General features: G+C 41.7%; 99 protein-coding genes and 1 pseudogene (1 of these 100 only partly in view). 37 read left to right on the forward strand and 63 right to left on the reverse strand.

All coding sequences use genetic code 11. The features are described from left to right. Positions 1 to 56 precede the first annotated feature (56 nt). Positions 57 to 1,214 carry a two-component sensor histidine kinase DegS gene (gene degS, locus QF06_RS16135; protein ID WP_003227983.1) on the reverse strand — a complete coding sequence of 386 codons (1,158 nt, stop codon included), beginning with the start codon at positions 1,212 to 1,214 and terminating at the stop codon, positions 57 to 59. Between the two features lie 216 nt (positions 1,215 to 1,430). Here degS and QF06_RS16140 point away from each other — a divergent pair, with 216 nt between their 5' ends. After that, positions 1,431 to 2,084 carry a YigZ family protein gene (locus tag QF06_RS16140; RefSeq protein WP_003227979.1) on the forward strand — a complete coding sequence of 218 codons (654 nt, stop codon included), beginning with the start codon at positions 1,431 to 1,433 and terminating at the stop codon, positions 2,082 to 2,084. Then, the gene (tagV, locus tag QF06_RS16145) at positions 2,084 to 3,268 is read left to right on the forward strand and encodes a polyisoprenyl-teichoic acid--peptidoglycan teichoic acid transferase TagV (protein WP_041850474.1); all 1,185 of its coding nucleotides are present in this window, start codon (positions 2,084 to 2,086) and stop codon (positions 3,266 to 3,268) included. Before QF06_RS16140 ends, tagV begins: the two co-directional genes overlap by 1 nt. A gap of 72 nt (positions 3,269 to 3,340) precedes the next feature. On the opposite strand, the gene QF06_RS16150 is transcribed toward tagV, so the two are convergent. The 13 genes from QF06_RS16150 to QF06_RS16210 all read right to left on the reverse strand — a co-directional run bounded on the left by QF06_RS16150 (position 3,341) and on the right by QF06_RS16210 (position 20,043). Beyond that, positions 3,341 to 4,417, reverse strand: a complete 1,077-nt coding sequence (locus QF06_RS16150; RefSeq protein WP_003227975.1) for an MraY family glycosyltransferase — start codon at positions 4,415 to 4,417, stop codon at positions 3,341 to 3,343. A gap of 144 nt (positions 4,418 to 4,561) precedes the next feature. Next, a complete protein-coding gene (gene tuaH / locus QF06_RS16155) occupies positions 4,562 to 5,755 on the reverse strand; it encodes a teichuronic acid biosynthesis protein TuaH (RefSeq protein ID WP_080332566.1) in 1,194 nt (397 codons plus the stop codon). Positions 5,756 to 5,783: 28 nt separating this feature from the next. Continuing rightward, positions 5,784 to 6,542, reverse strand: a complete 759-nt coding sequence (gene tuaG / locus QF06_RS16160) for a teichuronic acid biosynthesis protein TuaG (protein WP_038829893.1) — start codon at positions 6,540 to 6,542, stop codon at positions 5,784 to 5,786. A gap of 23 nt (positions 6,543 to 6,565) precedes the next feature. After that, a complete protein-coding gene (gene tuaF, locus QF06_RS16165) occupies positions 6,566 to 7,246 on the reverse strand; it encodes a teichuronic acid biosynthesis protein TuaF (protein WP_043940206.1) in 681 nt (226 codons plus the stop codon). A gap of 28 nt (positions 7,247 to 7,274) precedes the next feature. Further along, positions 7,275 to 8,741, reverse strand: coding sequence for a teichuronic acid biosynthesis protein TuaE (gene tuaE, locus QF06_RS16170; RefSeq protein ID WP_041850472.1), 1,467 nt, complete (start codon positions 8,739 to 8,741; stop codon positions 7,275 to 7,277). Between the two features lie 84 nt (positions 8,742 to 8,825). Further along, positions 8,826 to 10,211, reverse strand: coding sequence for a UDP-glucose 6-dehydrogenase TuaD (gene tuaD / locus QF06_RS16175; protein WP_080332565.1), 1,386 nt, complete (start codon positions 10,209 to 10,211; stop codon positions 8,826 to 8,828). A gap of 61 nt (positions 10,212 to 10,272) precedes the next feature. Further along, complete coding sequence (gene tuaC, locus QF06_RS16180) at positions 10,273 to 11,442, reverse strand: teichuronic acid biosynthesis protein TuaC (RefSeq protein WP_041850470.1); 1,170 nt, start codon at positions 11,440 to 11,442, stop codon at positions 10,273 to 10,275. After that, positions 11,439 to 12,890: a teichuronic acid biosynthesis protein TuaB gene (gene tuaB / locus QF06_RS16185; protein WP_041850611.1), complete on the reverse strand. Its 1,452-nt coding sequence runs from the start codon at positions 12,888 to 12,890 to the stop codon at positions 11,439 to 11,441. Before tuaB ends, tuaC begins: the two co-directional genes overlap by 4 nt. 55 nt (positions 12,891 to 12,945) lie before the next feature. Further along, positions 12,946 to 13,605, reverse strand: coding sequence for a sugar transferase (locus QF06_RS16190; RefSeq protein ID WP_003242561.1), 660 nt, complete (start codon positions 13,603 to 13,605; stop codon positions 12,946 to 12,948). Between the two features lie 234 nt (positions 13,606 to 13,839). Continuing rightward, complete coding sequence (gene tarQ / locus QF06_RS16195) at positions 13,840 to 15,744, reverse strand: (poly)ribitol-phosphate teichoic acid beta-D-glucosyltransferase TarQ (RefSeq protein ID WP_043940207.1); 1,905 nt, start codon at positions 15,742 to 15,744, stop codon at positions 13,840 to 13,842. A 219-nt stretch (positions 15,745 to 15,963) separates the two neighbouring features. After that, positions 15,964 to 17,451 carry an N-acetylmuramoyl-L-alanine amidase gene (locus QF06_RS16200; RefSeq protein ID WP_041850468.1) on the reverse strand — a complete coding sequence of 496 codons (1,488 nt, stop codon included), beginning with the start codon at positions 17,449 to 17,451 and terminating at the stop codon, positions 15,964 to 15,966. Positions 17,452 to 17,538: 87 nt separating this feature from the next. After that, the gene (locus QF06_RS16205) at positions 17,539 to 19,692 is read right to left on the reverse strand and encodes a SpoIID/LytB domain-containing protein (RefSeq protein WP_041850467.1); all 2,154 of its coding nucleotides are present in this window, start codon (positions 19,690 to 19,692) and stop codon (positions 17,539 to 17,541) included. A gap of 27 nt (positions 19,693 to 19,719) precedes the next feature. Further along, a complete protein-coding gene (locus QF06_RS16210; RefSeq protein WP_021480727.1) occupies positions 19,720 to 20,043 on the reverse strand; it encodes a hypothetical protein in 324 nt (107 codons plus the stop codon). Between the two features lie 212 nt (positions 20,044 to 20,255). Between QF06_RS16210 and tagU the strand changes: the two genes are divergently transcribed. Beyond that, positions 20,256 to 21,176 (forward strand): polyisoprenyl-teichoic acid--peptidoglycan teichoic acid transferase TagU, encoded by a 921-nt coding sequence (gene tagU, locus QF06_RS16215; RefSeq protein WP_015251104.1) that lies wholly within the window; start codon positions 20,256 to 20,258, stop codon positions 21,174 to 21,176. A 39-nt stretch (positions 21,177 to 21,215) separates the two neighbouring features. Here tagU and wecB read toward each other — a convergent pair whose 3' ends face one another. From wecB to QF06_RS16235, 4 genes are all read right to left on the reverse strand, one after another. Beyond that, positions 21,216 to 22,358, reverse strand: a complete 1,143-nt coding sequence (wecB, locus tag QF06_RS16220; protein WP_041850465.1) for a non-hydrolyzing UDP-N-acetylglucosamine 2-epimerase — start codon at positions 22,356 to 22,358, stop codon at positions 21,216 to 21,218. Positions 22,359 to 22,380: 22 nt separating this feature from the next. Continuing rightward, positions 22,381 to 24,291, reverse strand: coding sequence for a glycosyltransferase (locus QF06_RS16225; protein ID WP_041850464.1), 1,911 nt, complete (start codon positions 24,289 to 24,291; stop codon positions 22,381 to 22,383). Positions 24,292 to 24,366: 75 nt separating this feature from the next. Then, on the reverse strand, positions 24,367 to 25,887 hold the full coding sequence (locus QF06_RS16230) for a glycosyltransferase (protein WP_021480731.1): 1,521 nt from the start codon (positions 25,885 to 25,887) through the stop codon (positions 24,367 to 24,369). Positions 25,888 to 25,921: 34 nt separating this feature from the next. Beyond that, positions 25,922 to 27,289 carry an alpha-glucosyltransferase N-terminal domain-containing protein gene (locus tag QF06_RS16235; RefSeq protein ID WP_041850463.1) on the reverse strand — a complete coding sequence of 456 codons (1,368 nt, stop codon included), beginning with the start codon at positions 27,287 to 27,289 and terminating at the stop codon, positions 25,922 to 25,924. 340 nt (positions 27,290 to 27,629) lie between these two features. On the opposite strand from QF06_RS16235, the gene galU reads away from it, so the two are divergent. Beyond that, positions 27,630 to 28,508 (forward strand): UTP--glucose-1-phosphate uridylyltransferase GalU, encoded by an 879-nt coding sequence (galU, locus tag QF06_RS16240; protein ID WP_003227944.1) that lies wholly within the window; start codon positions 27,630 to 27,632, stop codon positions 28,506 to 28,508. A 38-nt stretch (positions 28,509 to 28,546) separates the two neighbouring features. Here galU and tagH read toward each other — a convergent pair whose 3' ends face one another. From tagH to tagD, 6 genes are all read right to left on the reverse strand, one after another. Further along, the gene (tagH, locus tag QF06_RS16245) at positions 28,547 to 30,130 is read right to left on the reverse strand and encodes a teichoic acids export ABC transporter ATP-binding subunit TagH (RefSeq protein ID WP_041850462.1); all 1,584 of its coding nucleotides are present in this window, start codon (positions 30,128 to 30,130) and stop codon (positions 28,547 to 28,549) included. A gap of 19 nt (positions 30,131 to 30,149) precedes the next feature. Further along, complete coding sequence (gene tagG / locus QF06_RS16250; protein WP_014665585.1) at positions 30,150 to 30,977, reverse strand: teichoic acids export ABC transporter permease subunit TagG; 828 nt, start codon at positions 30,975 to 30,977, stop codon at positions 30,150 to 30,152. A gap of 173 nt (positions 30,978 to 31,150) precedes the next feature. After that, on the reverse strand, positions 31,151 to 33,853 hold the full coding sequence (ggaB, locus tag QF06_RS16255; protein ID WP_038829884.1) for a poly(glucosyl N-acetylgalactosamine 1-phosphate) glucosyltransferase: 2,703 nt from the start codon (positions 33,851 to 33,853) through the stop codon (positions 31,151 to 31,153). A gap of 125 nt (positions 33,854 to 33,978) precedes the next feature. Next, a complete protein-coding gene (locus tag QF06_RS16260; RefSeq protein ID WP_041850461.1) occupies positions 33,979 to 35,319 on the reverse strand; it encodes a glycosyltransferase family 2 protein in 1,341 nt (446 codons plus the stop codon). Between the two features lie 23 nt (positions 35,320 to 35,342). After that, positions 35,343 to 36,527: a CDP-glycerol glycerophosphotransferase family protein gene (locus tag QF06_RS16265; protein ID WP_015251091.1), complete on the reverse strand. Its 1,185-nt coding sequence runs from the start codon at positions 36,525 to 36,527 to the stop codon at positions 35,343 to 35,345. Between the two features lie 93 nt (positions 36,528 to 36,620). Next, positions 36,621 to 37,010 carry a glycerol-3-phosphate cytidylyltransferase gene (gene tagD, locus QF06_RS16270; RefSeq protein WP_024571912.1) on the reverse strand — a complete coding sequence of 130 codons (390 nt, stop codon included), beginning with the start codon at positions 37,008 to 37,010 and terminating at the stop codon, positions 36,621 to 36,623. Between the two features lie 507 nt (positions 37,011 to 37,517). On the opposite strand from tagD, the gene QF06_RS16275 reads away from it, so the two are divergent. The 6 genes from QF06_RS16275 to QF06_RS16300 all read left to right on the forward strand — a co-directional run bounded on the left by QF06_RS16275 (position 37,518) and on the right by QF06_RS16300 (position 44,413). Beyond that, complete coding sequence (locus QF06_RS16275) at positions 37,518 to 38,291, forward strand: WecB/TagA/CpsF family glycosyltransferase (protein ID WP_015251089.1); 774 nt, start codon at positions 37,518 to 37,520, stop codon at positions 38,289 to 38,291. Between the two features lie 95 nt (positions 38,292 to 38,386). Continuing rightward, positions 38,387 to 39,538 carry a CDP-glycerol--glycerophosphate glycerophosphotransferase gene (locus tag QF06_RS16280; RefSeq protein ID WP_041850460.1) on the forward strand — a complete coding sequence of 384 codons (1,152 nt, stop codon included), beginning with the start codon at positions 38,387 to 38,389 and terminating at the stop codon, positions 39,536 to 39,538. A gap of 88 nt (positions 39,539 to 39,626) precedes the next feature. Continuing rightward, positions 39,627 to 40,340, forward strand: a complete 714-nt coding sequence (locus QF06_RS16285) for an IspD/TarI family cytidylyltransferase (protein WP_003235520.1) — start codon at positions 39,627 to 39,629, stop codon at positions 40,338 to 40,340. Beyond that, positions 40,337 to 41,362 (forward strand): ribitol-5-phosphate dehydrogenase, encoded by a 1,026-nt coding sequence (locus QF06_RS16290; protein ID WP_003235523.1) that lies wholly within the window; start codon positions 40,337 to 40,339, stop codon positions 41,360 to 41,362. The genes QF06_RS16285 and QF06_RS16290 overlap by 4 nt, the downstream gene beginning before the upstream one ends. A gap of 3 nt (positions 41,363 to 41,365) precedes the next feature. Further along, the gene (locus tag QF06_RS16295) at positions 41,366 to 42,535 is read left to right on the forward strand and encodes a CDP-glycerol glycerophosphotransferase family protein (RefSeq protein WP_041850459.1); all 1,170 of its coding nucleotides are present in this window, start codon (positions 41,366 to 41,368) and stop codon (positions 42,533 to 42,535) included. 18 nt (positions 42,536 to 42,553) lie between these two features. Continuing rightward, complete coding sequence (locus QF06_RS16300) at positions 42,554 to 44,413, forward strand: CDP-glycerol glycerophosphotransferase family protein (protein WP_015384814.1); 1,860 nt, start codon at positions 42,554 to 42,556, stop codon at positions 44,411 to 44,413. A gap of 38 nt (positions 44,414 to 44,451) precedes the next feature. Here the strand turns inward: QF06_RS16300 and lytD are convergent, their stop codons facing one another. Both lytD and manA read right to left on the reverse strand, forming a co-directional pair. Continuing rightward, positions 44,452 to 47,094 (reverse strand): beta-N-acetylglucosaminidase LytD, encoded by a 2,643-nt coding sequence (gene lytD, locus QF06_RS16305; RefSeq protein ID WP_041850457.1) that lies wholly within the window; start codon positions 47,092 to 47,094, stop codon positions 44,452 to 44,454. A 129-nt stretch (positions 47,095 to 47,223) separates the two neighbouring features. Further along, on the reverse strand, positions 47,224 to 48,174 hold the full coding sequence (gene manA / locus QF06_RS16310) for a mannose-6-phosphate isomerase, class I (protein WP_041850456.1): 951 nt from the start codon (positions 48,172 to 48,174) through the stop codon (positions 47,224 to 47,226). Between the two features lie 265 nt (positions 48,175 to 48,439). Here manA and gerBA point away from each other — a divergent pair, with 265 nt between their 5' ends. The 3 genes from gerBA to gerBC are packed head-to-tail and all read left to right on the forward strand — an operon-like array spanning position 48,440 to position 52,124. Next, positions 48,440 to 49,891, forward strand: coding sequence for a spore germination protein GerBA (gene gerBA, locus QF06_RS16315; protein WP_038829878.1), 1,452 nt, complete (start codon positions 48,440 to 48,442; stop codon positions 49,889 to 49,891). 5 nt (positions 49,892 to 49,896) lie between these two features. After that, positions 49,897 to 51,003: a spore germination protein GerBB gene (gene gerBB / locus QF06_RS16320; protein ID WP_041850455.1), complete on the forward strand. Its 1,107-nt coding sequence runs from the start codon at positions 49,897 to 49,899 to the stop codon at positions 51,001 to 51,003. Further along, positions 51,000 to 52,124, forward strand: a complete 1,125-nt coding sequence (gene gerBC / locus QF06_RS16325; protein ID WP_041850454.1) for a spore germination protein GerBC — start codon at positions 51,000 to 51,002, stop codon at positions 52,122 to 52,124. The genes gerBB and gerBC overlap by 4 nt, the downstream gene beginning before the upstream one ends. A 36-nt stretch (positions 52,125 to 52,160) precedes the next feature. Here the strand turns inward: gerBC and QF06_RS16330 are convergent, their stop codons facing one another. Then, positions 52,161 to 53,534 (reverse strand): sugar porter family MFS transporter, encoded by a 1,374-nt coding sequence (locus QF06_RS16330; RefSeq protein WP_038429742.1) that lies wholly within the window; start codon positions 53,532 to 53,534, stop codon positions 52,161 to 52,163. Between the two features lie 332 nt (positions 53,535 to 53,866). Here QF06_RS16330 and tagT point away from each other — a divergent pair, with 332 nt between their 5' ends. Together tagT and ywtE are read left to right on the forward strand one after the other, a co-directional pair. Next, positions 53,867 to 54,835, forward strand: a complete 969-nt coding sequence (tagT, locus tag QF06_RS16335; RefSeq protein WP_015714819.1) for a polyisoprenyl-teichoic acid--peptidoglycan teichoic acid transferase TagT — start codon at positions 53,867 to 53,869, stop codon at positions 54,833 to 54,835. 155 nt (positions 54,836 to 54,990) lie between these two features. Further along, positions 54,991 to 55,851, forward strand: coding sequence for a 5-amino-6-(5-phospho-D-ribitylamino)uracil phosphatase YwtE (gene ywtE / locus QF06_RS16340; RefSeq protein WP_041850453.1), 861 nt, complete (start codon positions 54,991 to 54,993; stop codon positions 55,849 to 55,851). A gap of 33 nt (positions 55,852 to 55,884) precedes the next feature. Here ywtE and pgdS read toward each other — a convergent pair whose 3' ends face one another. From pgdS to pgsB, 5 genes are all read right to left on the reverse strand, one after another. Next, a complete protein-coding gene (pgdS, locus tag QF06_RS16345) occupies positions 55,885 to 57,126 on the reverse strand; it encodes a gamma-DL-glutamyl hydrolase (RefSeq protein WP_082044618.1) in 1,242 nt (413 codons plus the stop codon). A gap of 140 nt (positions 57,127 to 57,266) precedes the next feature. Then, positions 57,267 to 57,434 carry an extrachromosomal elements maintenance protein EdmS gene (gene edmS, locus QF06_RS21505; RefSeq protein ID WP_003227896.1) on the reverse strand — a complete coding sequence of 56 codons (168 nt, stop codon included), beginning with the start codon at positions 57,432 to 57,434 and terminating at the stop codon, positions 57,267 to 57,269. Between the two features lie 14 nt (positions 57,435 to 57,448). Further along, positions 57,449 to 58,591, reverse strand: coding sequence for a capsular polyglutamate synthetase PgsA (gene pgsA / locus QF06_RS16350; protein WP_003227891.1), 1,143 nt, complete (start codon positions 58,589 to 58,591; stop codon positions 57,449 to 57,451). An 18-nt stretch (positions 58,592 to 58,609) separates the two neighbouring features. Further along, positions 58,610 to 59,059 (reverse strand): poly-gamma-glutamate biosynthesis protein PgsC, encoded by a 450-nt coding sequence (pgsC, locus tag QF06_RS16355; protein WP_003227889.1) that lies wholly within the window; start codon positions 59,057 to 59,059, stop codon positions 58,610 to 58,612. Positions 59,060 to 59,073: 14 nt separating this feature from the next. Further along, a complete protein-coding gene (gene pgsB, locus QF06_RS16360; RefSeq protein WP_003227883.1) occupies positions 59,074 to 60,255 on the reverse strand; it encodes a poly-gamma-glutamate synthase PgsB in 1,182 nt (393 codons plus the stop codon). A 783-nt stretch (positions 60,256 to 61,038) separates the two neighbouring features. Here pgsB and QF06_RS16365 point away from each other — a divergent pair. From QF06_RS16365 to QF06_RS16400, 8 genes are all read left to right on the forward strand, one after another. Next, positions 61,039 to 62,019 carry a LacI family DNA-binding transcriptional regulator gene (locus QF06_RS16365; RefSeq protein ID WP_043940208.1) on the forward strand — a complete coding sequence of 327 codons (981 nt, stop codon included), beginning with the start codon at positions 61,039 to 61,041 and terminating at the stop codon, positions 62,017 to 62,019. A 1-nt stretch (position 62,020) separates the two neighbouring features. Then, positions 62,021 to 62,902 carry a ribokinase gene (gene rbsK / locus QF06_RS16370; RefSeq protein WP_043940209.1) on the forward strand — a complete coding sequence of 294 codons (882 nt, stop codon included), beginning with the start codon at positions 62,021 to 62,023 and terminating at the stop codon, positions 62,900 to 62,902. Further along, positions 62,899 to 63,294 (forward strand): D-ribose pyranase, encoded by a 396-nt coding sequence (rbsD, locus tag QF06_RS16375; RefSeq protein WP_029318753.1) that lies wholly within the window; start codon positions 62,899 to 62,901, stop codon positions 63,292 to 63,294. The genes rbsK and rbsD overlap by 4 nt, the downstream gene beginning before the upstream one ends. A gap of 15 nt (positions 63,295 to 63,309) precedes the next feature. Further along, on the forward strand, positions 63,310 to 64,791 hold the full coding sequence (gene rbsA, locus QF06_RS16380) for a ribose ABC transporter ATP-binding protein RbsA (protein WP_014478164.1): 1,482 nt from the start codon (positions 63,310 to 63,312) through the stop codon (positions 64,789 to 64,791). Between the two features lies 1 nt (position 64,792). Continuing rightward, positions 64,793 to 65,761 (forward strand): ribose ABC transporter permease RbsC, encoded by a 969-nt coding sequence (gene rbsC, locus QF06_RS16385; protein WP_041850451.1) that lies wholly within the window; start codon positions 64,793 to 64,795, stop codon positions 65,759 to 65,761. Between the two features lie 12 nt (positions 65,762 to 65,773). Next, positions 65,774 to 66,691 carry a ribose ABC transporter substrate-binding protein RbsB gene (gene rbsB, locus QF06_RS16390; protein ID WP_015251072.1) on the forward strand — a complete coding sequence of 306 codons (918 nt, stop codon included), beginning with the start codon at positions 65,774 to 65,776 and terminating at the stop codon, positions 66,689 to 66,691. Positions 66,692 to 66,772: 81 nt separating this feature from the next. Beyond that, positions 66,773 to 67,309, forward strand: a complete 537-nt coding sequence (locus QF06_RS16395; protein ID WP_021480756.1) for an SH3 domain-containing protein — start codon at positions 66,773 to 66,775, stop codon at positions 67,307 to 67,309. A 155-nt stretch (positions 67,310 to 67,464) separates the two neighbouring features. After that, positions 67,465 to 67,761 (forward strand): DUF3892 domain-containing protein, encoded by a 297-nt coding sequence (locus QF06_RS16400; RefSeq protein WP_003227867.1) that lies wholly within the window; start codon positions 67,465 to 67,467, stop codon positions 67,759 to 67,761. 39 nt (positions 67,762 to 67,800) lie between these two features. Here the strand turns inward: QF06_RS16400 and QF06_RS16405 are convergent, their stop codons facing one another. The 3 genes from QF06_RS16405 to alsS all read right to left on the reverse strand — a co-directional run bounded on the left by QF06_RS16405 (position 67,801) and on the right by alsS (position 70,968). Continuing rightward, on the reverse strand, positions 67,801 to 68,328 hold the full coding sequence (locus QF06_RS16405; protein ID WP_015714827.1) for an NAD(P)H-dependent oxidoreductase: 528 nt from the start codon (positions 68,326 to 68,328) through the stop codon (positions 67,801 to 67,803). A 98-nt stretch (positions 68,329 to 68,426) separates the two neighbouring features. Then, positions 68,427 to 69,194, reverse strand: coding sequence for an acetolactate decarboxylase (gene budA / locus QF06_RS16410; protein ID WP_024572687.1), 768 nt, complete (start codon positions 69,192 to 69,194; stop codon positions 68,427 to 68,429). Between the two features lie 61 nt (positions 69,195 to 69,255). After that, positions 69,256 to 70,968, reverse strand: coding sequence for an acetolactate synthase AlsS (gene alsS, locus QF06_RS16415; protein ID WP_014478171.1), 1,713 nt, complete (start codon positions 70,966 to 70,968; stop codon positions 69,256 to 69,258). Between the two features lie 157 nt (positions 70,969 to 71,125). Between alsS and alsR the strand changes: the two genes are divergently transcribed. Beyond that, positions 71,126 to 72,034 carry an acetoin biosynthesis transcriptional regulator AlsR gene (gene alsR, locus QF06_RS16420; RefSeq protein WP_003227859.1) on the forward strand — a complete coding sequence of 303 codons (909 nt, stop codon included), beginning with the start codon at positions 71,126 to 71,128 and terminating at the stop codon, positions 72,032 to 72,034. Positions 72,035 to 72,244: 210 nt separating this feature from the next. Further along, positions 72,245 to 73,573, forward strand: a complete 1,329-nt coding sequence (locus QF06_RS16425) for an arsenic transporter (RefSeq protein WP_077670997.1) — start codon at positions 72,245 to 72,247, stop codon at positions 73,571 to 73,573. A 56-nt stretch (positions 73,574 to 73,629) separates the two neighbouring features. On the opposite strand, the gene QF06_RS16430 is transcribed toward QF06_RS16425, so the two are convergent. From QF06_RS16430 to cotH, 3 genes are all read right to left on the reverse strand, one after another. Further along, entirely contained in the window at positions 73,630 to 74,307 is a 678-nt protein-coding gene (locus tag QF06_RS16430; protein ID WP_041850449.1) for a DUF2642 domain-containing protein, read from the reverse strand. Positions 74,308 to 74,366: 59 nt separating this feature from the next. Continuing rightward, positions 74,367 to 75,545 (reverse strand): hypothetical protein, encoded by a 1,179-nt coding sequence (locus QF06_RS16435; RefSeq protein ID WP_041850448.1) that lies wholly within the window; start codon positions 75,543 to 75,545, stop codon positions 74,367 to 74,369. 128 nt (positions 75,546 to 75,673) lie between these two features. Continuing rightward, entirely contained in the window at positions 75,674 to 76,762 is a 1,089-nt protein-coding gene (cotH, locus tag QF06_RS16440; protein ID WP_014478176.1) for a spore coat protein CotH, read from the reverse strand. A 141-nt stretch (positions 76,763 to 76,903) separates the two neighbouring features. Here cotH and cotG point away from each other — a divergent pair, with 141 nt between their 5' ends. The 3 genes from cotG to QF06_RS16455 all read left to right on the forward strand — a co-directional run bounded on the left by cotG (position 76,904) and on the right by QF06_RS16455 (position 78,796). After that, the gene (cotG, locus tag QF06_RS16445; RefSeq protein WP_080009846.1) at positions 76,904 to 77,491 is read left to right on the forward strand and encodes a CotG/ExsB N-terminal domain-containing protein; all 588 of its coding nucleotides are present in this window, start codon (positions 76,904 to 76,906) and stop codon (positions 77,489 to 77,491) included. A 173-nt stretch (positions 77,492 to 77,664) separates the two neighbouring features. Further along, positions 77,665 to 78,282 (forward strand): flavin reductase family protein, encoded by a 618-nt coding sequence (locus tag QF06_RS16450; protein WP_014481120.1) that lies wholly within the window; start codon positions 77,665 to 77,667, stop codon positions 78,280 to 78,282. Between the two features lie 178 nt (positions 78,283 to 78,460). Then, positions 78,461 to 78,796, forward strand: a complete 336-nt coding sequence (locus QF06_RS16455) for a DUF4181 domain-containing protein (protein ID WP_041850447.1) — start codon at positions 78,461 to 78,463, stop codon at positions 78,794 to 78,796. Between the two features lie 4 nt (positions 78,797 to 78,800). Here the strand turns inward: QF06_RS16455 and ggt are convergent, their stop codons facing one another. Continuing rightward, positions 78,801 to 80,378, reverse strand: a complete 1,578-nt coding sequence (ggt, locus tag QF06_RS16460; RefSeq protein WP_041850446.1) for a gamma-glutamyltransferase — start codon at positions 80,376 to 80,378, stop codon at positions 78,801 to 78,803. Between the two features lie 213 nt (positions 80,379 to 80,591). Between ggt and chrS the strand changes: the two genes are divergently transcribed. From chrS to chrA, 3 genes are read left to right on the forward strand one after another with little or no spacing between them, the layout of a single operon-like run. Next, complete coding sequence (gene chrS, locus QF06_RS16465) at positions 80,592 to 81,068, forward strand: chromate efflux transcriptional regulator ChrS (protein ID WP_014478181.1); 477 nt, start codon at positions 80,592 to 80,594, stop codon at positions 81,066 to 81,068. Positions 81,069 to 81,081: 13 nt separating this feature from the next. Beyond that, positions 81,082 to 81,675, forward strand: a complete 594-nt coding sequence (gene chrB / locus QF06_RS16470; protein WP_015251064.1) for a chromate efflux transporter subunit ChrB — start codon at positions 81,082 to 81,084, stop codon at positions 81,673 to 81,675. After that, positions 81,672 to 82,208, forward strand: a complete 537-nt coding sequence (gene chrA, locus QF06_RS16475) for a chromate resistance efflux protein ChrA (protein ID WP_041850445.1) — start codon at positions 81,672 to 81,674, stop codon at positions 82,206 to 82,208. The genes chrB and chrA overlap by 4 nt, the downstream gene beginning before the upstream one ends. A 133-nt stretch (positions 82,209 to 82,341) precedes the next feature. Here the strand turns inward: chrA and QF06_RS16480 are convergent, their stop codons facing one another. The 12 genes from QF06_RS16480 to QF06_RS21520 form a co-directional block, all read right to left on the reverse strand. Continuing rightward, positions 82,342 to 83,055 (reverse strand): endonuclease V, encoded by a 714-nt coding sequence (locus tag QF06_RS16480; RefSeq protein ID WP_041850444.1) that lies wholly within the window; start codon positions 83,053 to 83,055, stop codon positions 82,342 to 82,344. A 120-nt stretch (positions 83,056 to 83,175) separates the two neighbouring features. Then, entirely contained in the window at positions 83,176 to 83,529 is a 354-nt protein-coding gene (locus tag QF06_RS16485; RefSeq protein WP_041850443.1) for a hypothetical protein, read from the reverse strand. A 12-nt stretch (positions 83,530 to 83,541) separates the two neighbouring features. Next, complete coding sequence (locus tag QF06_RS16490; RefSeq protein WP_041850442.1) at positions 83,542 to 85,407, reverse strand: ribonuclease YeeF family protein; 1,866 nt, start codon at positions 85,405 to 85,407, stop codon at positions 83,542 to 83,544. A gap of 18 nt (positions 85,408 to 85,425) precedes the next feature. Next, on the reverse strand, positions 85,426 to 85,686 hold the full coding sequence (locus tag QF06_RS16495) for a YwqI/YxiC family protein (RefSeq protein WP_003221757.1): 261 nt from the start codon (positions 85,684 to 85,686) through the stop codon (positions 85,426 to 85,428). A 9-nt stretch (positions 85,687 to 85,695) separates the two neighbouring features. Beyond that, positions 85,696 to 86,118, reverse strand: a complete 423-nt coding sequence (locus tag QF06_RS16500) for a YwqH-like family protein (RefSeq protein WP_010332155.1) — start codon at positions 86,116 to 86,118, stop codon at positions 85,696 to 85,698. 216 nt (positions 86,119 to 86,334) lie between these two features. Beyond that, on the reverse strand, positions 86,335 to 86,460 hold the full coding sequence (locus QF06_RS21915) for a hypothetical protein (RefSeq protein WP_128441894.1): 126 nt from the start codon (positions 86,458 to 86,460) through the stop codon (positions 86,335 to 86,337). Between the two features lie 49 nt (positions 86,461 to 86,509). Continuing rightward, positions 86,510 to 87,295, reverse strand: a complete 786-nt coding sequence (locus tag QF06_RS16505) for a YwqG family protein (protein ID WP_041850441.1) — start codon at positions 87,293 to 87,295, stop codon at positions 86,510 to 86,512. A gap of 203 nt (positions 87,296 to 87,498) precedes the next feature. After that, complete coding sequence (gene uglF / locus QF06_RS16510) at positions 87,499 to 88,821, reverse strand: UDP-glucose 6-dehydrogenase UglF (protein WP_041850440.1); 1,323 nt, start codon at positions 88,819 to 88,821, stop codon at positions 87,499 to 87,501. A 194-nt stretch (positions 88,822 to 89,015) separates the two neighbouring features. Continuing rightward, positions 89,016 to 89,780 carry a tyrosine-protein phosphatase gene (locus QF06_RS16515; protein WP_041850439.1) on the reverse strand — a complete coding sequence of 255 codons (765 nt, stop codon included), beginning with the start codon at positions 89,778 to 89,780 and terminating at the stop codon, positions 89,016 to 89,018. Positions 89,781 to 89,828: 48 nt separating this feature from the next. Continuing rightward, positions 89,829 to 90,545, reverse strand: a complete 717-nt coding sequence (gene ptkA, locus QF06_RS16520) for a tyrosine-protein kinase PtkA (RefSeq protein ID WP_041519554.1) — start codon at positions 90,543 to 90,545, stop codon at positions 89,829 to 89,831. After that, entirely contained in the window at positions 90,535 to 91,281 is a 747-nt protein-coding gene (gene tkmA / locus QF06_RS16525) for a protein-tyrosine kinase activator TkmA (RefSeq protein WP_041850438.1), read from the reverse strand. The genes ptkA and tkmA overlap by 11 nt, the downstream gene beginning before the upstream one ends. A gap of 233 nt (positions 91,282 to 91,514) precedes the next feature. Then, positions 91,515 to 91,658 carry a YwzD family small protein gene (locus QF06_RS21520; RefSeq protein ID WP_003242876.1) on the reverse strand — a complete coding sequence of 48 codons (144 nt, stop codon included), beginning with the start codon at positions 91,656 to 91,658 and terminating at the stop codon, positions 91,515 to 91,517. 203 nt (positions 91,659 to 91,861) lie between these two features. Here QF06_RS21520 and QF06_RS16530 point away from each other — a divergent pair, with 203 nt between their 5' ends. Both QF06_RS16530 and QF06_RS16535 read left to right on the forward strand, forming a co-directional pair. Further along, positions 91,862 to 93,472: an SWIM zinc finger family protein gene (locus QF06_RS16530; RefSeq protein ID WP_021480778.1), complete on the forward strand. Its 1,611-nt coding sequence runs from the start codon at positions 91,862 to 91,864 to the stop codon at positions 93,470 to 93,472. Beyond that, positions 93,459 to 96,227, forward strand: coding sequence for a DEAD/DEAH box helicase (locus QF06_RS16535; RefSeq protein WP_041850437.1), 2,769 nt, complete (start codon positions 93,459 to 93,461; stop codon positions 96,225 to 96,227). The genes QF06_RS16530 and QF06_RS16535 overlap by 14 nt, the downstream gene beginning before the upstream one ends. Positions 96,228 to 96,352: 125 nt before the next feature. On the opposite strand, the gene ywpJ is transcribed toward QF06_RS16535, so the two are convergent. From ywpJ to ywpG, 4 genes are all read right to left on the reverse strand, one after another. Beyond that, positions 96,353 to 97,210 carry a phosphatase YwpJ gene (ywpJ, locus tag QF06_RS16540; RefSeq protein ID WP_041850436.1) on the reverse strand — a complete coding sequence of 286 codons (858 nt, stop codon included), beginning with the start codon at positions 97,208 to 97,210 and terminating at the stop codon, positions 96,353 to 96,355. Between the two features lie 5 nt (positions 97,211 to 97,215). Continuing rightward, the gene (glcR, locus tag QF06_RS16545) at positions 97,216 to 97,992 is read right to left on the reverse strand and encodes a transcriptional regulator GlcR (protein ID WP_021480781.1); all 777 of its coding nucleotides are present in this window, start codon (positions 97,990 to 97,992) and stop codon (positions 97,216 to 97,218) included. Positions 97,993 to 98,216: 224 nt separating this feature from the next. Further along, positions 98,217 to 98,558, reverse strand: a complete 342-nt coding sequence (gene ssbB, locus QF06_RS16550) for a single-stranded DNA-binding protein SsbB (protein WP_014478203.1) — start codon at positions 98,556 to 98,558, stop codon at positions 98,217 to 98,219. A 76-nt stretch (positions 98,559 to 98,634) separates the two neighbouring features. Continuing rightward, positions 98,635 to 99,018 carry a DynA interaction protein YwpG gene (gene ywpG / locus QF06_RS16555; RefSeq protein ID WP_003227796.1) on the reverse strand — a complete coding sequence of 128 codons (384 nt, stop codon included), beginning with the start codon at positions 99,016 to 99,018 and terminating at the stop codon, positions 98,635 to 98,637. Positions 99,019 to 99,192: 174 nt separating this feature from the next. Between ywpG and QF06_RS16560 the strand changes: the two genes are divergently transcribed. Continuing rightward, positions 99,193 to 99,603 (forward strand): YwpF-like family protein, encoded by a 411-nt coding sequence (locus tag QF06_RS16560; RefSeq protein WP_003227794.1) that lies wholly within the window; start codon positions 99,193 to 99,195, stop codon positions 99,601 to 99,603. Positions 99,604 to 99,728: 125 nt separating this feature from the next. Here QF06_RS16560 and QF06_RS16565 read toward each other — a convergent pair whose 3' ends face one another. The 3 genes from QF06_RS16565 to QF06_RS16575 all read right to left on the reverse strand — a co-directional run bounded on the left by QF06_RS16565 (position 99,729) and on the right by QF06_RS16575 (position 107,825). Beyond that, entirely contained in the window at positions 99,729 to 100,367 is a 639-nt protein-coding gene (locus QF06_RS16565) for a class A sortase (RefSeq protein ID WP_041850435.1), read from the reverse strand. A 103-nt stretch (positions 100,368 to 100,470) separates the two neighbouring features. After that, a complete protein-coding gene (locus QF06_RS16570; protein ID WP_043940210.1) occupies positions 100,471 to 106,431 on the reverse strand; it encodes a SpaA isopeptide-forming pilin-related protein in 5,961 nt (1,986 codons plus the stop codon). Positions 106,432 to 106,748: 317 nt separating this feature from the next. Beyond that, complete coding sequence (locus tag QF06_RS16575; protein ID WP_015384861.1) at positions 106,749 to 107,825, reverse strand: response regulator; 1,077 nt, start codon at positions 107,823 to 107,825, stop codon at positions 106,749 to 106,751. Positions 107,826 to 108,631: 806 nt separating this feature from the next. Between QF06_RS16575 and QF06_RS22175 the strand changes: the two are divergent. Continuing rightward, positions 108,632 to 109,897 (forward strand): annotated as a pseudogene (locus QF06_RS22175) (sensor histidine kinase); the annotation flags it as partial. 225 nt (positions 109,898 to 110,122) lie between these two features. Then, entirely contained in the window at positions 110,123 to 111,100 is a 978-nt protein-coding gene (locus QF06_RS22180; protein WP_231573541.1) for a histidine kinase, read from the forward strand. Between the two features lie 30 nt (positions 111,101 to 111,130). On the opposite strand, the gene mscL is transcribed toward QF06_RS22180, so the two are convergent. Together mscL and fabZ are read right to left on the reverse strand one after the other, a co-directional pair. After that, positions 111,131 to 111,526 (reverse strand): large conductance mechanosensitive channel protein MscL, encoded by a 396-nt coding sequence (mscL, locus tag QF06_RS16585; protein ID WP_072173813.1) that lies wholly within the window; start codon positions 111,524 to 111,526, stop codon positions 111,131 to 111,133. A 72-nt stretch (positions 111,527 to 111,598) separates the two neighbouring features. Beyond that, positions 111,599 to 112,024 (reverse strand): 3-hydroxyacyl-ACP dehydratase FabZ, encoded by a 426-nt coding sequence (gene fabZ / locus QF06_RS16590; RefSeq protein ID WP_003221796.1) that lies wholly within the window; start codon positions 112,022 to 112,024, stop codon positions 111,599 to 111,601. Between the two features lie 191 nt (positions 112,025 to 112,215). Between fabZ and rapD the strand changes: the two genes are divergently transcribed. After that, positions 112,216 to 113,280: an aspartate phosphatase RapD gene (gene rapD, locus QF06_RS16595; protein WP_021480787.1), complete on the forward strand. Its 1,065-nt coding sequence runs from the start codon at positions 112,216 to 112,218 to the stop codon at positions 113,278 to 113,280. A gap of 22 nt (positions 113,281 to 113,302) precedes the next feature. Here rapD and flhP read toward each other — a convergent pair whose 3' ends face one another. The 3 genes from flhP to mbl form a co-directional block, all read right to left on the reverse strand. Continuing rightward, positions 113,303 to 114,112 carry a flagellar hook-basal body complex protein FlhP gene (flhP, locus tag QF06_RS16600; protein WP_014478212.1) on the reverse strand — a complete coding sequence of 270 codons (810 nt, stop codon included), beginning with the start codon at positions 114,110 to 114,112 and terminating at the stop codon, positions 113,303 to 113,305. A gap of 32 nt (positions 114,113 to 114,144) precedes the next feature. Then, a complete protein-coding gene (gene flhO / locus QF06_RS16605; RefSeq protein ID WP_032727034.1) occupies positions 114,145 to 114,957 on the reverse strand; it encodes a flagellar hook-basal body complex protein FlhO in 813 nt (270 codons plus the stop codon). A 162-nt stretch (positions 114,958 to 115,119) separates the two neighbouring features. Then, on the reverse strand, positions 115,120 to 115,343 hold the final stretch of the coding sequence (gene mbl / locus QF06_RS16610; RefSeq protein ID WP_003227776.1) for a cell shape-determining protein Mbl. It continues 778 nt past the right edge of the window; only the last 224 of its 1,002 coding nucleotides appear in the window; its start codon lies off the right edge, out of view — the gene reads right to left on this strand; its stop codon occupies positions 115,120 to 115,122.

Here is a 115,343-nt window from a genome sequence, read left to right on the forward strand (position 1 = left end):
CTATATACTCTAGCATTCGGTCAATATGCCTTTTGGCTCTATTTTACAAATCATAGTCAAAGAGATAACGGAACCTTAATCATAATAAATGTCCCAAGACCTATTTTCGAATCTATTGTCATCGTTCCTTCCAATAAATCTACTCTTTCTTTCATGCCCAGCAAGCCGAATGATTTGTTTTTCTTCTCTTTCGCTTCCTTCAGGTCGAACCCTTTACCGTTATCTTTTATCATTAAAATCACAAAATCCTTTGTGATCTCAACTTTGACTGTAATTTCTTCAGATTCAGAATGCTTTAGCGCATTAGACACAGCTTCCTGTGCGAGCCTGAAGAGCGCAACCTCAAACTGAGGCGCTAGCCTCTGATCCTCTGTTTCTCCAATGCACTGAAAATGTATTTTGACCTTCCCGTTATATTCCTCGGTTGTATATAGATATTTTCTTAAAGTTGGAATCAGGCCTAGGTCATCAAGGGCCATCGGTCTTAAATCATATATAATCCTTCTCACTTCGTAAAGGGCATTCCGAACATTTTGGCGTAGATTTTTAATTTCTTGGAATCCGTCCTCTGCGCCCCGGTCACGGAAAATCCGCTCGATTAATTCCGATCTCATCATAACATTCGCCAGCATTTGAGCTGGTCCGTCATGGATTTCTCTTGAGACTCTTTTTCGCTCTTCTTCCTGCGCCTCAATAATTCTTAAGCCGAAATCCTGTTTTGCCTGAGCATCAGCAAGAAGCAGTCCAACTTCGCGCAAATCCTGATTCAAGTAGTTGAGCACAACTGTAATTTGGCTTACTAATGATTCTGACCGCTCAATGATTTCCTGAAGCCCTAGCAATCTGCGCTCCAAATCGTCCCGCCGTTCGCGCAATTGCTTCTCACGCTGCTGGATCATCGTCAATTCTACCTGCAGCTTATGGGCTTTTTCATAAGCATTGCGGATTTCCTCTTCACTGAATCTATGAAAATTACGGCTGACCTCGGATAAACGGTTTCTCGCATGGCGGGTTTGCACTTCAAGTTTATCGCCAAGCTCGATCACTTCATACACCTGCTGTTTAATTTGTTTCAGTTCTTCAACCAGCTGTTCATACTGCTGGCGTGACTGCTCACCGATTTGAAAAACTTCGTCCTTGCTCCCGTCAACGGTTTTCAGCATCTTCATCAAAATAGAATCCAGCACTTTGGAATCCATCTTTGTTTTATTCATAATTTCCCTCCGTCACGGCGTTGTCATATATTTTTATTATAAATGTAATTGATCTGCAAATTATGTCGAATTATAATGAAAGAATGCGTATATTCTAGAAAAAAACATTTTTATATACTATCTACTCTTTATGATACCAAAATACGCACAAAAATTCTAAAGACTGTACGAATTTGTATAGGCAGTCTTTTATGCTTAGCAGGAGGGTCAGCTAGCATGCTGCACAGCTATTTTACTGTGAAAGAAGCAGGAGAACACGAGATTGTTATAGAAAAATCGCGTTTTATCTGTCATTTAAGCCGTGTTTCTACCGAACAAGAGGCACAGGAATTTATACAGAAAATAAAGAAACAGCACTGGAATGCGACTCATAATTGCTCGGCTTATGTTATTGGCGAGAATGATCATATCCAAAAAGCCAATGATGACGGGGAACCAAGCGGTACAGCGGGAGTGCCGATGCTCGAGGTTTTAAAAAAACGCAGGCTGAAGGATACTTGCGCCGTCGTTACACGCTACTTCGGAGGCATTAAGCTTGGTGCTGGCGGATTAATTCGCGCTTATGGGAAATCAGTGTCTGAAGGATTAAATCATATAGGTGTTGTAGAACGGAAGCTTATGCGAATCATGCATACTTCTGCAGATTACACATGGCTTGGCAAGATTGAAAATGAATTAAGGGAGTCACAATTTCTGTTAAAGGAAATCCATTATTCAGAAAATGTTGAATTCGAAACATACGTCGAAGAAAAAGAAACAAACGCTTTTTCTGAATGGATGACAGAACTGACAAATGGAAAGAGTGATATTAAAGAGGGAGAGTTGACGTATCTTGAAAAAGCCGTCAATCACATAAAGGAGACTGAATAATGGCTGAACGCGTTAGAGTGCGTGTGCGAAAAAAGAAAAAGAGCAAACGCAGGAAAATTTTAAAAAGAATTATGTTATTGTTCGCCCTTGCACTATTGGTAGTTGTAGGGCTTGGCGGGTATAAACTTTATAAAACCATTAACGCTGCGGATGAATCGTACGATGCCCTATCCCGCGGGAATAAATCAAATCTTCGCAACGAAGTTGTAGACATGAAGAAAAAACCGTTTTCTATTTTATTTATGGGAATAGAGGATTACGCGACTAAAGGACAAAAAGGGAGATCAGACTCTCTTATTGTTGTTACCCTGGATCCCAAAAATAAAACCATGAAAATGCTGAGCATTCCGCGTGACACACGTGTGCAATTAGCTGGTGACACAACGGGAAGCAAGACGAAGATCAATGCCGCTTACAGCAAAGGCGGTAAAGATGAGACAGTTGAAACTGTTGAAAACTTCTTGCAAATCCCGATTGATAAATATGTCACAGTTGATTTTGACGGATTTAAAGATGTGATTAATGAAGTCGGCGGTATTGATGTTGACGTGCCTTTCGATTTCGATGAAAAAAGTGATGTAGACGAAAGCAAACGGATTTACTTCAAAAAAGGCGAGATGCATTTGAACGGCGAAGAAGCCTTAGCATATGCCCGGATGAGAAAACAGGATAAACGCGGAGACTTTGGCCGTAATGACAGACAAAAACAAATCTTAAACGCGCTGATTGACCGCATGTCAAGTGCAAGCAACATTGCTAAAATTGATAAAATCGCAGAAAAAGCCAGCGAAAACGTTGAAACCAATATTCGCATTACTGAAGGTTTAGCGCTTCAGCAGATTTACAGCGGCTTTACCAGCAAAAAAATCGACACATTGAGCATTACAGGTTCTGATTTGTATTTAGGGCCTAACAACACTTATTACTTTGAACCTGATGCTACAAATCTCGAGAAAGTCAGAAAAACGCTTCAAGAGCATTTAGATTATACTCCTGATACAAGCACTGGCATTTCCGGTACCGGAAATGCAACAGACGGGACTGACAGCTCAAGCAGCTCTGGCAGCTCTGGCAGCTCTGGCACAACAACTGACGGGACGACGAGCGGAAACAGCTATTCGAATGACAGCAGCACAAGCTCAAACAACATTACAACGAATTCAACAACTGATTCATCCTATTAAAAAATGCCCGGTCCTTTTAGAGGATCGGGCATTTTTGCGCAGAAAAAAACTCCGGCACATAAGCCGGAATTTTTAATTCCTTTTCACCAGCCGTTTATAAAACTTTGTAAACGGCTTAAATTTTTCATTCACGAGTCCTGTCACTTCTGCTATGATTTGCATAAAAATAATTAAAATGAAGATAATAAACAAAGAAAGCCAAATTGTGGCACTTTTAAGTACTATCGCACTGATACTGAAAATAAATCCAATTAAATAAATAACTAAGACCGACATCCGATGTGAAAGGCCAAAGGCCATCAGTCTATGGTGAATATGCGACTTATCAGGGGCTGAAATCGGCTGTTTGTTTAATATTCTCCTGATGATAGCAAAAGTTGTATCAAAAATCGGTACGCCTAATATAATAATCGGGATAACGATACTGAACAATGTGACACTTTTATACAGGCCTAATAATGAAAGAATCGAAATACTATACCCTAAAAAAAGTGATCCCGTATCTCCCATAAAGATTTTTGCCGGGTGGAAGTTGTAAAACAAAAACCCCAGCGTGCTGGCAATAACGACTAATGAGAGTGACAGAATGAGCACTTTTCCGCCGGATAGCGCCATGACAGCGATCGTTGACAGGCCGATAACAGAAAGACCGGCAGCAAGGCCATCCAATCCATCAATCAGGTTAATTGCGTTCGTGATGCCGACAATCCATAATACCGTCAGCGGATAAGCCATCCATCCTAACTCAAATCGTTCTGTTAAAAAAGGTACTGAGAAAAAGTCCATTTTTAAGCCAGTGCTTACAATCATAATGGCTACACCTAATTGAATCAAAAACTTAACTTTTGCACTTAATTGATATTTATCGTCAAGAATACCTAACACAATAATGATGAATGCTCCGACTGTAATTGCCGTCATCCTTGTTTCTGTGTAAATACCGGATGCAAGCACGCCTGCAACCACCCCGATAAATATGGCCAGCCCGCCCATGCGGGGCATGATTTTGTCATGTACTTTTCGATTGCTGGGCTGGTCAACTGCACCTATTTTAATCGCAATCCTTTTTACGATTGGGGTTATGATTAAAACTGTCAGCAGCGAGACAATAAACGCAACAACAATGCGAATCATGCGTTCGTCAAGCATAAAGAAGTCTCCTTTGGAATTAAATGAAGTCTTTATTTATATAGAGAACCGTTCCTTCCATTATACCTTCTCCTTAGTTATTATAACAAGCTTCATCAAAAAGAAACACGTATAATCAAAAAACGCGCATCCCAATTTATAGGACTACGCATGTTTTTGAATCCCTGTATATTTCATAATTTGTGTAAATAAGCAATTCCAATCTTGTGTGCGAGCGATGTTTCGGCGCATTTCTTTATAGGTTTCGTCTCCGTTTTGTTCGAGAACTTTTTCACAAGCTGCTATAAAATCAATTGGATGATCACCTTCTACATATTCGTATACATACGGCTTTTGCATTTTTGAGGTTGACGGAAGATTAGAGCCGACGACAGGTTTTCCTGCCGCTAAAAATTCAAATAGTTTCAGCGGAAACACAGCTTGATTATACGATGATTTTTTATAAGGCATGATGCCAATGTCGATAAGCTCCATAAAATGCGGAACTTCTTTCGGATCTGCCGGGCCGGTCCATATGACATTTGGAAGCCTCAGCAGCTCTTGAAACGAAACGTCACCATTGGTGGCATCCGGGCCAACCCATAAAAATGTCCAATCAGGCTTTTGCAGGGCGGCTTCTTCAATCATTTTAAAATCGAGCTTCGGTTTAATTCCGCCGATAAAACCTAACACTGTTCCTTCTCTCCCCTGCAGTATACTGCGATCGGGAGCTTGTTTGTTTGCAGAAAACAGCTCATACTCCACACCGTTTTCCACAGTATGAACCTTTTCTCGTCCTGCAGTCAGTTTTTTGTCTACTTCCTTGTGAAGATAATCTGATGAACAGGTTATTGAATCTGCTCGTTGTATAATTCTCAGCTCTGCCGATTTAATGACTTTTCGCCGGAATTCAGACAGCAGATTTGATCGGCCGCTGATCGGCGCCGCCCATAAGTCACTGCAGTCATAAATGACCTGATCCCAAGGATACAGCGAAGACAGCAGCGGGAATCCCGGAAACGTGTACCATAAACAGCAGCGTTCACCGTTTGCAGAAGCAGATGTAAGCTCATCGAGTAATGGGGAGAGCTTATGTCTGTAAAAGACATCTGTATATCGTCCGAAACGAAACATTTTTTTCTGCAGCAGGTCTTTGACAGCGAATTGCCTGATGCCAGAATGGACTTCCTGAAACTCTTTCCCTTGGGCACGCGGAGCCGGACATACCCAAATAACTTCCTTCGTTTCCTCCTGAGCAGCTAAAAATTCTGCCAGCCGGTGCCTTCTGTATCTCAATTGGTCTTTTCCCCATTCAGCAGTGGCAACGATGACATGAATGATTGCTTCTTTTGTTTCCACCTTCATCACCTTTTCTCTCTGTTTGCGGCTATAATCTTTTTTTCACCGCGTTTTTTGCATATTGAACAAAACACCATGTTGCTTTCATAAAATGAAGCCGTTCGATCTCCCTGTAGACAAACCACGTTTTTCTCGCAGCCTTCCATTTGTTGCTGGAAATTGAGTTATTGACAAGCCGATATTCAGCCAGGCATTCATTCATTCCATAGGCAGTAAATCCTTTTTTTAAAAGAGACAGCCATGTGGCTAAGTCCTGTCTCGTTCTGATATTCGGCATTTGGATCTGTCCCGTTTGCTCCCTGTCAATCATCACCGTCAAGCAGCCGATAATTGTATTTTTCAGGGCGTCATCGTACGTCAGGCTTTCCGGCGCATGAATAAATTTATCGAGCGGGGTCCCGTCCTGCGCCATTAAGCTGTAGCCCGTGAAAGAAAACGCACAGGAGCGCTCCATCATAAACTCAAGCTGCTTTTCCAGTTTGTCTTTTTTCCATTTGTCATCACTGTCCAAAAATGCTACGTAGCGCCCTTGAGCGCGTTCCAACGCTTTGTTGCGAGCAACCGCAGCTCCGGAGTTCTCTTCCAGATACACCACATGAATTCTTTCGTCTATTTTTTCATACTGCTGTAAAATGTCGCGGGTCCCATCCGTTGAGCAATCATCCACGATAATCATTTCCCAATGAGGATGGCTCTGATCTAATACCGAATGAACCGTGTCTTCAATATAGTCACGCGCATTATAGGAAGGTGTAATGACAGATACGAGAGGTTTCCAATTGGTCATGATCACATCTCCATCGTATGATTTTAAAAGGATTCTCTGAAAAATTCAGGAATGACAACGAACATAAAGGCAATCGTAAGGCCAATCATAACGCCGAGAACTGCTTTCTTTTTCGGAGACATTCCGCCGCCTGCTGTCTCACTTACGGTTTCGGAATCAGTAACACTTGCCGCTTTCAGGTTAAGCTGTGTGTTTTTGAGCTCATATAAAAATCTCTCTTTATCCACTTTGGAATCCTCGCTCACCGACTCGCCTTCAAGCGCGTCTATGCTGCTGCGGATGACGGCTTCTCTTTCTGCATACAGCTTTTGATCATTTTTGAGGAAGGTGGAGGATATGGCGTTTAAGACAGATTCCGTTCTATCCTTATCCTCGTCGCTATAGCTTAAAGTCAGTAACGATTTGGATTCCGTTTTGATGGTAAGCTTCTCTTTGATCTCTGCTACATCTTCATCCTTTTCATCAGGAAGCGCCTCCTTCAAAAAAGAGTCGCTCTTAAGCAGAAGCGGAATCTCTTCTGTGCTGTTATAAACCGGATGATCATAGCTCCCCACAGCCAAAGTATCTTCAGCTGTATAGCTCTTTTGATCAGCGATCTGTGACGGCAGGATATCCCCCGCCGCACCTAATATAATTGGCACCGCTATGATCCAAATGATATTTTTTTTTATGCGACGGGCTATTCTTATCAATATATCGTTCATATAAGTCTCCCTGCTTTTTGTAGTCTGTTTATCTGTACATCGGCTCAGGCATTTGTCTGGATCGCCTTAACACATTCACGGCGGCGATGACGAGCGCCATAAACACCCAATGGAAAAATAAATTTGAAACAGAGCTTGGGCTGATACTTGATACCAGGAAACTGACCATAGCGGTAATAAGTCCTTCTGTGATCAGTTTTGACTGATTTTCTAATTTTCTTTCATAAAACTTGTAAAGCACCCATATGAGGTAGGCATAAACGGACAGATATCCCAGCATGATGAACAAGCCAAAATTAGCAAGAATTTCAACAAGCCAGTTATGCACCTCTGCCACATTGTCAGTATCATATACAGCATAATGCTCAAGATAATAGGATACATTTCCTGCTCCGACTCCGAATCCGTATGAATCAAGGAAAAAATGCCAAGCGTTTTTCAGCAGATTTGCCCGAGCCACATTTGATGGAAGCCTGTCATGAAATGAATGCAGCGTCTGCGGGGCCAGAAACAGCTCCCAAAACTTTGAATAGATTTTGCTGGCGAAAAGAACTGCGAAAAGAGCAATTCCCGCCGCCGACAGCCATATAGCCATTTTCTTTAAAACAGGCGGCAATACAATGAAGATGTAGACAGCAATACCTGCAAAAATACCCAGAAGGCTGGCTCTTGAACCAGTGGCAAAAATTAAATACAACGCACAGAGCGAGAGCACAAGGCCAATTGCCTTGATGTATCCATTCTTAATGTTTTTCATCATCGTGATGTAAAAAAAGAAGCTGATGGATAAAAAGGTCGCAAAGTCATTTTGATTAAAAAAGACCGATGTCGGATAATGCTGCTTATACTCCGGTCCGCTGTACAATGTGGAACTCGGAAGATGATGGTGGGTTATATGATTGTAAAAACCAATGATCATCAGAAATACCGTCATCACCAGCCAAATGGCATAAACAATCATCAGCCGCTCCATTTTTTGCACGTACATGACAATAAGATAAATGAAGAAAATTCCCATTGCCAATAAGGCTAAATACTTGAGGCCAACTGTTACCGACTTGGCCCACAGCAGAGAAACAAGGCCATATATAAACCAAAAGGCGAAAAAGAGTAAAATCCCTTTTACTTGCAGCCCATGCCATCTTTCAATATGGGTTCGATTCCGAACCATGCCGAAAATATGAAGGCAACCCGCTGCAATGAGCAGAAGCCGGTAAAGGAACAAACTGAAAAATCCAAGATGAATAGCGAAAAATGCATTATTTAAAAAAGTGCAGGCGATCAAAATATAGATTACAGCCATAAAGAGCCGTTCTTTTGTTGTAAATGCGGTTGCAAGCGTCAGTAAAAACAGGCCAATTGCCAACACCGCAAGCACAGCAGCCATCTGCATGAAACCTATATCTTTATGGATGGCTCCCAGCAATAGGACGACTCCAAATATAGCAGCGGCCAGTAACGCTAGCATATGGACCGCTGATCGTTTGATACTCACATGTTTAACCCCTTTCCTGATGTTTCAGGAGCCGGCGGCCGAGCCTAGCAGCCGGCAGCTTCAACCAAGTAACACTTTTTCTTTTTATAAATTGACGCTTCCCAAGTCTTTAGCCAATTCTTCAAGCGGCAAGCCCGGAAAATACTTGTCAGAAGGTTCCGTTCCCCGAACAGCGGGACGGCCGATAGAGTGATAAATGTATCCGACTGCCTGCATCTCTTCAAGTGAAAATAAATTTCTGCCGTCGATGATGACTGGCTGTTTTAAGAGGGTTTTCACTTTTACAAGCTCCATTTCTTTCACTTCCGGCCAATCCGTTAAAATCAGGCATGCATCAGTGTCTTCCATCGCAGCATACACATCTGTGTAATACTCGACCTGTTCGCCAAGGATCGCTGAAGCTTCAGGAATAGCAATCGGATCGTATGCTTTTACATGGGCGCCCAGCTGCTGCAGCATTGGGATAATATCAAGCGCTGGAGCGGATCTCACATCGTTCGTATTCGGTTTGAAGGCTAATCCCAGGACTGAAATGGTTCTCCCTTTGACGCTTCCCATAACAGTCAAAAGTTTATCTACAATATGAACACGCTGCTTTTCGTTCGTTTCAATGACAGCTTCGATGAGCTTGAATGGATAGCCTGCCGATTTTGCGATTTGAAGCAGCGCGGTTGTATCCTTTGGAAAACATGAACCGCCGAATCCAATACCCGCTTTAAGGAACTTTCTGCCGATACGGCTGTCAAGACCAACACCATCAGCAACTTTTGAAACGTCTGCGCCGACTCGCTCACAAATGTTTGCGATATCGTTGATAAAGGAAATCTTTGTCGCCAGAAATGCATTCGCGGCGTATTTAATCATTTCTGCACTTTCTAGGTTTGTTTTAATGACAGGAGCATGGAATGGCTGATGAAGTTCCTCAATGATGGCAGCGGCTTTATGACTTGTTGAACCAATCACGGCACGCTCCATATTCATCGTGTCATGAATCGCTGACCCTTCCCGAAGGAATTCAGGGTTAGATACAACATCAAATGAGTATCTACCCTTTGAGGCTTTTTGAACGATAGATTGCACCAGTTTCCCTGTTCCAACCGGGACTGTGCTTTTATTTACGATCACTTTGTAGCCGTTAAGATGCTCACCGATTGTTTTCGCCGCCGCTTTGACGTACGTTAAATCAGCTTCACCTGTTTTGGACATAGGCGTTCCGACTGCAATATAAATAATATCTGAGGCCCGAATGGCAGACGGGATATCGTTCGTAAAGGTCAAGCGCTGATCCAGCACATTTTTTTCAACTAAGTCTGCAAGCCCTGGTTCATAGATTGGGATTACCCCATTTTTCAGACTTCTGATTTTTGATTCATCGATATCACAGCAAACAACTTTATTGCCGATCTCCGCAAAGCAAGTGCCTGATACGAGTCCTACATAACCTGTTCCAATGACAGCTATTTTTTTCACAGCGCTCATCCCTCTCCTGTAAAATGATCTTCCTATTTATATTGGTCGCAGTTTCTTACGATTAAACGGACGTTTTCGTGACCGTCTGATACTGATGATGCAAAGCCTTGGCGTTTTTTCCTGCGTCAAATTGAGCTTGCACGGTTTCATACAAGTCATCTGCTACTTCCGGCTTCCATATTTGCTCATGTTCGTACCGAGTGATCGCTTCTGCCAAGGCTTGAGCGGATTTCGGTTTAATCAGCAGATGTTGGTGCTTTCCGAATAAAGACGACACTCCGCCAACATCCGTACAAATAACAGGAACCCTTAGCGCCAGCGCCTCAATCACAACAGTCGGCATCCCCTCACTGTAAGAAGGAAGTACAAATAGATCTGCCGCAAGTAAATAGTCTCTTACCTGATGATTCGGCACTTGGCCTGTGACGATATGCCCCTTCTGCGTCAGCGTCGATTTTGCGGGACCATCCCCGACAAAGACTGCCTTAGGAGAGTCCTGCAGCGATTCGATCGCTTCAGACAGTTCAAAAATGCCTTTCTCTCTGACCAGCCGGCCGACATAGACAGCCAGACGCTGATCGAGCGGGAGTCCGAGTCTTTTTCTGATTTCCTCTTTCGTCTCCTCATTCTCCTGAAAGCGGCTGAGCTGTATGCCGATTGGCAAAACCGAGCTGTCAAAGCCCGAAAGCTTTTTGGCTTCTTCCTGAAGCTTGTGGCTGACTGCTAAAACAACTGACGCAGAACCTACGGCACGCTTGAAGGCTTTAAACGCTCCTTTGCTGTAATGCGGATAGACATTCACATCACTGCCATGCAAGGTCAGGACATAAGGAATTTGAGCTGACTTTGACACGACTGCCGCAGCCCCGCCCGATGGCATGGCAAAATGCGCATGGATCAGATCCGGATATAGGTCGCGCTGTTTCATGGTTTTTAAAACGGCTGATGCGATTCTCCGATGAGGCTGCGCCCACTTCAGCTGGCCGGGAACTGCCCGATAGAAAGGCCGGTAAACCGGTATTCCCTTTCTAATCTCATACTCCGGTCTGGCATCCTTTTTTCGATATGTCTTTTTCAGCATGCGGACAGGTGCTGAATGAAAAGGCCGTGGGCATATCACAATGATATCAAGCCCGAGTTTTTGCAGCTCTTGCACCTGTGTCTCATGAAACACACCCTCTCCGGGTTTCATACTGCTCGGATATACGCTTGTGATCCACAAAATCTTCATGACAAACGTCCTTTTCTTAGTAGTTTGCTTTTCGTTTGAGGGTACGCTTTTACCAAAAGAAAGATATAGCACAGCGCCCCGGCCGCAACTGAAATGGCCAACCGCATTTCTGCCTGCATACTGAAGTGTTCGGTACTGAGGCTTACACCAAACGCGATGATGCCCATCGCCGCAGTAATCAGAAATGGCTTCATAATCGACTGGAAATAAGCTGAAAGGTTAAGCTTGATGACATATGCCAAAAGCCAGCGCCCAATAAGGAAATTAACAACGCTGATAATGGCATACACCCATGCGACTGTCAGCAGGCTTCCCGTCTGTACAGCTGCAAACAGTGATAATCCGTACAGCAGCAGCACGCCGGAATCCCAATAAAACGCTAAGTCAGCTCTTCCTTTAGCCAGCAACACAGATCCATTTGGATTCATGAGCACTCTTAGTATTCCGACAATCGCCAGAACATTTAGGATCGGAACAGCAGCAAGCCATTTTTCTCCGAAAACCGCTGTGATAAAGGCGTCTGACACAGACACGAGCCCGATTAACAGCGGAAACGAAACAAGCGCCAGCATTTTTGTCATATTCAGAAAGCCTTCTCTGATCACGCTGTTTTCATATTTGTTTTTTGCGAAAATAGGGAATGCCACCCGTGTGACAATCGGATTGATCTTCAAAACCGGAATGGTGACAATCTGATAAGCGAGGTTATAAATCCCCAATGCTTCAGCACCAATAAACCGGCCGATCAAAATCATGTCGATATTTGCTCCCAGCCTGTTCACAAGACGGGATGAAAGCTGAAAGGCTCCAAAAGAAAAGAAATCCTTCATGCCTCTCAAATCAAAAACAAAAGCAGGATGCCACTTTTTTCGGTATACAGCCCAATATAAAATCCCTTTACTGGACTGCAGCAGGACTTGAGAAATCACGTACGCCAAAATCGCATCCATCATAAAAACCGCTATCGCTAAATATCCGAATGACAATACATTTGAAAAAATCTCTATTTTGCTTAACGTATTAAAATGCAGCTGCTTTTGCAGCATATACTGATATTGCTGTCCAATTGGCGCGATCAAAAACATAATCGCCAGAATCCGAACCAGAAACACCAGCTCTTCTCTTTGATAAAATCCCGCAATGATAGGACTGCTCACATATAAAAGAACAAACAGCAAAACGCCCGTCATAATGTTAAGCCAATACAATGTTGATAGCTGGCGCTCAGTCGCGTCGTCTCTCTGAATTAATGCTGCGCCAAAACCCATATCGAGCACAATCTGGGCGAAAACTGTAACCGTTGTGATCATGCCGACAAGCCCAAATTCTGTTAAGGTCATCATATTTCCAAGCAGGGCAAACTGAACAATTTGTATGATTGTAATACACATGGTTGAAATACTTGTCCACTTTGCACCGCTCATAATTTGTTTTGTAATACTTGGCATCATATTCCCTACTTCTTTTTAAGCTCAGATTGATGGTGAATAATGGAATACCGTTTTATCTTGCACCATCACCCGTCCAAACTACTTTACAAGTTTTTAACATAATTTTTAATTCTAAAGTGAAAGTCAGATTGCGAATGTAATATAAATCAAATATCAGCTTTTCCTTCGGCGTCATATCGTAACCGCCGTTCACCTGAGCCCAGCCGCTCAATCCTGGTTTAACAGCCAGACGCTGTGTAAAGCCTGGAATCTCATTCTGGAATTTTTCCGTAAATACGGGCCGTTCCGGACGAGGGCCAATCATACTCATATCGCCTTTCAGCACATTAAACAGCTGAGGAAGCTCGTCAATTCTCGTTCTTCTGATAAAAGCTCCGATCCTTGTCACCCGCGGATCTTGCTTCTGTGCCCAAACCGCCCCAGACTTCTCGGCATCTATTTTCATGGAACGAAGCTTATAAAGCTTAAATGGTTTCCCGCCTTTCCCTACGCGTTCCTGCGTATAAATGGCAGGCCCCGGCGTCTCCAAACAAATCAATATTGAAAATACCGCAATCATTGGCAGCGCAATCGCCAACCCAATGAGCGCAAACCAAATATCCATTACGCGCTTTATTGCCAAATAACGAGCCGTCTTTTCAGATAATGTAAAAGAATGTATTTGCTGAACTGAGAATTCACGACTCACATTCATGCTTTTCTCTGCACTCACTGACACACACCTCACGATTTGTTTGGGATGTTATGATGACCTATGCCAGTCAGTTTAGCAGACGGATGTTAATTGGATGTAAATGGTATGTTAAGAAGTGTGAATTTGTTATTTTTTCTGACATTTATCCGTAAACTTTTTATTGTTTTAGACACTTTTTTTAAAAATTAAGCATATTGTTTAAAAAAAGAGACAAATCATTTTACTGATTTGTCTCTTTTCGTTGTGAAGCATTTAATATTGAAAATAAAACTTTGATTTAGAGGTTAACAGCTTGTATTGAACCTCAACCATTTTACTAAAGAATAACATGGATTTTCGTTCAACATTCCTTGTGTCCAAGACAATTGCTTGGTTATCCACTTTTGCACTGATTTTATTTTGAGAAGTGTTTATCGCAAATTCAATTAATCGCTCTTTCTTTACATGAGCTAGCTGTTCAAGCAAACCCTGCACGTTTACCGTCAATTTTGTGCAATTAGGCTCTAACTCTATACGTTTTACCGGTAATGAGATTTCAGACTGTCCGGTATTCACAATCATTTTTGAATGATTTGGCAAACAGATTTGCTTATCTTTAAAAATAAATGATAAATCTTTTGATTCAGTTTCATATGAAAGTTCTGCTTCTGTATAGGCATGTTTCTTTATATCAATCGAAAGATTATCGTAGTTCATTGTGAAATATGGTCTTGCACTGAAGACAAACAACGCATTATGCCCTAAATACATCGTGTTTGTTGAATACTTATACGCAGCACGCTTGTTTCCGATTCTCGCCCTTAATTTATAGCCATCTATTGACGATTCAATAAAGAAATCCCAAACGCCTAAATCTTCTTCTGCAGATGCCAGTTCATCAAACTTGCACTCAAATGTAAATGTTGAATTTTCATACTTAGCCGGCGCAATGTATTTTTCCGCCTTTGTATCACGATGAACAAATACTCCTGTCAGAGATTGATTTTGATTCGTTTCATCATCCAACAATTTGTGTTTAATGGTTCCTTGAATGCTGAGGCTGTGATCGCTAAATTCAATATTCTGCAGATAATGTTCAAGCTTATTTTTATAATTTACTTTTAATAACTCTTCAGAAATTGGATAGCGTTCTAAGCTCGGATAACGTGCAATTAAATCCCCATTATTTACAACACAGAACTTTTTAATGTCTTGTTCTTCACGCTCATACTGGGTTAACCCCTGCAAATCATTATTCCGAATAAACAGCAGCCGCAATTTGATATGCGGAAGCACAAATTGGTCAGCCTCTTCAGGTACTGCATGAATAAATGAGGACAAATATTTAAACCATTCAGCTCTTTCTTCATCTGTCTTCATTTTTATTGTGACATTTTTTGTCCGCGAAAAATCGAAATGCCTGTTTAAAAATACTGCCATCAGTTTCGTTTTTCTTGCTTCTTCTAGATCACTAGCCTTGATAGCAGAGATAATATCTTCCATTGCTCCATAAAAGTTCTCTGGGGGAACATAAGCGACACTCATATGCTCACCGTCTCTTTTGACCAGATAGTAATAATCATAGTCAGCTGAAACAGAAATCTTCTTTGCTTTTAAATAAGCGTTCATTGTGAAGACTTGATCTTCCGCTGCTTTTATGTGAGTAGGGAAGATGATTTGATTTTCTTTTAAAAGTGAGGCTTTAAACAGTTTTTGGGGTCCCAATGTGAAAACAATTTTGGAATCAACCAAATCAACATCTGGATTTGTTTCCTTAAACATTGATTTGGGAACACCTCGGCCGTTTATCCCTTTTAACTTACCTAAAGTAATATCTGAATCATTCTCTTTTGAGAAATTGTACCATCTTAACAATGCTTCATTGCCTAGATAGTCATCGGAATCAACAAACAGGATGTATTCACCTTTGGCAATTTTTATTGCATCATTCCGCGGTGCACCTGGACCGCCTGAATTTACGGTTCTTTCAACAACAACAATATTGTCATATTTCTTTTTATATTGATTCAAAATGTCTAAAGATGAATCCGTAGATTTATCATCGACACATATAATCTCATAATCCTCTTTTGGCATCGTTTGGTTAACTAAGCTATCAAGACATTCGGAAATAAGATCTTCTGAATTATATACAGGGATAACAATGCTTATTTTCATCGATTACCTCACTACCCTAATGGATCGGTTATATTTTTGCCTGATAATTATATCAAAAACATCTGTCAATAAGAATAGGCCTAACCTTAAATTTTGTTAAACTTTTACATAGCATATGTGGTTTAAAATTTTTCTCATTTTATCGTATAAAAAAGCTTGCCGGCAATTCCTGATGGGTTCTGCCGGCAAGCCGCTATTGATGTCTACTAATTTAATCCCCTAATAATATCCAATGATTCCTTCATATATTGCTTGAGCTGCTTTTTCTTGATACAAAGCACTCTTTAACTTACTTGCGTCGTTCGCATTTGAAATGAACGCCAGCTCCGCTAAACTGCTCGGCATCGTTGATTCTCTGATGACATGGAAATTCCCGATTTTCACGCCGCGGTTTTGAGTATTGAGTGCTTTATAGAGTCTGTTTTGTATTTCTGTCGCAAGCCGTTTGCTGTTTTCTGACTCATATTTTGTATAATAGTAGGTTTCAGTACCGGTTGCTGCTGGGCTCGCTGAATTGGCGTGAATACTCACAAATAGGTTTGCATTATTGCTTTTTGCTTTTGCAACCCGCTCCGAAAGCTCTAAGAAAACATCTGTAGATCTGGCCATAATCGGAATGGCTCCACCATTGGAAAGTTTGCTGTTTACAAGCTTAGCAACGGCAAGGTTAACATCTTTCTCTTTTAAACCATTACCTACCGCGCCGCTGTCATACCCACCGTGTCCTGCATCCACAAATACCTTTTTGCCTACAATTACATTTTTAAGCTGGTTCACGACATTTGTTGTCACTGAAATAGTTCCCCCAAGAACTGTGAAGGTATTCTTGCTATTTGATCCGATGACTGTTCTTGTTGCAGTCGGCAATGAACCGGCGTCAGTAAATAGCATTGGGCGATTTTGCTTCGCCGCCAGCACAGAACCCGCTAAAGCATCTGCATATTGATAGCCATTGCTGACAAATGCAGCTTTTGATGAAGAATAATATTTTTTCGCTATGTTGGCAGCCACTTCAAAACGGCTGTTCCCGCCGATTCTTGTTGGTGAAGGAAGCTGGCTGTAAACATTTTTAGAGACACTGATTTCTCCTCCGACCACAATAGTCGATGATGTCCCTTTGCTGTTCATCGCACTTTTCGTTGGTGCAGGAATGGAGCTTGCAGTAGTCAGTAAAATTGGAATACCATTACGAGCAGCATAAGAACCGATCGCCAGACTGTCAGCATATGCCGTGCCATTTGCGATTACCGCTTTTGAATTTGAAGATAACTTTTTAGAAATATTTTGGGCAACTTCATAGCGGCTTCTTCCGCCGATCCGTTCCACATTGGAAATACCCAATTTTTTAATGTCACTTACAACGTTGTTAGAAACACTTATTGTTCCGCCAATGACGATAACCTTGCTCGGTTTAAGCTGGCTGATTCTGTCTTTCGTCGGCGCAGTCAGTTTAGATGATTCCGTCAATAAAATCGGGGCATTGTATTTGTAAGCTAAAGGTGCAGCAGTTAATACATCTGCATACGCTGTTCCGTTTGCCACAACAACCGTGCTCGCACTGCTCCAGCCTTGTTTTGAAACATTCACAGCAACCTCATATCTGCTTGCTCCATCCAGCCTTGTAACAGAGTTGGCCGCAAACGCATTTGGTACAAATAACACGACTCCTAGTATCAGCATAGGTATGCTTTTAAGAAAGATCCGCAAAGATAGTCCCTCCAAAGATTCATAATGATTCATAAATCAAATAACGAACAAAGGAGGCATCTCGCCTCCTTGGACTCTAACAATCTTTTAATAGCTTGATAGAGTTGTTCCCGGATAGTAAAAACTTAAAATCGTTGTATAAGATTGTCCGGCAGCTGCTCTGGCATTGGCTCCGTACTGACTCATGCCTATGCCGTGTCCGTATCCTTTACCGCTAATGAGAAAGGCGTTTGTATTGCTTGAGACAGAAGCGTATGTACTCTTCATATTCGAAGCGCCAAGCATTGTTCTCAGCTCTGTTGCCGGTACTGAAATTGTTGCCGTTTTTTCACTCAGGCTTCCATTTGAAAGAACGTAGCCATTTGATTTTTCTTTCACGAAATATGAGAATGTGACACTTGCTGTTTCCGGCCGCTGACCGGCAGTTTTCTCCGTGCTGAATTTCACACTGGATATTTTCGTGATTTTGATAGACTCAGCATTGCTGTATTTATTTTTAATAAACCAGCTTTTCAAACCGCTCAAATATGCTGAGTTTGTTTCATTTTTAGAGCTCCACCATGAACCCGGGCTTTTCAGATTCAGACTGCTCTTATCAAGCTGGGTTTTATTTAAAGACAGAGACCAGCTGATTTGCGGGTCGTACGTATCTTTTTTGGCGATTAAATAAGGAAGCTGGCTGCTCCACACCTCACCGCTCGCTTCTGTGTAGCCGCCGTTGCTTGAGGAATACGTAGCTGAAATCAAATTCCCATTGTATTTCAAAACTTTTCCTTTTGTAGCTTCGACCACTTCTGAAGTTTTTGAATTCCAGTCATATCCGCCATATACCTGAAAAGCGGTGGTGTCTTGTACTTCTTTTCCGGCCGAACTGATGGAATAAGTTCTCGCTGCGACAGCTTGGGCTTTAAGCGCTTCTTTCTGCCAGCTGGCCGGCATTTCATGAGGAACAACACCCTTTAAATAATCTTCAAAGGGGATATTCACATTGATTGGCCGAACATATTTGCCTGACTCTATTGTAAATTTCATGTTTCCGAGATATGGCGTTCCGTTCAGACTGATAGAATTTGTAGTTGCATACTTTTTAGGCTGTGCTGTAAAAGACGTTCCAAGCGTCTTGATTGCAGTACTGTTTTTATAAAGCACCAGGTTTCCGCCGGTTAACTTGACTGTATATCCAGTTCCTGCAAAAGTATCTGCCAGTTTGTTCTTTAGCGTATCACTGATGGAGATGCTTCCTCCAAGCAGCGCAAATGACTGAGTCCCTTTTGACGCTACCACATCAGCGACTGGTGACGGCAGGCTTCCTGATTCAACCAGCAGTAAAGGGCTTCCCTGCTTTGCTGCAAGCACAGATCCCGTTAATGCATCCGCAAATGTTTGGCCGTTTGACATAAATACCTTTGTTGCTTTCATATTTAATTCTTTAACGATATTGGCAGATACCTCATATCGTGAAACGCCACCAATCCGTTTCACAGTTGCCTTCTTTTTTAATGCAGCTTCCACACCAGTGCTGACACTCAACGGACCGCCGACAATTGTAACCTTGCTTGGAATTTTGTAATCACTGCGGATGTTATTGTCTCCCGCAAGTAAAATCGGATAACCGTTCATTGCAGCATATGGCGCGATTGACAGGGCGTCCGTAAAGACCATGCCTGTGGCCACTACTGCCTGGCTGTAATTCCCCATCCGATCGGCTATGTTTTTAGAAACCTCGTAACGGGTTGCTCCGCCAATCCGATCGATAGAACCATATTTTTTTAATGTATTTTCTACATTTTTAGAAACACTGATTGTCCCGCCAATGATGAGAATATTGTCAGGATTTAATTTTGCAATTTCGCTTTCTGTTTTTGGTGTTAGCGAATCTGCGTCTGTTAATAAAATCGGTGCATCGTACTTTTTGGCAAGCGGGGTTGCTGAGAGCGCATCGGCAAAAGCGTCCCGATTCACAATGACCACAGTCGTTGGATTTGTCCATCCGGCAGAGGCGACATTATTGGCAACATCAAAACGGGTTGCTCCTCCATATCGCTCCGTATCCGCAATTCTTGAGCCGGGAATTTCATATCCGCCTGTGATATCGACATCCAAACTTGATTTGCTGCCTACATAATTACTCAGCTTAACCGAAATGGTTTTATCAGCAGCTTTCGCAGTCTGCATAAACGCCGGACATGCTACAGCCGCCGCAGTGACTGACGATAGAAGCAAGAGCTTCATTTTTTTCAAAACATGGAACCCCCTAAGAGTTTTTTATTACTTTGTCTCAAGATCCTTAAGCATTAAAGCGCCATTTGAATCTTTTGTATATTTGACAACAACTTTTTGCCCTTCTGAAATGCTGTTCATTTTGTCCTGAAGGTCTGAACCAACCTGAATCGACGTCTCTTTATCATCAATAGTGACTGCAATTGTATGGCTGTCCGCCAAACCGGCAAAAGTGCCTTCCTTCGTTACTGTCTCTTCTGCAGCTGCATCCTGGCTGTCTGATTTTGTTTCTGCTCCTGATGTGTTCTGAGCTGTGCCGCACGCAGACAAAAGAAGCAGCATTGAGAACATTAAAATAGCAATTTTTTTCATTCCTATATCACCTCTCCACTTTTTATCGACAATTTTAAGCTTATTTTAAGATTTCTTTCAAAACAACGAAAAATTTTTGCGGATTTTCTTAAAATACCGAAACATTTGTTACAAGGAGCCGTCTATTGTAAAGAATCAGACAAATTTTAGTTGTTTTCAAATATTAAGAAACTTATAATCGTACTAGATTACAAAAAAGCGAGGACTTTATTATGAGAGCTGAAAAAAGAAAGAAAAAAAGAAAGGCGTTACTTGTCATTTTAGCCATTGTGGCCGTATTTGTACTCGGAACTGGAGGCTATGCATACTACTTATGGCATAAAGCAGCATCAACCGTGGCAAGTATTCATGAAAGCATTGATAAATCGAAAAAGAGGGATAAAGAGGTCAGTATCAATAAAAAAGATCCTTTTTCCGTCTTAATCATGGGTGTGGATGAACGCGACGGCGATAAGGGCCGTGCCGATACGCTCATTTATATGACCGTTAACCCAAAAACGAATACAACCGACATGGTCAGCATTCCGCGTGACACGTATACAAAAATTATCGGAAAAGGCACAATGGATAAAATCAACCATTCATACGCTTTCGGCGGCACGCAGATGACGGTAGACACTGTTGAGAACTTCCTCGATGTTCCGGTTGATTATTTTGTAAAAGTGAACATGGAAAGCTTTAGAGACGTTGTTGATACACTTGGCGGCATTACAGTTAACAGCACATTCGCGTTCAGTTATGACGGTTATTCGTTCGGCAAAGGAGAAATCACGCTGAACGGAAAAGAAGCGCTCGCTTATACCCGGATGAGAAAAGAAGATCCGAGAGGCGACTTCGGACGCCAGGACCGCCAGCGCCAAGTCATCCAAGGTATTATTAATAAAGGCGCTAATATTTCTTCCATCACGAAATTCGGAGATATGTTTAAAGTTGTTGAAGATAATGTGAAAACGAACTTGACCTTCGATAACATGTGGGATATCCAGTCGGATTACAAAGGTGCGCGGAAACATATTAAACAGCACGAACTAAAAGGTACAGGCACGAAAATCAATGGAATTTACTACTACCAAGCTGATGAAAGCGCCCTTTCCGATATTACAAAAGAGCTGAAGGAAAGCCTCGAAAAGTAAAACAAAAAGAAGCTTCGCACAATGTGCAAAGCTTCTTTTTTATTTGCCTGTAAATGAATCCGGTTGTTCTTTCCGGTACCCGTAATGAAACAGCAATTCTTCCACAATCCGGCGGGAAGCCTCTCCATCTCCATACGGATTAGAAGCCTGGGACATTTTCTCGTACTCATCATGATCAGTTAACAGCTGTTTTGCCAGCTGATAAATGTTTTCCTCATCCGTCCCTGCAAGTTTCAGCGTTCCCGCTTCCACTCCTTCAGGCCGTTCCGTCGTATCACGCAGAACAAGCACCGGTTTCCCGAGAGATGGGGCTTCCTCCTGCACGCCGCCCGAATCTGTCAATATAAAATACGATTTCGCTGCAAAGTTATGGAAATCGATCACCTCTAAAGGTTCAATCAGATGCACTCTGTCAGAATCACCAAAATGCTTATGAGCCGCTTCCCGGACAACAGGATTCAGGTGCACAGGGTAAACGACTTGTACATCTTCAAATTCCCCTACAATTCTGCGGATGGCCTTGAACATTTTTTCCATTGGCTCACCCAAATTTTCCCGGCGGTGAGCGGTCAAGAGAATCATTTTATCCTCACCCACCTGATCGAGAACAGGATGTGAGTAAGCATCCCTAACCGTTGTGTTGAGTGCGTCAATCGCTGTATTGCCCGTTACAAAAATAGAGTCGGCCTTTTTGTTTTCTTTTAATAAATTGTCTTTCGCCTGGCCTGTCGGAGCAAAATGCAAATCAGCAATCGCCCCTGTCATCTGTCGATTGAGCTCTTCCGGAAACGGGGAATACTTATTCCCTGTACGGAGCCCCGCCTCCACATGACCGACAGCAATTTGATGGTAAAAAGCGGCTAGGCTTCCGGCAAACGTCGTCGTTGTATCACCATGGACAAGCACAATATCGGGTTTAATATCTTTAAACAACTCATCCAATTTTACAAGTGCGTTAGACGTAATCTCTGCCAGTGTCTGCCGCTCCTTCATAATGTTCAAATCGAAGTCAGGCTTGATGTGAAACGCATCTAACACCTGATCGAGCATCTGTCTGTGCTGTGCAGTTACCGTTACATAGGAATCTATTTCAGGATATTTTTTCAATTCAAGCACAAGCGGTGCCATCTTGATCGCTTCAGGCCTGGTCCCGAAAACGGTCATCACTTTTAGTTTTTTCATATTTGTCACCTGGTTTCTTTGTTTAACGGGCTGTTAGATAGAATTTCGATTGGTCCGATTGTATAAATAGATCTACTTTCTTCTTTATTTTAAAGCACCATAGCTTTTTTTCAATATTTTTACTGCAAAAGTACACACTGACATCCTTTTTCGGAACCAATGTGGTTTTATAAGAATTAATGGATAAAACAATATTGGTGTTTTGTAAATAAGCCGGAGCAAACTTTTGCTGAACGAGATTCCGATCAACCTGTATCACTGTCCCATCAGCTGAACTGATTTGATTTTTTATTGGGATTAAAAACTCTTGGTTTTTGCATTCGAGCAATAATAAAGATTGCTTCGGAAAAAACAATTGGCTTCCAGGAAATACGAACGTTAAATGCTGGTCCGAATCATTATCTCTGAATTCGACTTTCAGAACTTCCTGCTTTCTGATATCCACCGACAAATTATCATAGGTTTTAGTAAAGTACGGCCGTGCGCTGAAAGCATATTCCCCGTTATTCCCAATATATTTAGCATGTTTTGAATAAGGATACGGTTCTCTGCTGCTGCCAATTCGGACGCGTTTTTTATAGCCGTCTATCCCCGATTCAATAAAGAAATCCCAAACACCAATATCTTCTTCATGAATAGCCAAATCAGTAAACTTCGTGAGAAATTCAAATTCTCCGTCCTTGGAATACACTGGAGAGATGATTTTTTCAGTTTTTCTATCACGGTGCACCCAAATGCCGTATAAAGTTTGCATAGCTTGATGCTCTGGTTGTAAAGCCGTGTGGGTAACCGAGCCTCTTAATGTGAAAGTGTTGTCCTTCATTTGAAATTCGCTCACGTAATGACTGATTTTGTTTCTGTCATCAACAATCCGTTCATTCTCTGCCAAATGATATGAGATAAGGCTGGGATAGTTTGCTATGATATGACCATTTTTAACTGACGTATATTGGGCCATATTTTCTTTATCAGCTTCAAACTGCTTCAAGCCCTTTAGGTCATTATGGCGTACAAAGTGTAATTTTAACCGCGTATGAGAATGAACAAGCTTATCAATTTCTCGTGGTATATTTTGTTCAACAAAATGATGCAGCTCTGTCATCCATGTTTGCTGCTCCCGTTCGTCCTCGATTGTTACGGTAAAGTCCGTTGTTCTGGAAAAATCAAAATGACGATTTAAAAACTTCGCCATAAACTTCATTTTGCGATTATGTGAAAGACGGCTATTACGAATCATATCTATGATTACCTTCATTGCGCCATAGTAGCTTTGAGGCGCAACGTATGCAAACGTCATATGCTCGCCGTCATGCTGTACAGCATAGTAATAATCATAATCGGCCAAGACAGAAATTTTGTCCGCTTCTAAATAAGCCTGCATGACAAATACCTGATCCTCCGTAGCCTGTATATTAGAGGGGAAATATATGTCATGCATTCTAAGCAGTGAAACTTTAAAAAGTTTTGTCGGTCCTATTGAGTAAACAAGCGGAGATTTTACAAGATCCGCCTCAGGTTTCGTTTCCTTAAAAATAGCTTGCGGGACCGATCTGCCGTTTACACCGACCATTTTCCCAAGCACAATATCTGAATCATGCTGTTTTGCAAATTGATACATTCTCTCAAACGCTTCGATTCCTACATAATCATCGGAATCAATAAAAAAAATGTATTCACCGTTCGCAGCACGTATCGCCTGGTTTCGCGGCTCTCCCGGCCCTCCCGAGTTTTTTTCTCGTTCTATAACCGTTATATTAGAATACTGTTCACTGTACTTTTTTAATATTGAAACCGTGCCATCCTGAGAACAATCATCTACACAAATAATTTCGTACTCATTATTCGGCATGGTTTGTTGAACCAGACTATCCAGGCAGCGGGAGATAAAATGTTCTGAGTTGTATGTGGGTACTGCTGCAGTAATTTTCACCATGACACCTCTATCCTTATCCGCTTCTATTTCATTCACAAAAGCTCATATAATGAACAAAAACAGTATAAAAAAGCACTATTTCGTCATTTCAAATACTTCTTCCCATCTTTCAAATAATCGGGCTTCACTATATTCAGTATCCATTAAGTTCTTTGCGTTTTTTCCGTATTGAATGGCTCTCTCAGGGTTGTCGTACAAATAAATGATACTTTCAGCAAGCATGTCAATATTATCAGGTTCTACAAGCATTCCCGTTTCGTGTTCTTTTATGAGCTCCCTCGGGCTGTATTTCACATCAAAACTGACAACAGGGGTTGCGCACGAAAACGATTCACAAATCGCGAGACTAAACCCCTCAAATTTTGATGTTAATAATGTGGCAAGCGCCTGCTGATAAAATGGAGCAGGATTTGCGACATACCCTTTTAAATGTACATTATCTAACTTAAGATCATCGATCAATTGCTGGTATTCCTTATGGCCGGGACCACTGCCATATATATCCAGGACAATATCCGGCCGGGATTTTTTTACGATTCCCATTGCTTTTATGACCTTATCGATCCCTTTTTCCTCATGATATCTGGCCACCATGACAAACTCGTTTTTCTTTTTTTCATACGTTTGTAATTTTTCAAGCCTTCTTGGTGCATGAGGAATAACAAAAATATTATTGTTCGACTCAAAATCCTTCATGATATCTTCTTTTTGTTCATTCGTTAATACGATCAGCCCGTCATAATCCTTAATATGCTCCATCGCATATTGATGATTGTTTCGAACTTTGCTGCCTAACGTATAAGGATAATCTAAATGATTTGAGTGAACACAGTAAAATCGTTTTGCCAATCCTGCACGCATTTCATTTACTTTTGAAGCACTTCCGACTCCATCACAGATGATAATAGGGTCCTTTTCTTTCTCACATAACGTTTCAAGCCAATGTGTATGAAACTGGTGCTTGTTTTTGAAAAATACAGCTTCCTTTTCATCACGGCCAAACAGCATAACTCCTTGACTGGCTCCTGTTTTAAAATGGTACCATTCTGTTAAATAACAGAAACCGTCGGGTGCTGTGTAGTGAATTTGATTGATTTTTCCGCTTCTTGTATCGAATATCACAGTTTTATTTACATAACCGCCATGAAAGAATTCTCGCTTTGTCATTTGCATATTTTCATTGAAATGATCTACATATAAAAGATTATCCGACTCATCCCATTTTTTCTTTTTTATATATAAGCCATTCTTGAAGTATTCCGTTTCTAATTTTTCCTCATTATGATGCGCAGCATATGGTTCTTCAAAGCGATTACAATTTTGATCATAGTAACTTTGTTGCACTTCCCCAATTTTTATATGCTTATGCTGATTTTTATAGTCATCATAAATATTGAGGATATTTACATCAGCATGCAGCCTTCCAGCGCTCTTCAGCACTTGCTCAATCTGATCATAATTGTCTTTATAATCAAGTGTAACCAAATCGATTTTATGGCCGCGCTCCGCAAATGTAAAAGATCTTGACATCATAGAGCTTGTAATGCCGCCTTTTTCAATGTCTATTTCATATATTAGTGAAAAGATCCTTCTCATCTTCAAGCTCCTTCTTCTGGTAAAACCTTGTCTGCTATTTTTTCACAAACAGCCGTTTCATTAATTTTCTCCGAAATCCCTCGGCAGTCTGAACACGCAAATAATTATTTTCTTTTTCTAAAGTAACTTGCCAGCCTGAAATACTTTGTTCTGATAATGGAATTTCCTTTGAACCGGTTATTCGCACACCTGATGCAAAGAAGCTATTATCCCACTCGGAACAGAGATGCAATTCAATGGTAGACAACTGATCTAATACAGAGTGAACACGAAGTGTACCGCTTACGGTAAATATTAGTTCTTCCTCGCTGTTTACTTTTGCGTTAAACGTGCTTTCAGTGCCGCTCTTTTTATTTTTTAACTTCCAATACATTTTATGGCGGCCAATAGCATGGGGAGGAATGCAGCCTTTAAATTCAACCTTGGCTGACAAATATAAATCGGATTTTGATTGCCATTCTGCCATTAACAGCTCAACATTCATATCCTTCAATTGATTATTAAATGGCACCTGATCTATTAGTTTGTCCACAAAACGCTTGCGGGTAAACGGCTCTTCAGAAACGTAATAAATATTTGTGCGAGGCCCCGTATTTTTAATTATGTCATGATATCTCTTCAAGGAAGGAACCACGAAAGCATCAAGGTGGCCTATTTCCTTTTCAGGGTTTTCCAACATCTCATTCGTCTCTATAAAACCTAGATACATGGAAGAATATTCAACTGAAAGAGATTTTAATGTAGTATATAACTCAACTTCAGAAGTCATAAATAAATAATCCGCTTCCTTTATCAAGCGGCTCAGAAAATAACGGGAAAGTTCATTTTCTGAATACAATACACTGACTATATTCTCTTTTTCGTCAAAAATGACAATTTTTTCAGTTGTTCCATCATTCTTATACCATTTTGTCATATAACAAGTGCCATCTGCCCTTAAATAAAGATGCTGCTTCGGTTTGTTAGTGTCCAGATCCATGTACATTAAGCTGTGTACATATCCAGACAAATCATATTCTTCCCTTTTAAATCTTTGCCTGCTTTCATTAAAGTAATCAATGACAGCAAGTTCTCCTGATGCTGTAAACCTTTGATATTTGATATAACGTCCATTATTGTAATAACGATAAATTGGCTTATTTGGTTCTTGAATATATGTTAAACCTTCTTGTTCAATCGGATGCTTGATTTTATCTTTCTGAGGTTCAGAACCTTTAAAGTAGCTGTACATATTAATAACAGCAGTATCTTTAAAAGAAGAAGGCCCATTGGGCTCATGATGTAAAGTGACAATTTCCATTGGATAATTCCAATCGATCGTATTGATACTAAACTTTTTTGCAGCATTCAGCTCTTGACAAACAAATGCTAATTTTGGAGTAGAAACCTTAATTGTCATCATCTATTTATTACCTTTCGAATAAATTCGTACAGTCACATTTTCAGAACTACATTATATCACTTTTGCTGAGCAGGCTCTAGAGATGAAGAAGCTGTTATATTTCTTGAAATACCGGATCAGGTGAAACTGTTATATCTATCAATTAATGATATTTTTTTGTATTTCCTCGACCCCAAAGTCACTGAATTGACTCTTGTTTAATATTGGTTTTTCTTATATGATTAAATGTGTTTAACAGAATGAAAATAGGGTATTGATGAGAAAAGAAACTCAAACATTTTAAATACTCAGCATTCAAAAGAGTGACCCTAAATCTGTTCTTAAGGAAGGTGCTTTGAAATTGAAAAAAGTACGTAAAGCCATAATCCCTGCCGCAGGTCTCGGAACGAGATTCTTGCCGGCTACGAAAGCAATGCCGAAAGAAATGCTTCCTATCGTTGATAAACCTACCATTCAATACATAATTGAAGAAGCTGTTGAAGCCGGTATTGAAGATATTATTATCGTAACAGGAAAAAGCAAGCGTGCGATTGAGGATCATTTTGATTACTCTCCTGAGCTTGAAAGAAACCTAGAAGAAAAAGGAAAAACTGAGCTGCTTGAAAAAGTGAAAAAGGCTTCTAACCTGGCTGACATTCACTATATCCGCCAAAAAGAACCTAAAGGTCTCGGACATGCTGTCTGGTGCGCGCGCAACTTTATCGGCGATGAGCCGTTTGCGGTACTGCTTGGAGACGATATTGTTCAGGCTGAAACACCAGGGTTGCGCCAATTAATGGATGAATATGAAAAAACACTTTCTTCTATTATCGGTGTTCAGCAGGTGCCTGAAGAAGAAACACACCGCTACGGCATTATTGACCCGCTGACAAGTGAAGGCCGCCGTTATCAGGTGAAAAACTTCGTTGAAAAACCGCCTAAAGGCACAGCACCTTCTAATCTTGCCATCTTAGGCCGTTACGTATTCACGCCTGAGATCTTCATGTATTTAGAAGAGCAGCAGGTTGGCGCCGGCGGAGAAATTCAGCTCACAGACGCCATTCAAAAACTGAATGAAATTCAAAGAGTGTTTGCTTACGACTTTGAAGGCAAGCGTTATGATGTTGGTGAAAAGCTCGGCTTTATCACAACAACTCTAGAATTTGCGATGCAGGATAAAGAGCTTCGCGATCAGCTCGTTCCATTTATGGAAGGTTTACTAAACAAAGAAGAAATCTAAACAAAAAGGCTATTGGACATTCATCCAATAGCCTTTTTTTATTTCAACATCAAAGTCAGTGTATGCTCTTCATTATCAACTGCAAAAACCTGATCAGCTGTATTCACAAGAAAACGCTTCTTGCTGCTGTCATACAATACATCGCTATCACTTAAGGATAGTGACGCCGGGGTGATAGGAGAAATGTTATGAAAAATAAGCTCTGTTGCTTTATCATTCTCCAACACATAGCTGATTTTTTCATAATCAAAATCTAATGTTTTTCTGCCGTCAGCCGTATCCCCTTCAGTATATCCATTCAACTTGGATTGAATGCTGGTTCTGCTGTCTCCCAGGAATTTCAGAAAGTATTCATAGGAAGAAGCTGCGTTTTGCGAGACATAAGACGTAAATGCAGCGGCATGCAATTCAGCATGTTTCATGTTAGCTGCAACAGCGCTCTTTTTCACAAAATAAGACTGTCCGTTAAACTTTATTTTCGCTGCCTGTTTGCCTTTTGCAGCTACCGACACCTCTGTACCGAATGGCAGTGTAACGTCAGCCTTCTGTTTCAAACCCTGATCTTTATAAGCAGCCGCTTTTTCATTTGCTATAAACCCTTGCTTATTGACTGCGGTTAAGCGTTCATCTGACTTGCCCTTTGCATTGCCATGATGATTCTTCACTTCATTTTGCGGGATAGCACCAAACGAAGCAATTGTACGAAGCGGAGCATTAAAGAACATCGTTCCTGCCATGAATACAGTCAGGATAGACAAAATAGCAATTTGAACCGCATTAGCCAATGATTTCGGCTTTTTCTTCTTTTGGCGGAAACGGGCAAACGCTTCAGGATCTTCTTTCTTCCTCTCTTCCGTCTGCTCTTTTTTATATGTCTCTTTTTCTTTTTTAGACAGCTTATTAAACCAGTCAATAAACGCTTTATACTCTTTGACAACCGTTTTTGTTTCATCAAACATACGAAGCTCGCCATAGTGCATCCAAGCAACACGGTCACACATCTTTTCAATCTGACCGATTGAGTGGCTGACAAAGAAAATCGTTTTTCCTTGCTTTTTAAACTCATTTATTCTGTCTACACACTTCTGATAAAACGTTTGGTCCCCTACAGAAAGCGCTTCGTCAATAATTAAAATGTCAGGGTCAATATGCACGGAAATCGCAAAACCGAGACGCGATTTCATCCCGCTGGAATAGTTTTTAACCGGCTGATTAATAAAATCGCCAATCTCGGCAAATTCAACGATGCTGTCATACATATCATCAATTTCTTTATTGGTTAACCCCATCATCAAACACTTGAGCCGGACATTGTCCCGGCCCGTTAATTGGTTATTTAAACCGGCAGCAATCGCAATCAGCGACGGCTGGCCGTTCATTTCAATTTCACCGCTGGTCGGCGGAATAATTTTAGCCAGCAGGTTAGACATGGTTGATTTCCCTGATCCATTTATCCCTACAAAGCCGATTGTCTCTCCCTCATACACGTCAAAGGAGACATTCCGCACAGCAAAAAAACCATTATCCTTAGCCGGAAAAAACAATCCTTTTATCTTGTCCGATTGTTTTTTATACAAATGATATTGCTTTGAAACATTTCGAAACGAAACTTTTAGTTTCATCGTACAATCTCCTTACGTATTAAAGAAAGTCAACAAACTTGTCTCTGAATTTCATATGCAGAATAGAACCCACTAACAATAAAAGGAATGTGAACAGCCAGAAATACAGCGTGTACTTCATGTCTTGGAAAAACCATTTTCCGTCTAAGAAGCTGTTCCTAAATCCTTCTATCAGATAAAAAATCGGATTCAGCTTAAGCACAGGCAGAAGATTCGGGTGATTTTTCCCGAGCTGCTCTGAGATATTCCAAAAAATCGGAAGTAAAAAGAACAATAATCTGGTTACGGCCTGCAGCAGAAATTGATAATCTCTGACAAGCACACTGATTGTAGAGTTAAACAAGCTAAATGAAAACATAAACACAATCATACAGATTAAATAGTAAATATATTGTATCCAATGCAAGCTAGGGTAAACACCGCTTGCTAAAAGGACAATGACATAAACACCCATCATTACAAAATAACTAAATAAATTTGAAGCAATCACGACAGAAGGCAGTGAACTAATCGGAAAATTCATTTTCGCAACCATATTGATCCGTTTAAATACACTGTTTGATCCATCCAGAATCGTCGGGCTAATAAAAAACCACGGAATCAAACCAGCCAGCATCCAAACAATAAAAGGCACTTCTCCAATACCTGTTATGACTGGCTTGCTGTTACGAATCCCCATACCAAATACAAACCAATACGCCAGCATTTGAATGAGAGGATTGAGAAACTGCCATAATACGCCAAGATAATTCATCTGATACTGAGACTTTGTCTCATACGAAGCTAAGCGCAAAATTAAAGGAAACGATGTCACTTGCTCTTTTACGATTCTTACTAATGCATTCATTGTTTATCTTCCTTAGACTTAAATGATTTTTTGGATCTTTCGGTTAAAGAAATTTGAAAGCACCGGTGAATATTGTAACAGATGTTGAGGTTTTTTTCACTTTTAAAAAGTAAAGAGAAGTCCCTCAGAACTTCTCCTAACATTTTGAAGTGTCAATATAAAACAAACTACCCTCATTTAGCAACTTTATTATTATCTAATTCCAAAATAGCTTTATAAATACGATTCCTATTATTTTTATCAGTATATGCAAAAAAGTTATCTACTCTTTTTCTATACTTATCTTCCATACGACTATTGTTTTTCATATAATAGATAACTTTATCAACTAAGCTATTATGATCTTCTATTACATCACCAAACCCCATTTTTTTATAATCATAATAATCAAGTTTAAAATGGTATGATTTTTCGTATTGATAATAGATAACAGGTTTTTTCTCATATGCAAAATCAAACGCAACAGATGAAAAATCAGTAATCATTATATTAGAAGAATTAAATAGCATTTGATAGCTGCTGTTATAGTCGGCAAACTTCACATACTCATGCTTTTCAAAGTCTACAATCTGTTGCTGAATATCTGGGTGCGGAAAAAAAGTTATTTTATAATTATTTTTCTTAGCAAATTCGATTAGCCGTTCATCATTAATCAAAGCATTATACCTAGAAAAGTATTCACTATCTTTAAATTTCGGGTTGTACGGTCTTACTCCTTTTGCCTGATCTTTCGGTAATACAATATCTTTTCTCCAAGTCGGCATTATTAGAAGCTGCTTTTCTCCTTCACTCTTCTTAAGATTATCGTATCTTGGAAATCCACCCAACAAAATATTCTCTTTTTTATAGTTGTAATTCCCTTTCACAATAGACCGATATTCAGGTTTGGCAGAAGTGACTAATAATTTGATATTCTTACTGTATTTATTTAACCATTCAGAATGATCTGCCATTGTTATTCCATGCTGTAAAAAGACAAACTCAAAATTAAATAAATCTCTAAAATAAATCTCCATATTAAAAAATGGATTTACAACCCATATATCTGCATGTGTCGATATTACTTTGGAAGAGGATAAGGTTAAAATTTTATGTCTAAAAGATCTGTATGGTATAACCTTTCCATATTTTTTAATCCTGTTGTAATCCTTGCTATCTTTTTTTATTATAAAGTATTTTTTTACCCCATCATTCTTGCTGATTGCATATTTAAAGAGGTGCTCTGCATTATCATCAGCTTTATCTTGTCTGTCTATGAATAACCAAACTGGCTTCCTGTTAAAAATAGTAAAAACATGGTGTGCCACTCTTGCCAACATTGCCTTTTTAATAGCTGATTTTCGTTTCTTTGATTTATCTCCTAATTTATTAAGGGATTTTAAGAAACGAAATTCTTTTATAAATCTATTTTTAAAATTGTTTTGTTTGAACATTAGTTTTTTATAATTATAATAAAAGATATAATCCTTTTTAGCTGCATAAGCGTTAAATAGATCATTTGACAAACCTGAATACTTAAAGAATCGAAGTTTTGCCATTTTTCTTTTTTTACCTTTAGCTATAAAAAATTCAATATGGTGATTGCCATCAAGATAGCTTTTCGGAATATCTATAGAAAAACCAGGATATTTTTTTATTACTTCACCCAAACTTATATAATCGTTATGACTTCTTTTTATTTTCTTAGCTTTTATTTTAATTTCTCCAATTTTAGCATAAAAATTAAAGCCTTTAGAATTAAAAAGAGAGCTCCAAAATCCTTCAATATGAATAGAATCCTCATTTTCTTCTAAAATCTCAATAGTTAGAGTTTGATTCGATAACTTCGAAACAATTTTATCTGCTCTGAATAGATAATAATCTTGTTCAGTTTCTTTTTCATATACATACTTACTATAATTTTCACCGTGTTTTATTTTTAAAGCATGATATAGATAGAAATGGCTGACACTTTTTGTATTAATAATGACATCGTCGTCAATATACGATAATACTTCTCGTATCAATGTTAAAAATTCGCGGTATTCATTTTCGTCTAAAGGTGTTTCACTAATATCCTTAATCAATAATTTCCACTTCAAATCATGCATAACCATGTATTGAAGAAACAAAGGTATTTTCTGTTCATTATTTTTGGTGATATCGATTAAATTCTTGGAGAAAGTGATAAGTGAATGGTTAAACCAATTCTTATTTGCTTTAGCGGTCTGCATGGCAGACGATCCATCTTCTCTAACTCTATAATGATATTTTGCCTCCTTAACAAGACCATACTTTTTCTTTTGCGATATAATTAAATTAACTAGCTTAGCATCTTCACCTATTTTACAATTTTCATCAAACCTGATATTTTTCAAGGCATCATTTTTTATAAATGTAGAACAGCAATGAGTTAATATATGATGTGGTTCTTTTTCCACATCCAATATTCTCGTTGAAGAAAACTTATTATTTAGATTATGTTCTCCAGTTCTTCCTTCCTCAAAAAATATTGGGATTGCTACAATATCAATTTCATTTTTATGTTGGTTAAAGAAGTTTAAAACATTTTCGAATGTTTCTTCTGAAACTAAGTCATCTGGATCCAAAAATTGAATATATCTGCCTTCAGCATACTTTAAACCATAATTTCGGGCACTGCTCACTCCGCCATTCTGTTTCTTTACATATACAATATTTTTTGGATATTTTTGAGCATATTCTTTACAAATTATTTCACTTTTATCGGGGCTTTCATCATTCACAAGTATTAACTGAATATTCTCGAAGCCTATAGTCTGGTTAATAACGCTTTCTATTGCATCAGTTAGATATAACTCGACATTATAAATCGGCATTATAACACTGAAATCATAGTTAAAACTCTTTTCGTTCATAAAAGATTACTCCTAACAAAATGTTTATATGAATAAGAATCCGGGTAAATAAAAGTAAAAACAATTAGAGTGCTAAATTTTTGAAAAAACATAATTAATTTAGTAAAATGTATGAAAAGGATTCCTTACCTGTTTTTTAAAGTCTTTGTAAGAAAACTTTTAAATACGTTTACATGGTTAAGTTCTAAAGCATCATTTGGTGTTTTTAGGACAAAGTCAAATGCAAGGGCCCAAATAGGTATTTCTACAACAAAACCAGCATGTCTAAAATCTCTTAATTTATATCCCCATACTTCAATTGTTTTTTTCAGTTCTTTTCGTTTACATACTTTTAATCTATTAAAATATTTTATATATAATCTGTCATTTTCTTTCATCTCATAATACTGGTTAATAAAGTGCCCTGTTAATTCAATCCTAAACCCTTTTATTTTTGTCGAAGTAACAGTACATGAACTAAGCAGTACTCTTTCTTTTTTTATATTTTCAAGAGCTTCTGTATTTTCTTTTAATAAGTGAAACATAAATTCTTTATAGTACATCGGCATATCTTGCTCTTTTATAAATTGCGGATCAATAAATTTTAAAACTTTTATAAAATTATCAACAAAAACTTTTTGTTCTTGTTGATCTAAAACAGACTTATAAACATCTCTATAGTTCGGATATAAAAACAGTTTCATATGATATACAATTAAAAATTGCAGATAAGGCAAAACTATATCATATTTTTTTATTGAATCCATCAACAAAGTCATGTAACATTCATTCAACAAATATGTGTACCTTTTTTTGTTAAACCACGAACGATCAACTAATGAGTTCTGTTCTTTCCGTTTTCTATAAAAATACTTTCCTTCTGCAACTGCTCCGTATCTTTTTTCTTTCAGTAATAACTGATTAAAAAAGATAGCGTCTTCCCAAAACTTGATAGATTCATCAAACTGAACGGTACGATTTAGTGTATGTCTTCTGTAAAAAGTGCCGCCAATATAAAAGTGAATAGCTTTATAATCGTTGAGAATATTTATAACTCTTGTTCCTTTTTCAAATCTATTATTTAATTTATGTTCGCCTTCTTTTTCACCTGTGTAATAAACAGGTAATACCGCGATATTTACATCTTCGGAATCACAAAAAAAATCATAAACACTTTGCAGTGCATTTTGAGACAATGCATCGTCAGAATCAAGAAAACCAATAAATTTAGATTTTTCGCTTACATTTGATAATCCACAATTTCTTGCAGCAGAAGGTCCAGAGTTTTCAATTTTCATGATTTTAATATTATTAGGATATAGATTTTTAAAGGACTCACAAATTTGAGGGCTGCTGTCCACACTGCCATCATCTATTAATATCAGTTCTATATTTTCCTTAAATCCTATTGACTGGTTAATGACACTCTCTATTGAGTACCTTAAATAATTCTCAGAATTATATATTGGCATAATTATAGAAAACATGTTTGTACCTCTTTATTTAGAAGTTAAAGGATCGTTTCAATTACTCTTTTAGAAGCCTTGCCATCTTCTAAATTACAAAATTCGTTATAAAAATCCTCATAGTTATGATCTATATAAGGATTATGTAACAACTCTATTACAGTATCTATAAGTTCTTCACTTGTTTGAACCAAGTTTCCTGGCGTTTTTTGCTGAAAATTAAAGTAAAAACCTCTGATAGAGTCTCGATAAGCCGGGAGATCATACACAAAAAATACAATGGGTTTTTTTAAATTCATATAATCAAAAAAGACAGAAGAATAATCCGTAATCAATAAATCACTAATTAAATATAAATCTCGAATATCTTTATATAAGGAAACATCTTTCACAAAATCTTTATATTTCCCTAAATTAAATTGTTCTGAAACTAGATAATGCATTCTTAAAAGAATAACCACAGAGTCCCCAAGCTTCCTCTTCATTTCCTCTAAATCAAATTGAAGCTTAAATTTATACTGACCAACTTTCTTAAACTCATTGTCTCTCCAAGTTGGTGCATATAAAATTATTTTTTTATCTTCGCTAATTTCTAACTCTTGTTTTACCCTATTTATTAATGATTCTTTATTTGGTGAATATAGAATGTCATTTCTCGGATAACCTGTTTCTAAAATTTGTTTTTTAAATTGAAACGCTCGTTTAAAAATTTCAGTCGAATAAGCATTAGGAGAAATCAAATAATCCCATTTGCTTGCTTCCTGCAGAAAATTCTGTTTATATTTTTCAGTTGTGGTTCCGGGCATATGCACTTCATCCATGTCATTAGCAAGTTTTTTTAGCGGAGTGCCGTGCCACGTCTGTACATACAATGTGTTTTTTGGTTTTGGAATCCATAAAGGGAGCCGGCTGTTTGTAATCCAATATTTCGCTGTAGCCATGTACCAAATCCACTTAAAAGAAAACCTTTTTATATATGCTGCATCTACGCCGTCTAATGCCGACAAATATCGTTTATCAATGCTCCATATCATTTTATAATCATATTGATCTTTATTTTCCTGTAAATATTCATAGATTGCTCGGGGATTGCAGCTAAACTGTTTTCCTGAGTAGCTTTCAAATAAAATTAATTTATTGTTTCTTGGCAGAAGAGCAAAAATCTTAAAAAGAACTGAATAGGCCCTGACTAATAAACTTCTGCATTTTTGTAAAATAAAAGATTTCATAATGAACTCCTTAAAGAGTAAAAAATTTATATTTGCGCAAACAAGAAAAAAAGAAGCAACTGAATTACTTCAAGCCTCTTTAAGTTAGTGCTTCTATAAACTAGCCATGTCTTTTTTGATTTTGGTAGTTGAAATGCCTTCTGTTCTCGGAAGGTAAATGACCTCACAATATTCCTTTAAGAAGTCAAATTTCCCTTTCCAATCATCGCCGATCACAAATGTATCTATATCGTACTTTTGAATATCTGAAATTTTTTGTTCCCAGTTTTTTTCGGGAATCACTTCATCCACAAAATCAATTGTTTCTAAAATGAATTTTCGATGTTCATAGGAATGATGCGATTTTTTTTGTTTTTGAAGATTAAATTCATCTGTAGATAATCCTACGATTAAGTAATCACCCAGATTTTTTGCTCTTTGCAGCAGCTTCATGTGTCCATAATGAAATAAATCAAATGTTCCGTACGTTATCACTTTCTTCATCAGATAACATCACCTTCCAACCGTTTTCAACTGAGAGTACCAGAAAAAAACCACAAACCTTAACAGATTGTTTATAATTTCGACACATTTTTTACGTACCATTAATATTGAACAATAATAGCATAAGTTCCTATAAAAGTTAAGGCTCTTTAAAAATGTCAATCATCAGCATTTTTTGGTATCATCGTTGTATTGATGTATAATTTTTACAGGTCTAATGTCTTATCCATACCCATTATAACAAGTTTTCTTTTTCGAAAAAATCGAATCTTTTGTCGCGTTTTTAAGTGAAACGATTTTCTTTCTGCTGCGTCATTTATTTTGTACGCCCTCCTCATATTAATTCATCGTCAAAACGTGAAGGAATTGTAATGTGAATGTTAAAAGTTCCTAAAGATTTTTGTGGTAAGATAGAGTAAAATGTTTTCAGACAAAGAGTCTTTAATCAAACTATACGAATGACACGTATTTTTTATAGACATATAGATGAAAAGGAGGGTTGATACGATGCAAACAAAACCCATTAATCAATTAGATTTTGTAGACGGTGAACTAACTTCATTTGTATCACATTTAGAAACGTCATTTTTGGACCAGAATAAAGGTGCGTTCATCGTAACAGCGAATCCTGAAATCGGATTTGAAGCGATGCAAAATCCGCGTTATGAAGCGGTTCTTTCATCTGCTGATTTTATTTTGCCGGATGGCATTGGTGTTGTGTTGGTTTCCAAGCTAATTGGTAAGCCGCTTCAATCCAGAATCGCCGGTTATGATTTGTTTACGTCTTTGCTTGAGAAGGCTGATCAAAAGAAAAAACGGGTTTTCTTTTACGGTGCAGCTAAGCATGTGATTGCTCAGACAATCGAGCGAGTCGAACGTGATTATCCTGGGATTGAAATTGCCGGATATTCTGACGGTTATGTGAAAAATCAACGTGAGGTGGCAGACAAGATCGCAGCCTCAAATCCTGACATGGTATTTGTTGCTTTAGGTTATCCTAATCAGGAGTTCTTTATCCATAAATACCGACATCTATTCCCTCAGGCTGTTTCTGTAGGGCTGGGCGGAAGCTTTGATGTGTTCAGCGGCAATGTCAAAAGAGCGCCCTCATTTTTTATCCGTTTTCACCTTGAATGGATGTACAGGCTGATCACAAACCCTGCGCGCTGGAGAAGAATGCTTAGCATTCCTAAGTATGTTACAGCCGTGCTGAAACATGAACGAACTTCAGCAAAGCCGCAATATACGGGACAGGTCAAAGATCAATCACGCCATCTGTAATGGGCCTTAAAGGAGCTATGGTATGTAATGAAATGCATGAATCTTTCACTGTGCCTGCCGACAATCCGTGGCAGCCGTTTTGAGCTGATGACAGATTGAAATCCTGGTTTGCGTTTTTTTACTATGTGTTCATCAAAGTCATCGGCGCATTGCTGTTTTGGGTCAAACCGGGAAGTCAAGTGACCCTTCTTGTTTCCTTTCCTGATAATGCCCGGGCAATATTAAAGGAATATCAGATGGGACACTACTCATTTCCCATTCATGTACTTCTGACCCAGCATGCCAAATCGCTGGAAACAGAATTTCCTGAGCTTACTGTTTCAGTTATTAACGAAAAACACCCGCTTCATATATATAAAGCGGTCTTTTCTATGCTGAGCAGTAAAGCTGTGATTGTTGATAACTATTTTGTTTTGACAACCGTTTTGACCTGCAGACCTGATATCGAGTGTATCCAAGTTTGGCATGCGAATGGAGCGTTTAAACGATTTGGGTTAAAGGATATCAACACACAGAATCGTTCGCGGGCTGACGTGAGACGCTTTCGCAAAGTGTATGCTTCATTTGACCGGATTGTCGTCGGTTCTGAACATATGGCTGACATATTCAAGGAATTCTTCGATATAAAAGGTGATAAATTTCTTCGGTTTGGCGTGCCTTTAACCGATGCTTACTATGAGGTGAAGGAAAACAGCAGTGACCTTAAAAGCAAATATCACCTGCCGGCAGAGAAAAAAATCATCCTGTATGCGCCAACCTTTAGGGATCATCAGTTTGAAAGCTTTTCGCTGCCATTTTCAGAAAAACAGCTGCAGCATGATTTAAAAGGAGAATATTTACTTGCAGTAAAACTTCATCCTGTTATGAAGCAATATGCTCAATTGCATGGGGATAGTGCGTGGATAAAAGACGTATCAGACCTCCCTCTTGCAGACCTTTTAAAAATGAGTGATCTGTTAATATCAGATTATTCTTCTGTCCCTTTTGAATTTGCTTTGCTGGACAAACCCATTTTGTTTTATACGTATGATATGGAGGCTTACAACAGAACCCGCGGTTTAATCCGTCATTATACAGAGGTAATCCCCGGAGTTCCTTGCCGTGATTCAGGAATGCTCTTGGACCAGCTGAAAGATATGAACAGGCTTCAAGCTGAAGTGGAGCGCTTTTCACGTGAATGGAATCTGTACTCGAGAGGGAATGCCAGCAAGCTGCTTTTAAGCTATGTAAATGAGAAATCAAGCTGATCTTTATATATAATAGAGATCGGTATTGCAAATAATATGAAAACCTTTTATAAAACATTATGAGTTGTAGTAAGGAAGGAGTCATTTTATGATTTATGCTGAGATTCTAGCCGGTGGAAAAGGTTCCCGCATGGGGAACGTCAATATGCCAAAACAGTTTTTGCCGTTAAATAAACGCCCAATTATCATTCATACGGTTGAAAAGTTTTTATTAAATGACCGTTTCGATAAGATTTTAATCGTCTCCCCTAAAGAGTGGATTAACCATACAAAAGACATTTTAAAGAAATTCATCGGGCAGGATGATCGCCTGATTGTCGTTGAAGGCGGCAGCGACCGTAATGAATCTATTATGAGCGGCATCCGCTATATTGAAAAAGAATTCGGTATTCAGGATGATGACGTGATCATCACTCACGATTCTGTGCGTCCGTTTCTCACTCATCGCATTATCGATGAAAACATTGATGCTGTTCTTCAATACGGCGCGGTTGATACTGTTATCTCAGCCATTGATACAATTATTGCTTCAGAAGACCAGGAATTTATTTCTGATATCCCTGTCCGCGATAACATGTATCAGGGGCAAACACCGCAAAGCTTCCGGATCAGCAAATTGGTCGAGCTTTATAATAAACTGTCCGATGAGCAAAAAGCTGTCCTTACTGACGCTTGCAAGATCTGCTCGTTAGCAGGTGAAAAAGTGAAGCTGGTCCGCGGTGAAGTCTTTAACATTAAAGTAACGACACCATATGACTTAAAAGTGGCTAATGCCATTTTACAGGAGCGAATTTCACAATGATTAATCAAACATATCGTTTAGTTTCTGCCCGACAATTTGAAGTGACATATAAAGATAAAGTTGTCCATTCAGATAAGGTCGTCGTCCGTCCTACCCATTTATCCATCTGTGCTGCAGACCAGCGTTATTATACTGGCTCACGCGGCAAAGAAGCGATGGACAAAAAACTGCCAATGGCTCTGATCCATGAAGGAATCGGAAAAGTCATGTTTGATCCGACAGGCACATTTAAAGTCGGAACCCGGGTGGTTATGGTGCCAAATACACCGGTTGAAGAGCATGAAGTCATCGCGGAGAATTACCTGCGGTCCAGCAGATTCCGTTCAAGCGGTTATGATGGATTTATGCAGGATTATATGTTCATGGCGCCTGATCGGCTTGTTGAGCTTCCAGACAGCATTAATCCGCATGTCGCAGCCTTCACTGAGCTTATTACAATTGCAGTTCACGCGCTTTCCCGCTTTGAGCGCATGGCGCATAAGAAGCGTGACACATTCGGTGTCTGGGGGGACGGAAATCTCGGATTTATCATGACGCTTCTACTGAAGAAAAAATATCCAGACAGCAAGGTGTTTATTTTCGGAAAAACACCTTACAAGCTTGATCATTTTTCTTTTGTTGATGCAGCTTATCAAATTAACGACATTCCTGAAGATGTCAGAATCGATCATGCCTTTGAATGCGTGGGCGGACGCGGCAGTGAAAGCGCAATTGAGCAAATCATTGCCCATGTCCATCCTGAAGCGTGTGTAGCGCTCTTAGGCGTATCTGAATACCCTGTTGAAATTGAAACAAGAATGGTGCTTGAAAAAGGGATTACGCTGATCGGCAGTAGCCGAAGCGGACGCGAGGATTTTGCCCGTACTGTAGACTTTTTAGCTCAATACCCTGAAGTCGTTGATTATTTAGAAACATTAGTTGGCGGACGCTTCCCGGTACGCAGTATTGAGGAAATTACAAACGCGTTTGAAGCAGATTTGACTTCATCTTGGGGAAAAACTGTTATTGAATGGGAAATTTAAACAGTGAAAACATTCCTTACGCAAATTGTAAAAGGAGTATTCGGCACTGCTTATAAACTATTGAGCGCTTTATTACCAGTACAGCACAACAAAATTGTCATAGCTTCCTATCGTGAGGATCATTTAAGTGATAATTTTAAAGGTGTCTATGAAAAGCTGAAGCAAGATCCAACTCTTCGCATCACCCTGCTGTTCCGCAAGATGGATAAGGGGCTGATCGGACGAGCTGCATATTTGCTTCATCTTTTCAGCTCGTTATATCACCTTGCAACATGCCGCGTGCTTTTGTTGGATGATTATTATTTTCCTTTGTATGTTGTGCCAAAACGAAAGGAAACTGTTGCCATCCAGCTTTGGCATGCTTGCGGCGCGTTTAAAAAATTTGGCTACAGCATTGTGAACAAGCCGTTCGGCCCTTCTTCTGATTATTTGAAGATTGTTCCCGTGCATTCAAACTATGATTATGCCATTGTCAGTGCACCCGCTGCCGTTCCGCATTTCGCCGAAGCCTTTCAAATGGAGCAAAAGCAGATTTTGCCGCTCGGCATTCCAAGAACGGATTATTTTTATCATAAGGAACATATTCGCACTGTACTGGATGAGTTTCATCGGGTTTATCCTGAACTGAAGCATAAAAAAAAGCTTTTGTATGCTCCTACTTTTCGAGGCAGCGGACATCATCAAGAGGGTGACGCTATACCGCTTGATCTGCTACAATTAAAATCGGCGCTAAACCATAAAGATTATGTCGTGATCCTCCATCTTCATCCGTATATGCGCAAACATGCGCACACGGAAGAGGATGATTTTGTGCTGGATTTAACTGATTCGTACTCTTTGTACGATTTGATGGCAATCTCTGATGGGCTGATAACCGATTATTCTTCAGTTATTTTCGAGTACAGCCTGCTGAAACGTCCGATGTATTTTTACTGCCCGGATTTAGAAGACTACTTGGAAGAACGTGATTTCTACTACCCGTTTGAATCGTTTGTACCCGGGCCGATTTCGAAAGACGTTCCATCGCTTGTACACGATATCGAGAGTGATCACGAGGCTGATACGAAACGTATTGAAGATTTTTCACAGGCATTTATCACCCATCAGGACGGCAAATCTTCAGAGCGGGTAGCCGATTTTATTTCATCATTTTTAACATCTGGTGCCGATTAGGAGAAAGTGAGGTACAAAGTGAAGCTGGCAAGAAAGATTAAGAACAGACTTTTCAGATCAAAAAAGAAAACGCAAAAAGAAAATGCAGCTGTCATTGTCCATCCAGCTGATAACAGGGTTTTTTCTCTATTTGATAAAACGAAGCGAATTGAAGAAAACCAGCAAGTCCCTGTCAGAAAGATTTCTGAGTTTTCTTGGAATGGGTCAATTCTAAAAATTGCGGGTTATATGTATATCAAGGGCCTGCCGCTTCAAAAAGAGGATCAGGTTCGAAAACGTTTATTATTGGTGAACAACGGTGTTTTATTTACAGCTGTTTCACTGCGGGATGTTCCGGTAGATAAGCTGTCAATTGATACTTCAAATGTGCCTGGAGCCTATAAGTGGGCAGGATTTTCACAGCAGATTAACTTTTCTAAGCTGATGAATGACAAACCTCTTCCGCAAGGCGAGTATAAGCTGTTTCTCGAGATTGAAGCTGTAGATGACCAAAATGTAAAACATCAGGAAGTGCATACAGTCGGAAATGTAAGTAATTTCCTTTCTAATGATGTGTATGCCACAAAAATGGAATTTCATTCTGCTAAAAAGCTGATGAAGTTCAATTTAATCGTTAATTATGATGAGGGCGAAAAGACGATTAATTTGTCTTGCAACAAACTGCAGGAAATTGATCCGAGCCTTTTGGAGCTGGATACTGGAAAAGAGGCAAACCGCTTTTTGCGCAAGCTGAATACAAGCTTATTCCATTTTGCTTATGATGTATTCCGCCTGCTTCCAATTAAGTCTAATAAAATTGTCTTTGCTTCTGACAGCCGGCTTGATATGACAGGAAACTTCGAATTTGTTTATGAAGAGCTGCTGAAACGTGAAGAAAATTTTGATTTCAAATTTTTCTTAAAGAGCAGCATTCGAGATAGAAAAAGCCTGTCTGAACTGATGTCGATGGCTTATCATTTTGCGACAAGCAAAATCATTTTTATAGATGATTTTTATCCGATTATTTATCCGTTAAAAATCCGTAAAAATGCGGACCTTGTCCAGCTGTGGCATGCTGTCGGCGCCTTTAAGACATTCGGCTACAGCCGAATCGGTCTGCCAGGAGGACCGTCACCGCATTCGAAAAACCATAGAAACTACACGAAGGTTATTGTCAGCTCTGAAAATATACGGAAGCACTACGCAGAGGGCTTTGGGGTAGATATTGAGAACGTCATTGCTACGGGCGTACCGCGAACAGACTTTTTCTTTGATGAAGCGAAGAAGGCATTTGTAAAAGAACGCCTTTACACGGAATATCCGTTTCTAAAGGACAAAAAGGTCATTCTTTTTGCTCCAACCTTCCGCGGAAACGGTCAGCAATCAGCTCATTATCCTTTTGAAGTGCTTGATTTTGACCGTCTGTATCGAGAGTTAAAGGATGAATATATCTTCTTATTCAAAATTCATCCATTCGTACGAAACGATGCCAATATACCTTATCAGTACAGCGATTTCTTTTATGATTTCTCTTCGTTCAGGGAAATTAACGAGCTATTGCTCGTAACAGATATTCTGATAACGGATTACTCTTCTGTTTGCTTTGAGTATGCTTTATTAAATAAACCAATGATCTTCTTCAGCTATGATGTAGATGATTATATTCGCAAACGTGATTTCTATTACGATTACTTTGACTTTATTCCTGGCCCTCTTGCGAAAACGTCTGAGCAAATGATTTCGATCATTAAAGAAGAGAAGTATAACTTTGAGCAAATTGATTCATTTGTTCATTATTTCTTCGATGATCTTGATGGAAAAGCAAGTGAGCGAGTCGTCGATCAAATTGTTTTCCCTCAGGAAGAAGAGCCATCAGAGGATAAGGTTCTTAAAAGATAAATCAAAAACACCTTTTGCAGCCGCAAAAGGTGTTTTTTTTATCGATATTCCGGAACATCAAAGTAAAGTGTATAGCCGTCCAGCAATGAATACAGGCTGTACATGCGGTTTACTTGTTTGTACGCCCAGCCGATGTCTGTTGCGTATTGATGTGTCGCTGTAGCTGACCATCTCATTTTGTACAGTGTGTCCTGATTGTAAGCTGTGTTGTGGATATACGATGAGCCTATGAATTTAGCTCCGCCGATAATGGCCGCTTCTGGTGTGAACCAGCCCTGTTCGTACGCATATTTGGCTCCGTAGTAATTCGGATTGCTGTCGTATGCTCCAATTCCATACATGTTGTATACGGTCTTTCCGTTATAGGTTAATCCATTGGCTAAAGCGGATGTCCCGTTTCCTGTTTCCAGAAGAGCGTGTGAGATTAAATACAGTTCGTTGATGCTATATTGATTGGCGGCATCGATAAATGCCTTTGCTCTCCCTGTCAGGATGCCTTTACCCGCAAGCACTTTCTGATTGACCTCAGTAACGCTGAGGCCCGCTGTCTGTGACAGCTTGAGAAATTGGAAGTAGTATTTGCTGTCTCTGGAAAAGTTATTCGGATCCACGTATTGAACTACTTCATCACTGCTTGCGTTTCGCCAGCCCAAATTGATCTTAGCCCAGCCGTTTATCTGTCCGATGATTTTCACTTTATCGCCTTTTTTAAATTGGCCGATCACGTTTGTCGGGCTGACTTCCGGCGTTGACCGGATATTTAGTACATCAGCCGTAACGGTTGATGTTGCTGTATTAATGTACGTGAGCGATACGTAAGCCGCTCCGTCTGTTTGCGGACTTACTGTCATTTGTTTTTGGACCATATCACGAAGCGAGAGATTGTAATTTGTTTTCATGATTTGCGGGCCGTTTTTGATCTTCACGATAGATGATGTCCATCCGTATAATTGTTTTAGCTTCGTTGATGCCGCAGCAGCTGTATTATTGCCTGTGAACTGCTCATTTACGCTGATTTTATAAAGCGTATTGCTTTTCGTTGTATAGCTCGGGGTTACACTTTTCGATTTAAGATAGGTTAACCCATTGTTCAATGCTGTTTTGCTGCTGAGCTGTGTTGTCACGATTTTGTATTGTGTATATGCAGTCTGGCCTGTTTTTGATGTTGTGACTGCGATTTTATTTTGCTTGAAAAATGTTAAAACGCGGTCAATCTCTTCTTGGCTGATGATAGCTTCAGTTGTGATTTGGTAGCTGCTCGCAGCTGTCTGACCGGTTTTCTGGCTTGCTGCTGATATATGATTTGATTTGAAAAACGTGAGTGCCTGATTGACTTTCGTTTGATCAAACAGAGATTCGGTTGTGATTTTAAACGTGTCAGCTATTTGTTTTTTGACGGATTTCGCAGAAGCACTCAGCTGATTTTGCTTTAATATGTTCAAGCCCTTTGTGACTTTTGCTTGATCTGATGTTTCTTCTGAGATGAGCTGATATTGATTTTCTGCTGTTGATCCAGCTGCTGTTTTTGCAGCTTTTACTTTTTTCTGAGCAAAGAAGGCTGCTGCTTTGTTTGCTTGCTGCTCGCCTAAAATCTTTGCCGTCGTGATTTGATAAGCTGCAGACGTTGTCGTTTTTTTGACGCTGGATGACGTGTAATGCCATTTTTTCTTTTTAAAGAAAGTGTCTATTTTTTGGAGCTGCTGTTTTGTTATACCCTTCATATTCACGGTATATGATGTGCTTTTTCCAACCTGTTGATAACTGCCGGATACGCCGGTGTTTTTCTTGATTTGGCTGATGGCATCCTTTACTGTATTCAGCCCTTTGAAATAAGCTGATTGGACATTGTATGACTCAACGGTTGTTTTTTGATTGATGGACTTGTAGCTGCCTGTGATGCCAGTGCTCTGTTTCAGCTGCTGCAATAGAATCTTGGCATTCGCTTCACCTGAAATGGCAGCAGTTGTGAACGTATAATAGGCTTGCCCTTTCACTGTTTCCTTTAATGATGCCTGCAGCCCAGATTCCTTTTGGAAGGCGTTTTTGATCTGCGCTGCTCTGCTGTCTCCCACGATTGTGCCAGACTGAATGGTTGTGACAGACACCGTGTGTGTGATGGGCTGATACGAGCTTTTAATCCCCGTTTGCTTGGCCAGGCTCTGGATAAGCGCCTTGACTTTTGTCTCATCAGCAATGTCTGATGTCATGACGTTCATATAGGGCTGAGCTGCTCCGTAAGCTTTTACAGCGCCAGCCACTCCCGTCTCCTGTTTCAGCTTTGCTAGGATAGTGTTGGCCTGTTTTTCTCCGGAGATGGCACCTGAAGAGATGGTGACATATGGCTGTTTGCTTCCAACAGGACTTGACGTTCCTGTAATCGATGTCTGTTTGGCGAGTCCGCTCAGTATTGCTTTCGCTTCTGATTCGCTATGAATGCCTGAGGCGGAAATTTGGTAGGTCGTTGTTGTGCCTGAAGCCTGATAGGATGCATCCCAGCCAGTATCTTTTTCCAGTTTGGCGACAGCTTGTGAGGCTTGGCTTTCTGTACTGAACGTATTCGACGGCTCTACTTTATATAGTGAGTAGTCGGTATACGCGGCTGCCTGGGCAGAACCAGATATGGCAAAAAAGGCAAGGGACGCGGCGGATAGAAGCATAGGTGCGATTAGTCTCTTTTTCATTCCTTCTCCTCTTTCTTATTCTATGAGTATATAAAACTAGTTTATTTATCGGCACGCGCATGCTTCATTTATAGGTGAATCACTTCCATTTTCTAATAAAAAAAACTTAATCTCGAAGTGAGATTAAGTTTAAATATGAGACACGATAAGGGTACAAGTTCCTTTTATCGTAAAATCGGGCATTTGAGCCGGCAAAATAAAGTGATCGCCTTTTTTGAGCGGACATGTTTTGTCCTCATCCATGAGCAAACCGCTTCCTTCTATCACGCTGCAAATCAGAAAGGATTCATCCTGAGCCATTTCAGCTTCGCCATTGATGTCCCATTTATACACCGAAAAATATTCCCCTTGGACAAATGTTTTAATGGTTATTCCTTTTCTTGATTCTGTCGATTCATCTATATACCCGTCCACATGGGGAACCGTGGCGGCATTGACCGCTTTGGCAAAATGAAGCTCTCTCGGACTTCCGTTGCTATCAACCCGGTCATAATCGTACACCCGGTATGTGGCATCTGAATTTTGCTGAGTCTCTAAAACAAGGGCCCCCTTGCACAATGCATGCAGCGTTCCGCTCGGCACATAATAAAAATCACCCGGTTTAATTTTGATTCTTCGCAGCAGGCCCTCCCAGTCACCGCTGTTGATCATTGTGACAAGTTCGGTTTTTGAGCGGGCCGTATGCCCGTAAATGATTTCTGCGTTTTCCTTACAGTCGATAATGTACCAGCATTCCGTCTTGCCGAGTTCTCCCTCTTCGTTTTCTCCGGCATAGTAATCATCAGGGTGAACTTTAATTGACGTATCTTCCCGCACATCCAGCAGCTTTGTCAGAAGCGGAAACCGATCCCCTTCTACGCCGCCGAATACTTCACGGTGCTCTTCCCAAAGCTCGATTAATGTCTTTCCTTTATACGGGCCATTTGCAACAGTGCTCGGTCCTTTTGGATGAGCGGAAATGGCCCAGCATTCCCCCGTTGATTCTGAAGGAATACTGTATCCAAATCTATCTCGTAAAGCGGTTCCGCCCCAGATTTTTTCTTTAAACACAGGCGTTAGAAAAATCGGTGATTGCGTCATGATCCGTACCCCTCCCCTGTAAATAACTGATCATCATTTTCCCGGTGCGCCCCTCTTACAAACGCCCGTATAAGCTGTCTTTTTTCCGATGACAACATATGTACAAAGCATCATCTTTTCACTACCCCTTCAAAGAAAACGCTTCCTATCTATTATATCACGTCGAAAAGAAGCTTTGTTTCAGCCTTTTCCTCGATAAGAATAATTCTCCTTTTTTGATACAAATTAATAAAAACCGTCAATCTGTTTACGAAGGAGAGAAACTATGCAAATCGACTCTGATCTCCAGAACAATTTAAACACACTGAAAAAAACATTGGGACAAAACGACGATATGATGTTTTATACATTTGCTTTCGGAGATAGCAGACAAAAGGCGTGTTTACTGTATATTGACGGTCTGACAGAGAATAAAATGCTGGCGCAATACGTCATTTCTCCTTTACAAAAAGAGGCGTTAGCCCATAAGGAAAGCTCGATTGAAGACTTATCCGCCTTTTTTTTCGGCTTTCACCACAGCGTTGTTTCTACAATGAAAGAAATAGAGCAACTCGTTTTTTCAGGTCAAGCCATTTTGCTCGCTGATGGCTATCGCGGAGGATTAGCTTTCGACACAAAGTCAGTCGCAACACGCAGTCTTGATGAACCCTCCTCCGAAGTCGTGGAACGCGGCCCTAAAATAGGATTTATTGAAAAGCTGCGGACAAACACGGCGCTTATACGTGAACGGACGAGTGACCCTAATCTTGTCATCAAAGAAATGACACTCGGAAAAAGGACGAAAAAGAAAATCGCTGTCGCTTATATTCAGGATATCGCCCCCGATTATGTCGTCAAAGAAGTGTTTAAAAGGCTGAAATCAGTCAATATAGATAATTTGCCGGAATCGGGGACGCTTGAACAGCTGATTGAAGACGAACCATTTTCAATTTTCCCCACGATTTTAAGTACAGAACGGCCAGATCGTGTAGAGGCTGCTCTATTAGAAGGACGAGTATCCATATTAGTGGATGGTACGCCGTTTGCTTTGATTGTACCGGCTACGGTTGACGAATTTATTCATTCGCCCGATGATTACAGCCAGCGCTGGATCCCAATGTCACTTGTACGCCTTCTTCGTTATTCCAGCATCCTGATCACCATTTATTTGCCCGGTCTGTATATTTCTCTCGTTTCTTTTCACACCGGGCTGTTGCCGACTAGAATGGCCATTTCCATTGCAGGCAGCAGGCTTAACGTACCGTTCCCGCCTTTTATAGAGGCCTTTATCATGATCTTTACGATCGAATTGATTCGAGAAGCCGGATTAAGGCTGCCTAAGCCGATTGGACAGACAATTGGCCTTATCGGCGGGGTCGTCATCGGACAGGCAGCTGTTCAGGCACAAATTGTCAGTGCGCTTATGGTCATTGTCGTTTCTGTCACAGCACTGGCATCCTTTACCGTTCCTTCATACGCCTATAACTTTCCGCTGCGGATCATTCGGATCGGGGTTATGATAAGTGCAACAGCGCTTGGCATGTATGGCGTTATAATGGTTTATCTGTTTGTGATCGGCCATCTCATGCGCCTGAAAAGCTTTGGACAGGATTACATTATCCCGATCATGGCGCAGCCTGGACAGGATTTGAAAGACACAGTCATCCGTATTCCCACGATGTTTTTAAAAAGAAGACCGACACGAAACGATCCCGAAGATAACATCAGACAAAGGTGATGGCTATGAGGAAATCAGAGCATAAACTGACATTTATGCAGACGCTCATTATGATCAGCAGCACACTGATCGGTGCCGGGGTTCTAACCCTTCCCCGCTCAGCTGCCGAAACCGGCAGTCCGAGCGGATGGCTTATGATACTGCTGCAGGGCGTTATTTTTATTATCATTGTTCTGCTTTTTTTGCCTTTCCTTCAAAAAAACAGCGAAAAAACTCTTTTTAAGCTCAACAGCATTGTAGCTGGAAAATTCATCGGCTTTCTATTGAATTTATATATCTGTCTATATTTCATTGGGATTGTTTGCTTTCAAGCTCGGATTTTGGGAGAGGTTGTCGGATTCTTTTTGTTGAAAAACACGCCAATGGCAGTTGTTGTGTTTATATTTCTTGCAGTTGCCATCTATCATGTGGGCGGAGGCGTTTATTCAATTGCAAAAGTATACGCTTATATTTTTCCTATAACCCTTATTATTTTTATGATGCTTCTGATGTTCAGCTTTCGCTTGTTCCAGTTCGATTTTATCCGGCCTGTTTTTGAAGGAGGCTATCAAAGTTTTTTCTCTTTATTCCCAAAAACACTTTTATATTTCTCAGGATTTGAAATCATCTTTTATCTCGTCCCATTTATGAGAGATCCAAAGCAAGCGAAAAAGGCTGTTGCTTTTGGGATCGGGACTTCTACAGTGTTCTACAGCATTACTTTGTTCATTGTGATTGGCTGTATGACTGTGGCTGAGGCAAAAACGGTGACATGGCCGACCATTTCCCTCATCCACGCATTAGAGGTTCCGGGTATTTTTATTGAACGATTTGATTTGTTCTTACAGCTGACCTGGACAGCTCAGCAATTTACCTGTATGCTCGGATCCTTCAAAGGCGCCCATATCGGGTTAACGGAAATCTTTCATCTAAAAAATAAAAACAATGCTTGGCTGCTGACTGCAATGCTGGTTGCGACGTTTTTCATAACGATGTATCCCAAGGACTTGAATGACGTGTTTTATTACGGGACGCTTCTTGGATATGCTTTCTTAATTGTGATTGCAATTCCATTCTTCGTCTGGCTTTTAAGCTGGGTACAGAAAAAACTTGGGAGGAGTCAGCTGCAATGAAAACAGCAACAAAACTCGCAGTCATGTTTCTAATGCTGCAGGTTCTCTGCGGGTGCTGGGATGTTAAAAATATTGAGAAACTATCCTTTGCCAGAGGGCTGGCGATTGATGAGACAGATGATCACCAGTACAAACTGACGTATCAAAACCTTCTTCCCCAAAGCGAAGACAGCCAATCATCCGGAAAACCCGAATTTGTTAATGTGACGTCCTACGGGAAAACGATCCTGGAAGCAGTCAGTGACGTATCCATCAAGGACCCTCCTGTTTATAGCGATCATTTAAAAGTGATTCTTTTGGGAGAAAAACTGATGAGGAATCAAAATGTAGACCAAGTCTTCAACCACTTTATCCGGGATGATGAGCTGCGGCGAAGCAGCTATTTGATGGCAGCCCGAGGGAATGCAGCTGATGTTTTCACAAAAGGAAACCCCAATCAGCAGCAGCCGATGCCCTCAGAAAAACTGATTGATTTGACAACTCACAGCGGATATAACGGTAAGATTATGATACCGCTGCGCATCGGCAGAGCATCTATATACTCTCAGAACGGGTACAGTTATCTTATTCAAGCCGTGAAAAACCAAAAGGGAAAAGCCAAGTATGACGGTTCAGGCGTTATCAAAAGAGGCAGCAATAAACTCGTTGGGTTTCTTTCAGCTGATGAAACCCAAACACTGACATGGGTCATGGGGACGATCCAAGGCGGTGTCATGCCAACGACAGATAAAGGACATCCGATTACGTTTGAAATTAAAAAGTCGAAAACGAAAATTAAGCCCGTCATTGAAAACGGAAAGCCTGTCTTTCAGATTTCTGTTAAAACAAAGGGCATCCTGACAGAAGACCAAAACCCGAATGAAAACTCCTTTAGCAAAAGATATTTGCACAGGCTGGAGAACATTTTTGAGAAAAAGCTTGAACGAGACGTAAAGCAGGTAATGGATAAACTGCAGCACGAGTATAAAACCGATCCGGTCTTTTTATCAGACCACATAAGGATTCAACACCCTAACTACTGGAATAAAGTAAAAGGGCATTGGGATGAAATATTTTCTGAGGCTGATTTTAAGTACGATATTTCTTTTAAAATCATTAACTTTGGTACGGTGGGAAAGTAAGCAATCAAAAGGGTGCGCATGATCGCGCACCCTTTTTTATGTTCCGACAGTCTGCTGTTTTCCGGCTGCTCCTCCCTGTCCGTTTTTGTCCCGTAAATCCTGCTCAATTTCTTCAAGGCTTTTTCCCTTTGTCTCTGTCACTTTAAATCGAACAAATAAGAACGCCATGATACCGATCGCGGCATAAATCAGGAATAAATAACTGATTCCGATCGCTTCCATTAATATTGGATAGGTTAGTGAAACAATCAGTGTCCCAACGTGCAACATTAAGGTCGAAACACCGGTCCCGATTCCTCTGACGTGAAGGGGGAACAATTCAGGAAGCATCACCCACACAACCGGTCCCCAGCTGACCGCAAAGACAACGATAAACACGCCTAAACAAATGACGGTCGTCCATGAGGCAGCCGGAGTGTTATCGAAAAAGAGATTTACTAAAGCGAGAACGATCAAGCTGATCACCATTCCCGCATTCCCGAATAGCAATAACGGCTTTCTTCCAATCTTGTCGATGATTTTAATCGCTACTAATGTCATGACAACATTGACTGTGCCGATTCCGACCGTGCCTAAAATCGAAGCGGAGTTTCCAAATCCGACGTTTGTAAAGGTCTTTGGCGCATAGTAGATGATCGTATTCGTTCCGATAAATTGCTGCAAAAAAGCGAGTCCCAAACCTGCAATAAGCGCTGGGCGCACCCATGGATCGAACAGCTCCTTCAGACCGCCTTCATCCTGCTTTTCCGCTTCTTTTATATCATGTATTTCCTGATCAATATCTTTTGTGCCACGCAATTTTTCAAGAATTTTCTTTGCTTTGCTTTCTTCGCCATTCGTGAACAGCCAGCGCGGGCTCTCCGGCATAAACAAAATGCCAATGAGCAAGAGCAATGACGGCACAGCAGCCAATCCAAGCATCCAGCGCCACGCTTCGGCATCGGCAAATATGTAATTGACAATGTAAGAAAGAAGGATGCCGACCGTGATCATCAGCTGATTCAGCGATGACAGCGCCCCGCGTTTATGTTTTGGCGCCAGTTCAGATAAATAAAGGGGCACGATTGTCGTCGATGTTCCGACTGCAAGTCCTAAAATGATGCGAAACAGCACCATGACTCCCGTATTTGGGGCCAGTGCGACACCAAGACCGCCTATACAAAACAGCAGCGCGGCTGCCATAATTGCTTTTTTTCTTCCGAAACGGTCAGTCAGCTTGCCGGCTGCTCCTGAGCCTAATATCGCCCCAACCAGCAAGGAGCTGACAACAAGACCTTCTGTAAACGCGTTTAAGCCTAACTCCTTTTTCATAAATAAAATAGCTCCGGAAATCACTCCGGTATCATAGCCATATAACGCGCCTCCAAGAGCTCCGAAAAAATAAAGCCATATATTTGACTGCTTTTTCATAAAAATGACTCCCTTTCTCCATCAGCTGCAATGACATTGTCTGTGGGATTTTTTTAGAAATCTTTTAGCCTCTTTTTCCGGCTATTAAACCTTTTTATTTTGCTGATCATAGGTTTTCCAATCATTTACTTGTATTTTTTTCAATGTCACTGAAACATTTTACCTGCTGCGGCGTCCAATATAAGGTGATTCAGCACATCATCATTATCAATTTTCAAAAACAAGAACTTATAAATATAGGAATATTTATCGAAAAATGTCTTTCGAGGAGTTGCCCCATGGCAAATAGAATGGTACGCTTCAAATATTAAAGAAACGTGAGGTATTGATATATGGAAGAACGAACACAACGCAGAAAGAAAAAGAGAAAACTGAGAAAATGGGTGAAAGTCGTTGCCGGTTTAATGGCTTTTCTAGTCATTGCGGCAGGCTCTGTCGGCGCCTACGCTTTTGTAAAGCTGAACAATGCTTCTAAGGAAGCTCATGTCAGCCTTGCACGCGGAGAACAATCCGTAAAACGGATCAAAGAATTTGATCCTGGAAAAGATTCATTTTCTGTATTGCTCTTAGGAATTGATGCCAGGGAGAAAAACGGCGAGACCGTCGATCAGGCAAGAAGTGACGCGAATGTGCTGGTTACATTTAATCGGAAAGAAAAAACAGCTAAAATGCTGAGCATTCCGCGTGATGCCTATGTAAATATCCCAGGCCACGGGTATGATAAATTCACACATGCTCACGCCTACGGCGGCGTTGACCTGACTGTGAAAACAGTTGAACAAATGCTGGATATTCCCGTCGATTATGTCGTAGAAAGCAATTTCACGGCTTTTGAAGACGTCGTAAACGAGTTAAATGGCGTCAAAGTAACGGTAAAAAGCGATAAAGTCATTCAGCAAATCAAAAAAGATACAAAAGGTAAAGTCGTTCTCCAAAAAGGAACACATACGCTTGATGGTGAAGAAGCGCTCGCTTACGTAAGAACACGTAAAGCGGACAGTGACCTTTTACGCGGGCAAAGACAAATGGAAGTGCTGAGCGCCATTATAGATAAATCAAAATCATTGAGCTCAATTCCGGCTTATGATGATATTGTGGATACGATGGGGCAAAATTTAAAAATGAACTTATCTCTTAAAGATGCCATCGGCCTGTTCCCGTTCATCACTTCATTGAAATCAGTTGAGTCTATTCAGCTGACGGGTTATGATTATGAACCTGCCGGAGTCTATTATTTCAAATTGAATCAGCAAAAGCTGCAGGAAGTTAAAGAAGAGCTGCAAAACGATTTAGGTGTATAATGAACGGGATGGCGATTACGCCATCCCGTTTTACATATTTCCTTATTGAAAATTATCAAAGTAACGATTAGCCTTAATTTATATGGATTATGTTTCACAGGCAAGCTGAACATACTACACGAAGCAGCTTCATTTTTAAGGAGGTTCCCCTACATATGAAATGTATTGCGATTGATCTAGACGGAACATTACTCAATAAAGAAAGCGTCATTTCTGCGGAAAACAGAGAGGCGATCAAGCGGGCCGTTGATGCCGGCATCCTCGTCACCATTTGCACGGGAAGAGCGACATTTGATGTAAAAGCGCTGCTGAATGACTTGGACATCCCTATCATTGCAGCTAATGGCGGCACGATCCATGACACGGGTTACCGTTTGATCAGCCGGACATTAATGGATCAGGAAGCCGGTAAAGCGATTGCTGATTACTTACTTTCAAAAAACATTTACTTTGAGGTATATACAGATGACCATCTGCTTTCTCCTTTTGACGGCGAAGCTAAGCTGCACGCGGAGCTTGACATTCTAAAGAGCGCAAACCCAAACGAGCAGACGGATGACTTGTGGCAAGGAGCCATGACTCAATTCAAACAGTTTGGCATTAAACCAATCCCTCATATCGAATCGGTTTTTGACGGCGGTGAAAACATTTATAAGCTTCTTTGCTTCTCCTTTGATATGGACAAGCTGAAACAAGCGAAGGAAGAACTGAAGCATCATAAAAAACTGGCGCAAACCTCTTCAGGAAAACATATTATCGAAATCCTGCCGGCCTCTTCAGGAAAAGGACGCGCGTTAACAAAGCTGGCTGACATATACGGAATTGAAACACAGGATATCTATGCGATCGGCGATAGTCCAAACGATTTGTCCATGTTTGAAGTCGCCGGACACCGAATCGCCATGGAAAATGCGATTGATGAATTAAAAGAAAAAAGCACCTTTGTCACAAAAAGCAATGACGAAAATGGTGTGGCCTACTTTATAGACCAGCTTCTTTCAGGACAATATGCATAAAGAAAAGACTCCAGAGATTGGAGTCTTTTTCTTTTATTGCACCCGTATACTTCCTGCGTATTTATCCTTCCAATATGTGCTCGTGTTCATATTGGTGATGGTCACGCCGTTTGATAATGTAACGTGAACAACTTGTCCGTTTCCGATATAGATGGAGGGATTTAAGCTTGTTGATTGAAAGAACACAATGTCTCCCGGCTTCAGGTCCGCCTTCTCAATCTTAGTTCCGGCATTGTACTGGCTTGTTGCGTATCGAGGCAGGGAAATACCAGCTGCTTTCTGGTAGACATATTGGACAAATCCAGCTGTATCAAATCCTGTCTCAGGTGTTACTCCGCCCTGTTTGTAAGGCACTTCTCCGACATAAAGCGTCGCTTCGGAAACAATCGGATTTTCTTTCGGGATTGTCAGGTTGTCAAATCGGCGAATACCCGTCATCTTCGATTTCCAGTAATCCTCTGACAAATAGGAAATGGTTACTTTTTCTGACCGGCTTGCCTGAATGAACCTGCCTGCGCCCGCATAAATGCCTGCATGTGAAATTCCCGTTTTATACGTATTACTGAAATAGACGACATCACCAGGCGTTATGTTCTGAGGGGCTACCTTCTCGCCCACTGCCCACTGCTGTTCGGCTGATCGTGGCAGATAAATGCCGAGTGCCTGTTGAAACACATATTGCACAAGCCCCGAGCAATCAAAGCCCTCTGACGGCGTGCTTCCGCCAAACACATATGGGACACCGATATATTTTTCAGCCTCCTGTACGACAGGAACATCAGCCGTTGCCGGATCGGCAGCGATTCGTCTCGCCCCGATATAAGTTCCGCTCCAATAGCTGCTTTTTTTGTAATTGGTGATGATAACCCCTTTTGACTGTGTACTGTGAACCATTTGGCCGTCTCCGATATAAAGGGCGTCATGTGTCGGAACAGTGCCGGTGCTCCCCTCTTTCTTGAAAAACAAAATATCACCCGGCTTCAGGTTTTCCGGCTTTACAGCTGTTCCGATTTTATACTGGTCGTTTACAGATCTCGGCAGATGAATATCAGCCTTACTGAACACATATTGTATCAATCCTGATGGATCGAAACCCTTTTTCGGCTTTTCCCCGCCATATTTATACTGATATCCAAGCAGGTTTTTTGCTTCGCTGACAATCAATTCTGATGATGTATCAGCTTCCGCAATCTCCGCTTTTGTCATAATTGGAACCAAAAAACAAATGATAACCGCCACAAGCAAAAACTTCTTCCAGTTTGCCAGTGTGTTCACTTTTATTATCTCCTCCTCTTTTTGCAGTTTTAACATCGGTATTTTTTTGAATATGTTAAGAGACTTTTTGATATTTTTACAGAATGAATATGCTGGGCAAATAAAAAGAGAGTGTCTCATCAGACACTCTCTTTTTTGAATTATTTATTGGCGTTTACCGGTTCTTCCTGCTGTTGGATTTTATTCATTTCCATATCAATCTTCTGTTTTTCCTGATCTGTCAGCTGATCATTGAATTTAAAAGCTGACATAAACATGAACACGATGGCTACGGCAACAAATGGCCAGATGGCTTTGACAAATTTCATCTTTATCACTCCGTTTATTTAGATTTTAGTTTGTCACTATGATCAATATCAAACGTCAGTTTTCCGTCTTCTACTTTCCAAGCGAAATTAGAGTCTTTCGTCAGTTCGCGAATAATGGTTTTCTGTTTAAGGCTGTCTTTTTTCACAGGTGCAGGTGTCGCTTCATGGATATCGATCGGTGTCACTTCAAAGCGGCCTGTTCCATTTTTCTTCAGGTGATACTGAACCAGTGCACTGTCTCTTGTTCTCGTCCAGCCTTGATCAAAGACAAAGTTGCCGAGGCTGTAGAAAATGACGGTTCCGTTATATACTTCAATCGGTTCTAAGACGTGCGGGTGATGGCCGACGATGATGTCAGCTCCCGCATCAGACATGGCTCTTGCAAGCTGGCGCTGGCGGTCATTTGGATCATTGTCATACTCTTGTCCCCAGTGTGACTGCACAACAACAATGTCAGCATGTTTTTTCGCTTCTGAAATCATAGGGATGAAGATTTCAGGATCTGCGGGCAGCACGCCCGGCGTATTCTTTTTAGCGGCGAAACCTTTCCCGGACACATCGGTAAAGCCAAGCGTTGCAATCGTTACCCCGTTGACTTTCTGGTACGAAATTTTCTTTTTCGCATCACTTAAGCTGTATCCCGCTCCAACGATATCAAGGTTTTGCTTCGCAAATTCTCCAAGTGTATCTTTCATGCCCTGAACGCCGTAATCCATTGCGTGGTTGTTGGCGCTGTTGAGAACTGTGAAATTCATGTCCTTCAAGACTTTTACTGATTCCTTATTCGTCTGCAGATGAATCTTTTTATCTGCTTGTTTATAATTCTTTTGATAGGTTACCGGGTTTTCGAAGTTTCCTGCTACATAATCCGAAGCTCTAAAGATCGGTTCAACATATTGAAAAATACTGTCTGCCCCTTTTTGCTCCGTTACTTTTTCAACATAGCGTCCCATCATAATATCGCCTACAAATGAGGCTGAGAGTACGTCGTCAGAATACGTTTTGACCTTCGGCGTTTCCGCTTTTCCCGCCCACATGAAAGCGAACATAAGGACAAAAACGATCGGAATGGCAATAAATACGTGCTTATTGGTTTTCTTTTTTTGCTGTTTTGTCAGCTTTAGCAGCTTTTCATGAAAGCTCAGTTCTTTTTTCATCGTTTGACACACCTTACATTAAATTAAGTAGTAAACAAACATGATTGCAAAGGTCGCTCCGCTCAATAGCAGCGTGCTTCCGAACGTAATGGTTAAACCTTGTTTCTGAATGGTATTGGCAATTAAACCTGGCACGATGATGCCGATTCCTCTAAATTCTGCGATTTCAAATGGTACAATCGGGTATAGAAAATCAAACGCGATTTTCAGGACGATCCCTGTTATCAGCATGGCAGCGAATTTTCTGCGTCCGTACAAAATCATAAATTTGGATAAACCGTATTTCACAATAACATACGTGAGCAAGCTCACTAGCAAAACAAGTAAAATAAAGACCGGCTGATTAAACACAAGTCCTAAATATCCCGGTACAACAAGTCCTGCCGGCACGATCCCTGTTTTTTCCGCAAAAATTAAACTGAGTAGTACACCTAAAATTAGTGCGATGTATAAATCTGATCCGAACATGTCTGCATTTCCCCCTAGCTTACGAGCTGCTTTACCTTGTATTCGTGGATTTTTTCAATTAAAGGCTCTGCGGCACCATGAATATTGCCGACGCCATATATGACACGGTTGTGCATTCTTTTCTTTAACAATTCCATAATTTCATCTGTTGACTTATACTCTAGATCATGCAGTTTGTCTGCAGGAATTTTGCCTTCTTCGTAGGCTTTTACGATCGGTTCTGTTGTTTCACCGATTAAGATCAGTTCACTTGCTTCAATATAAGGCAATACGTCATTTGCGAATTGCTGTGTCCGATCGACACGGTCTGCGCGGCAGTTCATGATGATGATCGGATCATCGGTCGGGTAACCGATTTCTTTTACACGTTTCCATATATTCAAAGTAGAAGAAGCGTCGTTTGCGGCAAACCCATTAACAAAGTGCCCAGGCTCGCTCGGACTGATCAGCGGAAGAATTCTCATTGCTCCCGGATCTGGCGGCGCATTCAGCATTCCCTTAAATGCTGTTTCTTCGTCAATGCCGAGTGCTTGAGCCACACCCAGCGCCAGAGAAGCGTTATCAGGGAATACCATGTATTCAAATTTACGTAAATATTCATCTGTAATTTTTGAGTTATCAGCAATGATGACTTTTGTGTTTCGTTCTTTTGCTTTTTGTTTAAAGAACTCGGTATATTCACTATCTGTAATGACAAGATGGCCATTATAAGGAATTGTAGCGGTAAACGCTTCTGCAATTTCATCAAGCGTCGGCCCCATGACATCCATATGGTCTTCTAAAACATTCACAATGACGCCGATATTGGCCTGCAGAAGTTCTTCCTGAAAGATGATTTGATAATCTGGGTTAACAGCCATGCATTCACTGACAATCGCGTTAGCCCCTCTTTCTACTGTTTCTCTCATGACTTCTTTTTGCTCTCCGATATTCGGCCCCTGAGGTTTCCGTTTAATCGGCTTTTCCTCCGGTGTGTCCCAGTAAATCATTCTTGCATCTGTTCCTGTTGTTTTTCCAACAGTCTTGTAACCGGCTTCTATTAATATTCCGGTTGTCAGCCTTGTCACAGTCGATTTTCCGCGGATGCCGTTAATATTCACCCGAACAGGGAGGGCATCAATGTTTTTCTGATGTCGTCGTTTTTCTAATATTCCGATGACCAGTATGACAGCACAGGCTATAATGAGTAACCACATTGCTTTTCGACATCTCCTTCTATATTGTTGTAAATTCATTCATCAGTATATAGAATCACTATGAATTCTCAATCGGCATTATGTAACATAATCTTCCCTAATCGACTAAGCCAAACTTCTCTTTTGAAAGAGATTTTATACCTACAAACTGTTTTCTATTTTTGGAAAACAGCAGGACTTACACCTTATCACTTTTTTTAAAAATCGAAGAGAATGCGCTTTCATTTTTCTCCTGATATCCTTCTGGACGTATAGTCACACCCCGCTGTTTGTATTTAATATGCATTTCAAATCAATCTTTTTTTCAGCCTGTGTTATCAAGCATCTCCTGCTATCATGCGTGTTTCCGGTTCTTATGAACACAAAATAGTTTTATCCTGTTTCTTAAGGACAAGGTCATAATGTCATCCTTTCTGCATGGAAGCGGCAATATTAGGCCCATTCCAAAATGACTAATGGGACCAGCCATGAAAACGCTAAACATACGAGTCCGAATTCTCTAACATAATTAAACATTTTCTGGGATGATAGTCTTTTCTGTTTCTCACCATTTACAGGTCTAAACGCATGACTTTGAAACAATTTTAATAAAACTTAATATTTGTTCAAGAAATCTTCATCCATATTTGTGAAGACTTTGTCAAAAAAAGAGTGAAAACCTTAAATTTTTCAATTATATATACAATTTACAAGTAGATTTCTTTTGATATTTTTATTGCTAACTTCGGATTGTTCATGATAATCTATCTATGTAAACGGTTACATAAACAAGGAGGAACTGTTTTGGCTACAATTAAAGATGTCGCCGGAGCGGCGGGCGTTTCAGTTGCGACGGTTTCCCGCGTCCTGAATGATAACGGCTATGTACACGAAGAAACGCGAACGCGTGTCATAGCGGCGATGGCGAAGCTGAACTATTACCCGAACGAAGTCGCCAGATCTCTATATAAAAGAGAATCCCGACTGATCGGACTTTTGCTCCCGGATATCACAAACCCTTTCTTCCCCCAGCTTGCCCGCGGTGCGGAGGATGAATTGAACCGGGAAGGCTATCGCCTTATTTTCGGCAACAGTGACGAGGAATTGAAAAAAGAACTTGAATACCTTCAAACCTTTAAGCAAAATCATGTCGCAGGCATTATTGCCGCAACAAATTACCCGGATCTCGAGGAATACAGCGGCATGAATTATCCAGTTGTTTTTCTGGACAGAACACTTGAAGGGGCTCCTTCTGTGTCCAGTGACGGCTATACAGGAGGAAAGTTAGCCGCTCAGGCTATCATTCACGGAAAAAGCCAGCGCATTACGCTCTTGAGAGGACCCGCTCACCTGCCGACCGCTCAAGATCGATTTAACGGTGCTTTGGAAATCTTAAAGCAGGCTGAAGTTGATTTTCAGGTCATTAAGACGGCTTCATTTTCAATTAAAGATGCACAATCGATGGCGAAGGAGCTGTTTGCCGCTTATCCAGCGACAGATGGTGTGATCGCGAGTAATGATATTCAAGCCGCTGCCGTTTTACATGAAGCATTGCGGCGCGGAAAAAACGTGCCGGAGGACATTCAAATTATCGGCTATGATGACATTCCGCAAAGCGGACTTCTGTTCCCGCCACTTTCTACAATTAAACAGCCCGCATATGATATGGGGAGAGAAGCTGCCAAACTGCTTTTGGGTATCATCAAAAAACAGCCGCTGGCAGAAACGGCAATTCAAATGCCTGTCACCTATATAGGAAGAAAGACGACAAGAAAGGAAGATTAAGATGCGTAATATTTGTGTGATTGGTAGCTGTTCTATGGATTTAGTGGTCACCTCGGACAAACGCCCAAAAGCCGGTGAAACGGTTCTTGGCACGTCATTTCAGACTGTGCCGGGCGGCAAAGGAGCAAATCAGGCCGTTGCCGCAGCCAGACTTGGGGCGCAAGTGTTTATGGTTGGCAAGGTCGGAGACGATCATTATGGAACAGCTATTTTGAATAATCTCAAAGCTAACGGCGTTTGCACTGACTATATGGAACCGGTTACACATACGGAAAGCGGAACCGCTCATATTGTGCTTGCTGAAGGCGACAACAGCATTGTCGTTGTCAAAGGCGCGAACGATGACATCACCCCAGCGTATGCGTTAAACGCGCTCGAACAGATTGAAAAGGTCGATATGGTGCTGATTCAGCAGGAGATCCCAGAAGAAACGGTTGATGAGGTGTGCAAATACTGCCATTCTCATGATATCCTGATCATGCTAAACCCAGCACCGGCCCGCCCGCTCAAGCAGGAAACAATTGATCACGCCACCTATCTGACGCCGAATGAACACGAGGCTTCGATTTTATTCCCTGAGCTTACCATTTCTGAAGCTCTGGCGCTTTATCCGGCAAAGCTCTTTATTACGGAAGGAAAACAAGGCGTCCGCTATTCGGCTGGCAGCAAGGAGGTGCTCATCCCGTCCTTCCCTGTTGAGCCCGTTGATACAACCGGAGCCGGTGATACGTTTAACGCAGCCTTTGCCGTGGCCCTGGCTGAGGGAAAAGATATTGAAGCCGCATTGCGGTTTGCCAATCGTGCCGCTTCCCTTTCTGTCTGTTCCTTCGGTGCCCAAGGCGGAATGCCGACAAGAAATAAAGTAGAGGAGCTGCTGTCATGAAAAAACACGGTATACTGAACAGCCATCTTGCCAAGATTTTAGCCGACCTTGGCCACACTGATAAAATTGTCATCGCGGATGCCGGACTGCCGGTTCCTGACGGCGTTTTGAAAATTGATCTTTCACTGAAGCCGGGCCTTCCGGCTTTCCAAGATACAGCGGCAGTACTGGCTGAGGAAATGGCGGTCGAAAAAGTCATTGCTGCAGCTGACATAAAAGCATCCAATCAGGAGAATGCGAAATTTCTAGAAAATCTTTTCTCTGAACAAGAGATTGAATACCTTTCTCACGAGGAGTTTAAGCTGCTGACAAAAGAAGCAAAGGCAGTCATAAGAACAGGAGAATTCACACCATATGCCAACTGCATTCTGCAGGCGGGTGTGCTTTTCTAGAAAGGAGGATGAAACATGCAGATTGAAATGAAAGACATTCATAAAGCATTCGGAAAAAATCAGGTGCTGTCAGGCGTTTCCTTTCAGCTCATGCCTGGCGAGGTTCACGCATTAATGGGAGAAAACGGCGCCGGCAAGTCCACGCTTATGAACATTTTGACAGGCCTGCACAAAGCAGATAAAGGTCAAATCAGCATAAACGGAAACGAAACGTATTTTTCCAATCCGAAAGAAGCGGAACAGCATGGAATAGCCTTTATCCATCAGGAATTGAATATCTGGCCGGAAATGACCGTTCTTGAGAATCTATTTATCGGTAAAGAGATATCCTCCAAGCTGGGCGTCTTACAAACAAGAAAAATGAAAGCGCTAGCAAAGGAGCAGTTTGACAAACTCTCCGTCTCTCTTTCTCTTGATCAAGAAGCCGGCGAATGTTCCGTCGGACAGCAGCAAATGATCGAAATCGCAAAAGCGCTTATGACAAATGCCGAGGTCATCATTATGGATGAACCGACCGCAGCGTTGACTGAACGTGAAATCAGCAAGCTCTTTGAGGTCATTACAGCGTTAAAAAAGAACGGCGTCTCCATTGTCTATATTTCGCATCGCATGGAAGAAATTTTTGCGATTTGCGACAGAATTACCATCATGCGTGACGGAAAAACGGTAGATACAACAAACATCTCAGAAACTGATTTTGATGAAGTCGTCAAAAAAATGGTCGGACGGGAGCTGACTGAACGATATCCAAAACGCACTCCTTCTCTCGGTGACAAAGTATTCGAGGTGAAAAATGCCTCCGTAAAAGGGAGTTTTGAGGATGTCAGCTTCTATGTGCGTTCCGGTGAGATCGTCGGTGTTTCAGGATTAATGGGAGCCGGCCGGACAGAAATGATGAGAGCGCTGTTCGGCGTTGACAGGCTGGACACGGGTGAGATATGGATCGCTGGGAAAAAAACGGCTATTAAGAACCCGCAGGAAGCCGTGAAAAAAGGTCTCGGCTTTATTACAGAGAATCGCAAGGATGAAGGGCTCCTGCTCGACACCTCGATCCGCGAAAATATTGCCCTGCCCAATCTGTCCAGCTTCTCACCAAAGGGTCTCATTGATCATAAGCGGGAGGCTGAATTTGTCGATCTGTTAATCAAACGCCTCACTATCAAAACAGCATCACCGGAAACGCACGCACGCCATTTATCAGGAGGAAACCAGCAAAAAGTGGTGATAGCCAAGTGGATCGGCATCGGACCGAAAGTGCTTATCTTGGATGAGCCAACCAGAGGTGTGGATGTTGGCGCCAAACGAGAGATTTATACGCTGATGAATGAGCTGACCGAACGCGGCGTCGCTATCATCATGGTGTCATCAGAGCTGCCTGAAATTCTGGGAATGAGCGATCGGATTATCGTTGTCCATGAAGGCAGAATAAGCGGAGAAATCCATGCGCGAGAAGCAACACAAGAACGAATTATGACACTTGCCACGGGAGGGCGGTAATATGAAAACGGAACAACTGCAAACAGAACAAAAACGGATTCACTTCGACGGAGTCATGCAAAGACTCGGCCCGTTTCTTGGTTTATTTATTCTCGTTATCATTGTATCTATTTTAAATCCCAGCTTTCTTGAACCGCTGAATATTTTAAACCTGCTTCGCCAGGTCGCAATTAACGGATTAATCGCGTTCGGGATGACCTTTGTCATTTTGACAGGCGGCATTGATCTTTCTGTCGGCGCTATTCTTGCCCTGTCCAGTGCTTTAGTTGCGGGGATGATTGTGTCCGGTGTCGATCCGGTTCTCGCGATCATCCTTGGCTGTATCATTGGTGCCGTACTAGGCATGATCAACGGATTATTGATTACTAAAGGAAAAATGGCGCCCTTTATCGCCACGCTTGCGACCATGACTGTGTTTCGCGGACTGACGCTAGTGTATACAGATGGAAATCCGATTACCGGACTTGGCACAAACTACGCTTTTCAGATGTTCGGACGCGGTTACTTTTTAGGCATTCCTGTACCGGCGATTACGATGGTTCTTGCCTTTGTCATCCTTTGGGTGCTTCTTCATAAAACACCATTCGGACGCCGGACGTACGCAATCGGCGGCAACGAGAAAGCCGCGCTCATTTCAGGCATCAAAGTGACGCGCGTGAAAGTGATGATCTATTCTTTAGCCGGGCTTTTATCCGCTCTTGCAGGTGCCATATTGACTTCCCGCCTGCATTCGGCCCAGCCGACTGCGGGAGAATCGTACGAACTTGATGCTATCGCGGCAGTCGTCTTAGGCGGAACAAGTCTTTCTGGCGGCCGAGGACGCATTGTCGGCACGTTAATCGGGGTACTGATCATCGGCACACTTAATAACGGACTTAATCTGCTTGGCGTCTCATCATTTTATCAGCTGGTTGTCAAAGGGATTGTTATCTTGATTGCGGTATTATTAGACCGCAAGAAGTCAGCTTAGGAGGGTTTTCACATGAAAAAGGCTGTATCCGTCATTTTAACGTTATCATTATTTTTGTTAACCGCCTGTTCGCTTGAGCCTCCCCAATGGGCAAAGCCGTCAAACTCGGGGAACAAAAAGGAATTCACCATTGGCTTGTCCGTCTCAACACTTAATAATCCTTTTTTTGTCTCATTAAAAAAGGGTATCGAAAAAGAAGCTAAAAAACGGGGAATGAAAGTCATCATTGTTGATGCACAAAATGATTCATCGAAACAGACGAGTGACGTGGAAGATTTAATTCAGCAAGGTGTTGATGCATTATTAATCAACCCGACTGATTCTTCGGCGATCTCAACGGCAGTAGAATCTGCAAACGCAGTCGGTGTGCCCGTCGTAACAATCGATCGATCTGCCGAACAAGGAAAAGTTGAAACCCTCGTTGCTTCCGATAATGTAAAAGGCGGTGAAATGGCCGCGACGTTTATTGCCGACAAACTTGGAAAAGGAGCAAAGGTGGCAGAGCTTGAAGGCGTCCCCGGCGCATCTGCCACACGGGAACGCGGCTCAGGATTCCATAACATCGCAGACCAAAAACTCCAAGTTGTCACAAAACAATCAGCTGACTTTGACCGCACGAAAGGCCTGACTGTCATGGAAAACCTGCTGCAGGGACATCCTGATATCCAAGCTGTTTTTGCTCACAACGATGAAATGGCGCTCGGTGCTCTCGAGGCAATTAACAGCTCGGGGAAAGACATATTGGTGATCGGTTTTGACGGCAATAAAGATGCGCTCGCTTCCATTAAAAACGGAAAGCTGTCAGCCACCGTCGCTCAGCAGCCTGAATTAATCGGTAAATTGGCTACAGAAGCAGCAGATGATATTTTGCACGGGAAAAAAGTGCAAAAAACAATATCCGCGCCTCTCAAACTAGAAACACAAAAATAATTGTCTGATGTTTAGGAACCTGCGATAACGTGAATAGAGATATAGAATGAATTATTTCTCTTACGTGAGGAGAGGAACGGCATGAACAAACCAACAAAACTATTTTCAACATTAGCACTTGCGGCTGGAATGACTGCGGCGGCTGCTGGCGGCGCTGGAACGATCCATGCCCAACAGCCAGAAACAACGGTAAGCATTGATGATTTATACAGTTATCCGATTGATTCTTATTTGGTATCAGCAGAGGCTCTAAATGTCAGAACGAAGCCTTCCGCATCAAGCCAGAAAGCCGATACGCTGCACCTAGGAGATAGCTTAAAGCTGATTTCCTTCTCAAATGCTGACTGGGCAAAGGTTCAGTATAAAAACGGAAAAATAGGATTTGTCTCCACTCATTACATTGTAAAAGCAGCGACAACGGTAAAAACCAAAACAAAAACAAAAGTATATACTTCCGCTGATGGAAAGAGCATTAAGACTCTTCCAGCAGACACAAGCGTTTCTTTTTTAGGCTGGAGTAAAACGAATAAAGGCGGTTTTGATTTTGATTGGGTATTCGTTGATTACGGCGGTGCGACAGGTTATATGAAAACAAAGGATTTACACATGACAAAATAACTGAGAGGGATTCCGCATTTATGCGGAATCCCTTTTATTATGAATTGATTTGTCACATTCCCAAGATATTTCTCAGGAAATATTGTCGTATGCTGTGTCGAAACCTTACATGATCATCGACATTTTTGTTCACGCTAAAAAGCGGAGGTGTAAATATGGATCAATTTGAAGCAGCATATGAATCGTATAAAGCCCGGCAAACAACTGTCGATCAAGAAAATGTTCCATCTGGAAAAGAAGAAATTATTGCGGTTAGAAGAAATGAGGAAGACAATATTATCGCAGTGAAAACCAATACAGGAAGAGAGCTCGACTACCCTACTGCGCTGTCAGAAGCAAAATCAGGAAAACTCGCTCATGTTGATGTCTTCCATAAATACGGGCGTGACATTTTGCGAAGTGAACCGGACGGCATCAAGGAAAATAACCTGTCTGAGCTGCCGGATTTTTAAACAAATACAGCCCTGCCGTATGTTGGACAGGGCTGTATTTTAAACAAAAGGCTGCTGGATGTATTCGGCTAACCGTTTTGCACTGTGAGAAATATCCTCTGCAGCTGCATAATTCACGCCATAGAACACATATGGAGGCAGATACTTCATGCCGATCAGATTACTCGTGGCCTGAAATGGTTTCAATAGCTCACTGATCGAGTAATGATTTGCTCCGCCCGCTTGATATTTTTCCGCTTCGCTCCCTGTTGATACAGCCAGCATCAGCTCCTTGCCATGCAAGGCATTTCCTTCTGAACCAAAAGCCCAGCCGTAAGTCAGCACAAGATCCTGCCATTTTTTCAAGAGCGGCGGAGAGCTGTACCAATATAGCGGGAATTGAAAGACAATCCGATCGTATTCCTCGCACAGCTGCTGTTCCTTCGCAACATCTATTTCTTCATCCGGGTATTCCTTATAAAGATCCCGTACTGTGATATTGTCATGTTTACTCAATTCCTCAGCCCACGCCTTATTGACAACTGAGGTCTCCATATGAGGATGAACTGCCAAAACCAATATTTTCATCAGACCACACCTTTACTGTTTTGATGTTATTTTATCTAAAATCAGGAAAAGAGCCAAATAAAAAGAAAGCCCTGTAAAAGGGGCTTTCTTTTTTTCTTTTATTCAGGGCTTCCTTCAGTTGTTTCGATATCTTTCGCAAAATCAGGGTTATCCAGATTCGCATTAAAGAAATCCGCTGTGTTCGGAAGTCTGAGATTCATGTTCATTTTTTGAGAAATCGTAACCGTGCAATCCTCAAGCACATAGTCAAAAACGTGTCCGCCTGAATTGCGTCCTTCGTCAATGAAGTGCAGGTGATAGCCTGAAACGGCGATTCCGTTTGCATAAGCTGGTGTCAAGAAACCTACGATCGTCCCTCTCACGTTGTCGAAGTTGAAAATCGGCTGTGTTTTGACCGCTTCAACCATTGGCACGTAAGGTTTTTCTTGAAGTTCTACCGTTCTTGTCTGCACCTTTTTAAACAATCCGTCAATACGAATTGCATAAAATAAGTTTCTGCTTGGCAGCATGCTGTTGATCTCTTTTTCAAAGTCTTCGCGTGTCATTTTCGCATCAATTTTGTGCGTCATGTCCGGTGTAAAGAACGTAAATGAACAGAACGGTGAACGGTCTCCTTTTTGGACCGGTGTCGCGGTTCCGTCTGAGCGAAGACGGTAAAATTCGCCGTCAAACCCAATCAGCTCTCCGTCAAGCTTGTTAAAGGTTCCGATACCGAAGTCTCCATATTTCGGAATCTCTGACAGTTCAAAATCTCCGTCATATACTCCGTCTAATAGAGAAGTCATTGTTGATACTTGATAAATCTGGCTCACAGGCTGGTCTTTTTGACCGCGGCTGAGCACTTGAATGTTGCTTTCTCGTTTCATATTTCCCTTCACTCCTTTTATTTAGTGCTGTTCATAAAACAGTGTCGTGATGCGCAGAGTGCTAGAGAGCTTTCGTTTTCATGAGTTCCCCGAATTCTTTCGGAAGCTTGTCACTTGCTAAATTAATGTTATCACTGTAGTCAACCGGGACATCGATGATGACAGGACCTTCAGCGTTCATGCCTTGACGCAGAACATCTGCCAGCTGGTCTGGTGATTCCACGCGCAAGCCAGTTGCTCCGAAGCTTTCCGCATATTTTACGATATCGATATTTCCGAAATCGACCGCAGATGTACGGTTATATTTTTTCAATTGCTGGAATGCAACCATGTCATATGTGCTGTCGTTCCATACAATGTGTACAATTGGTGCTTTTAGTCGAACTGCTGTCTCTAATTCCATTGCTGAGAATAAGAAACCGCCGTCACCAGAGACAGAAACCACTTTTTCTCCCGGTTTCACCAATGAAGCGCCGATTGCCCAAGGAAGCGCAACGCCGAGTGTTTGCATACCGTTACTGATCATTAATGTTAACGGCTCGTAGCTGCGGAAATAACGTGACATCCAAATGGCGTGCGAACCGATATCGCAAGTTACTGTAACATGATCATCGACTGCATTACGCAACTCTTTAACGATTTCAAGAGGGTGCGCTCTGTCTGATTTCCAATCTGCAGGCACCTGCTCACCTTCATGCATATATTGTTTTAAATCAGAAAGGATTTTCTGCTCACGCTCTGCAAATTCCACTTTCACAGCATCGTGTTCGATATGATTGATCGTGGACGGAATGTCACCGATCAATTCAAGATCAGGCTGGTAAGCATGATCAATGTCAGCGATAATCTCGTCTAAATGGATAATTGTCCGGTCTCCATTGACATTCCAGAATTTCGGATCATATTCAATCGGGTCATAGCCGATCGTCAGAACAACATCTGCCTGCTCTAGCAGTAAATCGCCAGGCTGGTTGCGGAACAAACCGATACGGCCAAAATACTGATCCTCTAAATCTCTAGAAAGGGTACCGGCAGCTTGATATGTTTCAACAAATGGAAGCTGAACCTTTTTCAAAAGCTTGCGAACCGCTTTAATTGCTTCCGGTCTTCCGCCTTTCATGCCGACCAAAACGACAGGAAGTTTTGCTGTTTGGATTTTTGCTATGGCCGCACTGATTGCATCATCTGCTGCAGGACCGAGTTTTGGTGCTGCAACAGCACGCACGTTTTTCGTATTTGTGACTTCGTTCACAACATCTTGCGGAAAGCTCACAAAAGCGGCCCCAGCCTGCCCTGCTGACGCTATCCTAAACGCATTTGTAACAGCTTCCGGTATATTTTTTACATCTTGAACTTCTACACTGTATTTTGTAATCGGCTGGAATAGCGCCGCATTATCCAAAGATTGATGTGTCCGTTTTAAACGATCTGCACGGATCACGTTTCCAGCAAGCGCAACGACAGGGTCTCCTTCAGTGTTCGCTGTCAACAGGCCTGTTGCCAAGTTAGAGGCACCCGGTCCTGATGTGACTAACACGACTCCCGGTTTTCCAGTTAAACGGCCGACTGCTTGGGCCATGAATGCTGCGTTTTGTTCGTGCCGAGCAACGATAATTTCAGGTCCTTTATCTTGTAAAGCGTCAAATACCGCATCAATTTTTGCACCTGGAATGCCAAATACATGTGTGACACCTTGCTCCACCAAGCAATCAACAACAAGCTCCGCCCCTCTGTTTTTCACAAGGGATTTTTGTTCTTTTGTTGCTTTTGTCAACACCCTCACTCCTTATTATGCATTTTAAACGTAAAATTTTAAATATCTTGTGATAAGTTTCACTATACACTCTTTGGAAATTGACCTCCAATATCGATTCGCCTTATGATTAATATGTAATACGAATTATTAACCTATGGAAAGGAATGCATATTGAATGGAGCTTCGCCATCTTCAATACTTTATCGCAGTAGCCGAAGAGCTTCATTTCGGAAAGGCTGCCCGGCGGCTGAACATGACGCAGCCTCCTCTCAGCCAGCAGATCAAACAGCTGGAGGAAGAAGTCGGAGTTACGCTTCTGAAAAGGACAAAACGATTTGTCGAGCTTACCGCAGCAGGAGAAATCTTTTTAAATCATTGCCGCATGGCATTGATGCAAATCGGACAAGGAATTGAACTGGCACAGCGGACGGCCCGCGGCGAGCAAGGCCTTCTCGTAATCGGTTTTGTCGGATCAGCTACATATGAATTTCTGCCGCCGATTGTCCGGGAATATCGTAAAAAATTCCCATCTGTGAAAATAGAACTGCGTGAAATATCCTCGTCTAGGCAGCAGGAGGAGCTACTAAAGGGCAACATTGATATTGGTATACTTCATCCTCCCTTACAGCATACAGCTTTACATATCGAAACCGCCCAAAGCAGCCCTTGTGTTTTAGCTTTGCCTAAGCAACACCCATTGACTTCTAAGGAATCAATTACGATTGAGGATTTAAGAGATGAACCAATTATTACTGTTGCTAAAGAAGCATGGCCTACTCTATACATGGATTTTATTCAGTTCTGTGAACAAGCGGGCTTCAGACCCAACATTGTCCAGGAAGCCACAGAATATCAAATGGTGATTGGTTTAGTCAGCGCCGGAATTGGTATGACATTTGTTCCTTCCTCAGCCAAAAAATTATTTAATTTGGATGTTACTTATCGAAAAATGGACCAAATACAGCTTAATGCCGAATGGGTTATCGCTTACCGCAAAGACAATCATAATCCGCTTATAAAGCATTTTATTCATATTTCAAATTGTCAGCAGACAAGAACTAAAGAGAGTGATGCAGGTACATGAACGATACTTGCAATCTCTTTTTTCTTTTGGGATTCTTATGGAAATTTTATTAATTTAATATAATCGCTTAGTACAACTTCATATCAGTATACGTATACATACAGTACAAATAGTTGGCAAGGACATTAGTAAGCGCAGGACATTAGTTTGATTTTAAAAATGAAAGATAGAGAGGTGAAGTAAATTATTGAGTTCACCGGCATATTCACATTGCTCGCTTTTTTCGTAACAATGATTTTTATTTTCTGGAGACCAAAAGGACTAAATGAAGCTATCCCCGCCACATTTGGCGCTTTAATGGTTTTATTGTGCGGAAGTGTGTCATTGGCAGACTTAGGGGAAATCGGAACAAAAGTCACGGGTGCATCGGTTACAATCCTTGCCACTATGATTATGGCCATTGCACTAGAAAGCTTTGGTTTCTTTTATTGGGTGGCTGCAAAACTGCTCCAACAATCCAAGGGTTCAGGCATCAAGCTTTTTTGGCTAACCAATTTGCTCTGCTTTCTCATGACCATTTTCCTGAATAATGATGGGAGCATTTTGATCACAACTCCAATCCTTTTGCTTGTACTAAAATATTTAGGTTTAAAAAAACATCAAAAAACCCCATATTTATTAAGCGGTGTTTTAATAGCCACAGCCTCTAGCGCACCGATTGGCGTAAGTAATATTGTTAATTTAATTTCTCTCAAAATCATTGGAATGGATCTATATCTTCACACTGCCATGATGTTTGTCCCTAGTATGATGGGACTCATTTTTATGACCTGTCTACTGTTTATGTTCTTTTATAAACGTCTTCCCAAGAACCTGCCAGATATACCGAGCCATTTTCAGTCTCTGCGGCATAGAAGGTACCATCCTCTTCATTCGCCATCAGCTCCTTTACCAGAACGAAATCAAACAAAAATCATGTTGTTTGTGCTTGCATTTGTTTTTCTCGTCAGAATGAGTCTATTTGCAGCATCATATACCGGTATTTCTGTTCCTCTAGTCGCTGTCATCGGATCTTTTATCCTGTTGAGCTGGAGATGGATTTATTTCAAAACCTCCCCAAGAGACTTGTTATATAAATCGCCTTGGCACATTTTTATATTCGCTTTTACTATGTATGTCTTAATTTATGGTCTGCATAATATTGGATTCACTGAGTTACTTGTGAATTATTTTGAACCTGTGGTTTCTGGAAGCCTCGCCCACGCAACTTTCGCATCAGGTATCTCTACTTCTGTTTTTTCTAATCTCTTTAACAATCATCCAGCGTTAATGATCAGTACTTTTACCTTAACTGAAATGACCCTGAATCCTTCAACAACAAAAATCATCTACTTGGCAAATATTATCGGCAGTGATATCGGTTCATTATTATTACCTATGGGAACTTTAGCAACGCTTATTTGGATGCATATATTAAAACAGCATGATGAAAGTATTTCATGGGGCGAATATATAAAAACGACCATTATCATCATTCCGCTGACTGTTCTTTTTACGTTAACATGTTTATATTTTTGGATCAGTTGGTTATTTCTTTAGCACTGTATGAAACGAAAAACTGCCTTCTGCTTTTCAAGAGGGCAGTTTTGTATACACTAGGGAAGATGCATTGTCTTTAGATGATTTAACTTCCAAATGACTGGCTCTCCACTTGCGTTAATAAGCTCAATGATATTATTAGAGACATCCTTTAATAGACCAACTTTTTCTGACACCTCTCCCATATCAAATATGACCAATTCACCAATATTTTTTTTGATCTGCTCCTCAAAATTACGCACAAGAGGAACTTTGGAAGGCACGACAGGCAATTGTGAGTTGTCAAGAGTATACGGTGTTTGTTCAGTTGAATAAGGGGTAAACCATTTTAAATGATGCATAGATATAAAAAGTATTTTAAATACAGGTGAGAAAAATACAATATAATCGTTTAAAACATTTGTAACATACCCATGGATCGATCGACCCCCAGTTACATAAACTTCAATAAACTGGCCTTTGACCTTGTTTAATGTATTTCTATATGAAAAAGCTTGAGTTTCTGCCTCTATCATTGGATCTTCCGGATTGATCAAAAATGGCTTCTCAGTACTGGTCATTATTTTCGCCTTTTTCATTTGATGAAGATGCAACAAGGGAATATAAAGATAATTGCAGCCATCAAAAATAACAAAAATATCCTGTCCGATATCTATGAGGGTGCCGACAAACCTTGTATCTCCTGAAATGACAACCTCAACATCTGTGTTAAGGAATTGATTCAAACCTTTCACGATTCTCCTCCTTTAACTGAAAAAGGGCATCACTTAATCTGATGCTCCTCCATTATCTATTAAAATTTACGTTTCCAGTGATAGTCTATCGTTCTGACAATCGTTTCATAGCTATAATCTTCCTTTTGTTTTCCTGAACTTTTTATTGAACTTGAATAACCTGGTGATCTTGATGATTGATAATCTGAAGATCTTGGTGATCGTTTAGATGATTTTGATGAACTCTTTGAACCTGATGAGCTGTATGATTTTGATGATTGATAATCTGATGATCTTGGTGATCGTTTAGATGATTTTGATGAACTTTTTGAACGTGACGAACGGCCAGATTTGGATGATTGATAATCCGAAGATTTTAGTGATCGTTTAGATGATTTTGATGAACTTTTTGAACGTGACGAACGACCAGATTTGGATGATTGATAATCTGAAGATTTTAGTGATCGTTTAGATGATTTTGATGAGCTATATGATTTTGATGAAATGAACGAATTGCTGTCCTTATCATTATTGTCTTCCTGGCTTTGTTCATTCTTTTGATCCTCTTTTTTGTACGACCCTTTTGGGCCTAAGCTGATGCTTTTTATGTGATAAGAATAGATGCGAAGCACCTCTTGATTTTTCACTATAGTATAATGGCCGTCGGCATTATCTACAAGGATACCCTCAATGGCTTCCGGACCTCCACGATTAATTGAAACCCATTTATGAGTCAGACTCTTAAAAACCTCGCTTAAATCATCAGCTTCCAAGACACCTGATGGCGTCTGTCCTTCTATTTTCAAATCGGGCTCATGTTTACTTATACTCTTTATGTGATGGATATTAAAATACACTACCCCATCCTCATTTGTGTTTAACGCAGCGTAATCATCTCCCAGCCAGACCAATCTTCCTTTTTTAGATTCCGGACCCCCTTGATTAAATTGAACTGATTGGTTCATGAATTGTCCGATTAAGCTATGAAAATCGTCAGCGTCGGGCATTTCCCCAGTCTCAATTGCTGTGGTGCTATTATTGGTATCCTCAGTAATACTTTTCACATGCTCCAACTGATAATAAATTATTTTTTTTTCAGCTTGTAAAGCAATATAATCTGATTTTACAGCAGTTAATTTCCCTTTTTTAGATTCCGGACCTCCACGATATACAGTAACAATTTTATCTTTCATTGAATGCAAAAAGTTATAATAAGATATTTCATCATTTGAATGATACTTCATTCTCCTCTTGCTCATTCAAGTTCCTCCTAGTCACTTATACATAGATGATAAACATATTGCATATATACGTGTCACGTTTATTTGTTGAACTAATTCAATAGCCTAATTGTCGCTTTTTCAGCAGAATACCTATTTTCACACATTCATAAAATACTTAAATTATTTTTGAGGTATTGTGAACGGTTTTTAATATACTCACAAATCACATCCGGCTCCCGGTCAAAACGCTCAACATCATTCTTTTTGTATGGGTCCATCAAGATAAAAGGCCTAATCCGCTCATACATCGCCATGATTTTCGGTTCCATATATTCTATCGTAAAAAGAGATTGGAGCGTTTTTTCTAACAGGCGCTTGTAGGACTTGCGAAACTCGGATTCATCCAATATCCGGGCGGTTAGTGTATTAAATCCTTGAATTCTTACATAATCGGCAGCCATCCGCTCTCCATGGATATCCCTGCCCCAGGTCGCATCATAATCCCAAGGAATCACCTCAAATAATCCGGTTTCCCCGCTTCTGTATAATGCGTAGTTGTGGACAAACCCGTCATAGTTCGAGGTGAATACAATACCGGCAAGCCAGCGCAAATACTTATCGACATCCACGTGTTTTGTCACTTCTGACTTAAACTGAGCTTTAGGGACAGTATTAATTTTAAAAATCATATCCTGTAAATAAAAATCATCTTCCACAGTCCCTGTCTTCTTTTCATATCCAAGCTCCAGCGACGTCTTCGTTTCCTTTTCCAAATCGCTCATCAGAGAAAAGTTAGCATCATCATCCACCGCGTAAAAAATCGCGCCATCAGCCAGCTTCCTTTTCGCCAAATAATATTCATCTACGGATTCAAGTTCAAGATAAACCCCTTCATTCTTCCCATTCACCTTTACAAACACAAACTCTGCCTTTGGAGACAGTGTCCCTAGCTCCGAGAAAAAATCCAGAGACAATTTGTTTCTCATCAAGGAAGGGTCTTTATACTCCGCATTTAAGTGAATCTCTCTCGCGCCGCGGAATGTTTTCGGCTGATAAAAGGAAATATGGTATGACTTCTTTTTGAAGTCTCTGATATGTGATCCCCGATAAGCGATATCAATATCCAGCCTTTTTTGATTTACCTTCATCACAGCTGGCACCGGATCATCGTCCCATATATCCTTTTTTAATTCACGCAAATCTTTTGGATGAACAAACAGCTGATAAAGCGGTAAATTGGATTGATTCTTCATCCATAATCCTCCTTACAAATATTAGGCTTTTATTTTTATAAGATCTCAGCGGAACACTTATACACTTTTTAAAACCGCGCGTACTATGAGGGTAGTAAGGATCTTCATCCTTAACATCATTTTTAAAAGGAGGATTTCAAATTGGGCCACTATTCCCATTCTGACATCAAAGAAGCGGTGAAATCCGCAAAAAAAGAAGGTTTAAAGGATTATTTATACCAAGAGCCTCATGGAAAAAAACGCAGTCATAAAAAGTCGCACCGCACTCACAAAAAATCTCGCAGCCATAAAAAATCATACTGCTCTCACAAAAAATCTCGCAGTCACAAAAAATCATTCTGTTCTCACAAAAAATCTCGCAGCCATAAAAAATCATACTGCTCTCACAAGAAATCACGCAGCCACAAAAAATCGTACCGTTCTCACAAAAAATCTCGCAGCTATAAAAAATCTTGCCGTTCTTACAAAAAATCTCGCAGCTATAAAAAATCTTGCCGTTCTTACAAAAAATCTCGCAGCTACAAAAAGTCATACTGTTCTCACAAGAAAAAATCTCGCAGCTATAAGAAATCATGCCGTACACACAAAAAATCTTATCGTTCCCATAAGAAATACTACAAAAAACCGCACCACCACTGCGACGACTACAAAAGACACGATGATTATGACAGCAAAAAAGAATACTGGAAAGACGGCAATTGCTGGGTAGTCAAAAAGAAATACAAATAATCTAAGTTTTCATTGTTTCAATAGGCTGCCGGCGGAGGTACGGAAGCCTATTTTTTTATTTGCCCTGTATTAGATATATGTCATGACATAACATATGCAGCCCGCATCATTTGGTTTCCTTTAAACCATTTCGTTATAATCAAGGTATCCTAACGATAAAGGCGGTTGTTGCTATGTACATATTTCAAGCTGATCAGCTTAGTGCCAAAGACACATACAAGCTATTGTCAGGTACCGTTATTCCCCGCCCCATTGCATTTGTGACAACACTTTCTTCAGAAGGAGCGGTCAATGCCGCGCCTTTCAGTTTTTATAACGTCGTCAGCTCAGATCCTCCGCTTCTCAGTATTTCTGTTAACAGGACGGAAGGACGCCAAAAAGATACAGCGCGAAACGCAGTGGAGAACGGAGAATTTGTCGTTCATGTCAGTGATGAAGCCATCATTGAAGATATCAATGAAACAGCTGCAAGCTTAAGGCCGGATGAAAGCGAGCTTACACGCACCTCGCTTCATCCTGTTGAAAGCAAAGCTGTTTCAGTTCCCGGCATTAAGGAAGCCCGCGTTCGCTTTGAGTGCAAATTAGAGCGGCATATTACCTTTGACAATGATCAAGGCATCACTACAGCAGATCTGCTCATCGGAAGAGTTGTCTGCTTCCACCTAGATGAAAAGGTGTATGATGCAGAAAAGGGATATATTTTAACGGATGAATTAAAGCCTGCCTCACGATTGGCGGGAAATCACTATGCCAAGCTGGGGGAAGAATTCACACTGATTCGTCCCAGCTGAAGAGAAGGACTATTTAAATAGAAGAAACTAGTCAAAAAGACCTTATGATTACATAAATAACGCCTGTAAAAAACTGAAAAAGTATCAAAAAAAAGAACACCCAGAGTAAGCTCGGGGTGTTCTTTTATGAAACGGTTTTCCTTTTTCTTCGTATAAAGGTAGATGAGGAGGAATTGGAATGACAAACTTTTGGATTTTAATGCTGATCGCTATTACCATCAGTCTCGCCTCTCAATTTTTTATAAAGAAAAAATACGGTATTGATAAATCCGGCTGGCGATATAAGCATGTCAGCAATACACACAAATGGATCGAAATCACTTTACTTATTTTGTTTGTGGTTTCACTCTCCTTTTTTCCAGGTGAATATTTGCTTCTTTTATTTTTTATTGTGATTGACTCAATACGAATTTTTATGGAGTGGCATTATAAACCTGAAGATAAACAGTATATGTACCACATTGTAGAGGTCTCCCTTATGTTTGTGCTTTTGATTTATATTTGTACCCTATAGTTATTTAAATCCCCACAGCCGCTCCGTCTCCCCGAGGATCGGCTCCGCCTTGGAGAAAGCCTTCTTCATCAACTTTGATTGCAGCCGCGTGTCCCATCAGCGGATCATAGTCACCGACAACCTCCACGAGATGCCCGCTGTCTTTCAGTTTTTGGATTGTTTTGTCTGTGAATCTGCCCTCGACTCTGAGACCTTCGTATTCCTCTCCCCACGTTCTGCCCCATACCCAGCGCGGTTCGCTGATTGCCTGTTGTGGATGCATTTCGTAGTCCAGCATTCGGGTAATGATGGCCGTCTGGGTCTGCGGCTGGCCTTCGCCGCCTTGTGTGCCGTACAGAATTTTTGGCTTTCCGCCTTTACAGACCATAGCCGGCATCAACGTATGGAAGGTGCGCTTTCTCGGTTCAAGCGTGTTGACATGATTTTCATCCAGTGAGAAAAATGATCCGCGGTTTTGCAGTAATATGCCTGTATCACCGGCAGTGACTGCCGAGCCAAATTCAAAGTACAGGCTTTGAATGAATGACACTGCGTTGCCATCCGCATCGATTACGGCCGCATATGCCGTATCACTTCCCACCGGCCTGCTTTCTGCCGGTTCTGCCAGATAGCCGATTTCTCCCGCCAATCGTTTCGCATAATTTTTATCTAAAAGCCTTTCAAGCGGAATGTCAGCAAACGCAGGGTCAGTCAAAAAGGCATTCCGATCTACAAAACTCTTTTTTAACGCCTCCACAAGCACATGATAATACTCAAATGAACCGTGCTCGATTTGGGTGAAATCATAGTTTTCCAAAATGTTCAGTGTTAATAAACCGGTAAATCCCTGAGAATTCGGCGGCGCCTGATACACACTGTATCCTCGATAATCACTTGATACAGGCGCTGCCCACTCACCCCGATGCGCTTTAAAATCATCGATTGTCATGTAACTGCCGTTATTTTGTAAATGTGAGACAATCCGCTGAGCGAGATCTCCTTCATAAAATGCGCTTCTTCCTTTTTCAGCAATCACATTCAGACTGTCTGCAAGCTCTTTTTGCACAAACCGCTCTCCCGGGACAGGTGCTTTGCCCCTTCTCGTGAAGATGTCAGCCGTGTAAGGCGTGGAAGCCAGCAATTCAATATTCTTTTCTGTGTGACGACACTGATCAGCTGATACAGGAAACCCATTTTGGGCATAATCGCGTGCGGGCTCCAATACATCTGCAAGAGACAGACGCCCGTACTCCTTCAGGACCGCATCCCAGCTATCAACCATTCCCGGCACGGTAATGGCACTGTCAATCCCCCGCAGCGGAATCGCGCTTTTTCCCTTATATACATCTCTCGTTACGTTTTTTCCTGAACGGCCGCTGCCATTGTAGACATTTACTGCCTTTGTTTCCTGGTGAAAGGTCAGCCAAAAGGAATCCCCGCCAAGTCCGGTCATATGCGGGTACACAACCGCAAGACAAGCACTCACCGCAACAGCGGCGTCAAACGCGTTGCCTCCCTTATCCAGTATGCGGTTTCCGGCTTGAGAAGCGAGGTAATGCGGACTGACGACCATTTGCTTTGTACCGATGACAGATTTGTTCATCACAAGTCCCCCTTTTTAAGAAATTTTCTTCAGTATAGGGAGCCTGATTTTTCACATCTACTGATCCGGCAGAAAAACTGACGAACTTTCTTCTTTTCGCAAATAATAAGATATTTTCGCATTCATTTCGAAAACAAATGAAAAATTATTATTTCGATACGTAACTTTTATGATAAAATGATTGCTAAAAGGCTACGAAAGCAGGTGGAGCAATTGAGTCATGAATATCAAATCCCCAACCTTGTACTTGATGAGACTGATAAACAAATTCTCACGATTTTGCATGAAGAAGGCAGAATTTCTTATACGGATCTTGGCAAAAGAGTCGATTTATCACGGGTCGCCGTCCAGGCCCGTATCAACCAATTAATTGAAGCCGGTGTTATTGAAAAATTCACCGCTGTCATCAATCCCGCTAAAATCGGCATTCATGTTTCCGTGTTTTTCAATGTCGAGGTAGAACCGCAATTTTTAGAAGAGGTCGCTCTTAAGCTTGAGGAAGAGCCTGCGGTCACCAGCCTTTATCACATGACAGGCCCGAGCAAGCTGCATATGCATGGGATCTTTGCCAACGATCAAGAAATGGAAGAATTTTTAACAAAACGGCTGTATCCATTGCGAGGCGTCGTCAGTGTTGATTGCCAGATGCTGATCAAACGATACAAAAGCCGTATGGGAATGAAGCTGTAAAGGAGAGAAACGAATGAAAAACCATCCTTATCGGGATATGACGGCCGCAATGGTTCGCACCGGCATATTAGGGTTCGGCGGCGGACCTTCCGTGATTCCGCTGATCCGCCATGAAGCGGTCAATAAATATAAATGGATTGACGATGATGAATTCGGAGAAATATTAGCAATCGCTAATGCGCTTCCCGGACCGATTGCCACCAAAATGGCTGCTTATCTGGGCTTTAAGCTAAAAGGCACATTAGGTGCAGTTGTGGCGACCCTCGCCCACATTCTGCCTACATGTCTTGCGATGGTGGGCTTGTTTGCGGCTGTAAATGTGTTAAGCCATTCAGCAATTGTTGCAGGTATGATCGGTGCCGTCACGCCGGTAATTGCGGTAATGCTCGGAATCATGGCGTACGAGTTTGGCCAAAAAGCGCTTAAAGGTTTCGGCTGGGTTACCGGCATCCTGTTTTTTATCATCGCTTTTATCGGCCTGCAAACTTTACAGATTAATCCCGGCCTGGTCATTATCATTTTCTTAGCGTACGGGGCGTTTCATTTTAAACTGAAAGACAAAATCACAAATAAACATTCAAAAGATAAAGGAATGTCAGCCTCATGATATCGATCTATTTATTTATGGCGTTTTTTATCGCAAACCTACTGGGATATGGCGGCGGACCAGCGTCTATCCCGCTAATGTTTGAAGAAGTCGTAAACAGATACAGCTGGCTCTCAAACGATCAATTCTCAAATATGCTCGCACTTGCGAACGCATTGCCGGGCCCGATCGCCACGAAAATCGCTGCGTATGTCGGCTACAGCGCAGGCGGGTGGCCCGGCTTCCTAATTGCCCTGATTGCAACCGTCGTACCGTCGGCGCTCGCATTGATCATCCTGCTGCGCATCATCCAGCGCTTCCGCCAATCACCTGTCATCAAAGGCATGACGCTGTCCGTCCAGCCTGTCATCGCGGTCATGATGCTCATTCTTACCTGGCAAATCGGCGCAGACGGCATCAAAGCGATCGGCTGGATCCAATCTATTGTGATTGCGGGGATCTCCCTCCTTGCCATGACAAAATTCAAGATGCATCCGGCGTTCCTGATTATCGCGGCGTTTTTGTATGGCGGCCTTGTGATTCCTCATTTATAGAAAAAAGCACCTGGACAGGTGCTTTTTTATTTTGGCCCAGAAATGCCGTTTGATATATGGTTCCTCGCATTCTCACAGAATGCCCTTATATAGGGAGTCAATGAAAAAACTTGCAGCTCCCGGCCTGCAAGTTTTACATGTGATTTTTCTGATAAAACGTTCGCAAAACATGCGTCTCAAGGTCAGCCAGGCGGACAGGGATCGGCAGCCTGCTTTCTTGATTGATCAAGCTCTTCGTGATCTGATAGCTGCTGTCTAAATCAATATAATTACCGCAAGACAAGAAAATAGGCTTCACGTCCCGCCGCGTCCGCAGCGCCCGGCCATATACCTCGCCGTTAATGAGAATATCGGTGTATGCACCGACTTCATTTTCAGGCATCACGAAATCATAGCCTTTGATTTTGAGATAGGTTTTCGCAATCCCAATCGTCGGCTTGCCCAGAAAAAAAGCCGCATGGGTGGCAACGCCCATATGATTGTAATGCAGATATCCGTTGCCATCAAACAAGAAGACATCCGGCTCCGTCTCCAGCTTTTTCGCCGCCTCGATAATCAAAGGCAGCTCGCGAAACGCAAGAAAACCGGAAACATACGGTACGCTGATTTTCCCCATACTATGCACTTTTTCAATGACTTCTTTTGTATCAGCGTCAATCACGATAATACTGCACACCCCATACGGTTCTCCGTTCTGCTCCCAATAGGCGAGATCGACGCCTGCGCAGGTGTTGATGGAGTCTAGGTTGATGGAGGTGGATAGGTTGATTTTATGGATAAGGGATTGTTGTGTTTTTACAAATTCTTCTCTGTTTAGGTTGAAAGAATGTATTTGTTTAACATGCATCTAAAATCAATCCTACCTCCTGTTAACTAGTGTCTGTTTTTCTTTGTATTCATTTTTACTTTGAAAACTTACAACTCCAGGTTCTGCAAACTTTATTAATAGTTCTAATTAAATGTTTAACTACATTTCATTATTCGTAACTTTGTTTAATATAAATTCTATATTTTTAACTATTTCAATATGGCTATTTGTCTGAAATTCATATATGGGTTGATCCCAATCCTCATTTTGCATCATAACTAGTTGATAAAATCCATTAGCATCCGCATCTGGATACCAACCTAAATCAAGTAAGTAATTTTTACGAGAGTATGTTAATTGCATTAAATCTTGTGAAAAAAACAACCATTTTTCATCTTCTGGTGCTAGGTTTTTCGGATCAATTTCTCTAAAACTGTTTTGATTTATGGTCCATCCTTTTGGAATCCTTAAGGGTTGTAAACTTATTTCTGGCATTTTTTTTATCTTTCTCATAAAAGCCTCCTATTACTTATCAATACCAAGTTGTTTTAAATACTTATCTAATCGACTTCCAGCAATCGGATGACCATGATATTCACCACCAGAAAACTCCGCTCTAATCCAGCTTGTTGGTGTACCTAGATCATAACCGACTGTTTTTCCTGCATCATAAATGAAATAATAGTTGTTATTTCCATTATCAATAATATGACCTTTTAGAAGTGCCTCTTTTTCTAAAGCTTTGTTATTCACATCTGGTAAGTACTGAGCAGCTTTTTTACCTGTCATACTAAAACGTTTTGCTTCTTCAGGTGTTTTAGCCTTAACATGTTTATGGCCATGCGGAGTAAACGAAGCATTATTAAGCATCGTTCTAAATTCTTTACGACCATAATATCCATCGTGCGCTACTTTATCGTGATTTTTAGAAATGTTAGGACTATGAGAGCTTCCCTTACGACCGCCATCACTAACCATCTTCACAATCCCAAGATCCTTAACAGCCGTCTTTTCCACATCGACACGTACTGTCGGGATTCCGAATGTAAAGCCATCCGGAGTTACAGGGCGTTCTGCGTACACGCGGACGTTTGTTGGGACTTTGAATTGTTTTACTTTCTCTAGTGTTTTGTTTGCTTTTTGGACTTTTGAATGGGTTGCAAGCGGTATGCCTTTATCAATATGTTTCGCCAATGCACCAGCTCCAACCAAGCTCAATGCCGCTTCGAGCGCCCCTTGCTTCCGCTTCTCCTCAGACACTTTGTTTCCGAACATATCCCGGCCTGTGACGGCTTCTGAGAATCCGTTTGACGCAACAAGGCCGTATGCGCCCATTTCTGTCATTTTGAGAATGTCTAAGGATTTGCCTGTTTTGTAGGCGTCTAATGCGTGTTCAGCAGCGATAGCTGCTTTTCCGGTTTTGTAGATGGCTTTTCCGCCTTTGAAGGCCCGGCCTGCCCAGCCGACGACTGGTATGAATCCGGCAGCGGCCATAGCTCCTGCTGTCACACGCTCTGCGGTGGAGAGTTTTTCTCCGGTAACCGGATCAACGCCTTCGGTTGCTCTTTTATAATCATAATAGCCAGTGACTTCTCCAGTAAAGTTGCAAACTCCATCCCATGTTTTTTCGTACCACGGTTTGTTTGCTTCTTCCTCGGCTTTTTCCTGGAGCCGTCTTGCTTCTGCTTGCTGGTTTTTTGCATCGATATAGGTTGTTCCTTGATTTTCTACTTCAATGACGCTTTTGTAGACTTCATTGCTGTGGAAGGCTTTTTTGTCATAGTACATAGGAGAAGCGCTCTTCCCATTGCTGGTGGCCTGCATGAGAACGGAATATTTGGTGAGCACTGCGTTGTCCAGAGATTCTAAATTTTGATATTCAGTTGTCAGGGATTCATCAAGCTTATCGACAGCTGTGATCGTGTCACGTCTGATTTTTTGGGCATCGTCCATCTTATCTGCATAGTCGTCAAGCGTATACATGTCGAGGTCAATAATATCGCTGATGCCTGACAAAATAGAATCGATTTCTTCTTTATGGGCGGAGACTATCTCTGAGGCTTTCAGGTCTCCATTGGGCAGCTCATGATCCAAAAAAGAAGTTTCCACATATGAATCATTCAGTTCTTGATCTTTAATATCTCCTGAAATGCCATTTAAAAACGCAATTTGAGCAGAGACAAGCGTCAGCCAGCTGTCTACGATTTCCGCCTGTCCCTGAAAAAAATCTTTAATATTGTCCGCGCCTTTTCCTTTAAAATTATCGCCTAAATCTGCAACTCCCTGAAACGCTTTTTTCAGCGTATTCAGCTGCTCCTCAAGCGTCTCATATTGCTTTTTTCTGCTCTTCGCTTCTTCGATTAAAGATTTAGATTCAAATACTTTGCTCATCGCACTGCCCTTTCTTTTCTATTTTACCGCTATCGCCTCGTCCTGCTCTTTGAGTGAATCTACATTATCCTTTGTATCCTCGATATTTTTCTGTACCGCTTTTTTATAGTCTCCGAGCATGGTTTTGATGTTCTCCTCACGCTCATGGTATTTTTTCGTATAATCGAGGCTGTTTTTTCCGTTGGATCCTGCGGCGCCGATTGATACGTCAGCAAGCGCATCTTTGACAGAATCTAATGTTTTGATGACTGTGTCGTACTTCAGCTTAATTTCTGACATAAAAAAAGATCACCACCATTTTAGTTTACTAATTTGTCTTCCTGCTTCTTCTACGAAATCTTCTCCTTTAGCAAGAAGGTCGCCTGCGGCATTCGCTGCACTTTTTGTCAAATTCAGCTCAAATTTCTCTGTCTCAAGCCAGAATATTTTGCTTTGAATCGAAGCCATATACTCGTTATATTTATCATTCACAATCTTAGATGCTTCCGATTTCGCCTCTTCTCTTCCCTTGTCGAAATCATCGGCTTTTGTTCCCGTCCAATGCTTGCCCAATTCTGGTTTTACAATTTCTTTGATTTCAGTGATTGCCTCTTCTTGCAGCGTGTCTATGTCCTTTTTTGCTTTTTTCAGCTTTTCGATCTTGTCTTCCACGTCGGAAATTTTTCCGTTGAGCGAACTTTTGATATCCGCTAGCATACTTTCATAACCCATCTGAATCACCTCTTAATACTCAAAAAGTCGTATGGAGGGGCTGATGAAGATAGACTTTTCCATACTTTATTTCCATATATTATATTTTAAAATAGCCAGAAGGCGGCTTAAATAGGGTAAATGACTTAATTTAGGCATATAACGCTCTTGGAATGTAGGTATTTGATCTTGTTTTTGTTCGTTATACAGTTAATGAAAACGTTTTATAAAATAAAATCACCTAAAGTCATAGTTAAAAAGGCACTTGAAAGAGACAGATGCTGTTGATCTGCCTCTTTCGGCGCTGAGCTTATTGTTCATGTTTATGTTCTTCATCTGGTCGGCCATGTCTGATTTTGTCATTTGGCTTCTATTATTCCCCCCTTCTGACCCTTTGGATCAAAAGCTTGTATTAGCTGCAGTCCCAGTTGTACAGAACGTTTGAAAAGTCTTTTTTCCTTAGATCTTCAGGTGTGATGAAAAAATTGGCGATGCCGACGTCTCCCCACATTGAATCGATATCATCGTCTGAATCAATTTGTAAAAGCATGATGGTGTGTTCTTTATATGCGTATTCCCGGGGATCATGCTGGGTAAAAGAAGCGTATCCGCCAATTTTATGGCCAAATCCGTTTTCAGCCAGTTCATTATAAATGTCTTCTTCATCCTCGCCGAACTGACCAAAGAACTCCATTGTTTCCATGCCTGTATACTGCTCAAATTGAAAATCTGTAGGCAGGACCCATTCCGAAGATTTCACAGGCTCGACTGCCGCTTCTGATAAAATCGGAAAATCACATTCGCCTGTGCCAATAAATGAAAAATCAGAAACAAGCTCGTCTTCGTTTTCTATGATATTTTCAAAATAGATCACTCTGAAATCCTTTTGTTCACATCGATCGTCAAAATTCAATCCATAGACGTCATCATGAAGAGAAATGTAGAACTGCAGGATACCTGAAGAAGGGTAGCCGTCAAGCTGGGGAATGTGCGAGAAATTAATCTGTGCCAGAAGCTTCATCGGCTGTCCATTTTCATCAGTCGGGTATGTTTCATGCTTGGGGAAATAGGGATCACCGGCAATTTTGCTGTCATATCGTCCTGTTTTCCCTTTTCGGACATTCAGTTTCACGTATTCTTTCGCTGATTTCTCCAGCAAGTCGCGGTACGGTCTCATTTTTTCGGGTAGATGATTCATCAGATTCTCTCCTTTTCCGGCATCTCCAATTATTTTTGGAAGGTTTTATTTTCTGGTTTTCTTCTAATGTTTTTCAAACGAATGTTTAAAGAAGCCCTACTTCTGCATAATTTTCCAAACAATAGTTAAATAGTAGCAAATGTATTCAGCACCCCGCAATAGATGAAAAAAAGACTGGTGCGCAACCAGCCTTTCTTTTTCAACTATTGAATTGCACCTGACGGAACAACCGCCTTCCGTCCGACAGAATAATACTCCACTCCTGCAGCCGCAACCTCATCCAATGTGTAGCAGTTTCTGCCGTCAAAAATGAGCGGCGTTTCCATCAAATCCTGATAAGCCGCTAACGGGAATTGTTTAATGTCAGCCCAGTCGGTTAAAATCATGACGGCGTCAGACCCTTTGACAGCTTCCTCGATCGTCTCTTTATATTCAACAGCTTGCGGGAGAACATGCTTTGCATGACTAACTGCAATGGGATCGTAGGCTCTGATACGGGCGTCGAGCGCAGCGAGACGGTCTGCAATAACAATTGACGGCGCTTCTCTCATATCGTCGGTATTCGGTTTAAATGACAGGCCTAAAAGGGCAATCGTTTTTCCCGTCACCCCGCCGAGCCTGTTCAGCGCTTTATCAACCAGCATCGCCTGCTGATTGTTGTTGACTTTGATAACCGATTTCAGCAGTTCAAAATCATGCTCGACATTGCCGGCAATTTGCACGAGGGCGTTTGTGTCCTTTGGAAAACAAGAGCCGCCGTAGCCTATGCCCGCTTTCAAAAACTGGCTCCCGATCCGCTTATCCTGTCCCATCCCGTATGCGACTGCTTCAATATCGGCACCGACCTTTTCACATATATTCGAAATTTCGTTTATAAAACTGATCTTAGTGGCCAGAAAAGCATTTGAGGCATATTTGATCATCTCGGCGCTTCTGATATCCGTTTGGTAAATCGGGATTTGAAACGGACGGAAGAGCTCCTCCAGCGTATTTGCTGTTTTCTCATCGGCCGTCCCGATCACGATCCTGTCACCATGAAAGGTGTCAAAGATCGCCGACCCCTCACGCAAAAATTCCGGATTGGATGCGACCGAAATACTGACAGGCTCCGCTAGATGTTCAGTGATCAGTCCATTAATCAAATCGTTTGTCCCAACGGGCACTGTGCTTTTCGTTACCACGACTGTATCTCGTTTGACATGCTTTGCGATGCGTTTGGCCGCATCTGTAATTTGCTCCAGATTGGCGTGCCCGTCGCTTTTCTGCGGTGTGCCGACCGCTATAAAAATGATGTCTGCCTGGGCCAAGCCTTTCTCATAGCTCGTTTCAAAGTTCAGCCGTCCATCAGCTGTATTTTTTCTCATCAGCTCTTCAAGACCTGGTTCAAATATGGGGGAAATGCCCTTTCTCATTTCATCAATCTTGTGAGCGTCAATATCAATGCAGGTTACATGATGTCCAATCTCAGAAAGAGAAACACCTGTCACAAGACCGACATAGCCTGTTCCGATGACTGTTATATTCATTGTTTCCCTCCAACAGTTAAATTGCTGCTTTGCAGCTTCCGTAATATCGTATGAGAACATCCTATCATGAATGCGAATGATCTCCCGCATAGCCTGTCGGGTACAGCCTGTACAGATTTCTGAAATGTGATTCAACCATACAATACACTATTATATCGCTCTCAAAAAGAAAGTGGTGAAATGAGAATCGGCTGTTAAAAAAGACCAAACAATTTTCTTCTTTTGACCGGTTGCGGAGGCTGTCTGAAGATGGTCTGATTCCGCAGAAGAAGCTCTGCATTTTCCGTCAGCATATAAGGAAGTTCCGAGCCGAATTCTTTCTCTAGAACATAAAGAGCCTCTTGAGTGTGAAAATTTCTCGTTTTCACATTATGGGCATCTGAGGCTACGAAATGGATCAAATTGGCTTCAACCAGCCGGAGAGAAAATGCTTTCAGCTGCTTGCCGAAGGTCCCCGCAAGACTTCCTGAAGTAATCTGAGATGCTGCTCCTTTTTCCACAAGATGATACAGCAAAGACGGGTTTTCGCGAATTTCCCTGTTGCGTTCAGGATGGGCGATAACCGGAATATATCCTTTCAGCTGCAAATCATAAAAAAGCTGCTCCGCATATCGGGGAACGTGATCAAACGGAAACTCAATCAAGATGTATTTTGTATCATTCAGCGAAAGCAGCTGCTGTTTGGCAAGGTCTTGTTCCACCTCGCCGTAGATTCTGATTTCCTGTCCCGGAAGCACATGTAAAGGAATGTCTTCTTTGATTAAACGTTTGTTTAACTGATTTGCTGTTTCTCTGACTGCGGCTGGCTCGTTTTTATACACACCGTTGTTATGATGAGGTGTCGCAATGATCGTCCGGATTCCCTGACGAACAGCGGCTCTTGCCATTTCTATGCTGTTGGCCGAATCACCTGCCCCGTCATCCAATGCGGGAAGAATGTGACAGTGAATATCGATCATGTCCTAGCCCCCTTTTTTCGCAAAAATAAATAACGGGCACGATGCACGTTATTTATTTTGCATGAAATTGTCCTTGTTTCCGTAATATCCGTATTCAGAGTGCTTCGAAAGCTTTTTGCCGTTTATAATCGCCCCAAGGAGCTTGCTTTTGCACGTTTCAAGCGCCTCTTTCGCTTTTGCGGCTTGTTCTTTTTCTGTTTTCCCACTTGAAATAACCAGAACAGAACCGTCTGCCACGTTGCCTAAAATCTGTGCATCTGCTACGGCAAGAATAGGCGGCGTATCAAAAATGACCATATCATATGCCGCACACGCTTCGTATGCAAGCTCCTTCATCCACTTCGAGGAGAGAAGCTCGGCCGGGTTTGGCGGGATCGGGCCGCTCGTCAGCACGTCAAGATGTTTTTCATTTGATGCTTGTACAGCCTGCTCCATAGAGCTTTTCTTTAATAAAACAGATGTTAAGCCAACCGTATTTTCAAGAAAAAAGGCCGTATGTACTGTTGGTTTTCGCAAATCAGCATCAATCAGGAGCACTTTTTTTCCCTGCTGGGCGAATACGACAGCCAGATTGGCGGCCGTTGTTGATTTTCCTTCCCCCGGACAAGCCGATGTAATCATGACTGATTTCATTTGCCGGTCCACTGAAGCAAATTCTATATTCGTGCGAATCGTCCGATATTGTTCAGAGTTCAAGGATTTCGGCTCTGTCATTGCAATGACATTTCTCCGCATCCGCGAGTCTCTGCTTTTTCTAAGTGCCAAAATGTCCACTCCCCGTTTTTTCAGATTGGAAACCCTGTAAGGTCTTTGCTGTTTTCTGCTCATTCGCAATGGTGGAAACTGTCCCTAAAACAGGTATGTCCAGCAAGGATTCGAGCTGCTCTTCCGATTTGATCGTATTATCCAAATGCTCAAGCAGAAAGGCCAGTCCGATGCTTCCCGCCAATCCGGCCGCAAACGCGATGGCAATGTTTAGAAGCGGCTTTGGCGATACAGGGGACGGATGTTCTGAAACCTCGGCTTTTGACAGAATGCTGACATTGTCAACATTCATAATGGATGTGATTTTGTCTTGAAAAACAGATGCTATAGTATTGGCAATATGAGCCGCTGTTTCCGCGTTTTCATCCCTGACTGATATGTTGACCACTTGGGAGTCCTGTTCGCTGGATACGGTAATTTTGTCATTCAGTTCTTGGGATGTCATCGACAGGCCCATTTCTTTAATGACTTCATCTAAGATGGCAGGGCTCTTAATGATGACATTGTACGTATTGATTAACTGAAGATTGGTTTGGACATCGTTAAATTGGACTTCTTTTCGTTCATTTTTCGATTGGTTGACCAGAATCTGAGTTGAATTTTCATAGATGGGTGTAAGTGCGAAGAAACTAATGAGTCCGCCGGCAGCAGTGGCAGCCGCGGTTACAATCATAATCAAAAGTATGCGTTTTGTTAACGTTGATAATATCTCTTTTAAGCTTGTAGATTCTCCCATGATACCTCCAAATCTCTTATAACATCCTTTTCCATCTACGATTATACAACGTTGAAACCGCATTTCTCCAGCTTTTCACGTGACATAATTCGACATTTTTTTACAATGCGTTATGTTAGCACTTTTTATGTAAGCGCTATATTTACTGTGTTGACAGTGCTGTCTCATTTTCTCTTATTCGTGCAGCCACGTCCTCTCACATAAAAAAATCCCGCTAAAGGCGTGCGGGATTTTTATGTTGCATATCCATTTTTAATATGAGAAATCAAATTTTCAAGCATTTCCTTCGTCGTCATCTCAGATGACTGCTCACCAATTTCATGTGCATGCATCAAAATTTTCAGAAATTCTTCTTGATTCAATTTCTTTTCACTCATCTTTTTATTCCTTTCAGCTTCCATTAAGTTGAAAACACGATTATTATATGATGCTGGTTATCAATTTGCAATCTCTAATACATCATTCGACACATCCCATTTTTTATGTCCTTTTTTAGGAAAAACTTTTTAAGGCCGATGTGTTGCGATATAATAGAGAAATTGGATCTTTTTATTACGTGACTCGGTTAGGAGCGATAATCATGCTTCAGAATATGATTTCCAAAGACGATGTGCTGGCATCTGCTGAACAGTTAAAAGAACTTCTTCCTTACAATGAGGAAAATGTTCAGCTGATCAAAAAAGCCCTTATTTTATATCGGCAGGATTCAGTCTATCGTTTACAAGCAGTGAGTCCGACGGAAGTTACGGCTTACGTGCAGGATGTTGTGCCTGTGCGGGTCACATTGAACTTGTTTGTCATAGTCAAAAGCGGCTGTTCATGTCCGTCCGGAAGAATCTGCCGCCATATGCTGGCTGTGTTTTTATATGTATATGCAATGTTCGAGCGAGTGGGTACTTTTACAGAGTATTGGCTCGAGAGGGAAAAGCTTGAGGAAAGCAAAGAGCTCGTCCGCCGCCAGTTTCAGGAAAAGGTGCTGCCTAATGAAGAATCGCTTTCAAGCTGGCTTGCTTTTTTTGATTCAGAGTTTTCTCTCTGGCAGGCACGTACGCCAGAAGGCAGCCAAAACATGCAGGGCCTCTATTACGGCTACCTGTCCGCATTAAAAAAACATGCGCCGAACAAGCCGGAGCTGAAAAGCCTGTACCAGATTCATTCCGCGATTGCGGTTTGGCTTCGCATGTTCACATTGATTGAAGCGGGCAAGCTGAACCCCGAACAAGATTTTTATTCCCTCAATCCGTACGTTGAACAGCTGATGGATACAATCTACAGCTCTATTGATAAATTAAAAACGTACGCGCTGTCTTTTGCGCTTGATCCGTTTTTGGATAAAACACCGGATGTTATCCGACCTTTGCTGTTGAAAGAAGAAATTTTCCAATATGAACGCATCCGCGTCTTCGGTGAAATTTGGAGTGCGCTGCTGTCGCGGCCAAAATGGGTGGCACGCGAACAGGAGATATTGAAAAAAGAAGCTGGACGGCGTTTTTCTCCCGAATTGCAATTCGGGCGCCTGCATTTAGAATTCCTGCAAAAGAATGATGACGTTATTTTTGCGGAAGCGGATCAATTCCCGCCGGAAGCGCTCCCTTATACATTCCAATGGCTGAGTGAAATGACTGCCAAGAAGGACTGGAAACGGCTTAAAACATGGTACCAGCAAATTGAACCAATTGCGATGGGTTATACGAAGCTGGATAAGCCGTTTAAAGAGATTCGCGATGTGATCGGCGAACTGTTCCTTCTGTTGAATGCCTATGTGAAGCAAACCAATGATCAAGCGCTGTTTGAACGCTTTGCCGCGGGCTGTCTGCCGTATACGTTCACAGAATACAGCCATCATTTATATGAAAAAAAACGCTATGCCGAGTGGATTGAAATTCATAGCCTTGTCGGCTTTTCCATCAATGAAATGGATAAAATGATGCTCAAGGAAATTGCAGCGAGCGATCCTGAGGCGCTTATACCGGCTTACCATAGAGAAGTGGCTTTTTTTATTGATCAGAAGAACCGCAGCTCGTACAAGGAAGCCGCCCGGTATTTGAAAAAATTGCGCACCCTGTACAAAAAAGCGAAAAAGCAGAAGGTGTGGGAGCGGTATATTCAGCTGCTGAGCTCGCATTACAAGCGCCTGCGTGCGCTTCAAGAAGAACTGCAGAAAGGAAAGTTGATTGATGGCGAGTCTTAAAGAAATTCTCATCCACGTCGAACAAATGGAAGATGGGTCATTTACGCTCTCAGCCTTTGATGAGAATGAGCAGCCTCTTCCCTACAGCCATATGAAAAAGCATTTGTTCCAATGGCATGAATCCTCATTTTACGGAACCTTTCTAGAGGATGTCAGCTTCATCGGGACGACTGCTGTCCTGCTATCTCCATGGATGACTGTAGAGCTTCTCGGCAAAAACTCGTTCAACTCATTCAGCTCCGTGCAACTTACAGAAGAAACAGAGCCGCTGATCGAGGCGGCCTCGACCATCTATGAATTTATCGCGGACGGCGATTTTCTGCCTGACTATGACGCATGGACAAACGGTGTTTTTCGCTGGAAGGACCGCGATAATATACTGGAGGGCTTTACTGCGGAATGGTTTTCCGCTGCCGTACAGGATTACATCCAATACGACGATGAACTGCGGGAGAAATGGGAACATATCAAGGAGAAATCGCCTGCGGTTACGTCATTCCGCGGCCATTTTCTTGATGAAGAGGATTTTCTGGAAGGCATTGGCTGGATTGACGACCAATCTCCATTTACTGTCGGCTTACGCTTAAATGAACCGGACTTTGACGGAGACGATTGGAAAATTGAGATGTTTTTACGTGATAAAAAGAGCGGTGCTGTAGAATTTTTTGACGGGCTGAAGAGCCTCAAAAAATCGTGGCAGGCATACAGCGATAAAATCGCGCGTGAGCAGGACCGCTTTCACAGAACGGTTCCGTGGCTGTCGTTTGATTCCGGGACAACGCTGATCTCGGAGGAAGAAGCCTGGATCTTCCTGTCAGAAGCAAGTGAGACGCTTGTCGATATGGGGGTAGAAATCCTCCTGCCGTCCTGGTGGCAGATTGTCAGAGACAGCAACATGATGCTGAAAGCAAAGGTGTCGTCCTCCCCGCGCGGCGAGTCATTTGTCGGCATGAATGCACTGCTTGATTTCAACTGGCGGTTTGCGACAAATGGAATTGAACTGACTGAGGCTGAATTTAATGAGCTTGTCGCCAGCAACAGGCGCCTTGTTAATATCCGCGGGCAATGGGTTAAAATCGATCCGCAGTTTATCAAACAGATGAAACGCCTGATGGAAAAAGCAGAATCAGAGGGACTCCACATGTCTGATATTCTGGCGCGTGAGCTAATGGATCAGCAGGATGGCGGACTTGAGGATTCGGATCTGATTGATACATCCGCTTTCGCCGGCATTCAGTTTGATCTGTCTAAACAGCTCAGGTCACTGATTCGAAAGCTCACTGCCGCGGAAAACCTGCCGGAGCACGAAGTCAGTCCTTCTTTCAAAGGAACGCTCCGCCCTTATCAGAAATACGGCATGAACTGGCTGCTGTTTCTGCGGGAAAGCGGTTTTGGCGCCTGTCTGGCTGACGATATGGGGCTTGGGAAAACGATTCAAATGATCGCCTATTTCCTTCACGTGAAGGAAATAGGCCGGCAAAAAACGCCTCATTTGATTATTGCGCCGACATCCGTACTTGGCAACTGGCAGCGGGAGCTTCAAACCTTTGCCCCTGATCTGTCTGTCGCGCTCCATTATGGGCCGCGCCGGCCAAAGGGTGATGATTTCGCCGCGCATTATGAAAACGCAGACGTGGTGCTCACTTCATATGGACTGTCACATGCCGATACTGAAGAGCTTTCTTCTGTGACATGGAACACGATCTGCCTTGATGAAGCGCAAAATATTAAAAACGCGCATACGAAGCAATCACGCGCAATCAGGAAGCTGAAGGGGCTCCACCATATCGCGCTGAGCGGCACGCCGATGGAAAACCGACTGACGGAGCTGTGGTCTATTTTTGACTTCATGAATAAAGGCTACCTCGGCAGTTTGACCGGCTTCCATAAACGCTATGTGCTGCCGATCGAAAAAGACCGGGACGAAAAGAGAATCGGACAGCTTCAGCAATTAATCCGGCCATTCCTTCTCCGCCGGACGAAACGGGATGAAGAGGTCGCGCTTAATCTTCCTGAGAAGCTGGAAGAAAAAGAATTTATCCCGCTGTCAGCCGAGCAGGCATCCCTTTATGAGCAGCTCGTCAAAGACACTTTTGACCATATGACATCCCTGACCGGCATGCAGCGAAAAGCGCTGATCCTCAGCATGCTTGGACGGCTCAAGCAAATATGCGATCATCCCGCGCTTTATTTAAAGGAAGAGCAAACCGAGCTGCTGGCCGGCAGATCAGTCAAGCTCGAAAAATTGCTGGAACTGATGACAGCGATCCGCGCCCAAAACGAAAGCTGCCTGATTTTCACGCAATACATTCAGATGGGGAACATGATGAAGCGGCTGCTTGAAAAAACGTTCGGGGAACCTGTGCAATTTTTAAATGGGAGTCTCTCCAAGCAAGAGCGGGATACACTCGTTGAGAAATTTCAAAGGAAAGAATATCCGACACTGATTCTTTCACTCAAAGCTGGAGGCACCGGACTTAATTTGACCGCCGCCAATCACGTCATCCATTATGACAGATGGTGGAACCCGGCGGTTGAAAATCAAGCGACTGACCGTGCATACCGCATAGGCCAGGAGCGCTTTGTCCACGTTCATAAAATGATTACGACAGGAACAATCGAAGAAAAAATTGATGTCATGCTTGAATCCAAGCAAACCCTGAACGATCAAATTATCCAAAGTGAAAACTGGATTACCGAGCTTTCCACACAGGAGCTCGAAGAATTGTTTACATTAAGCGCTACAGCGCAATAATCATGACTAAAAAAGCTGGCTCTAAAAGAGCCAGCTTTTTTCCGTTCATAGCCGTCACGCCGAATTTCCAAAAAATCCGTTACGCCGGTTATCAACAGGGTGCGCTTTTGTGGCAGCACATATACTTACAACAAATGTTTCATCATATGTGCGACACCGTGTTCGTCATTGGTTAAGGTGACAGCATCGGCTATCGATTTGATGTCTTCCCGGGCATTGCCCATCGCTACACCTTTTCCCGCAGCCTCCAGCATCGATTTGTCATTTAAACTGTCACCTACAGCAGCGGTTTCCTCGAGCGGAATATTCAGCTGTTTTGCAAGCCTCTTCAGCGCCTGCCCCTTGGAAGCTTTGCGGGAAGAAAGCTCAAAGTTGTGCTCAGCCGAACTGACAAGCGTCAAATCTTCGGCATGCTCATATCTTTTCCAGCCTGCCTCAAGCTTTTCTTTGAAGAAAGAAAAGCCGAGAATATTGTAAAAATCGATTGGCTCATCGGCTTCAAACAGCTCTTGAAAGGAGTTAATGTAAGCAAAGCCCGATTGGCTGTATTGCACCTCGGCCGCCTGCTTAAGGACAGAAAGATCCGCTTCCGGATTTGCGCTTCTGAATCTGTCCAGCTCAACATCAAGAAGTTCTCTGCCGTTTTGCGGCGTATAAATCGCTGAACCTGTGAATACCTCATAATAATAGTTTTCCGACTCAAGCCATGAGAGAATGTCATACGCCCGTTTCTTATCAATCGTTTCGTGATGATAAAGCCTACCCTCGGGATCGTGAATGACGGCGCCGTTCGCACTGATGACCCATGTTTTGATCCCCAGCGGTTCAAAGATTGACATGACGTCAAAATGAGCGCGCCCAGTTGACACCACCACCTCAATACCGTTCCGCTGCGCCTGCCGCAGTGCGTTTTCATTTTCCAAGCTTACCTGATGCTTGCTGTTGAGTAAGGTTCCATCTAAGTCAATCGCAATTAATTTCACGTTTGTCAGTCCTTTCCTTCATCCTGCTCTGTCACGAGAAGCTCAACGCCGTTTCGGTCAAGCAAGTCACAAAATGCCTGATTCGGCAGCCTGTCTGTAATCAAAAGGTCGATTTCATTCAGCTCCGCATACTGATAAAAACTGGTGCTGCCCAGCTTCGAATGATCTGCAAGCGCGATGACCTGCTTTGCCTGCTGTATCATTTTCCGCTTCACCATGCCATCCTCTTCATGCGCAATTGTAATGCCATGTTCGGAAATACCGACCACACCAATCAGCGCTTTATCAACATGGTAGCTTGAGAGCTTTTCAATCACAGAGGACCCGTACAGAAAGCGGTGCTCCTTTTCCAGCTTGCCTCCCAGCAGATAAATTTCAATTCCCTCTTTATCGGACAGCACATCCGCAAGATTAATCGAATTGGTGATTACCGTACAATCAACCGCATTCAAATGCTTTGCACATGCCTGAACAGTTGTAGAGGCGTCTAAAATCACCCGGTCACCATCATGAATAAGCGATGCTGCAAGCCTGCCGATCTTATTTTTTTCCTTAGACACTGTTTTCAGGCGGCCGGAATAGCTTTGAATTTTCTGATGCACAGTCGGCAAAATGGCGCCGCCTCTTGTGCGGATGATGGCATTCTGTTCCTCAAGTTTCACAAGATCTCGTCGCGCTGTATCCCTTGACACTTGCAGGAGCGTACAGATCTGCTCCGTTGTAATTCGGTTATGCTGTTTTAAAAAATCCAAAATCGCTACTAATCTTTCTTCTTGGTACACGCCCTCATTCCTTTTCTCAGCAATCATTTATAAGTAATTATAAGTTTTTATTTAATCTTATTCAATATTAATAAGTGATTTTAAGTAAAAATGCGTCTAGAGAACCAATTTTTCCTAAGTGGACAAAAAGAAAGAACCAGTCTGGTCGACTGGTCAATTTTGAGGGGATGATGCGAAGATCTGGATAATAGTGAATGGATAGATAACGGGAGGAGCAGGGGGTGTCAATCAGCAGCTTTTTCCCGGGGTTTAGGGTCCATAAAACGAACAGTGTCAGCCAACACTTCTGTTACATACACGTTAACGCCTTCCGCGTTTTCATAGCTTCTTGTCTGAATCCGTCCGCTTACGCCGACGAGAGAACCTTTTTGGCAATACAACGCCGTGTTTTCAGCTGTTTTTCTCCAAAGTGTGCAATTGACGTAATCAGCTTCGATTTCACCTGAAGCATTCTTGAAGCTGCGGTTCACCGCGAGCGTAACATGTGCAACTGCCGCACCGGCGGAAGTGTAGCGAAGATCAGGATCTTTTGTAAGACGTCCGACAAGCATGACCTGATTGAACATGCGATTCCTCCTCTCCTTGCGGTTGTATGTATTGTAAATGATGCAACAAGAAAAGAAAAACGCTTAAAAATGGCTTTCAGCCTCTGTTTTTATCTTTCGTTTTCATTTTTCCTTCAGCTAAAAACATCTTTTGCTTTTTTCCTTTGAAGAAATATGTACTTTTTAAAAAACGGAAAAAGATTTGCTTTGTCAGCCAGTTTTGCGTATTCATGCGCACATAGGAAGAGCCATCCCACGCAAACCACTGAAAGCTCAATTTTTTTTCCGGCATTGACAGCTTGATTTTATACTGCTCCATGCCATCTTGTGTTTCGTATAAAAAACTTATTCTTCCTTTTTTGTTCAGATGAACCTCAAACACTTCTTTACGGCTTAACATATATGTTACTTCCTTTTGAATCAAATGACTTTCAGAAGGAACGCCGTCAATATAAATTTCTTTTAAACGAAATTGATTCATACCACATCTCTCCGTAATCCATAGTCAGTTACAGTATAATGAAAAAATAGAAATTATTAAATGTTTCGCTCATACAAAATTCTTTAGCCCCAACATTGCAGGATTTTTTCCTCGAAAACGTTTATGTTATAATGGAAGGCAAGAAAACTTTGGAAGTAATCGGGGTGAGAAGAAATGAAAACCTTTAAACTGGTTGACCTGAATGTGGAACGAGTGGACAAGGAAGAACAATCAATTGAACAGTTTCCCCTTATTGACGGACTGATTATAAATAAAGAAGACGGTGAAAATCACTGGCTGATTGAGGCGCTTGTACAGAAAGAACATCTGTCTTTTTTTGAACAGCTTCAAAACAGCCAATCTGAAGCCAAAGTATTTGTAACGATCACGAAAAAAAGCAATCGCCCCGCCCAGCTGACAGCAGCAGTGAAAAATATCGTCAAGCTGGAAGAAAGCATTCAGGTTTTACTCTACGGACAAATGGTCACAAGAAAACAGCAGGGCACTGAAACCATTCTCGAGTCCCTTGTAAAAGAGGGCTATACAGGAACAAAACTCATTGAGGCATTTAAACAAAAGTTATAAATATGAGGGGGCATGGTTCCCCAAAACAGACACAGAACCGAAGAGCATCACAATAGACATTTAGAATAGATATGTTCTGCATGAAAAAAGCTGCCGTTTTGAACGGCAGCTTTTCTTTTCCATATTTAATTTGTATGGCCAAAAGAATCAACCAATTCCCCTTTCACAACAAGGCGCCCTTCAGTTTTGACAGCCTTGTCACATGTGATTAGCGTAATCTCTTTTTTGTTTGTCTCCTCAATTACATCTGCATCCATTTCCGATATGATATCTTTAGATGTTACAGAATAGATATAATCCTTTTTAAAATCCGTGATGACAATTTGGGCACCTGTTTTTATATTTTCCAGAGGTCCGAACAGAAGATTCTTTTGCTTCAAATGATGGCCCGCCAACGGATAATTTCCCTCGCCCATTTTTTGATCCGGGCGCATTGTTGCCGCCCCTATCAAAAGATTTTCATTGGTTGTGCCTTTTACGATCGGAAGCTCCAGATCAACACTTTTAATTGTTATCCGCCCGATAACCGCTTTTTGATCGTGATCAAAGCCGGCCTTTACAGCATCCATCAACTCAGGCGGCTCGATTGAATCAAATTCATATTCCGCTTCTCTCTCATTATTTTTTTTCAGCTGCTCCACAGTTAAGGCCGATTCACTCTGGCTTTTGCTAAGATAAGCTATAATTCCACCTTTGATATAAGGAGAAGAGATCAGCAGCAGTCCGAAAAGGATGAACACCGTAATGATCATTTTCTTGTACATGCAAAAAACCCTTTCTTATGCATCCTTCTAAAAACGCTCCGTGTCACTTTCACTTTTCAAAAAAGCACCTGATCGATTCTTCAATGATCAGGTGCCTTCAACTTTATCCTTTTCTTTGTTTCTTTCTTGAGGCAACAGCTAAGCCTCCGCCTGCCATAAGCAGCAGGATACCGATCATTGCTGTCAGCATGCTGTCTGTATCTCCGGTTTTTGGAAGGGTTTTGTCTGTGTTCGACTGACCATCCGAGCTGCCATCTGTACCATTGGTATTCGGATGATCTCCATCATCTTTTCCATTTCCACCCGGTGCAGGTTTATCAGGATGATCATGTTTATCAGGCGCTGGTGTTTTCACTTTTTGATTAGAAACTACGATCTCAACAGCTTTTGACTGTCCTTTTTCAATTGTGAATTCAATCGGTGTTTCGTCAAGTTTATAACCTTCGGGAGCCTTCGTTTCAATCAATTGGTAGCTTCCCGGCGCAAGGCCTTTTACAGTGAACTGCCCATTTTGATCTGTTTTCCAGAGTTCAGAAAGCTCTTTTCCATACCCGTCAGTTTTTACAGGCTTGCCGCTTTCGTCCAATAACTTGAATTCAGCGCCCTCCAAAACGGTATTTTTATCGTCTTGATCCACTTTTTTCACATTTACGTCACCTGGTGCCAATATGTTTTCCGCGGTGATTTCGACTGTTTTCGTGTCTGTGTTTGTGATCTTGAACGATATAGGAGTTTGGTCCAACTCATAATCTTTAGGCGCTTTTGTTTCAACAAACTGATATTCGCCAGCTTTAAGGCCGTGCACCGTGATTTGTCCTTTGTCATCGGTAACCAAACCGGACTTCAGCACTTTGCCGTTGGCATCTGTCAAATTGAACTCCGCACCTTGCAGAACTTTATGCTGATCATGCTGATCCACTTTGGTGAGGACAACAAGGTTCTTCGTATTAACCGCTGTTGCTTTCACTTGCTCAGGTTTGCCGCCATATTCTGCTTTAATGGTGAATGACACTGGCTTTTCGGATAAAAGATATCCATCTGGCGCCTGTTTTTCGATAAATTGATAGCTTCCCGGCGCTAACCCGTCAACTTCAATTTTGCCGCCTTCTTTTGAGACTAGATCGTCTCTCACTGTTTTCCCATTGCTGTCCGTGATTTTGAATACCGCGCCTGCCAAGCCTTTTCCATCTTGATCTTCCTTCGTCAGCTGAACCGATCCTTGATAGTTCACGGCGATCGCATCTGCGGCTTCAGGCTTTCCTGCTGCAGATTCTGAGATGGTAAACTCTATTTTCTCCGTGTTCAGCACATAACCGTCTGGCGCTTTCGTTTCAACAAAGGCGTAGCGTCCCGGCGAAAGATCTGAAGCCTTCACTTTTCCGTCTTTATCGGAAGTAAGCTCTTCTTGAACCGTATTTCCTTTTTCGTCGACAATGTTAAAAACTGCACCTTCAAGCTTCTTGCCTTCAGCATTTTCCTTCGTCAACTCAACGGAGCCTTTATGATTAATGGCGATCCCGGCATCTGTAGCTTCAGGCTTTCCTTCAGAGGAATCAGAAATCTCAAACTCTATTTTCTCTGTGTTCAGCACATAACCGGCTGGCGCTTTCGTTTCAACAAAAGCGTATTGTCCCGGTGCAAGGCCTGAAGCTGCGACTTTCCCATTTTTATCTGAGGTCAGTCCTTCTTGAACCGTATTACCTTCCTTGTCGATAATCTTAAAGACGGCTCCTTCAAGCTTCTGGCCATCGGCATCTTCCTTCGTCAGCTCAACAGAGCCTTTATCGTTAACGGCGATTCCGGCATCTGCGGCTTCAGGCTTTCCTGCTGTAGATTCTGAGATGGTAAATTCTTTTTTCTTTGTATTCAGCACATAGCCGGCTGGCGCTTTTATTTCCACAAAGGCGTAGCGTCCCGGCGCAAGACCCGAAGCCTCGATTTTACCGTCTTTATCTGAAGTCAGCTTCTCTTGAACGACCTTTCCATCTTGATCGACAATGTTGAATACTGCGCCTTCAAGTTTCTGGCCTTCAGCATTTTCCTTCGTCAGTGAGACTTTTCCTTGATAGTTGGTCATTTTCCCTAAATTAACGTCGGACACTTGATTCTTTTCATTCTTTGCGACTGAGAAGTGAATCGCTTTTGTATTTACGATAAAGCCTTCAGGAGCTTGTGTTTCTGTCAAGCGATAGTAGCCCGCCGGCAAACCGTTCATTTCTACTTTTCCGTTTTTATCAGATTTTATATCTGTTCGTATGAGAGTATAGGTGCCGTCATTTGACTTTTTCTCCAGCTTGAAAACAGCACCTGCCAAAGGATTGTTTTGTTCGTCTTGTTTGATAAGCGTCACCTTGTTCTGTTGATTTATGACTTTGTGCAGCGCTCCTGTCTTGGAGGAGTTGCTGTCTATCTTAACAGAGACTCCTTTTGCATAAGCATCACTGATGGTATATCCGTCAGGCGCTTTGACTTCTTTTAATACATAGGAACCGTAGCGAATATTTCCGAATGTAAGCTTCCCGCCGGCATCCGTCGTACCAGTGCGGAGGAGCTGTTTGGAGTCCTCAGACCATAACTGGAATTCTGCTCCTTCAAGAGCTTTATCGTCCTCTCCAGTCTTAAAAATCGTCAGGCTTCCTTTTTCTCCGGATCCGGAACCGTCGCCGCTTGAAATGGCAACAAAGATCGAGCTGCTGTTTTCTTGAGTCTGCTCCTTCACATTTGTTCCTGAAATGGACACCTTATTTTTAACGTGGCCGTTCGTGCCGGCTATGTTAATCAGTGACCGGTATTTGATCACATAGGCGCGGTCAATTTGTTTATAGCTGCCTATGAATTTCAGGACAAACGATTGTTCACCTGTTGTATTGTCCGTTTTGATGTCTAACGTGTAGTCTTTGTCTTTTTGAAGCTCGACATCGCCTGCGGTCAGATTTCCACTGCTGTCTTTGACCACTCCGTTTTCATCATATTTTGCTTGATACACTTTAAAAGAATCCGCATCTAATATTTGATTTTCATCCGGCGTGTCAGTAACTTTTACGTCATCCAGCGTTGATTGGCTGGAGTTGACATTGATGTTCCAATCGATATAGCTTCCATTTTGTTTACCGCCTTTGAAAACCAGACTTCCTCCGTTCGTAACTGAAACAGAGCCCGTCAGTGTGCGGTCTGCATAACCGTCATTATAGTAGGTTGCCTTGTTTGTGTACTGATTCTGATCAATGACCTGTCCTTTGAGTGATGTCTTAAACTCAATCAGATATGGTACAGAATCGCCTGTTTTAAGGTGTACCGTCAGCGTGCGTTCATTTTTTGCAGAAGGCTCTTCGACATCATACTTGGAAGGATCAAGCGCGTCTCCTTCTGTGATCGAGCCGTTTTTATTGATCGTATAACTCTTAACGACAACGGAATCCGGCACAAATTGCTGAGGATCTGTTATGGCATCTTTGATATAAGGGTTTTTCGTCGGCTCGCCGTTATAGTTGACGCCGATTTTCCACGTGATTTCCTTTGAAACCGCGTTATATGATCCGTTTTTGAAACCATTATTTGAAGTCTGATGATTCGGCGTAAAACCGCTTGATACCTTATTCGTGCGCTCATTGCCGTTTTGATCAGTCCATGTCGACTGAGCTGTATTCTTAACGCTTTCGTTAGAATAATCGGCATTGAACGTTGTCGTATAAGTGATCTTAAATTGACTGTCTGTTTTTGCATAATCCCCGATCAATGCCAAAGTAAAGCCTTTATGATCCGGTTTTTTTATTAACGTGTAGTCTTTGTCTTTCTGCAATGTTTTGTTGTTCGTTGTGTCTTGAAGCTTGAACGATTCATCAATCAGTACCAATCCGCCGCTTTCGAATTGATCATCCAGCGTCCAATTGTTCATCTCATAGTTGTTTTTATTAACTGTAATCGTCCAATCAGCCGTCTTCTTCTCATAATCTACGTTTGAATATCCTTTGATGAGGTTTTGCTGAATGGCTATTCCGGAAGCCTCTTTTGAATCCCCTGTTCCGGTCACAACGCTGTTGGTGTATGTTGTCGATTTATCAATGATCACTCCGCTGTTGACCTTTGTTTGATATGTGATTTTGTACGCGCTGGTAATGGTTTTATTAAATTTGACTTCAAATCCGCTTCCATTATCGATCAGCGTATAGTCCTCGCCTTCCTTTAAAGGCGTTCCCGCTTGCTCACTGCCGTTCTGTCCAAAGGTAATAGGAATAACCTTCAAAGAATCTTTCACAAGATGCAAATCGCCAGTTCCAAAAGCATCTTTAATGCTGGCCTTGGATTGGTCGATCTGTTTCTCACCGTAATTGTATGAAAGAGCCCAGCTGAATGTTTGAGATTCTCCATCATAGCCGGTCGATGATTTCGCGATCATTCTTCCATATTTGGCTGCAACAGTGGCTTCGGCAGAAATGGGTTCCAGGTTGTCTCCGCTGAATGCCGCCTTGTTCGTCAGCGTTACATTTCCGCCTTCACTCGGCTTCGCACTATTGTCAATGTCGGTTTCGTATACAAGGCGGTATGCTGAATCAATTGTCCCGTCAAATGTGACATTTCCTTTTGAATCAACACTGTAGCCGGAAGAAACTTCATTTCCTCTGCTGACAGAACCATCAATGTTCACATTGAGTTCATACACTTTAACTGAACGGTAGATTACGCCATCTGGAAGGCTTTCCGTGAGTTTGGCATTTTTGACTTGATCCAACTTTTTATTGACATCGACCGTCCATGTTACTTTACCAGGGTTGATGCCTTTATCCAGCACACCTGATTTATCAATGGTTTTACTCACATTGGGTTTAAAATAAACTGTTGTTTCAGGAGTATCGGCATTCACAGGAAATGGGATCTTTTGTGTTGTCGAACCCGTTATTTTTTTCTCGTTGAACTGCGTATTGATAACCAATGTGCCTTTGACATTAGAACTGTCTTTTACCTCGCCGTTAAATGTCATTACCACATGTCCGTTCGTATCAATAGAAAATGTCCCGTATGTGGTGTCTCCGGCGCTTAAAGGCAGGTTCACAATGTCATTATGCATAATAAATTCTTTAGGCAAATCAAATTCATATTTATCGCCGGCATTGATTGTTTTTCCTAAATTGTCGGGAATGGCCCAATCAATTGAAATTTTCACCGGAGAATTCGTATTGGCGCGATTGCCCTTGTCATATGGCTTTCCGTTTTCGTCCGTCAACGTCACGCCAGTTAAAATATGTTGCGTGATTTGTTTTTCTTCAGTTTGCAAGCTTTTGAAAGCTGATTGACTTGAGGATGACACTTTTTTTGAATCATCACTCTTAGAGGCTTCGCCGCTCTTAGCGTCATCTGACGGCTGCTGTTCTTCCTCTTTTTGATCCTTGCTGACTGAAGGTGCAGGTTTGTCATCTTTCCCTTCCTGATCACCCGCAGTATCAGAAGAGTCGTTTTTTGGCTCTTCCGCCTCGGCATCTGGTGTCTCCTCTTTCTTAACAGGAATGATCACCTGCTGGGTTTTGCCTCCCCCTAGCTGAAAAAGGGCTGCTGCTGTATGTTCATCGCCTTTTACATCTGCAGTAAACTTAGCTGGTAGTGTAATGGTCCCCTTGGCATCAGGAGAATCCGCGGATGCAGTTGTTAATTTTACTGTCATGGTGCTGCTGCCCGCCGGCACTTGATAGCTGCCGATGACCTGATCAGCAGATTTGATCTCACCTTCTGCACCTTTATCAAATGTAAAGCTTTTAGGTATCTCCACATTGATATCCTGTTCGCTATCTGCTTTTTTGTCTTTTTTCAATGACCATTCATATGTCAGTTTCACTTCGTCCCCCGGTGTTAGTGCCGGTTTGTTTCCTTTTGATCCGTCAACAATCTGGCCCTTGGCGTCCTTAACTGTTACCGAATCGAAGAATTGGCTGTCACTTGACGTTACGTCCACAGCCTGTGCTGTAAGAGTATAGCTGGCGATCTGGCTGAAGAAGAAAAAGATGGCAAGGCTTATGATCATAACGATCCGCCCGCTTTTTTTCAGCCCTAAGGGAAAACTCCTCGTTCTCAACTTTTCATTCCTCCCTTTCTTATCTATCTTTCACTTGCCGATTGATCCGCGAGACCATAACATCATGTCTCATCCCCCAAAAAGAACTGCTAATGCCGAATGAGTTTCAAAACTAAGATTTGCCATCCGAACCAAACTACATTGTATGAAATGGAACTATACAATTTCTGTACAACTCAGAAATCATGTAAGATTGAAGTGAATTGGAGAGAGTTGAAGTTTCACCCAGGAGACATATGGCGAGGGCCTTCCCTTTAAGTGCACAAAAAAACCAGTGTGCATCGAAAGGCAATCGACACATACTGGTTTGGAGTTCTTTAATTAATTTGATCCTTCATTTGTTTGTAACGCTGATATTCTTTTATCGCCTCTTCTACCTTCCCGTTTTTGTTGAATAGCTGCAGCTTGTATTGCATAATTTTATGATCGCATGGCTCAATTTTCTCGGCTTGCAGGCAAATGTCCATCGCTTGATGATCGTTCATTTCATGAATATGATAATCGATCAGTTCATAGGCCTTTCCGAGCCAAAGCTGGGAAAGACGCGTCTTTTCCGGTTCTGCCCAAAGATAACCGTGCTCCATTAGGTAATGATTTTGATAGGACATGAAAATATCCATGTGCAGATGTAATGTAGCCGTATTGAGCGGCGGCGCCCCTTTTAGTGATTTTTCCCATTCGACAACATCGATTTTTGCGCCTGAAAGCCGAAGAATATACCCAGTATCAGTCTTCTCGATAGTTTGGCTGAAAGGGATCTGGCTGAATAACTTTCGTATTTGGTAAATGGTGGAGTAAAGTTGGGTGCTTGCTTTTGAAACATCGTAATGAGGCCAAAAAAGATCGATTAGCATGTCTTTACTGACCACATGGCCTTGATTGTGAAGCAAAAATAAGTATATTTCACGTGCTTTCGACGTTCTCCACTTGACTGGAATGCTTGTTTTGACATCCTTTAAGGTTTGATGAAACTGCAAGCTCCCAAAGCATTGGATGGAAAAATGCGCCTCGGTATTTTCTGCATTTTGTCTGAGCATATTATTCGTTTTGATTCGTTCAACAGTTGTCTCAAGCCGCTTGTATATGACAGGCTTCAGCAAATAATCAATGGCATTCAGCTCAAACGCTTTGATAGCAAACTCATTATAAGCCGTGATGAAAACGACTTGGATGTTTTCATTCATCGATTGAATCGCCTCAGCAAGCTCAATGCCGTTTACCCCCGGCATTTCAATATCAAGAAACACCGCATCTACAGCAGGAGTCTCAGGATGCTCTAAGGCTTCAACTGGATCTTGATACGCCATAATAGATTGAAAGGCGTTTGTTCGTTCAAGCATTTTCTTAAAATGAAGCAATGCCAAGTGCTCATCATCAACAATTAACGCTTTCACAAAACATCCCACCCTATATGTAAAATCGAGATATCAGTAAATAACTTCTATTATATCATGACAAATAACCCCTTTATCTGGATTCTTTTTCTTTCTATTGTAGTTTTTGAAATTTTGCACTTACAATATTTATAAAAAGGTAGGAATTTAGAATGAGCCTGCTTGAATAAAGGAGCTATAATATGAAAGAAAAATTCATCTTTACTTCAATTATTTTCGGTTACGCTGCATTTTTTATGGTTTTCATTGCCATTGACCATTTTTCCGGAACAACGCTTCCTGCGGCAAGGCAGGGGGTCATGAACCTGGAGAAGTGGGATTTTCAAAAGGATGGGAATGTACAGCTGAACGGAGAATGGACATTGTATCCAAATCAGATTCTGTCACCAAAAGAGATCGCCTCAGCAAAAGGAAAAGATCCTCTCTTCGTTGATGTCCCCAGCAATGTGAAGCTAGCCAAGCAGGGTATCAATGTGGATTACGGAACGTATAAGCTGACCATCAGATCAAAGCAAGACAATCAGGTTTTTGGGATCAGCACGTCGTTTATATACAGTGCCAATCGCATCTATTTTAATGGACAATTCATTGGCCAAAGCGGCAACCCTTCAAATAAACCTGATTTTGCGGCACAAAACCGCCCATATACGAGCTTTTTTACGCTTCACAAGGGTGACAATGAACTTGTCGTACAATTTTCGAACTTCGGAAAAACGCCGGGATGGGGAATCGCAAAGCCAATTACTTTTGGCACCCAGGAGCAAATAGTGCGGGAAAATAAAATTTCCTTTCTTAATGATACAATCATGATTACAGCTTTTTTCATTACCGGATTATATTTTCTGGGCTTTTTCCTGCAAAGAAAAAAAGATAAACATTTATTGTTTTTTTCTGTTATGTGTCTTCTGTTTTCGTTCATTATTCTGATGATCGGAAAAGAGCGGATTATATTTCTCCTCTTTCCGTCAATTTCATTTTCACTGCTAAATTCATTGAGGGCAATCTCTACAGTGCTCGTCAGCATTGCGGTTTTTCTCTATCTCTTTTTTGCTTACAGAGAGATTGTTTCAAAGCGTTTTATTCGCATTGCCACTGTTTCTTCCGGGCTGGTCTTAGTCACAGATTTTTTAACCGTGGGTTTTATCGGCCATACCTCGTACATCTTACATTCTGTGCTAGCCGTCTCGACTCTGGTTTATATTACATATATTTTTACGATTGCTGCGATCCGCAAAATGGAAGGAAGTCTGTATCTTACTATTGCATCTATATCAATGAGTGCTTTTGTCATTTTAACCACCATTTCAGCTTATAGCGGCAAAACGGCTTTTTCCTTTAATTCGATTTATTCACTGCCAACAGTTATCGCTTTACTTGCGATCGTTCTACTGATGGCGCAGCAATTTGCCGGAGCATTCCGTGAAAATGAAGTGCTGTCGTGGAAATTGCTCAGAATTGACCGGCTAAAGGATGAATTTATCGCCAAAACATCACATGAATTCAAAACACCGCTGAACAGCATCATTAATATATGCCAGACCCTGCTGGCCGGCAAAGGAAAAAGAACGATAGAAGAAGAGAAAGAAAATATGCAGCTCGTCATCCGCATGGGCTACAGGCTGTCCAATCTGGTAAATGACATTCTAGATTTAGAAAAAATAAAGCAGGGCATGCTTCAAATCCACCCGGTTCCTGTTGATATTTATACTTTAGTTTGTTCGGAAATGAATTTCTACAATCTTTTATCGAGACATAAAAACTTGAATATGATGAACCATATCCCTGACGATCTTCCTTTAGTGCTCGCAGATGAAAACCGCTTCCGCCAAATATTAACCAATTTAGTAGACAATGCAATCAAATATACAACAGAGGGCCAAATCATACTTTCTGCTTCAAGACTGAACGACAACATGATCAAAGTGACAGTAGCGGATACAGGAAGCGGCATTTCAGAAGCCGATCGCCAAACCATCTTTGAGTCTTTTCAGCAAGCCGAAAAGAATAAAGACGATGGTGCCGGTCTTGGCCTCAGCATTGTCAAACAGCTGGTTCAGCTCCATAACGGAGACATTTGGGTCGAATCGGAAGAAGGAAAAGGTTCGGCATTCCATTTCACCTTGCCGATCGCCCAAAATGAATCTGTCTCTGAAACAAAGAAACGTCTTCCTGAATTACAATCCGAGAGAGATCTATCAGATATCTCATTTAGCACGCCTTATTACTCTGAGCATATTGACGCTCCAACCATCCTGATTGTCGATGATAACATTGACAGTTTAAAAATTTTGAGCGATATGCTTGAAGGTGTGCCCTACAATGTGATTGCTGTGAAGAACGGAAAGGAAGCATTAGAAATCATCTCTTGCACGAAGCTTGATTTGGTTATTTTGGACTTGATGATGCCGGATATGACTGGTTTCGAAGTCTGTATGAAAATTCGCGAACGATTCAGCATGGTTGATCTTCCGGTTCTGATCATTACAGCTGCCATTATCGGCCATGACAAATACAAGGCTTTTCATGCCGGAGCGAATGACATTTTGCAAAAACCCTATCATTACTCTGAATTTATGGCGCGTATTCAAAACCTGATCATGATGAAACATACAGCAAATCAAGCCACTAGAATGGAAATGGCATTTCTCCAATCGCAAATCAAGCCTCATTTTCTTTATAATGTATTAAACACGATTATTTCTCTCACTCATTTGGATATTGAAAAGGCCCGAGAGGTAACAGAGGAATTTACTAACTATTTAAGAATGAGTTTTGACTTTCAAAATACATCAGCCATCAGTTCCTTCAGACATGAGCTTTCGATTATCAATTCCTATCTTTCTATAGAAAAGACGCGATTCGGTAATCGGCTTGAGGTTCTTTTCGATATAGATGAAGACATTGACTTTATCCTTCCGCCTTTAATGATTCAGCCCTTGGTGGAAAATGCCGTTCTTCACGGTGTCAGTAAGAAAAGAGGCGGAGGATGGATCAAACTGACAGCTAAAAAACAAAGCAAAAATGAGTATTACATCAATGTAGAGGATAACGGTGCCGGGATGACTCCTGAAAAACAAAAGGACCTCTTATCTGCGGATTTCGATCGCAGCGTCGGATTGAAAAATATCAATCAGCGGCTGAAACATTTTTGCGGAAGCGAGTTGATGATCAGCAGCATTCCGGATGCAGGCACCTCTGTCTCAATGCTCATTCATCTCGCTGAAACAACAGGAAGCCCTAGGACACAGAACGAACCTAAACGAAAATTGAGATAAAAAAAGACGCCGTTTCTAACGGCATCTTTTTTATTCCGGCGACTTTGCTTGCTGCTTCAGCAGGTCTCTGATTTCTTTCAGCAGCTCCTCCTGCGCATCCACCGCTTCCTCCGCAGCCTCTTCTTCTTCTGCTTCTTTTTTGCGCCTTAACCCATTCAAAGTCCGAATGACGATAAAAATGGAGAACGATATAATTAAGAAGTTCACAATCGTCTGTATAAAGCTTCCATACTTCACTACAGCATCGCCAAACGTAAACGACAGGCCTGAAAAGTCAAGCCCTCCCAGCAGCAAACCGACCAAAGGCATAATGATATCATTTACTAGAGATGTGACGATCTTTCCGAAAGCACCGCCTATCACAACACCAATCGCAAGGTCTACGATATTCCCCCGCATGGCAAAGGCTTTAAATTCATTCCACATACAATCACCTGCTTTTCTATATTTGTAAAGAAAAAAAGACAAATGTGCCGCTGGCCATCTGCCTTTTTTCAATTATTCTCCGAGGGCAAAAGTCAGTTCTACTTCGCAAACGACTTCGCCATCAACTGTGGCAACGCCTTTTCCGCGCCCGATTGTGCCGCGGGCACGAATGATTTCAACCTCAAGGTGAAGCTGGTCACCAGGCTTGACTTGTTTTTTAAAGCGGCAGTTATCAATGCCTGCAAAAAAAGCCAGTCTGCCGCGGTTTTCTTCTTTAATCAACATCGCAACAGCTCCGACTTGAGCGAGTGCTTCTACGATTAATACGCCGGGCATAACCGGGTACTGAGGAAAATGTCCGTTAAAGAACTCTTCATTAGCGGTTACATTTTTATAGCCTTTTGCCCGTTTGCCCTCTTCAACTTCCGTAATCCGATCCACAAGCAAAAACGGATAACGGTGAGGAATAATTTCTTTAATTTGCTGAGTATCAAGCATTGTCTTGACATCTCCTTCATCTGCATTAGTATGTATAGCAATCATCAAAGATCCAATCTGTACATTTGAAAAGTATATTATGAATTAATCTCTTTTTCAACCGCGCTAAAATGTAACCAACTGTCAATGAGAGCCGTCAAAAGTTATGATATGATAATTATAGATTTTACCAATAGCAAAGAGGTAGGAAAATGATTTCGAAGTTTATTGAAAAAAGAATGCTAAACATGTTAGACGAGTGGTATTCCGCAATGAGCAAACGCAAAATGAATCACGTTTGCACACTGAAAGAGAAAATTGACCAGCACCTTCCGAAGATCAAAAAAAACACAAAACTTTGGATGCGTTATCAATTGTTTCAGGCCCGCCATCAGCTGCTTTTTGAAAACCAGAACGGACTCGATTCATTGTTCGATGACCTATATGGCCTGGAAGACAAAATGGATGATGAATTGAAATATTATCTGTATTTTTTCTCTGGGTTATACGAGATGGTAAAAACAGCTCCGAAACATGCAGTACATCATTTTAAAAAAGCTGAACAGTACCTGGCCGCCATTCAAAATACGTTTGAAGCCGCTGATTTATATTATCAAACCGCCGGCGCCTATTACTTGATGAAATCACCGCCGCTTTCCATCCAATACGTCAAAAAAGCATTACACATCTATTTGCACCAATTCGGCTATATCAAAAAGGTAATCACCTGTAAACTTTTGCTCGCCGTGAATTATATTGATCAAGAACGCTATGAAAAAGCTGAACAGCTTTTCAAAGAAATCATTAAGAAAACCCAGCAACTACATGACGAAAACCTGCTATGCCACGCTTATTATAACCTTGGCTTTTTAAAAGCGACCGAGAAAAAAGACCAGGAAGCGCTTCTTTACTTTAGAAAAGTATTAAAGAATCAAGAATTTGAAATGAATTCACCAGTCTCATATCTTCATTGTGTGTACGAGTCTGTCAGAGCGCTTTTTAAAACAGGGAACATCACAGAAGCTAAAGCCGTCCTTCATAAAGGAAAAGAATTATCTGAAAAGGTAGACATTCAAACCATTTATTTAAAATTAAAAACGCTTGAAGCCCTCTACACATCAGCCGAAGACCCTTATGAGCAGCTGCTCGAATATGTGCTTGAATTAGAAAAAATCGAGGCGTGGGTGGATTTAGAAGTGCTGTTAGAAGATATTACGGAATACTACAAAAAAAAGGACGATTTCGAAAAAGCCGCTTTTTTTATCATGCGCGGCTGATTGAAAAACGCCCATTTTCTTATTATCTGACTGAATTGATTAAACCGAGCATTTGATCTCCCATTGTGATCGTTCTGCTGTTCAGCTGATATGAACGCTGGGACGTGATCAAATCTGTCATTTGTTCTGAAATATCGACATTGGACATCTCAAGTGAGCCCTGCTGCATGCCGATGTTTTGTCTATTAGCGCCGTTCAGCTCTTCAAAAGCTGCCGCATTATCAATAGAGAAAAGGTTATTCCCTTCTGATTTCAGCTCTTGAGGGTTATTCACTTGGACAACGCCAAGATTAAACCGCTGAACCGCGTTTCCGTCAGATGCGGTTAAGGTGCCGTTCTTATTGATGGTGATATTCTTCATTGAGCTGTCGATGTTCACTGTATTGCCGTTCTCATCAAGTACGGGATACCCATTTCCAGTGACGAGCTGCAGCTGGTTGGCATTCGCAGCGGACGGCGTTACATACAGCGCCCCGTCCCTCGTATACTGGCGGTTTCCATTTACATTTACCTGAAGATACTGGTATGGAGACGTAAATGCGATATCCAGATCGCGATCGGTCTTCTGAATGCTTCCTTGATCAGAGACCAGGCGTGAATTCATCATCGCTCCGACGCCAAGGCGCAAGCCGGGCGGCGTTTTTCGGGCTTTTGCCACTTCCTCGTTTTTTTCATCAACCTGATCGAATTGCTGTCTGACAAGCTCAGAAAAATTCGTATCTTTTGCCTTATAGCCGGTTGTGTTGCTGTTTGAAAGGTTGCTGCTGATTGTGTCAATCTGCTGCTGCAGCTGGTTTAAGGTTGTTGATGCCGTTAGCATTGACCTGAGCATAGTTGATGTCCCCCGTTTTTTCTTCCGTTATCTTAAATTTTTCCAATTTCATTTGCTGCTTTATCCATACTTTTATCGTAAGCCTGAATAACCTTCTGATTCGCCTCAAACGATCTGTACGCTTCAGTCATTTCTGTATAGGCGCTTGTCACATCCACGTTTGAAAGCTCTGAGACGCCTTGTTTTAATGAATAGGCTACCTGATTATTTCCGGCTGCGCTTGGCAGATCATTACCGTCCGCCGTGCTGTACAAATCATTTCCGTCCCGTTTGAGATTGCGGACATCTTCCGCCATTCTGACATCAATCTGGCCGGCTGTGCGTCCGTTCGTTGTCACAGTACCGTTTTCAGACACAGTGAAATTCTCATTATCAACAGTGATTGGCTGGCGATCCGTCGATAAAATAGGGCGTCCGTTGATCGTCAGCTGATTGTTTTCATTTAGTGAAAATGTGCTGCTTTTTGAATAACGGATTCCATCCGCTGTTTGAACCGGATAAAAAAGAGCAGCTTTTTCATTGGTTTCCGCATTCATCGGAACTTGATTTTCGATCAATGCAATGTCTGTAGGCTGGTCTGTGGACTTCAGGCTTCCCTGTGTAAAGAGAGGCTTGAGCTCCTGCATATATACTCCGGTATTCACGGAACCGATTTCCGTCCTTGATGTCCCGGCCGGAGATTTTGATTCTATTCTGCTGAGCAGCATCTCAGGGAACGCGCGCATAGAGCCTTGATCAGCTTTATATCCTGATGTATTTGCGTTAGCAATATTATTTGAAAGCATTTCCGTTCTTCGCTGCTGGGCAATCATTGCGGATGTTGCTGTATATAATCCTTTTAACAAATTTCCCACCTCTAAAAATGGCATTTTTTCCAGTTGTCATATAGGAACGTTCGTTCTATAATAAAAACTCAGTATTTTATCCTATTATCGTCATTTAACATCTTTTCGTGAAGGCTTTTTCATAAAAAAACCTCATTCTTTTTCAGAATGAGGTTTGTGAAATCAGCTTAGTTTGCGTTTAGGAAGCTTGTCCATATTATCAAGCATGACACCTGTGCCGATGGCTACGCAATCCATAGGATTTTCAGCAACGAGGACCGGTACCTTCAGCTCTTCAGCAAGCAGCTGGTCAAGGCCGTTTAAGAGCGCGCCTCCGCCGGTAATAATAACGCCGCGGTCAATAATATCAGCAGAAAGTTCAGGCGGTGTTCTTTCGAGCACTTGTT

Source organism: Bacillus sp. YP1 (genome assembly GCF_000877815.1).
In the GTDB taxonomy this organism is placed as follows: domain Bacteria; phylum Bacillota; class Bacilli; order Bacillales; family Bacillaceae; genus Bacillus; species Bacillus subtilis.

Bases quoted from the DNA above. Each gene is read 5' to 3' on its own strand.
- QF06_RS16565 (WP_041850435.1), bottom strand. From the start codon at position 100,367: ATGTACAAGAAAATGATCATTACGGTGTTCATCCTTTTCGGACTGCTG.
- tagG (WP_014665585.1), bottom strand. From the start codon at position 30,977: ATGAATGCATTAGTAAGAATCGTAAAAGAGCAAGTGACATCGTTTCCT.
- gerBA (WP_038829878.1), top strand. From the start codon at position 48,440: ATGCAAATCGACTCTGATCTCCAGAACAATTTAAACACACTGAAAAAA.
- QF06_RS16235 (WP_041850463.1), bottom strand. From the start codon at position 27,289: ATGATGACAATTAAGGTTTCTACTCCAAAATTAGCATTTGTTTGTCAA.
- chrA (WP_041850445.1), top strand. From the start codon at position 81,672: ATGATATCGATCTATTTATTTATGGCGTTTTTTATCGCAAACCTACTG.
- budA (WP_024572687.1), bottom strand. From the start codon at position 69,194: ATGAAACGAGAAAGCAACATTCAAGTGCTCAGCCGCGGTCAAAAAGAC.
- pgsA (WP_003227891.1), bottom strand. From the start codon at position 58,591: ATGAAAAAAGAACTGAGCTTTCATGAAAAGCTGCTAAAGCTGACAAAA.
- gerBB (WP_041850455.1), top strand. From the start codon at position 49,897: ATGAGGAAATCAGAGCATAAACTGACATTTATGCAGACGCTCATTATG.
- QF06_RS21520 (WP_003242876.1), bottom strand. From the start codon at position 91,658: ATGAGTGAAAAGAAATTGAATCAAGAAGAATTTCTGAAAATTTTGATG.
- QF06_RS16435 (WP_041850448.1), bottom strand. From the start codon at position 75,545: ATGAGCAAGAGGAGAATGAAGTATCATTCAAATGATGAAATATCTTAT.
- flhP (WP_014478212.1), bottom strand. From the start codon at position 114,112: ATGCTCAGGTCAATGCTAACGGCATCAACAACCTTAAACCAGCTGCAG.
- ggt (WP_041850446.1), bottom strand. From the start codon at position 80,378: ATGAACAAATCTGTCATCGGTACAAAGCAAATGGTCGTCAGTCCGCAT.
- rapD (WP_021480787.1), top strand. From the start codon at position 112,216: ATGATTTCGAAGTTTATTGAAAAAAGAATGCTAAACATGTTAGACGAG.
- rbsK (WP_043940209.1), top strand. From the start codon at position 62,021: ATGCGTAATATTTGTGTGATTGGTAGCTGTTCTATGGATTTAGTGGTC.
- mscL (WP_072173813.1), bottom strand. From the start codon at position 111,526: ATGTGGAATGAATTTAAAGCCTTTGCCATGCGGGGGAATATCGTAGAC.
- QF06_RS16330 (WP_038429742.1), bottom strand. From the start codon at position 53,534: ATGAAAAAGCAGTCAAATATATGGCTTTATTTTTTCGGAGCTCTTGGA.
- QF06_RS16210 (WP_021480727.1), bottom strand. From the start codon at position 20,043: ATGAAAAAAATTGCTATTTTAATGTTCTCAATGCTGCTTCTTTTGTCT.
- QF06_RS16225 (WP_041850464.1), bottom strand. From the start codon at position 24,291: ATGGTGAAAATTACTGCAGCAGTACCCACATACAACTCAGAACATTTT.
- QF06_RS16405 (WP_015714827.1), bottom strand. From the start codon at position 68,328: ATGAAAATATTGGTTTTGGCAGTTCATCCTCATATGGAGACCTCAGTT.
- ggaB (WP_038829884.1), bottom strand. From the start codon at position 33,853: ATGAACGAAAAGAGTTTTAACTATGATTTCAGTGTTATAATGCCGATT.
- QF06_RS16290 (WP_003235523.1), top strand. From the start codon at position 40,337: ATGATTAATCAAACATATCGTTTAGTTTCTGCCCGACAATTTGAAGTG.
- QF06_RS16480 (WP_041850444.1), bottom strand. From the start codon at position 83,055: ATGCATGTTAAACAAATACATTCTTTCAACCTAAACAGAGAAGAATTT.
- tagV (WP_041850474.1), top strand. From the start codon at position 2,084: ATGGCTGAACGCGTTAGAGTGCGTGTGCGAAAAAAGAAAAAGAGCAAA.
- tagT (WP_015714819.1), top strand. From the start codon at position 53,867: ATGGAAGAACGAACACAACGCAGAAAGAAAAAGAGAAAACTGAGAAAA.
- QF06_RS16275 (WP_015251089.1), top strand. From the start codon at position 37,518: ATGCAAACAAAACCCATTAATCAATTAGATTTTGTAGACGGTGAACTA.
- rbsC (WP_041850451.1), top strand. From the start codon at position 64,793: ATGAAAACGGAACAACTGCAAACAGAACAAAAACGGATTCACTTCGAC.
- rbsA (WP_014478164.1), top strand. From the start codon at position 63,310: ATGCAGATTGAAATGAAAGACATTCATAAAGCATTCGGAAAAAATCAG.
- uglF (WP_041850440.1), bottom strand. From the start codon at position 88,821: ATGAATATAACAGTCATCGGAACAGGCTATGTCGGTCTTGTGACAGGT.
- QF06_RS16400 (WP_003227867.1), top strand. From the start codon at position 67,465: ATGGATCAATTTGAAGCAGCATATGAATCGTATAAAGCCCGGCAAACA.
- QF06_RS16450 (WP_014481120.1), top strand. From the start codon at position 77,665: ATGTACATATTTCAAGCTGATCAGCTTAGTGCCAAAGACACATACAAG.
- tkmA (WP_041850438.1), bottom strand. From the start codon at position 91,281: ATGGGAGAATCTACAAGCTTAAAAGAGATATTATCAACGTTAACAAAA.
- tagU (WP_015251104.1), top strand. From the start codon at position 20,256: ATGAGAGCTGAAAAAAGAAAGAAAAAAAGAAAGGCGTTACTTGTCATT.
- QF06_RS16265 (WP_015251091.1), bottom strand. From the start codon at position 36,527: ATGAAATCTTTTATTTTACAAAAATGCAGAAGTTTATTAGTCAGGGCC.
- pgsC (WP_003227889.1), bottom strand. From the start codon at position 59,059: ATGTTCGGATCAGATTTATACATCGCACTAATTTTAGGTGTACTACTC.
- tagH (WP_041850462.1), bottom strand. From the start codon at position 30,130: ATGAAACTAAAAGTTTCGTTTCGAAATGTTTCAAAGCAATATCATTTG.
- fabZ (WP_003221796.1), bottom strand. From the start codon at position 112,024: ATGCTTGATACTCAGCAAATTAAAGAAATTATTCCTCACCGTTATCCG.
- alsR (WP_003227859.1), top strand. From the start codon at position 71,126: ATGGAGCTTCGCCATCTTCAATACTTTATCGCAGTAGCCGAAGAGCTT.
- lytD (WP_041850457.1), bottom strand. From the start codon at position 47,094: ATGAAAAAGAGACTAATCGCACCTATGCTTCTATCCGCCGCGTCCCTT.
- degS (WP_003227983.1), bottom strand. From the start codon at position 1,214: ATGAATAAAACAAAGATGGATTCCAAAGTGCTGGATTCTATTTTGATG.
- pgsB (WP_003227883.1), bottom strand. From the start codon at position 60,255: ATGTGGTTACTCATTATAGCCTGTGCTGTCATACTGGTCATCGGAATA.
- rbsD (WP_029318753.1), top strand. From the start codon at position 62,899: ATGAAAAAACACGGTATACTGAACAGCCATCTTGCCAAGATTTTAGCC.
- QF06_RS16140 (WP_003227979.1), top strand. From the start codon at position 1,431: ATGCTGCACAGCTATTTTACTGTGAAAGAAGCAGGAGAACACGAGATT.
- QF06_RS21915 (WP_128441894.1), bottom strand. From the start codon at position 86,460: ATGACAAAATCAGACATGGCCGACCAGATGAAGAACATAAACATGAAC.
- manA (WP_041850456.1), bottom strand. From the start codon at position 48,174: ATGACGCAATCACCGATTTTTCTAACGCCTGTGTTTAAAGAAAAAATC.
- ssbB (WP_014478203.1), bottom strand. From the start codon at position 98,558: ATGTTCAATCAGGTCATGCTTGTCGGACGTCTTACAAAAGATCCTGAT.
- QF06_RS16505 (WP_041850441.1), bottom strand. From the start codon at position 87,295: ATGAATCATCTACCCGAAAAAATGAGACCGTACCGCGACTTGCTGGAG.
- QF06_RS16530 (WP_021480778.1), top strand. From the start codon at position 91,862: ATGCTTCAGAATATGATTTCCAAAGACGATGTGCTGGCATCTGCTGAA.
- chrB (WP_015251064.1), top strand. From the start codon at position 81,082: ATGAAAAACCATCCTTATCGGGATATGACGGCCGCAATGGTTCGCACC.
- tuaC (WP_041850470.1), bottom strand. From the start codon at position 11,442: ATGAAGATTTTGTGGATCACAAGCGTATATCCGAGCAGTATGAAACCC.
- QF06_RS16490 (WP_041850442.1), bottom strand. From the start codon at position 85,407: ATGAGCAAAGTATTTGAATCTAAATCTTTAATCGAAGAAGCGAAGAGC.
- tarQ (WP_043940207.1), bottom strand. From the start codon at position 15,744: ATGAAAATAAGCATTGTTATCCCTGTATATAATTCAGAAGATCTTATT.
- gerBC (WP_041850454.1), top strand. From the start codon at position 51,000: ATGAAAACAGCAACAAAACTCGCAGTCATGTTTCTAATGCTGCAGGTT.
- edmS (WP_003227896.1), bottom strand. From the start codon at position 57,434: ATGAAATTTGTCAAAGCCATCTGGCCATTTGTTGCCGTAGCCATCGTG.
- QF06_RS16260 (WP_041850461.1), bottom strand. From the start codon at position 35,319: ATGTTTTCTATAATTATGCCAATATATAATTCTGAGAATTATTTAAGG.
- rbsB (WP_015251072.1), top strand. From the start codon at position 65,774: ATGAAAAAGGCTGTATCCGTCATTTTAACGTTATCATTATTTTTGTTA.
- QF06_RS16395 (WP_021480756.1), top strand. From the start codon at position 66,773: ATGAACAAACCAACAAAACTATTTTCAACATTAGCACTTGCGGCTGGA.
- ywpG (WP_003227796.1), bottom strand. From the start codon at position 99,018: ATGAATCAATTTCGTTTAAAAGAAATTTATATTGACGGCGTTCCTTCT.
- QF06_RS22180 (WP_231573541.1), top strand. From the start codon at position 110,123: ATGCTTGAAGGTGTGCCCTACAATGTGATTGCTGTGAAGAACGGAAAG.
- QF06_RS16500 (WP_010332155.1), bottom strand. From the start codon at position 86,118: ATGGGTTATGAAAGTATGCTAGCGGATATCAAAAGTTCGCTCAACGGA.
- tuaG (WP_038829893.1), bottom strand. From the start codon at position 6,542: ATGACCAATTGGAAACCTCTCGTATCTGTCATTACACCTTCCTATAAT.
- ywtE (WP_041850453.1), top strand. From the start codon at position 54,991: ATGAAATGTATTGCGATTGATCTAGACGGAACATTACTCAATAAAGAA.
- tagD (WP_024571912.1), bottom strand. From the start codon at position 37,010: ATGAAGAAAGTGATAACGTACGGAACATTTGATTTATTTCATTATGGA.
- QF06_RS16285 (WP_003235520.1), top strand. From the start codon at position 39,627: ATGATTTATGCTGAGATTCTAGCCGGTGGAAAAGGTTCCCGCATGGGG.
- QF06_RS16495 (WP_003221757.1), bottom strand. From the start codon at position 85,686: ATGTCAGAAATTAAGCTGAAGTACGACACAGTCATCAAAACATTAGAT.
- QF06_RS16560 (WP_003227794.1), top strand. From the start codon at position 99,193: ATGAAAACCTTTAAACTGGTTGACCTGAATGTGGAACGAGTGGACAAG.
- tuaF (WP_043940206.1), bottom strand. From the start codon at position 7,246: ATGAACGATATATTGATAAGAATAGCCCGTCGCATAAAAAAAAATATC.
- QF06_RS16515 (WP_041850439.1), bottom strand. From the start codon at position 89,780: ATGATCGATATTCACTGTCACATTCTTCCCGCATTGGATGACGGGGCA.
- QF06_RS16230 (WP_021480731.1), bottom strand. From the start codon at position 25,887: ATGAGAAGGATCTTTTCACTAATATATGAAATAGACATTGAAAAAGGC.
- tuaB (WP_041850611.1), bottom strand. From the start codon at position 12,890: ATGCCAAGTATTACAAAACAAATTATGAGCGGTGCAAAGTGGACAAGT.
- cotH (WP_014478176.1), bottom strand. From the start codon at position 76,762: ATGAAGAATCAATCCAATTTACCGCTTTATCAGCTGTTTGTTCATCCA.
- QF06_RS16150 (WP_003227975.1), bottom strand. From the start codon at position 4,417: ATGCTTGACGAACGCATGATTCGCATTGTTGTTGCGTTTATTGTCTCG.
- QF06_RS16485 (WP_041850443.1), bottom strand. From the start codon at position 83,529: ATGAGAAAGATAAAAAAAATGCCAGAAATAAGTTTACAACCCTTAAGG.
- wecB (WP_041850465.1), bottom strand. From the start codon at position 22,358: ATGAAAAAACTAAAAGTGATGACCGTTTTCGGGACCAGGCCTGAAGCG.
- QF06_RS16455 (WP_041850447.1), top strand. From the start codon at position 78,461: ATGACAAACTTTTGGATTTTAATGCTGATCGCTATTACCATCAGTCTC.
- QF06_RS16535 (WP_041850437.1), top strand. From the start codon at position 93,459: ATGGCGAGTCTTAAAGAAATTCTCATCCACGTCGAACAAATGGAAGAT.